The 81100-nt window shown below is 39.9% G+C and carries 67 protein-coding genes, 5 tRNA genes and 2 pseudogenes (1 of these 74 running past the window's edge); 38 read left to right on the forward strand and 36 right to left on the reverse strand.

The window, feature by feature from the left end; all coding sequences use genetic code 11:
* Positions 1-30: the beginning of a peroxiredoxin gene (locus tag H6G59_RS16700; RefSeq protein ID WP_190716339.1), read on the reverse strand. Its footprint begins 408 nt before the window's first position; the window shows 30 of its 438 coding nt (coding positions 1-30); it begins with the start codon at positions 28-30; the stop codon falls past the left edge of the window.
* A 148-nt stretch (positions 31-178) separates the two neighbouring features.
* On the opposite strand from H6G59_RS16700, the gene H6G59_RS16705 reads away from it, so the two are divergent.
* The 3 genes from H6G59_RS16705 to H6G59_RS16715 all read left to right on the forward strand — a co-directional run bounded on the left by H6G59_RS16705 (position 179) and on the right by H6G59_RS16715 (position 2647).
* Positions 179-583, forward strand: a complete 405-nt coding sequence (locus H6G59_RS16705; protein WP_190716341.1) for an Npun_F0494 family protein — start codon at positions 179-181, stop codon at positions 581-583.
* Between the two features lie 229 nt (positions 584-812).
* On the forward strand, positions 813-2288 hold the full coding sequence (cobQ, locus tag H6G59_RS16710) for a cobyric acid synthase CobQ (RefSeq protein ID WP_190716343.1): 1476 nt from the start codon (positions 813-815) through the stop codon (positions 2286-2288).
* A 119-nt stretch (positions 2289-2407) separates the two neighbouring features.
* Positions 2408-2647 (forward strand): 2Fe-2S iron-sulfur cluster-binding protein, encoded by a 240-nt coding sequence (locus H6G59_RS16715; RefSeq protein WP_127054005.1) that lies wholly within the window; start codon positions 2408-2410, stop codon positions 2645-2647.
* Positions 2648-2722: 75 nt separating this feature from the next.
* Here H6G59_RS16715 and H6G59_RS16720 read toward each other — a convergent pair whose 3' ends face one another.
* Both H6G59_RS16720 and H6G59_RS16725 read right to left on the reverse strand, forming a co-directional pair.
* Positions 2723-3643 carry a nucleotidyl transferase AbiEii/AbiGii toxin family protein gene (locus tag H6G59_RS16720; RefSeq protein WP_190716345.1) on the reverse strand — a complete coding sequence of 307 codons (921 nt, stop codon included), beginning with the start codon at positions 3641-3643 and terminating at the stop codon, positions 2723-2725.
* Entirely contained in the window at positions 3640-4236 is a 597-nt protein-coding gene (locus H6G59_RS16725) for a type IV toxin-antitoxin system AbiEi family antitoxin domain-containing protein (RefSeq protein WP_190716347.1), read from the reverse strand. The genes H6G59_RS16720 and H6G59_RS16725 overlap by 4 nt, the downstream gene beginning before the upstream one ends.
* A 414-nt stretch (positions 4237-4650) precedes the next feature.
* Here H6G59_RS16725 and H6G59_RS16730 point away from each other — a divergent pair, with 414 nt between their 5' ends.
* Together H6G59_RS16730 and H6G59_RS16735 are read left to right on the forward strand one after the other, a co-directional pair.
* Positions 4651-4983 carry a killer suppression protein HigA gene (locus H6G59_RS16730; protein ID WP_190716349.1) on the forward strand — a complete coding sequence of 111 codons (333 nt, stop codon included), beginning with the start codon at positions 4651-4653 and terminating at the stop codon, positions 4981-4983.
* A gap of 36 nt (positions 4984-5019) precedes the next feature.
* On the forward strand, positions 5020-6174 hold the full coding sequence (locus H6G59_RS16735; protein WP_190716351.1) for an ImmA/IrrE family metallo-endopeptidase: 1155 nt from the start codon (positions 5020-5022) through the stop codon (positions 6172-6174).
* 120 nt (positions 6175-6294) lie between these two features.
* On the opposite strand, the gene H6G59_RS16740 is transcribed toward H6G59_RS16735, so the two are convergent.
* From H6G59_RS16740 to H6G59_RS16755, 4 genes are all read right to left on the reverse strand, one after another.
* A complete protein-coding gene (locus H6G59_RS16740; protein WP_190716353.1) occupies positions 6295-6738 on the reverse strand; it encodes an SRPBCC family protein in 444 nt (147 codons plus the stop codon).
* A gap of 181 nt (positions 6739-6919) precedes the next feature.
* Positions 6920-8374, reverse strand: a complete 1455-nt coding sequence (gene zds, locus H6G59_RS16745) for a 9,9'-di-cis-zeta-carotene desaturase (RefSeq protein WP_190716355.1) — start codon at positions 8372-8374, stop codon at positions 6920-6922.
* A 182-nt stretch (positions 8375-8556) separates the two neighbouring features.
* Positions 8557-8724: a ribbon-helix-helix domain-containing protein gene (locus H6G59_RS16750; RefSeq protein WP_016951555.1), complete on the reverse strand. Its 168-nt coding sequence runs from the start codon at positions 8722-8724 to the stop codon at positions 8557-8559.
* Positions 8725-9308: 584 nt separating this feature from the next.
* Complete coding sequence (locus H6G59_RS16755; RefSeq protein WP_190716357.1) at positions 9309-10970, reverse strand: DUF6930 domain-containing protein; 1662 nt, start codon at positions 10968-10970, stop codon at positions 9309-9311.
* 331 nt (positions 10971-11301) lie between these two features.
* Between H6G59_RS16755 and H6G59_RS16760 the strand changes: the two genes are divergently transcribed.
* The 3 genes from H6G59_RS16760 (at position 11302) to H6G59_RS16770 (ending at position 12486) form a co-directional block, all read left to right on the forward strand.
* Complete coding sequence (locus tag H6G59_RS16760) at positions 11302-11658, forward strand: iron-sulfur cluster assembly accessory protein (RefSeq protein WP_026104201.1); 357 nt, start codon at positions 11302-11304, stop codon at positions 11656-11658.
* Positions 11659-11749: 91 nt separating this feature from the next.
* Entirely contained in the window at positions 11750-12172 is a 423-nt protein-coding gene (locus H6G59_RS16765) for a tetratricopeptide repeat protein (RefSeq protein WP_071190804.1), read from the forward strand.
* Between the two features lie 71 nt (positions 12173-12243).
* The gene (locus H6G59_RS16770; protein ID WP_190716359.1) at positions 12244-12486 is read left to right on the forward strand and encodes a hypothetical protein; all 243 of its coding nucleotides are present in this window, start codon (positions 12244-12246) and stop codon (positions 12484-12486) included.
* Between the two features lie 113 nt (positions 12487-12599).
* Here H6G59_RS16770 and thyD read toward each other — a convergent pair whose 3' ends face one another.
* The 3 genes from thyD to pbpC all read right to left on the reverse strand — a co-directional run bounded on the left by thyD (position 12600) and on the right by pbpC (position 16231).
* On the reverse strand, positions 12600-13520 hold the full coding sequence (gene thyD, locus H6G59_RS16775; protein WP_190716360.1) for a thylakoid membrane protein ThyD: 921 nt from the start codon (positions 13518-13520) through the stop codon (positions 12600-12602).
* Positions 13521-13742: 222 nt separating this feature from the next.
* Positions 13743-13892, reverse strand: coding sequence for a hypothetical protein (locus H6G59_RS16780; protein WP_190716362.1), 150 nt, complete (start codon positions 13890-13892; stop codon positions 13743-13745).
* Positions 13893-13990: 98 nt separating this feature from the next.
* Positions 13991-16231: a penicillin-binding protein 1C gene (pbpC, locus tag H6G59_RS16785; protein WP_242038904.1), complete on the reverse strand. Its 2241-nt coding sequence runs from the start codon at positions 16229-16231 to the stop codon at positions 13991-13993.
* A 318-nt stretch (positions 16232-16549) separates the two neighbouring features.
* Between pbpC and H6G59_RS16790 the strand changes: the two genes are divergently transcribed.
* Positions 16550-22258 (forward strand): alpha-2-macroglobulin family protein, encoded by a 5709-nt coding sequence (locus H6G59_RS16790; RefSeq protein ID WP_422602611.1) that lies wholly within the window; start codon positions 16550-16552, stop codon positions 22256-22258.
* Complete coding sequence (locus tag H6G59_RS16795; RefSeq protein ID WP_190716368.1) at positions 22255-23145, forward strand: nuclease A inhibitor family protein; 891 nt, start codon at positions 22255-22257, stop codon at positions 23143-23145. The genes H6G59_RS16790 and H6G59_RS16795 overlap by 4 nt, the downstream gene beginning before the upstream one ends.
* Before the next feature lie 165 nt (positions 23146-23310).
* On the opposite strand, the gene H6G59_RS16800 is transcribed toward H6G59_RS16795, so the two are convergent.
* Positions 23311-24030, reverse strand: a complete 720-nt coding sequence (locus H6G59_RS16800; RefSeq protein WP_242038899.1) for a hypothetical protein — start codon at positions 24028-24030, stop codon at positions 23311-23313.
* A 422-nt stretch (positions 24031-24452) separates the two neighbouring features.
* Here H6G59_RS16800 and H6G59_RS16805 point away from each other — a divergent pair, with 422 nt between their 5' ends.
* From H6G59_RS16805 to H6G59_RS16815, 3 genes are all read left to right on the forward strand, one after another.
* A complete protein-coding gene (locus H6G59_RS16805) occupies positions 24453-24578 on the forward strand; it encodes a CopG family transcriptional regulator (RefSeq protein WP_190716370.1) in 126 nt (41 codons plus the stop codon).
* A 303-nt stretch (positions 24579-24881) separates the two neighbouring features.
* Positions 24882-27467 carry a GAF domain-containing protein gene (locus tag H6G59_RS16810; RefSeq protein WP_190716372.1) on the forward strand — a complete coding sequence of 862 codons (2586 nt, stop codon included), beginning with the start codon at positions 24882-24884 and terminating at the stop codon, positions 27465-27467.
* 259 nt (positions 27468-27726) lie between these two features.
* Positions 27727-28008: a hypothetical protein gene (locus H6G59_RS16815; RefSeq protein WP_190716374.1), complete on the forward strand. Its 282-nt coding sequence runs from the start codon at positions 27727-27729 to the stop codon at positions 28006-28008.
* A gap of 515 nt (positions 28009-28523) precedes the next feature.
* Here the strand turns inward: H6G59_RS16815 and H6G59_RS16820 are convergent.
* Positions 28524-30359, reverse strand: a complete 1836-nt coding sequence (locus H6G59_RS16820; RefSeq protein WP_190716375.1) for an APC family permease — start codon at positions 30357-30359, stop codon at positions 28524-28526.
* A gap of 199 nt (positions 30360-30558) precedes the next feature.
* Positions 30559-31836, reverse strand: a complete 1278-nt coding sequence (sbcD, locus tag H6G59_RS16825; protein ID WP_190716377.1) for an exonuclease subunit SbcD — start codon at positions 31834-31836, stop codon at positions 30559-30561.
* Positions 31837-32227: 391 nt separating this feature from the next.
* On the opposite strand from sbcD, the gene H6G59_RS16830 reads away from it, so the two are divergent.
* Entirely contained in the window at positions 32228-32635 is a 408-nt protein-coding gene (locus tag H6G59_RS16830; protein WP_422602596.1) for a GUN4 domain-containing protein, read from the forward strand.
* A gap of 509 nt (positions 32636-33144) precedes the next feature.
* On the forward strand, positions 33145-33495 hold the full coding sequence (locus H6G59_RS16835) for a hypothetical protein (protein ID WP_190716379.1): 351 nt from the start codon (positions 33145-33147) through the stop codon (positions 33493-33495).
* Between the two features lie 227 nt (positions 33496-33722).
* Here the strand turns inward: H6G59_RS16835 and cysH are convergent, their stop codons facing one another.
* The 4 genes and pseudogenes from cysH to H6G59_RS16855 form a co-directional block, all read right to left on the reverse strand.
* A complete protein-coding gene (gene cysH / locus H6G59_RS16840; protein WP_190716381.1) occupies positions 33723-34427 on the reverse strand; it encodes a phosphoadenosine phosphosulfate reductase in 705 nt (234 codons plus the stop codon).
* Between the two features lie 445 nt (positions 34428-34872).
* Positions 34873-35136, reverse strand: a pseudogene (locus H6G59_RS16845) (hypothetical protein); the annotation flags it as partial.
* A gap of 113 nt (positions 35137-35249) precedes the next feature.
* The gene (locus H6G59_RS16850) at positions 35250-36296 is read right to left on the reverse strand and encodes an ABC transporter permease (RefSeq protein WP_190716383.1); all 1047 of its coding nucleotides are present in this window, start codon (positions 36294-36296) and stop codon (positions 35250-35252) included.
* A gap of 230 nt (positions 36297-36526) precedes the next feature.
* Positions 36527-37045: an adenine phosphoribosyltransferase gene (locus H6G59_RS16855; RefSeq protein WP_190716384.1), complete on the reverse strand. Its 519-nt coding sequence runs from the start codon at positions 37043-37045 to the stop codon at positions 36527-36529.
* A 417-nt stretch (positions 37046-37462) separates the two neighbouring features.
* Between H6G59_RS16855 and H6G59_RS16860 the strand changes: the two genes are divergently transcribed.
* Positions 37463-38089: a DUF3038 domain-containing protein gene (locus tag H6G59_RS16860; protein ID WP_190716386.1), complete on the forward strand. Its 627-nt coding sequence runs from the start codon at positions 37463-37465 to the stop codon at positions 38087-38089.
* A complete protein-coding gene (locus H6G59_RS16865) occupies positions 38086-39522 on the forward strand; it encodes a DUF4335 domain-containing protein (protein WP_190716388.1) in 1437 nt (478 codons plus the stop codon). Before H6G59_RS16860 ends, H6G59_RS16865 begins: the two co-directional genes overlap by 4 nt.
* An 81-nt stretch (positions 39523-39603) precedes the next feature.
* Here the strand turns inward: H6G59_RS16865 and H6G59_RS16870 are convergent, their stop codons facing one another.
* Positions 39604-41874: a transglycosylase domain-containing protein gene (locus H6G59_RS16870; protein WP_190716390.1), complete on the reverse strand. Its 2271-nt coding sequence runs from the start codon at positions 41872-41874 to the stop codon at positions 39604-39606.
* Between the two features lie 441 nt (positions 41875-42315).
* Here H6G59_RS16870 and H6G59_RS16875 point away from each other — a divergent pair, with 441 nt between their 5' ends.
* Complete coding sequence (locus H6G59_RS16875) at positions 42316-42777, forward strand: hypothetical protein (RefSeq protein ID WP_190716392.1); 462 nt, start codon at positions 42316-42318, stop codon at positions 42775-42777.
* A 193-nt stretch (positions 42778-42970) separates the two neighbouring features.
* Here the strand turns inward: H6G59_RS16875 and lspA are convergent, their stop codons facing one another.
* Both lspA and H6G59_RS16885 read right to left on the reverse strand, forming a co-directional pair.
* Complete coding sequence (gene lspA, locus H6G59_RS16880; protein WP_190716394.1) at positions 42971-43447, reverse strand: signal peptidase II; 477 nt, start codon at positions 43445-43447, stop codon at positions 42971-42973.
* A 61-nt stretch (positions 43448-43508) separates the two neighbouring features.
* Positions 43509-44096: a biotin transporter BioY gene (locus tag H6G59_RS16885; protein WP_127054035.1), complete on the reverse strand. Its 588-nt coding sequence runs from the start codon at positions 44094-44096 to the stop codon at positions 43509-43511.
* A 336-nt stretch (positions 44097-44432) separates the two neighbouring features.
* On the opposite strand from H6G59_RS16885, the gene pstS reads away from it, so the two are divergent.
* From pstS to H6G59_RS16915, 6 genes are all read left to right on the forward strand, one after another.
* Positions 44433-45611 (forward strand): phosphate ABC transporter substrate-binding protein PstS, encoded by a 1179-nt coding sequence (gene pstS, locus H6G59_RS16890; protein ID WP_190716396.1) that lies wholly within the window; start codon positions 44433-44435, stop codon positions 45609-45611.
* A gap of 270 nt (positions 45612-45881) precedes the next feature.
* Positions 45882-46832, forward strand: coding sequence for a phosphate ABC transporter permease subunit PstC (gene pstC, locus H6G59_RS16895; protein ID WP_190716398.1), 951 nt, complete (start codon positions 45882-45884; stop codon positions 46830-46832).
* Positions 46833-46846: 14 nt separating this feature from the next.
* Positions 46847-47728, forward strand: a complete 882-nt coding sequence (pstA, locus tag H6G59_RS16900) for a phosphate ABC transporter permease PstA (protein ID WP_190716400.1) — start codon at positions 46847-46849, stop codon at positions 47726-47728.
* A 56-nt stretch (positions 47729-47784) separates the two neighbouring features.
* Positions 47785-48591, forward strand: coding sequence for a phosphate ABC transporter ATP-binding protein PstB (gene pstB / locus H6G59_RS16905; protein ID WP_190716402.1), 807 nt, complete (start codon positions 47785-47787; stop codon positions 48589-48591).
* 311 nt (positions 48592-48902) lie between these two features.
* The gene (locus H6G59_RS16910; RefSeq protein WP_242038900.1) at positions 48903-49259 is read left to right on the forward strand and encodes a transposase; all 357 of its coding nucleotides are present in this window, start codon (positions 48903-48905) and stop codon (positions 49257-49259) included.
* A gap of 231 nt (positions 49260-49490) precedes the next feature.
* A complete protein-coding gene (locus H6G59_RS16915) occupies positions 49491-49715 on the forward strand; it encodes a hypothetical protein (protein WP_242038901.1) in 225 nt (74 codons plus the stop codon).
* 56 nt (positions 49716-49771) lie between these two features.
* Here H6G59_RS16915 and H6G59_RS16920 read toward each other — a convergent pair.
* The 4 genes from H6G59_RS16920 to H6G59_RS16935 form a co-directional block, all read right to left on the reverse strand.
* Positions 49772-49842: transfer RNA gene (locus H6G59_RS16920), tRNA-Gly, on the reverse strand.
* 50 nt (positions 49843-49892) lie between these two features.
* The gene (locus H6G59_RS27375) at positions 49893-51194 is read right to left on the reverse strand and encodes a hypothetical protein (protein WP_242038902.1); all 1302 of its coding nucleotides are present in this window, start codon (positions 51192-51194) and stop codon (positions 49893-49895) included.
* 82 nt (positions 51195-51276) lie between these two features.
* Positions 51277-54792: a response regulator gene (locus H6G59_RS16930; RefSeq protein WP_190716404.1), complete on the reverse strand. Its 3516-nt coding sequence runs from the start codon at positions 54790-54792 to the stop codon at positions 51277-51279.
* A 180-nt stretch (positions 54793-54972) separates the two neighbouring features.
* A complete protein-coding gene (locus tag H6G59_RS16935; RefSeq protein ID WP_190716406.1) occupies positions 54973-55182 on the reverse strand; it encodes a hypothetical protein in 210 nt (69 codons plus the stop codon).
* Between the two features lie 742 nt (positions 55183-55924).
* On the opposite strand from H6G59_RS16935, the gene H6G59_RS16940 reads away from it, so the two are divergent.
* Together H6G59_RS16940 and H6G59_RS16945 are read left to right on the forward strand one after the other, a co-directional pair.
* Entirely contained in the window at positions 55925-56626 is a 702-nt protein-coding gene (locus H6G59_RS16940) for a GNAT family N-acetyltransferase (protein WP_190716408.1), read from the forward strand.
* 675 nt (positions 56627-57301) lie between these two features.
* Positions 57302-57874 carry a hypothetical protein gene (locus H6G59_RS16945; RefSeq protein WP_190716410.1) on the forward strand — a complete coding sequence of 191 codons (573 nt, stop codon included), beginning with the start codon at positions 57302-57304 and terminating at the stop codon, positions 57872-57874.
* A 6-nt stretch (positions 57875-57880) separates the two neighbouring features.
* Here H6G59_RS16945 and H6G59_RS16950 read toward each other — a convergent pair whose 3' ends face one another.
* From H6G59_RS16950 to H6G59_RS16960, 4 genes are read right to left on the reverse strand one after another with little or no spacing between them, the layout of a single operon-like run.
* Positions 57881-59026, reverse strand: a complete 1146-nt coding sequence (locus H6G59_RS16950) for a histidinol-phosphate transaminase (protein ID WP_190716412.1) — start codon at positions 59024-59026, stop codon at positions 57881-57883.
* Entirely contained in the window at positions 58980-59162 is a 183-nt protein-coding gene (locus H6G59_RS27740; RefSeq protein WP_339327969.1) for a hypothetical protein, read from the reverse strand. Before H6G59_RS27740 ends, H6G59_RS16950 begins: the two co-directional genes overlap by 47 nt.
* A gap of 30 nt (positions 59163-59192) precedes the next feature.
* A complete protein-coding gene (locus H6G59_RS16955) occupies positions 59193-59840 on the reverse strand; it encodes a YqiA/YcfP family alpha/beta fold hydrolase (protein ID WP_190716414.1) in 648 nt (215 codons plus the stop codon).
* A 20-nt stretch (positions 59841-59860) separates the two neighbouring features.
* The gene (locus tag H6G59_RS16960) at positions 59861-60679 is read right to left on the reverse strand and encodes a sulfurtransferase (protein WP_190716416.1); all 819 of its coding nucleotides are present in this window, start codon (positions 60677-60679) and stop codon (positions 59861-59863) included.
* Positions 60680-60698: 19 nt separating this feature from the next.
* Between H6G59_RS16960 and H6G59_RS16965 the strand changes: the two genes are divergently transcribed.
* Both H6G59_RS16965 and glmU read left to right on the forward strand, forming a co-directional pair.
* Complete coding sequence (locus H6G59_RS16965; protein ID WP_190716418.1) at positions 60699-61622, forward strand: tRNA (5-methylaminomethyl-2-thiouridine)(34)-methyltransferase MnmD; 924 nt, start codon at positions 60699-60701, stop codon at positions 61620-61622.
* An 83-nt stretch (positions 61623-61705) separates the two neighbouring features.
* Positions 61706-63058 (forward strand): bifunctional UDP-N-acetylglucosamine diphosphorylase/glucosamine-1-phosphate N-acetyltransferase GlmU, encoded by a 1353-nt coding sequence (gene glmU, locus H6G59_RS16970; protein ID WP_190716420.1) that lies wholly within the window; start codon positions 61706-61708, stop codon positions 63056-63058.
* A 342-nt stretch (positions 63059-63400) separates the two neighbouring features.
* Here the strand turns inward: glmU and H6G59_RS16975 are convergent, their stop codons facing one another.
* The 3 genes from H6G59_RS16975 to H6G59_RS16985 all read right to left on the reverse strand — a co-directional run bounded on the left by H6G59_RS16975 (position 63401) and on the right by H6G59_RS16985 (position 67832).
* A complete protein-coding gene (locus tag H6G59_RS16975) occupies positions 63401-64354 on the reverse strand; it encodes an isoaspartyl peptidase/L-asparaginase (protein WP_190716423.1) in 954 nt (317 codons plus the stop codon).
* A 20-nt stretch (positions 64355-64374) separates the two neighbouring features.
* Positions 64375-64545: a DUF2256 domain-containing protein gene (locus tag H6G59_RS16980; protein ID WP_083389648.1), complete on the reverse strand. Its 171-nt coding sequence runs from the start codon at positions 64543-64545 to the stop codon at positions 64375-64377.
* A gap of 377 nt (positions 64546-64922) precedes the next feature.
* Positions 64923-67832, reverse strand: a complete 2910-nt coding sequence (locus H6G59_RS16985; protein WP_242038903.1) for a sensor histidine kinase — start codon at positions 67830-67832, stop codon at positions 64923-64925.
* Positions 67833-67917: 85 nt separating this feature from the next.
* Here H6G59_RS16985 and H6G59_RS16990 point away from each other — a divergent pair, with 85 nt between their 5' ends.
* Positions 67918-69051, forward strand: coding sequence for a quinone-dependent dihydroorotate dehydrogenase (locus H6G59_RS16990; RefSeq protein WP_190716424.1), 1134 nt, complete (start codon positions 67918-67920; stop codon positions 69049-69051).
* Between the two features lie 55 nt (positions 69052-69106).
* On the opposite strand, the gene H6G59_RS16995 is transcribed toward H6G59_RS16990, so the two are convergent.
* On the reverse strand, positions 69107-69835 hold the full coding sequence (locus H6G59_RS16995) for a hypothetical protein (protein WP_190716426.1): 729 nt from the start codon (positions 69833-69835) through the stop codon (positions 69107-69109).
* 400 nt (positions 69836-70235) lie between these two features.
* Between H6G59_RS16995 and H6G59_RS17000 the strand changes: the two genes are divergently transcribed.
* From H6G59_RS17000 to H6G59_RS17030, 7 genes are all read left to right on the forward strand, one after another.
* Positions 70236-70375, forward strand: a tRNA-OTHER gene (locus H6G59_RS17000).
* 26 nt (positions 70376-70401) lie between these two features.
* Positions 70402-70523, forward strand: a tRNA-OTHER gene (locus H6G59_RS17005).
* Positions 70524-70550: 27 nt separating this feature from the next.
* Positions 70551-70689, forward strand: a tRNA-OTHER gene (locus H6G59_RS17010).
* A 36-nt stretch (positions 70690-70725) separates the two neighbouring features.
* Positions 70726-70851: transfer RNA gene (locus H6G59_RS17015), tRNA-OTHER, on the forward strand.
* A 52-nt stretch (positions 70852-70903) separates the two neighbouring features.
* Complete coding sequence (locus H6G59_RS17020; protein ID WP_190716428.1) at positions 70904-72505, forward strand: TROVE domain-containing protein; 1602 nt, start codon at positions 70904-70906, stop codon at positions 72503-72505.
* A 406-nt stretch (positions 72506-72911) separates the two neighbouring features.
* On the forward strand, positions 72912-73589 hold the full coding sequence (locus tag H6G59_RS17025) for a potassium channel family protein (RefSeq protein WP_190716430.1): 678 nt from the start codon (positions 72912-72914) through the stop codon (positions 73587-73589).
* Positions 73590-73594: 5 nt separating this feature from the next.
* Entirely contained in the window at positions 73595-74158 is a 564-nt protein-coding gene (locus H6G59_RS17030) for a DUF3124 domain-containing protein (protein ID WP_190716433.1), read from the forward strand.
* Between the two features lie 16 nt (positions 74159-74174).
* Here H6G59_RS17030 and H6G59_RS17035 read toward each other — a convergent pair whose 3' ends face one another.
* The 3 genes and pseudogenes from H6G59_RS17035 to H6G59_RS17045 form a co-directional block, all read right to left on the reverse strand.
* Positions 74175-75728 carry a cation:proton antiporter domain-containing protein gene (locus H6G59_RS17035; protein WP_190716435.1) on the reverse strand — a complete coding sequence of 518 codons (1554 nt, stop codon included), beginning with the start codon at positions 75726-75728 and terminating at the stop codon, positions 74175-74177.
* Positions 75729-75780: 52 nt separating this feature from the next.
* Positions 75781-76817, reverse strand: a pseudogene (locus H6G59_RS17040) (protein kinase domain-containing protein); the annotation flags it as partial.
* 660 nt (positions 76818-77477) lie between these two features.
* The gene (locus tag H6G59_RS17045) at positions 77478-77621 is read right to left on the reverse strand and encodes a hypothetical protein (protein WP_190716436.1); all 144 of its coding nucleotides are present in this window, start codon (positions 77619-77621) and stop codon (positions 77478-77480) included.
* Positions 77622-78380: 759 nt separating this feature from the next.
* Between H6G59_RS17045 and H6G59_RS17050 the strand changes: the two genes are divergently transcribed.
* Both H6G59_RS17050 and H6G59_RS17055 read left to right on the forward strand, forming a co-directional pair.
* On the forward strand, positions 78381-78902 hold the full coding sequence (locus H6G59_RS17050; protein ID WP_016951503.1) for a LabA-like NYN domain-containing protein: 522 nt from the start codon (positions 78381-78383) through the stop codon (positions 78900-78902).
* A gap of 91 nt (positions 78903-78993) precedes the next feature.
* Positions 78994-80586, forward strand: a complete 1593-nt coding sequence (locus tag H6G59_RS17055; RefSeq protein WP_190716438.1) for a 2-isopropylmalate synthase — start codon at positions 78994-78996, stop codon at positions 80584-80586.
* Between the two features lie 46 nt (positions 80587-80632).
* Here H6G59_RS17055 and H6G59_RS17060 read toward each other — a convergent pair whose 3' ends face one another.
* A complete protein-coding gene (locus tag H6G59_RS17060; RefSeq protein ID WP_199332059.1) occupies positions 80633-81013 on the reverse strand; it encodes a DUF29 family protein in 381 nt (126 codons plus the stop codon).
* Positions 81014-81100: the final 87 nt, after the last annotated feature.

An 81100-nucleotide genomic window follows, 5' to 3' on the forward strand; every position in this document is an offset into this window, starting at 1 on the left:
AGGCGCATCTGTACCAACTGCTAGTGGCATAATTAACCTTTCCTGTTTCAGATTGTTGATGCACCTGAAATTTTACAATGATTTACAATATTTAAATAAATTTGAGAAAAAATAGCATAACTTACAAATCATACCCTTTTGCTCATTCTCACCTCTGAACTCCTTAACTCCTAAATCCATGACCGCTGTTGATTCCCCAAACACCAAACCCTTTGTCTATTCTCGGACTACTCTGGAAAGAGCCGAGCGATCGCTCATTTGTTCCCCGTTCAAACTCAATTTATTTATGACGATGCGTAACCAAAGCGTTTCCGTTAGTGCGATCGCTATGGAAAATGGTTATAAGCAAGGCTACACCAAACGTCCTTTATCAGAATTGTCCTGTGATAACGCCTTTGATTGGCTAATCGAAGTGGGAGTATTGCGGCGAGAAGTTGATGGACAGGGAATTACAGACGGTTTTCGCCTAACTCCCCTAGGTCATCAGTTGGTAGAAAAATTCCCAGAAAAAGATTGGCGTAGTCCCTCAATCAGCGATCGCTTATACAATTCCATCACTCGTTGGTTTCGACTACCCTTTTAGATGCAAAATTGACAAGTTAAAATAAGCAAGCCAAAGTAAAAACTAGGGCGGGAAATCTACCTAAATGGATATTGCCTGTATAGCCGTGTAGTGCTAAAAGCTTGCGCGTTATAGAAGCATCTTTATAATTTCCTGGTGCAGTATGCTGTATTTCTGCCGAATTGCACTTTTTCTTTAAGCCAGGAATTGCTCAACTAAATCTAAAAAACATTACATTAATAGTCACACTATGAAATCAATTATGGTAGTGGGAACAACATCCCACGCGGGTAAATCATTGATTACTACAGCCATTTGTCGCATTCTCTCCCGGCGTGGCTGGCGAGTAGCTCCCTTTAAAGGTCAGAATATGGCTTTAAATGCTTATGTTACTGCCAGTGGCGGAGAAATAGGCTACGCTCAGGCAGTGCAAGCTTGGGCGGCGGGAGTCGTTCCCTTGGTGGAAATGAACCCAATTTTACTTAAACCTCAAGGAAATATGACCTCTCAAGTCATCCTTAAAGGTAGAGCCGTAGGTACTGTTAGTGCTACAGATTATTACGAGCAATATTTTGAACTAGGTTGGCGCACTATTGAAGAATGCTTACAAAGTTTAAAAACCGAATTTGATTTGTTAGTTTGTGAAGGTGCAGGTAGTCCAGCAGAAATTAATCTCAAGCACCGCGACTTAACCAATATGCGGGTGGCAAAATATTTAAATGCACCAACTTTGTTAGTAGTAGATATTGACCGAGGTGGCGCTTTTGCTCACGTAGTTGGAACCCTAGAGTTACTAGAACCGGACGAACGCGCTTTAATTAAAGGGGTAGTAATTAATAAATTCCGGGGACAGCGTTCCATTCTCCAACCAGGAATTAAATGGTTAGAAGAACGGACTGGTATTCCGGTTGTCGGTGTCATCCCTTACTTAGAACAAGTATTTCCAGCAGAAGACTCCCTAGACTTACTCGAACGCAAACCCCATAAAGTCCAAGCTGAATTAAATATTACTGTCATCCGCTTACCAAAAATTGCCAATTTTACCGACTTTGATGCACTGGAATCAGAACCCACAGTTTCAGTAAAATATGTGAGTCCAAAGCAAGATTTGGGACATCCTGATGCTGTAATTATTCCTGGAACCAAGACCACAATTGCTGATTTAATCGTGCTGCAAAAAAGCGGCATGGCGGAAGCAATTCAAAATTATGCAGCTTCTGGGGGAACAGTTTTGGGCATCTGTGGTGGCTTCCAAATGCTAGGTCAAATCATAGCTGATCCAGAGGGTTCTGAGGGGCAAGCAGGTAGATTTCAGGGGTTAAATCTATTACCGATCAGAACTGTAATTACTGGACAAAAAATCGCCCGTCAGCGCCAAGTTAGTTCCAATTATCCGCAAATGGGCTTACCAGTGAATGGATTTGAAATCCACCAAGGGCGATCGCGCTTAGAAACCCAAGATGATAAACAATCCTGTCAACCGCTATTTGATGATGCTAATTTAGGCTTAGTAGATAGTTGCCAATCTGTTTGGGGTACTTATTTACACGGGCTTTTTGATAATGGCCCTTGGAGACGTGCTTGGATTAACCGTCTCCGTCAACAACGAGGTTTAAAATCTTTGCCCACTGGTGTTGCTAATTACCGAGAACAGCGAGAACAGATGTTGGACTCTTTAGCTACCCAAATAGAAACCCATTTAAACTTAAATCCGTTTTTGTCTTAAATAATGGGTAATTTGTAATTTGTAATTATTACCCAATGACCAATGACCAATGACCAATGACCAATGACCAATGACCAATGACCAATGACCAATGACCAATGACCAATGACCAATGACCAATGACTATTAACATCCGCTTTCTACCAGATGATGTCACTGTTAATGCTGAAGTAGGAGAATCCCTGTTAGATGTCGCAGATCGGGCAGGGGTATCAATTCCTACTGGTTGTCTGATGGGGTCTTGTCATGCTTGCACCGTGGAACTAGATGATGGGGAAGTCATTCGTGCTTGCATTACTCCAGTTCCACCAGGAAAGGAGGAATTGACCATTAATTTGTTTAGCGATCCAACGTGGTAATTAATTAGTTATCAGGAATACGCAATTGGGGTACAGCAATGCCGTGTCCCTACGAATGCTTTGATAATAAATATGTCAATCTTGCCAAAAGCTTGATATAGTCCATATTTTGTCAAAATTTTCATTTTGGGCAGCAGCTAGGCAAGGAGGCATAATAAAATTTTTAATCTCGTTAATTAATTCACTAAATGAATTCGGTGTCTGTTCTATTTTTAATTTCTTTTTAAAAGCTTGCCACTGTTTTTGCTTATTTGAATCATTAAAAAATTCTTCAGTTAAAGCTAAAGGTTCTTTTACTGGTATTTCTGTTTTCCGTCTATCAAAAGTGTTATTTAACGCTTGACGAAGTAAATTTCCTTGAAATTCAAAATTTTTGCAAAGAAACCAAATATCATAGAAATCTTTCATCCGACTGTTGCTTATACCCAGAGAAACCATTGCTTGAAACTTTTCAGCTATTACTGTTTCACGCGGATATATTCGTAAACGTGGTTTAGGTATATCTAAAATAGGTTCTATGTCTACTTCTTCAGCATCAGGTGTAACAGCATCACCAAACCCAATATCTACTTGAATAGTAATTTCAATTTTAACTAATTTTCCTTTTAATTTAATTCTTACTCCTTCATATTCCTGATCTTCTTTGATTAATTCTCCTGTAACAGATTCAGACAAAAAAATAATTCCATCTTCTTCACAGTGAATTGTACAAATTTCTTGATAAATATTTACTAAATATTCAATCTCGTTATTTCCAAAACAGAGTAAATCTAAATCTTTTGTTGCTCTATGTGGTTCTCCATGCCAAACTTTGAAGAGAGTAGCACCTTTTAAAATATACTGTTTTTGATATGGAGATTGACTAAGCCTATATAGCAGCCGTTCTCCAACATAGCGCGTCAATAAATAATTATAATCTTCCCCTATTTTTTTAGATAAGGTCAATAATTTAGCTTGGATAGATGCGGCAATATTAATAGGTTTTTTCGATGTCATGTGAGTGATTCTAGATAAGGGCGCATCACATTATTTACTCGGCAAATTTTGGCATAACGCCATATTTCATCGATTGAGCATCTTTTTTCTCGCCAACATTCGCGCAATGCTTCCAGTGCCACATCAAGACCAATTTTATTACGAAATTTAAAACAATCTGCAATTGTTTTCGGCAAAGAATATATACTCACCGGCACGCCTTCTATGATATGTTCTTCAATTCCTTCTTCTAGAGATTTACCAGACATATAAACGATTCTGAATGGTAGAAGATTATCTTTAGGAGGACGGGATTTTTGAGGAATTGCCAGCCAAACTTCAAAAGGTGTTTGAGTGGTTATCTGATAAAAACTGAGTGCAGATAGAAGACAAATTACTCCGTTAGGAACTCTTTTAGCAGCTTCAACTAGGGTGTGATTTGCTGTAATTTCTGCTCCTGCAAAGGTGTAAACACCGCGAGCAGAACGTACAAGTATTCCTTGGTTTTCCAGGCGTTTCAAATACTCTCTATGAATACCTTTCGCTGCAATTTCTTTTGCTCTAATTACACCTGTTTGAGAAGAGTAACTCAGTATTTTTTCTGTTTTCGACATAATTGCATTAGTTTACTTACCTGTCGTGCAACTTTTTTGGATTTGTGGCGAAGTGTGGATAGTTGTTGATATTTACCAACATTTTATCACAAAAATTTGTTCAGATAATATGATCGCCTATCAAGCATTGCAGTAATAAAGGCTTGCGGTGTAAAAAAAAGTGTTTTGCAAGGGTAGTACTGGACAATTTACGTGATTACAGGTTATTTTGTTTTAAATAGCGTTTTTGCGTATTTTTACGGTGTCATAGTAGCTTGATAATTTATATATTTATTTAGCAGCGCGTGCCTGAATTACAAAATCAGGCGATCGCACTTGCTAATGGTTGCAGGTAAAAGCGAAAATCTCATCAATATTCTGGGTTATATTGAAAAACATTGATCGAAATGCTAAAATAGTACATATATATTAAAAATGGAAATAACGTTTAAAAACAAAAAAGTGCAAAAGTTATGTGAGCGAGATACAGAAGCGAAAAAAAAACATGGTGCAGATAATGCTAAAAAACTGAAAGCACGAATGAGAGAGCTAATTACTGTCGAAAATGTAACAAGTTTAACAGCAGGAAAACCACACCGTTTAATAGATGATAGATTAGGTCAATATGCTGTATATTTAGCAGAGGGAAAACGTCTTGTATTTGAGCCTGATAATGATCCAGTTCCTCTCAAAGAGGATGGGAGTATTGACTGGGAGCAAGTAACTAAAATCTGTATTCTTGAGATTGTTAATTATCATCCTAAGTAGTAACTAAAATTCATATTTTTGAGATTGTTGATTATTATGACTGAATTAACTCGTCCCTTTACTCCAGATTGGATATCTCCTCCTGGTGATACAATAGCCGATTTATTAGAAGAGCGTCAATGGACGCAAGAACAATTAGCTGAAGACTTAAAATGCACTAATGAATATATTAGTCAGCTTATCACAGGACAGGAGTCTATTGACGATAAAATAGCCTTCAAGCTTGAACAAGTTTTAGGAGGTACAGCAAAGTTCTGGCTGAATCGAGAATCTGATTATCGTTCAGAACTTGTGCGTCTTCAACAAGAAGAAAAAAAGTTGCAAAAATGGACAGATTGGCTGGAAAAATTGCCAGTCAGAGAACTGATGAATCGAGGAGCAATTACTAAATATCGTATAGACGCAACAAATAAGCCTAGTTTAGTTCGAGAATTACTATATTTCTTCGATGTTTCTTCCCCAGAAGAATGGTTAAATAATTCCGAAACAATGGAAGTTGCTTTCCGCAGAACACGCCAAGAAAAAAGTGATCTTGGTGCAATTTCTGCATGGATAAGATTAGGTGAAATAGAAGCTGAAGAAATTGATTGTCCAGAATATAGTGAAGAAAAATTTAAGAATGCAGTGCAGGAAATACGCAAATTAACAATACTGTCACCACAGGATTTTACACATCAAATTCAACAGTTATGTCAGGAAGCAGGAGTCGTACTTATTCTAGTACCATCAATTCCCAGAGCGCATATTAGTGGAATGGTGCGTTGGTTAAATCCCAATAAAGCTCTTATTCAAATTTCGGACTACGGTAAAAGAAATGACCGATTTTGGTTTACATTTTTCCATGAAGCAGCACATATATTACTTCACAATAAGCAAGATATTTTTTTGGATGAATTTGATGGAGAACAAATTGTAGAATCAGAACAAGAAAGGCAAGCAAATGAATGGGCGCGGGAATTTTTAATCCCCAATCAGTATAGCAATGAACTAGATCAGTTAAAATCAAAAGAAAGTGTGATTAATTTTTCCAAACGGCTTGGTATTCATCCAGGTATTGTTGTGGGAAGGCTTCAGAATGATGGCTTAATTGAACGAAACCAGATGAACGACTTAAAAACAAGTTTTAGCATTGATGATTTAAAGAAATTAGGACTTACGCAAGATGTGACTGAAAACCTTATTCCTGTGTAGCGGTAATTCATGAATTACCGCTACTTTAATTCTGTTTTGCGTAAGTCCTAGAAATAAAAATGCAGCATAGGGGTAGAATAACCCAACATTGATGATTTGTTGGGTTTTATTACAGTAAGCTTAATTTGCTTTCACATTCAAAGCGTATTCCTTAAATCGCTCCAAATCCGCTTGAATTGTGGACTCCACCACCTTTCCCAAAAACAAATTATCCATGAGTTTACCAATCAAGCCAGGAATAGCATAGGAAACCGTCATTTTGACAACGCTGCTAGTATGACGATCATAAAAGCGAATTGCACCCTGATTCGGTAAACCATCAACAGATTCCCATTGAATAATTTGCTTAGGAACCATTTTGAGAATGCGAGATTTCCAGGTAAAATCCCAACCTCCTGTACTCAATTTCCACAGAGATATTTCAGGATCATCGGGCAAAATTTTCACCGAATCAATCCATTTCATCCACTTAGGCATTTGTTCCAAATCAGACCAGAGGCTCCATACTAATTCTATAGGAACCTCAACTTCCACCTGCACACTATGCTCTAACCATTCAGCCATTAGATTTTAGATTTTAGATTGATTGGTAATTGGGGATTGGTAATGGGTAATTGGTAATTAAATCACTTTTCCCTATTCCCTCTTAACTGTCACCTGTCACCTGTCACCTTGACCACCTGAATTTATCCGTTTCCCCCCTCTACCTCCTCTTAACTGTCACCTATCACCTGTTACCTGTCACCTAATTCTTCACATTTTCCAGAATCACCTTAGCCGCACGTCGTCCAGAAATAGTTGCACCTTCCATACTGTCAATGTAATCTTGCTGGGTATAACTACCTGCCAAGAAGAAATTAGGTATAGGTGTTTTTTGGTCAGGACGGTACGCATCCATTCCCGGTGCTTCCCTGTATAAAGACTGAGCCAGTTTTACCACACTGTACCAAGTCATGTTTAAATCTCTGGAAGAGGGGAACAGTTCATGGACTTGTTTAAGGACGTGTTGTGCGATCGCTTCATTACTCTGTTTAATAAAAGGATCTCCCGGTGTCAATACCAGTTGCAACAACGAACCTTCCCCAGGACGATAATAATCTGCGGGACTAGTCAAAGCCAAATCAGCAAAACACGAAAAATCAGCATCTGCGGTATATAACAAATTATCTATACCAGATGCCTGTAAGGGCGGGGTTACCCCGCCCCTACCCCGTTTTTCCTCATCTTCCAGTTCCGTCACCCAACCATCAAAGCGTAGCTGCACTGTAGCGACGGGAACAGCATCAAGTTTATAAATATTGTCAAATTCTGACCATTTTCGCCATGCTTGGGGTAAAATCCGCTGAATTCCGGGGACATCACAAGCACAAAGATAAGCATCAGCAGTGATCACTTCTTCTGTATCACCTTGGGCAACTAATATACCTGTAACCTTAGTGTTTTCCTCAGATTCAGAAAACTGAATTTCCCGCACTTGGCGACGGGTATAGATTTTCGCGCCTCTAGCTTCTAAATATTCAACAATCGGTTTGTGTAAATATTCGTGAGGTGAACCTTCCAGCATCCGCAGAATTGAAGCTTCAGTTCTGACAGCAAAAAACTGGAAAATTGTCAACATACAACGGGCAGAAATATTATCACAATCGATAAAACCCAGGGCGTAAGCGATGGGATTCCACAGACGTTTAATGCTGCCTTTACTGCCTCCATGACTATAAAACCAGTCGGAAAAGCTGATTTTATCTAATTTGCGGATAGTTTTCATCGCTCCGTCAAAGTCTACCAAACCTTGAACAATGGGACTAGTTCCCAGAGCGATCGCATTTTGAAATTTATCCTGTAGTGAAAGTTGGGAAGTGGTGAAAAATGCCTTTAACCCATTAAAAGGCGCACCAGTGATAAAACGGAAATCTAAAGCCCCAGTCTGTCCACCTTTATTAATAAAAGTATGACTATGTTCTTTAAGGCGTAAATTTTCCCCTGCTCCTACCTTCTGCATCAATTCAAACAGATTGTAGTAGCAGCCAAAAAACACGTGCAACCCCATTTCAATATGGTTGCCATCACCATCTACCCAACTGCCAACTTTGCCGCCCACAAATGGACGAGATTCAAAAATTTCGACTTCACAACCTGCATCAGCTAAATCTACTGCGGTTGCCAGCCCAGCTAGTCCCGCACCTACAATTGCAACGCGCATTCCCTCGTTCCTTTATGGCTTACGCCGCATGGCGTTATCAGTTTCTTTACAAATTGTAACTGCGTTGGTGTCAGAATAGGTAATGGGTAATGGGTAATGGGTAATGGGTACTAGATTTTGTTTTTTCCAATTACCAATTACCATATGCCTAACGGCAGGCTACCGCCAACACCAATTACCAATCACCCTTTCTCCTTAGCCTCTTCAGAGAGGGGTAAACCTCTAATCAGTTCTCTAATTACATCAGTAGCGGGTCTACCAGTCTGTTGACAATATTTTTCTAATTTTTCCGCTTCCTGTGTTGCAAGGTTAACAGTTATACGTTTAACGGCCCATTTTTTATTTGTCATGCAATTTGCTGTATATTAATACTGTGAAACTAATCTGGTTGCAAAAGTAAAAAATGATAGTATCAGACTTTGCCTCAGAGAAATAGCAACATCATTAATATCATTCGATTTTTCGTTAAATAATATTCACTTTTTAAAGTATGAATAATCCTGCTAAGTCGGTGGGCATAAACATTTTTTGTCCTGGGGACAAGGTTTTGGTTAAGCTGCTCTGTAAGCTAATGTGCCTTTAAGTTACATAATTCCCAGTCTTAGAAAAACGCTCTTACACGGAGACACAAAGACCCAGTAATGATCAGCCCCTTAGGGTCTCCCTAGACGCTACGCGATCGCGCCCCCTTTGGCGATGTAGTCTCATGTAAGGAAGGGCAGTCGTGGTGGAAGCAGCAGAGAAAAAGGTTTTAAACCAGTTAAAATTTCTTTACATAGTTATCTTTATTTATGCCTTTTTACTTAATTATTGTCTCTTTTTACAAAAAAGAAAGCAGTGAACGCAGTTTAATTTTATTGTAAAAGCCATAGATAAACACTGGGATGCTAAAAATTAGGATAAAAATGTTTATCTGTGGTAATTACATAAATCATTATTCAAATTCCAGTTGGGGCATAAGTTGAAGAGTACCGATTCCTAAATCTTGGGGAGAGAGCGATCGCGCTTCAAACAAAGCCATCATATCTTTTAACTGGGGATTACCGCGAGAAGCTCCCGTCAGTCCTTTAGCAATAATTAAGGCGCAATAGCCTTGAGTATTTTTACAGCGCTGATTCCATTTTTTCCTAGCTTCGACATGGATGGGATCGTTATCTAAAAATTCCCCAAACAGGAACAACTCATCATTCTCTGTTTGTAACAAACCCAAATCATAGCGATAGTGTTCAGGACGCGCCTGAAGAAGCAGAAGCGAGCCGTAGGAATCCTCAGCCAAAGGATCAGCCCCTGGATTAAAGCAAATAGCTTTCAGTCCCCCAGCCGCTTCAATCTTTTCAATCACAGTTTTCGCCTTAGGACGGGAAGTTTGAACTAAAATCACGGGTAATCCATCACCCAATTGATTGATTTTCTCGACTGGATGATAATTTACTTCCTTGCGTAAAGAATCTAACATCTCCCAAGTAATCACCCCTAAACTGAGGAAAGAGTCTTCTGGGATCAAGTCATCCCTTAAGGAACGGAACACTGTGGAATCTTCATCTTCATCGGGGATCTCAAAACCTGCCATTTCCTCTAATTCGGCTGCCAATTCAGGCATAGTAGAGACAGTTACAGACACTGATTTAGCGTCTTCATCTGGATTGGGTAAAGAAATGCGATAACGTCGGCTGAGAGTGGGAAAATCATCTTCGTACAATTGACGACGGTAATCGCGCATAAAACGAATTAAACTTTCGAGAGCGACAAAGACAATCAGTGCTTCTTCGTCATACAAAACCGATCGTAATCCTTCCAAGGGGTGAATATTCCCAAAAGTAGGTTCAATTTCCGAGATTGGTAAATCGCCTAAATCCTCATCTTCATCTTCATCTTGTTCAAAGGTGAGAAAAAAGCAATCCTGCTTGAGGAAAGCTTCTTCTAAACCCTGACTTGATTCTTCATCTCTTAAAACATCAGCACGAAATCGCTTGAGAGAATCTTCAGAACGATAGAACAAAATTCCATACTCCATTCCCAGCATTCCCATGACTGAGGTATAGAGTGTTCCTATATCCCACTTATTGATTTCTATTGCTAAAATTTGCTGTTCTTCCAGAAATTCCCAAGGAGCCGCTTCCCAAATTGCAAAAGCCTTATCTTGGAGAATTTGTGCATATTGTGGGGGTAAATCGGGAATTTGACTATCGAGAATGTCCGCAAAAGAGCGAAACAGTTCATCAATTAAAGGTAATTCTGGTGAATAGTCAATGGCAATATCCAAATCTTGCAATACCCCGCGCAGGTAAAATTGAATTTCTCGGTCTCGCACCACAATTCTTTGGGGTCTGGCGGGTTTAGCTGGACTTTGTGGATGCTCCATAGCTCGCATTAAGGTACGAACAATTGCTTCTGGTCCGGGTTCTGGCGATACCACGTCCATACCTCTAACAATTCCTTGGGAGCCATCCACCCAGAGAATACATTCCCCGCTAGACTCAGAGTCTCTGGGTTGAGTTTGTGATGATGACAATGGACGACGATCGCCCTCCCATATAGAAGGAATTTGGGTTAATTTCTTCAACCGACGACTGGTAGAGCGATTAAAACTTGTCATAGAGTAAGTTAATCAAAAAAAATCTATTTAGAAGTAAAGTTTGGGGAATAGCTAGGATGCGGATCATATTTTCCCTGCTGTACCTGAAGAATGGTTGCTGCTCGGCTTTGGCTCCAAGGCTGAAAACAGAAAAATACCCCATCTCTAAATACACCGAATCTCTCAATTCTAGAATAAAAATCCTTTTTCTCTGTTGACAAGGTGTTTACTTTTTTAGCGTTTAGAGACATGAATGCAGCTAGAATGGAATAAAACTAGAAAAAGCAACCCCAAGGCTATTACAAGCCTGTGCCGGGTAATGATGAGATTAAATCAGGAGTTGAAACAGCACATGACACAAGCGACTCAAGCTAAACAACGCGGCATTCTGTTGAGCGAATCAGCATTACACCAGGTAAAATCTCTTCAAGGCAAGCAAGGTCAAGATTTATGTTTACGGGTGGGAGTCCGTCAAGGTGGTTGCTCCGGGATGTCTTACATGATGGATTTTGAGGACAGTAGTAAGATCACCCCTCAGGATGAAGTTTTTGATTATGATGGCTTCAAAATTGTCTGCGACCCCAAAAGCCTACTATACTTGTACGGTTTGATGCTTGATTATAGTGATGCCATGATCGGTGGTGGGTTTCAATTCACTAACCCTAATGCCTCCCAAACCTGCGGTTGCGGCAAGTCATTTGGTGTGTAATATAGTCAATTGTTAGTGGTCAGTCGTCAGTTGTGAAGAACTAATGACCTGTTTGACCAATAACCTGTTTGACCAATAACCTGTTTGACCAATGACTACAACAATTGAAGAACTGTTTGACACAGGTTTAGAACGTTATAAAGCAGGAGAATCGGTAGAATCGCTCATTCCGGTATTTAAAGAAGTGTGCGATCGCTCTCCTAAAACTAGTTCGGCTTGGATTTGTCTGGCTTGGTTATATCTACTCGATAACAAAGCCAACTTAGCTTACAAAGCTGCAAATAAAGCAGTCAAGTTGAATCCACAAGACCCACAGGCCAGGATTAATCTGGCCTTAGCCATGCTGGAAACAGGTCAAAAAGGTCTGCGCGAACACATCGATTTTGCACAACAGTTGATATTTGTCAACCAAGAATGGGAAGATGAAATTAAAAGTAGCATTGCCGATGGTTTAAGCAGAAAACCAGATTGGAAGAGTTTAGAAAAAGTCCAAAAATGGCTATTTGAAAAATAAGTTGTAATTTTTAATTCGTAATTCATTAGGAATTACGAATTATTATCACTAATTCTAGAAGCTTATACAAGATGAAAGATAAATTATTAAACTGGCTAAACTTATTATTAGTTGCTGATGTTTTCCTGGTGATTTTAGGTTTTGTTTGGTTTGCTGTCGCGGTTGCTGGTAATGCTTCAGGAATCAACTTAGGTTTAGATTTATGGCATAAACTGTGGATACCTGTATTTAACCCAGCTATTGGCATCCTTATGGGTGGGGCGCTACTGAGTGGCATTACCAGTTGGGTGTCTAAGAAATTGATGAAAAATTAGTTATGGCAGGTGACAGGTGACAGGTGACAGGTAATAGGGAATAGGCAATAGGAAATAATGATTTAATTACCAATTACCAATTACCAATTACCAATCTAAAATTGAATTACAAATTATTCAAGAATTTGCGTCAGTGCTGCTGGCAAACTGGGATATTTGTACTCAAAACCTGATGTTAAAGTGCGTTTGGGGAGAACTTGCTGACCTTCTAACACTACTACTGCCCCATCTCCTAACATAGCTTCTAGAGCAAAAGACGGCACAGGCAACCAAGAAGGACGATTCATTACCTGTCCCATAGTTGAACTTAACTCTGTCATTCGCACAGGTTTGGGAGCAGTAGCATTATATATGCCCTCCATTTCTGGCTTAGTTAAAGCTTGCAGAATTAAGTTAACTATATCGTCTATATGAATCCATGAAAACCACTGCCGACCACTACCAATGGGTCCACCGGCAAAGAGTTTAAAAGGAGTAATCATTTTCCCCAAAGCACCACCATTGCCCAAAACAATCCCAAAGCGCAAAATTACCAATCGCACACCAGCATCTTTCACTTTTTGTGCTTCGGCTTCCCATTCTTGGCAGACTTGAGCCAGAAAATCTCTACCAGAAGGGCTATTTTCATCAAAGGTAGCAGTTTCGCTAGTTCCATAGTAGCCAATAGCCGAAGCGTTGACTAACACAGTTGGCTGAGGATTAACCTTAGCTATAGCTTCCACAATTTTTTGTGTACCGAGTTTGCGGCTATTGAGAATTTTCTGCTTACGTTCTGGTGTCCAACGTTCCTCAGCAATAGGTTCTCCGGCCAAATTCACTACACCATCACAACCAGCAATAGCATCTTGCCAAGCACCAGATACACCCGGTGTATAGGCTAATATTTCTAGATTTGGGAAAGCCTGAGAGGGAAAAACCTTATGGGCCAAGCCAGTATTCCGGCTGAAAACTAGTATTCTATGACCTTCATCTTGTAGCCGTTTTACTAAACGACTACCGACAAATCCTGTGGCTCCAGTAATTGCTACTTTCATTTTTAACTTAGGCTAAATCACTATTGTACAGTCTTGCTTTTTACCTCGATTTAACGGTTTTTCAGCTTGTACAAACGAAGTGTGATTTTTTGCCTGAGAAAAAAGCTGATAGGACACTGATTATATACTAAAGATGGTTTGGAACTCTACTTTTAAACGCAGAGGCTCGCTGAGGTAAACGCAAAGGTACGCGGAGTCTTTGTTCAAGTTTTCGCTCTCCAATTAACTCGCGTCTTCCCAGTCGCTGAGTAATTCACGTTCCTGCTTTTTGGCTTTGCTTTTGCGAACTGGCACTTTAGGAGTACCAATATCAACAGATCCAAAAGACTGTTTTGTCTTTTTGGCAGATTTGTTTTCTTGTGTGTTAGTCATGGCTAGATGAATTTGATAAAAACTTCAGTCTTAATTTATAACATCAAGTTTTTGACAGGAATTTCCGGAAGATAAATTTGGTTTTTTGAAAAACTCAATTAATTGCCAGAATCTGGGGATTTTGTGGGATGGACTACAGAAAAACCTGAGCGGATTGGTTGGTTATTAGCTAATTCAACTTGAAAACTTATCCTATCACTCATCTGGTTACTTCTGGCTTCCAGAGTCCAACTACCAGGGCGTAAATGCCAAAATAAAGCATTAGCTGATTGTGTAGATAACTTCTTACCATTCAGCCACCACTCTATCGGTTGATTAAATGCGCCGGCTAGTTTAAATTCTAATTTTTGCTGTCCTTCTGCACCGGGATTTACTAGAAATAAATCACCATCACGAGGAGATAAAATTCTGATTTGATTAGCAGCAAAAGAGTTAAATTGTGGTTGTTTTGCTAACCATTCATCATACTCTGGAGGTAAATGGAAGTTTTGCTGATCTTCATAAGCAATTTTATCTTCAGGAGAGAAATATTCCTGTACCACTGAGTGACAATTAGGTGTAGGTTTTAACCCTGAAATAGCACAGATGGGTAATTGCACCATTGCTTCTGGATGTGGAAAATCTGCGGGTGATTGATGTTCGTGCAGGTGTAACATAATCCGGTTCCACAAAGGTGCAGCCCCAGTCACACCAGACACCTGACGCATTGGTTCACCGCTGAAATTGCCTACCCAAGTAGCGACAGTGTAATCTGTAGAAAAGCCCACAGTCCAAGTATCACGATAATTTGATGAAGTGCCAGTTTTCACAGCCGTAGGGAAGGGCAAATTTAACACCGAGTCTACACCAAAAGCAGTAGCACGGGCATAGCGATCGCTTAAAATATCGATAATTAATTGCCACGTTGGCTTTTTGCTTGGGGAAAGGGAAGTTGGGGTCTGAGGTTCCGTTAATATAGTTACTAATGGTGTACTTTCTCCCAAACGCGCCATAGTTAAATAAGCCCTGGCGAGTTCCCATAAACTCACTTCTCCACTACCCAAAGTCAACCCCAAACCGTAATATTCAACACTTTGATTTAGATGTGCAAACCCCAACTCATGCAACCGATTTAAAAAGGTTTGGACACCAACTTTTTCTAACACCTTTACCGCAGGTACATTTAAAGAATTTGCCAAAGCAACTCTTACCCGCACGGGGCCAAGAAAGCTGTTAGTATAATCTGTAGGGCTATATAATTTTGCCCCCGGAATCGCGTAATGAGAAGGGACATCCGCCAAAATAGAATTAGGTTTAATTGCACCTTTTTCTAAAGCTAATTCATACACAAACGGCTTGAGGGTAGAACCTGGTTGACGCAACGCCTGTACTCCATCATTTCTTCCTAATTTCACTTCATTAAAATAATCAGGCGAACCGACATAAGCTAAAACCTCCCCAGAGTAGTTGTCAATTATCAACGCAGCTGCATCATGGACATTATTAGCAGCAAGTGTAGAAATAACCTGCTGTACCTGTGCTTCCACAAACTGCTGTAAAGGTCGATTTATCGTAGTCTGAATAGGAGAAGATTCCAGCCCCTCTCCTCGCTTACGGGTTAGGGGTGGGGTATTTTGTGCTAACCAAAACAAAAAATGTGGTGCAGCAATAATTCCGTTTTGACGAGATTGAAATACAACTTTTTCTGTATATATGCGTTTTGCTTCTAGATGAGAAATATATCCCTCTTGTACCATGCGATTTAAAACATATTTCTGCCTTTTCTTTAATCTTTCCCAATGTGCATAAGGATTAAAATATGTAGGATTATTAGGAATAGCCGCTAACAGTGAAGCTTGGGCTAAATTTAAATCACTTGCAGAAATAGAAAAATAAATCCGCGCTGCTGCTTCCACACCATAAATATTTCCCCCCATTGGTAAACGATTAATATAAGCAGAGAGAATTTCATCTTTATTCATTCCCGCAGTTAACCGCCAAGATAGCCAAATTTCCTGTAACTTTCCCGAAATATTCCGAGGAGAATTATCTAACATCCGCGCCAATTGCATTGTAATTGTCGAAGCACCGGAAACAATTTTTTTCGCATGAATTGCTTCCTTAATAGCGCGAATAATTGCCTTTATATCCAACGCCCCATGTTGATAAAAGCTACTATCTTCAGCCGCTAAAATAGCGTTGATAAATTGGGGGGAAATCTGAGTTAATGGGATAATTGCTGTATGTTCTTGGTCACGGGTTAGTATGGTTCCCAATGGTAAACCATTACGATCTGTAAATTCCATTGCTAACTGCTTTTGGGCTATATCTACACTATGAATAGGTGCAAGATAAGGCATTAAGCGCACTATCAAGCAGAAGATAATTACAGCTAAGATGATTTTAAGAGGTTTATATCTATTGGGATAACGGCAATATGATTTTATCTCACGCAGAGTCGCAGAGACACAGAGAGTGGGAGTTTTGAGGTTACGAGTTTTAAAGTTCATAATTTGAAACTTCAATTTAGGTAAAAGAGATTCCGCAAAAAATCAATATTCCTGAAATGTTAAGAATTGTATGAATTGTTGGAAATAATCTCACTAGATTAGGTATCTATGTAAACAACGAAGGTGGGCATTGTCTATTATTGATATTTTTTAAATTTATTTAATATGATGTTGAGAAGATTTCTTAAATTCCTATTTGTCATCACTTTTATATTAGGCATAAGTGGCTGTAATTTTGTGGGTATCACTCCAGATAAAGAAAAGTTACCAACGGTTACATCTCTTGCACCGCCAAAGTTACCAGACTGGATAGAACAAATAAGTCCTTTAGGAGATGCAAAAACTCTGAGTCAAATTCGTATTCGGTTTAAAGAAGCTTTAATTCCCGTTGAAAGTCTTGATAGTTCAGAACAGCAGAATTTATTAACTAAATTTGCTCTTTGGCCACCTTTACCTGGAAAATTTCGCTTTTTAACACCGCGTATGGTAGGTTTTCAAGCGGATAAAGCTTTACCCAAAGCCACGCGAGTTAAAGTTACTCTCAAAGCTGGGTTAGCAGATTTAAAAAATCATCGTTTAGATCAAGATTTAGCTTGGACTTTTAACACTGAACCCATTAATATCAGCAATTTACCAGGGGTTAACCCTGCTGAAAAAGCAGAAATTGAACCAATTGATTTACAGCCTAAGTTGCAATTTACATCCAATATTGAACTAGATTTAGATTCTGTACAACAGCATTTACAGCTAATTCGTCAAGGCAAAAATCAAGGTTTAGGTTTTCAGGTGGAATTAGCAAAATCAGCAGAACCGGAAATTTTAGATCCTTTCCAAAAGTTTGATGCTTCTGCACGAAATTGGATTTATAATATCACCCCTAGAAGAGAACTTAAAAGATCTAATAATTACAGGTTAGTATTTTCTCCAGGTATACTTCCAGCTTATGGAAATCTTCCCAGTGAGAAAGAGTTTGTTAGTAAGTTAGCGACTTATTCTGCTTTAGCATTTCAGGGAATTAAATCTTATGGACAACCTGACTCAGCCGGAACTTATGGTAGATTTATTAAAGGTAGTCCCCAGCTAGAATTTAATAACGTCTTATTACCAGATTCGGTCAAAGAGAATATTAAAATTAATCCGTCACCTAAAGACATTGATAGAGTTCTGCAAATCTATGATCAAGATAGAATTGTTAGTATTAATCCTTATGCTTTAGAACCAGCTACAACTTATACGATTAATATTGGCAGAAATCTGAAAGATAAATTTGGGCAAACATTGGGTAAACCTCTCACAATAAAATATAACACTGGTGACTTAGCTGGCAATATTTCAGTTCCCTCTGATTTAAATATCTTCCCCACAGATAAAGATTTACAATTAAATATTGATACTATCAATTTACCAGAAGCAAAATACAAAGCAGATTATCGAATAATTAAACCAACGGACTTAGTTTATACAAATAATGCTGATGATTTATTGCCAACACCATCCAAGTGGCAGAGTTTCAAAATAGCAGTTAAGAAAAATCAGTCAGTGACTGTGAATGTTCCCCTTAAAGAAAAATTAGGTGCTAATAAGGGAATGTTAGCTTATGGAGTGCAAGCACGAACTAATAAATATCAAGAAAATACTCAGCAATTGTGGAGAGAACCGACGACTTATGGAATGGTGCAATTAACTAATTTAGGTGTATTTAGTCAATGGTTTCCAGAATCGGGTTTAATTCGAGTTCATCATCTTAGTGATGGTTCACCAGTCAAAGCTGCAAATATTGAAATCTATCAATCAAAATTAAATGAAAAATCTCGCCCTCAACCTGTACCTTGTGCAAATGGGAAAACTGATGAAAATGGAATTTTTAAAGTTGGCAATGATCAATTACAAAAATGTTATGATAATCAGGAAAAATTACCGAAATTTCTAGTAATTGCTAGTGAAAATCAAGATTGGGCTTTTACCAGAACTCAGGAATATAGCGGTGCTTATGGTTACGGTATTGATACGGGTTGGGAAGATGGAAAACCGATATCACGAGGGGTAATATTTTCAGATAGAAAGTTATATCAACCAGGAGAAAAAGCTTGGTTTACTGGTTTTGCGTATTTTTTAGAAAATGGGGCAATTCAGGAAGATATAAACGCAACTTATACAATAACTTTAGTCAATCCCAACGGAGAAAATACTGATTTAGGTACGCAAACTACAAATAAATTCGGGACATTTTCTCTAGAGATACCAATTCAAAAAAACTTACCTTTAGGCTATTATACTATTCAAGCTAAAGGTAAAAATAAGCGAGAAATATCTGGTGAATTTCGAGTTGCTGAGTTTAAACCACCGAATTTCAAAGTTGATTTAAAGCTAAATAAAGAATTTGTACTCATTGGTAATAAAGTTGATGCAGATGTAGCTAGTAATTATTTATTTGGTTCACCAGTCGAAGGAGGAGAAGCCAAGTATTTTATTACTCGTCAGCAGACGAATTTTATTCCTAAAGGTTGGGAGGAATTTAGTTTTGGTAGACAATGGTTTTGGCCTGAAGAAAGTCCGAATCTCTCTAGCGATGTTTTACAAACTACTACTCAGCTTGATGCTAATGGTAAAAATAGTCAAACAGTAACGGTAGCGTCAGATTTACCCTATCCCATGACTTACCGGGTAGATGTACAAGTGGCAGATGTTTCTAATTTATCGGTTGCTAATTCTCAAACTTTTACCGCTTTACCTAGTAATAGACTTATTGGATTAAAAAGCAATTTTGTAGCTGATGCTGGTAAAGATGTTCCTATAGAAATTATTGTGACTGACGCGACAGGAAAACCATTAGAAAATCAACAGGTGCGTCTGGAATTACAACAGATGAAATATAACAGCGTCACCCAAGTAGTTGAAGGTAGCAAAACTCCCAAAAATCAAGTTGAATATCAAACAGTTTCTAAAATTGAATTTACATCTTCTAATATTCCCCAAACAGTAAATTTAAAACCAACCGCATCAGGTTCATATCGCATTCGGGCTAATTTTAGTGATACTAACAATGACAATACAGCCACAGATTTACAAATTTGGGTAACAGGAGAAAATCAAGTATTTTGGGGTGAAGAAGAAAAAAATAAATTGTCAGTTAAATTAAATAAAAAAGAATTTAAAGTTGGTGAGACGGCTACCGCTTTGATTCAATCTCCTTACCCAGAAGGGGAATTATATTTTGCTGTAATTAAAGATAAACCTCTCTATCAGCAAGTAACCAAAGTTAAAGGAAGTGCGCCACAAATTCAGTTTATAGTTACGCCAGAAATGTTACCCAATGCATCTGTAGAAGCGGTGTTAGTCAGACAAGGTAAACCACTGAATCAAGTAGAAACAGGAAGTTTAGAAAATTTGGCGCGGATTGGTTTTGCACCGTTTAAAGTTAATTTGGCAGATAAATATTTAAAAATGCAAATTAACCCAGTTGAAAAATCCTTAGAACCGGGAAAAGAAGAAACCCTAGAACTGGAATTAACAGATATTCAAGAAAAGCCAACCCCAGGACAATTTACTGTCATGGTTGTTAATGAAGCGGTGTTACAACTTGCTGGTTATCGTCCTCCAAATTTGGTAGATACTGTTTATGCAGAACAGCCGATTTCTACCCGTTTTAGTGATAACCGTCCTGATGTGAGATTAACACAATTAGCTGCAATGTTACCGAAAGGTTGGGGTTATGGAGGTGGTTTATCCAGTGCTTTAGCAAATACTCGCATTCGCAAAGATTTTCAAGCTTTAGCTTATTACAATGGTTCAGTAATTACTGATGAAAAAGGTAAAGCGAAAATCACTTTTAAATTACCAGATGATTTAACAACATGGCGGGTTATGGTTATTGCTGTGGACGGAAATCTGCGTTTTGGGAATGGTGAAGCGACATTTATCACCACAAAGCCATTATTAACTAATGCTATCTTGCCACAATTTGCCCGGTCAGGCGATCGCATTCTTGCAGGTTTATCCGTCACCAACACCACCACAAACACTGGAAACCTCAACATTCGCGGTGAACTTAGCGGTTCTCTCAAGTTCGCAGAAAATAACCCCACAACGACAACTCTACAAACACCAGTTGAGTCAGGAACCCAAGGTTATCGTTTCCCAATGGTGGCTGGTAATGTTGGTGAAGGTATGGTTACATTTACAACAGGGTTAAATAATACCGCCGATGCTTTTACAGTTCCTCTGGAAATTAAACCCTTAGAAATTACAGAACAAGTTGTAGAAACTGGTGTAAGTGAAAAACAAGTAAAAATTCCCCTGAATGTTGATAATAATACTTTCCCGCAAACAGGAGGTTTAGATATTCAATTAGCCAGTACTTTAATTCCTGAAATTAAAGCCCCAGTAAAACAAGTTTTAGATGATCATAATTTACCATTTGCAGAACCAGCCGCAAGTCAATTATTAATTGCTGCAAATCTGCAAACTCTTACCCAACAATATAACCAAACATTTGCAGAATTTAATCCCCAACAACAAGCAAATCAAGCAATTGAACAATTACAAAAACTGCAAATAGCAGATGGTGGTTTTGTCGCTTTTCCAGGACAAGAAAAATCAGATCCTTGGGTTTCGGCTTACGCCGCCGAATCACTAATCAAAGCTAATCAAGTTTATCCTGGTTTAGTCGATTCTAAAATTTTATCTCGCCTGAAAACTTATTTACAAAATGTTCTTACTAACCCCGGAAAATACGATTTTTGTAAACAAAAACTCTGTAAATCTCAACTGCAACTTAATGCTTTAATTGCCCTATCACAATTAGGTGATAAACGCAATAGTTTTTTGTTAGATATTTATCAACAACGTGAAGCTTTTGATGTAGTCACCCAAATTAAATTAGCACGATATTTATCTCAATTTTCTGAATGGCAAAATGAAGCGCAAATCATGCGAATTCAGTTACAAAAGAATATCTATGAAACTGGACGTACCGCAGTTGTGAATTTACCCCGTAGTTGGGGATGGATGAATTCACAAACCACAACACAAGCCCAAGCTTTAAGACTATTTATTAACCAAAAAGCTAATGCCGAAATCCTTGATAAATTACTTCAAAGTTTGCTGAATCTCCGTAGAAATGGCACATGGCAAACAAGTTATAATAACGCCCAAGCCTTAACAGCTTTAGTCGAGTATAGTCAACTCCAACCCACACCACCTAATTTTGTAGCTACGGTAAAATTAGCAGGTAAAAAATTAGGAGAAAATCGTTTTAATGGCTACCAAAATCCTAGCTTTCAGGTAAATGTCCCCATGAATAAATTACCTCTTGGTCGTCATGATTTAGTTTTGCAAAAATCTGGTCAAGGTAATTTACATTATTTAGTCGCTTACAATTATCGCTTGCCAGGAAATCAACCAGGAAGATTTAATGGTTTACGGATAACACGAGAAATTAGTAAAGTTAATTCCGAGAAAGTTATCCAAAAAACGGGAATGTATGCTTTTGATAAACCAGTAACTTTACAACCAGGACAAGTTTTTGATATTGGTTTAGAAATAATTACAGATCATCCTGTAGATCATGTAGTGATTAAAGATCCCTTACCTGCGGGTTTTGAAGCTGTAGATGATAGTTTTCAAACTGCGACACCGGCATTACAAGCCAAAGCCGATAATTGGCAATTAGGATATAAAACAATCTATAAAGATCGAATTATTTCCTATGCAGATCATCTCGAACCAGGAGTTTACAGTTTACATTATTTAGTCCGTTCTGTGACTCCTGGTACATTCCTTTGGCCTGGTTCGCAGGTGTATTTACAATATGCACCAGAGGAATTTGGACGCACTGCGGATATAAAATTGAACATAATAGATGAGGTAATCAAATGAAATCTAGTAACACTGAATTATTAGCCAAACTTACAGAAATGGCAAGAGACTTAGAGTTTCCTGTGAGTTGTTCATCTCACCCTATTCACCCTTTTATTTGGGAAATAGAAGCGCAAGGAGAATTAAGTATAGAAAATTTACTTAAAACTGAAACTCCAAATTTCTTGGGTTACAGCGAAGGTGGGCAAATCATGAGAACTGGAGATTTAGAAGAGTATTGGCAGTTTGTTATCTCACAAGCTGAAAATCGTAGTCCAGAAACATTGCCAAATTATCAAACATTAATTGATTTACTACAATCTCATCTTACCAATATAGAATTACTGAAAATTCGGACATTACATGACCCAAAAGATAGCTTTCATCTTATTGTGGGAATGACCACATCCGGGGAATGGATAGGAATTTCTCCGAATATTCCTACAGATGCTGAAGACTGCGACCAAATGGGGATATATAATACAGAACAAATATTTTTAACTGCATATCAACCACAAACCGAAATTACAATTAATTTACTCAATAGATTACAACCAATTTTACAAGATTTAGAATTTTACGAACCAGAAATTTTTGGTTTTTATACAGATAAAGGTTGGACGGTGAGAGTAGGTGCAACCAGAGAAGTGATGATTCATAGTTTATTAGAAGCAGTTGGTTTTGCAAGAACTTTTCCTGTGTGTAAACTTTTCCATGAAGAGGAATATGATGAAGAAGAACTGGAAGACGCTAAAGTTTATCTAGTTTTAGATGAATTTTTGGCAGAAAATATTACCAATTTACGTACTTATATGTTTGGTATGACGGTTTCCTATGTTTTTTATATAATTGGTCAAACTCCCTCTGGTGACTGGGCTGGTGTAACTTCATTAGCAGCTTGGGCTTAATTATAAACTTACATAGTAGGGCATAGTAGGGAATAGGGAATAACATAGGACTTACGCACTATACAAATTAGACATCATTTATATCAACCAAAATTATTTATTTCCGGCATATTAGTAGGGTGGGCAATGCCCACCTGATTGTGAAGATGCAAGATGTGAGATTACCTACTGGACAATCTGATTCCGACAGTATTCTTGAGTAGGTGTCACAGAAACAACTTCCACCTCTACAGGTTGTTCTGGCATTGGGTTAATAATAAACTCACTCGCACCTGCATGAGGTTTTTGCTGATTTCCCCAATCGTATGTATAGCCTAAACCTGACCAAGGATAATATTCTTTGTTGGCATTCGTGTAAGAATTAGTGTATATTGCCTTGACTACAGGACTGCTATCAGGAATAGGTAAAGGCAAAAGATTACAACTAGAATCGTTAATTTCTGAATCAATACATGGTCTGCTTAAATCTTCCGCTTTTACCCACATTTCTACAAAATGGGATTTAGTGGAATATTTATTTAAAATCAAACCTAAATACTGTTGTAGCCTCAATGAAAGTTCAATATTATCAGGAATATTGCTATCAACGCCTTGATATTGCTGACAAAATTGTTTAACTTGTGGGACTGCTGTAAACCAAGTTTGATAGGGTAGCAGTTTTTTTGAACCCACTGGCCAATCTACACTGGGATTATTCACATATTTCCAAGTTGACATTAAATATTCAATTTTTCCATTATTTTCTCTCCATTTAACTTGGGGATTATTGGGAGATAATGCCCACAAATCATTAACTACTTCATCCTCTACTGCTTGTTTGGCATCTGCGATACTTTCTGCCAATGTTTTTGTCAAAATGTTATAAGTTTCTGGTTGATATTGCATATTTATTTTTAACCAAGAAACCTGAGTATTGATTTTTTGTAATACAATATTTTTGTATAAAGGAAAATTAATAACTACGTAATGATTAGTAAGGTAATTATAATTGCACCAATCCTGTAGTAAATTACTAAAAACAAGTTAAATTTTACACATTTATAGTTCTGATTTTGAACCTATTTTGCCCAGAAATTCCCCTGCTAATCCTGGATATACCATTTAGCAAAGCAGGGGTATGGTTTTCAAGATGTAAGAGTTTCTCTAATCTTGGTTTTTTGAAGTGATTGATACCAATTGGGAATTTTATATTAGTAATACTTATAATTAGACTATTTGAGCTATTTGCAGTACTATAATCTATTCCTCCTTTGCAGAATTACAAGATCTACTAAAATTTATATACCGCAGCTAATGGTATCTTAAATATGCCTAAACCTGAAATCTACATGACATTGAGATTGACACAACCACAGCAAGATTTACTCCGAGAGTATTGTCAACAAACTGGTAGAAATCAAACAGATGTGTTGCAGGAATTGGTGCGGGGATGAAAACATCAAACCAAAATAACAAATAAAGAGGTTTAAAAGCCGCTTATATTCCTATATAATGATTGGTAAACCTTCCGGCTTTTATATCTGGCATTGGCAACTATAGGAGTAGTTTTTAACCCTAATGTGAATTGTGAATTGTTCAGCCTCTCTATTGCACAGGATCAACAGGGCTAAATAATCCTTAATTTAAGGAGGTATACTTTCAAGCAATCATACTTAGACCCAAAACCTAACATAAATAAGTTTAATAGCACAGTTGATCATTCGTAAATTCTAAATCCTACTATATCAAATAAAGTTATGTCAGTACACCAACCAAATGCTGAAGAGACCACGGATTTGATTATTGGTGTTCAAAACCAAGAAACCTATGAGTTACAAACAGACTCTTCACCTGTAGTCAGTCTATCCAAAAGAAAAGGAACTATTTCTCAGTTTCTCGCTCCCCTGACTCAAGACAGTTTTAAACAAGTAGTTCAGGAAGTTGAGCATAAATTACGGATTGTCAATGAAACCTTATCCATGTTGGATTATCAGGGTTTTGAAACAATCTTACAGGAAATGTTGCATTCAATTACCTTGAAAACAGGAGAATTATTAGGAGCAGACCGGACTACAATATTTTTATTAGATGAAGAAAACCAAGAACTCTGGTCTACTTTAGCTGAAGGGCAAGGTAAGCGGCTTTTAGAGATTAGGATTCCATCTAACAAAGGTATTGCGGGGGAAGTTGCGACTTTAAAGAAAGTAATCAATATCCCCTTTGATTTTTATAATGATAAACGGTCAATATTTGCTCAAGAGCAAGACAAAAGAAATGGCTATCGCACTTATACAATGTTGGCTTTACCTCTGTTAAACGAAGACGGACAATTAGTAGCGGTAGTACAATTATTAAATAAACTAAAATACCTACATAATCCCAATGATCCCCTTTCGGATCGCATTGATACAAAGGGGTTTACTGAAGCAGATGAAAAATTATTTCAAGATTTTGCCCCTTCCATTCGCCTGATTTTAGAGTCATCGCGCTCTTTTTATATTGCTACTCAAAAACAAAGGGCAGTAGCGGCACTGATGAAGGCGATCAAGTCTCTAAGTCAAAGTAGTCTTGATTTAGAAGATACCCTGAAACGGGTAATGGATGAAGCGAAGGAACTCATGAATGCAGATCGCAGTACACTGTGGTTAATAGACCAGGATCACCATGAATTATGGACGAAAATTCATCAGGGTAATGGTGCAACCAAAGAATTGCGAGTACCCATAGGTAAAGGCTTTGCTGGCATCGTTGCTGCATCTGGCAAAAAGTTAAATATCCCCTTTGACTTGTATGAGCATCCAGATTCAGAAACAGCCCAAAAAATGGATCAGCAAAATGGCTATCGTACCTGTAGTTTGCTGTGTATGCCAGTCTTTAATAGTGATAAAGAATTGATTGGTGTTACTCAATTAGTAAATAAAAAGAAAACAGGAGAATTTCCTGCTTATGATCCTGCTAATTGGCCTGTAGCTCCTGACTGCTTCCAAGCTAGTTTTGATCATAATGATGAAGAGTTCATGGAAGCTTTTAATATTCAGGCAGGTGTAGCACTGCAAAATGCTCAGTTGTTTGCCAAAATCAAACAACAAGAACAAATGCAACGGGATATTCTCCGCAGTCTTTCTAATGGTGTAATTTCCTCAGATAAAGCCGGATACATTATCACTGCTAATGAAAGCGCTAAACGGTTGCTAGGGTTTAATAATGACGAACGTTTAGAAGGCAAACTGGTTAGTGATGTTGTGCATATTAAAGAGGGCGATTTTAGTAAGTGGTTTGCAGATGCTTTATACGCAAATCATTTAAAAACTAGTCAGCAATATTACCCAGATCGCACACTACTGACGACCAGCCAAGAGCAGCATAGTATCAATTTATCACTCAACACCATTGCTGATGCCAGCGACGAAAATCAAGTCTGCGGCGCACTAGTAGTCATGGACGATATCAGTGATGAAAAGCGGCTCAAAAGCACTATGTACCGTTACATGACTCAGGAATTGGCAGAAGAACTGCTGAAATTAGATGACGCTAAATTAGGAGGCGATCGCAAAGAAGTTACTATTTTATTCTCAGATATTCGTGGCTACACTACCCTCACAGAAAATATGGAAGCTGAAGAAGTGGTGGGTATGCTCAATGAATATTTTGAATCAATGGTAGAAGCTGTCTTCAAACATAAAGGCACTCTGGATAAATATATTGGCGATGCCATTATGGCCGTATTTGGTTCACCCCTACCTTTAGAGCAACACGCGCGGATGGCGGTGCAAACATCTTTAGAAATGCGGACTCGCTTGCAACAATTAAATACAGATCGTCTCGCAGCTAATAAAACCCATATCAAAATAGGCATCGGCATTAATTCTGATACCGTGATTAGTGGCAATATCGGCTCTAGTAAGCGGATGGAATTTACCGCTATTGGTGATGGTGTGAATCTTGGTTCTCGATTAGAAAGCGTTAGCAAACAGTACGGTTGCGATATTATTATCAGCGACAATACATATCGACTCTGCCAAGAAGACATTTGGGCTAGGGAACTCGATTACATTCGTGTGAAAGGGCGAAATGAACCTGTAGCCATCTATGAGTTAATCGGGTTACGTTCTGATGCCATCGATAATACCAAACTAGAAGTAATTGAGCATTATCATAAAGGGCGTGAGTATTATCTGAATCGTCAGTTCATCCAAGCTCAAGCAGAATTTGTTAAAGCCTTATCCGCTGACAACAACGACAAAGCTGCCATGTTATACATAAGCCGTTGTCAGCATTGGTTACAATCACCCCCATCAGATGCAACTTGGGATGACGGGGTATGGACGTTTAAGGAAAAATAAGCTTTAATCGCTACCATAGCCCTAAATCGAAGCAAGCTACAAAATCATCTAAAAGCCTACGCCATCGACTTTGGGAATTTTGAATTCACGGCGGTACTATTAGTCAAAGTTCACATCGCACACAAACAAAGTCCGCGTAGGCTAACTCAAAGAATGTAAAATTTTAAGCTGAAAAACCCAACTTCCCAAAATAGTGTCATACTGAACGGTATCACAAGACTGTGTTTATCCAACTGCCACGTTTAAACGTGTATAACCAATGCAAGCTATTTCAACTTCAATTCTAGAGTTTGAGCAATTATTTAGACAAAAATTAAAACTAAATAATTGCCGGCTGATCAAGAAAAGACAAGAAAATAACTATGAAATAACTACTCCAGCTAAAGACATTTTTTTGATGACTTGGTGCGAATTTCCAGAAATTAACTTGGTATATCAGAATGTCGGTATACGCACAGCACAGACTGTGGTTTATGAACGGGCTATCCGCTCTCATATTAGTTCCTGCCTCACAAGTATCAAAAATACTCCTAATAATTGAGAACATTTTTGGTAAATTTACATCTTGTACCAGTCGTAAAAACTGGATTTATGGCGATGTACTAGACCGGAAATCATTTATTTTTCGTGTAAAAATCTGGTCAATCAGGTCTTATTGAGAATGGTGCAAGATATCAGTAAAACAACTAGACCCTCAGAATATTTACTTAAATTAATGAGCAATCTCCCACCATAAGAAAAAGAAAGAGAGAAAAGACCCAACATAGATATGATATCAAATCCAGATAATCACTTATTATTAAAATCTCTCTGCGTTCCCGTGTCTGTGCGCGGTTCCCTAATGATAAGTCTATCTCTAAGGATACGCTAAAGCGAACAAACGGACTTGATATGATGGGTTAGCTCAATAACTAGAGCAAGTTGGTAAGCATTCAGCCGTCAGTTTATACTATACGGTAGTCTTCACCAACTGCTTTCGTTTGAATCTGGTGTTTACTTTTTCCTTAACTTAACACGAATGAATTGGGCAAAACCTGGTGTTGTCTGACTGTTGAATTAAAGATAATATCTAACAGTGGTTACAACTCGACTTTTCTTAGCTCGCAGAGAAGTTTTGAGAAATAAAGTTGTTTGATTGTGCAGAATGCCATGCCACCAATTGCGGGTGACAAAAGCGGGAATAATGATAGTTGTGAAAACATCTGGATGACGCTCTTCAAATTGACTGACAAAATTAACGATTGGTTCAATCACAGAACGATAAGGAGAGTCGATAATTTCCAAAGGAATATCTGATTCTAGGTTTCGCCATTTTTCTTGCAGTTTGTCCCGGTCTGTTGCACCCATATCTACATGAACGGCTACAATTTCATCTGCAATTGTGCGAGCATAGTCTAAAGCTTCTACCGTTCCTCGGTTTAGTTGTCCGACTACAACTACAGCAGGATGAGTGATTACTTCTGGTTTCGGTCTAGGGATGTAACTGCGGGGGGCTATCCCCTCAATACTGAGGCGTTGGGCTACATATTGATAATGTCGATGAATGGCTGCAAATAAACTTACTACCACAGGAATTGCTATTACCACTAACCAAGCACCTAATAGGAACTTAGTGGAAATAATGACTAACAAAACTACAAATGTAGCAATTGCGCCCAAAGTATTCATGATCGCACTTGCACGCCAACCGCTAGTTTTTTCGTTGAACCAGTGGCGTACCATTCCCGCTTGGGAAAGGGTAAAAGAAGTAAATACACCAACGGCGTAGAGAGGGATAACGGCGTTAACTTGTCCTTTAAAGATAATCACCAAAATCCCGGCACAGACGCTGAGGAGGACAATACCATTAGAGTAGACCAAGCGATCGCCTAACAGAGACAACTGGCGTGGTAAAAATCCATCTCGTGCCAAAAAGTAACACAGTCTGGGGAAATCTGCATAACTGGTGTTAGCCGCTAACAGCAAAACCAACAAAGTCACAATTTGCACAAAATAGTAAAATAGACCAGTCCCTAAAATTTGTCTTCCCAACAGAGAAACCACCGTTTGTCCTTCTTCGGGAACAATATGATAAATGTTTGCTAAGTAACTGATACCCACAAACATTAACCCCAAAATTCCCCCCATATATAACAAAGTCAGGCGAGCATTTTTCCATTCTGGAGGTTTAAAAGCTAACACCCCATCAGATATGGCTTCTACTCCCGTTAATGCAGTACATCCAGCAGAAAAAGCTCGTAAAACAAAAAACAAACTCAATCCTTCAGTCACAGGAATGGAAGGATATTCTGTAATCACTTGCCCAGTGCTATATTTAAACAACCCCATGCCAATCAGCAGGAAAATACTAGCTATAAAGGCATAGGTAGGAATCATGAATATCTGGCCTGATTCCTTAACACCTCTAAGATTTGCAAACATTAACAAGAAAATGAAAATCAAACACAAAACCACTGTGTGAGATTGCAGAGCCGGAATCGCTGATGTCAAAGCGGCTGTTCCCGCAGATATACTGACAGTAACAGTCAAAATATAATCAATCATCAACGAACCACCAGCTACCAAACCTGGATACAGACCTAGATTTTCTCTAGCGACAATGTACGAACCGCCACCTTGAGGATATGCCCGAATAGTTTGGCGATAGGAGAGTACAACTATTGTCAGAAGTGCTATAATTGCTATAGCAATCGGCACAGACAAACCCAGCGCACCACTTCCGGCTGCTACTAAAACCAACAAAATCTCCTCTGTCGCATAAGCAACAGAAGAAAGAGCATCAGAAGAAAGAACCGCCAAAGCTGCGGCGTTACTCAATCTTTCTTCACTGTGAGCGCTGGTTGGTAAAGATTTACCGAGAAAAAATTCCTTAATCTGAGGGTAGAAGGACATAGAAAGTCCACCTGACAACTGTTTATATTCCTAGTCAGTTGAGAATTAACTCAAACCTAAGCCTAGGGAGTATAGCAATTTTGGCAGATCATTAACCCATTCACCATTAAATTTATAATTAATCAATCTTACCAAATATCCGCGTTAATCTGCGTTAATCTGCGTTTAATGATGATTTTTTAGCAATCTTGTCAGATGTCTAAATATTTTCAACAACTGACTCAAGCCACATTTCCTCATCATCTCCTAATAAATTTTGTGCTGCTTCTAGCATAGATGCCGCAATGTCTTTGAGATCTTCCCGATTATCCAAATAAGTTTTTAGTGCGTCCATTGGGTCAATACTGCTACTAGCGCTTAATTCCGGAATCCGGGGTTTAGCTAACTGACTAACTAACTCTGGTTGAATTGTATATGTATGGGCTGCACCTAAAGCACTATGGACAGAAGAATTATCAATTAAATCCAATTGTTCAGAACGCAGTTTGTAAATTAGCCTGACTACAGCATCTTGAATATTATATTTAGTGTTAGCGGAGCTTAACGAAGTTATCGCTTTCAACAAAACCGCTTGCGGATCATCCGCCTTAGATAAATCTACCTCAATTGTGCGGAATACTCGTACAGGTAAAGAGCAAAATTCCCAATTCACTTTTCCCCGTTCCAATTCCACCATCACATATCCCTTATCTTCTTTCTCTTCGCTAAAATCCACCCGTTCAATACTTCCAGGATAAATCACCGGTGGGTCATTGGATTTGTTTAAATTTTGGTGTTTATGAACGTGTCCCAAAGCCACATAATCAAAACAAGGACGTGTCAGCAAAGATAGAGGTAAAGTAAAACCCTTACCCACAGCTAACAAACGTTCTGCGCCCAAAGTCGCATTATCAGCCATCAAATGCGCTAAAAGCACCGTTGGTACATCCGGGTCAAGGCGGCGAATTTCCCCTTCTAAAACCACTTGTAACCGTTCTGTTAACAGTTGATTAACATCCGCCATAGACAAACCCGCAGTTTCTTGACGAGTCATCAAAGTAGAACGGGTTAACCAAGGAAGTGTAATTATTTGCACCTTTCCGTTACGGGTTTCGATGCTGTGAGTAGTCAAAGTATCACCCACCACAAACCCTGGTACACCCAAAGTCCGGTAAATATTTAAACTTGCACCTCCCACTCCTTGGGAATGTTGATCATGATTCCCCACCAACAGCACTGTGGGAATATCAGCATCAACAAGGCGACGAAATTGACTAGCAAAAGCTTCTTGTACATAAGGAGGTGGCGTAGCATCAGGAAAAGCATCACCACCAAAGATCACCATATCTACAGCAGCAGCCAGGGCTTGGTCAATACACAAAGATAAAGTCTTGACAAAATCCTCCAATCGTGTATTTAATCCTGTTGCCGAATTGATGCGTCCGTGGGAAAAACCGCTTCCCATGTGGATATCTGAGAGGTGGAGAATTTTAATCATGTTGGTAAGTTTGAATTTTCTTTAAACGAACCACAGAGACACAGAGGACATAGAGAAAAGATGTTTTAATGTTTATCTGCGTTTATCTGCGTTTGATTTTTTTATGTTCTATTCTATTACTGTTAGATTACTACTTTTTTAACGAACCACGTTATGCGAAGCATTTCCCGAAGGGTATACACGAAGGACACGAAGATAAGAGAGTTTGAGATATATTTTCCATAGGTCTTATAATCACTAAACACTTTAGATACAGAGGAGACAGAGAAAAATGGATTTTTTTAACCAAGAGGTAGAATTAAAATCAGATGTCGGAATGGACTACAGACAACTGCAAAATTACCTCAAAGCTGGAAACTAGAAAGAAGCGGATAAGGAAACATATAGGGTCATGTTAGCAGTTGCGAAACGGGAAATAAAAGGTGATTTAGATGTTAAGAGCATTGATAATTTTCCCTGTGCAGACCTCTGCACCATTGACAAGTTGTGGGTAAAATACAGTAATGGTAAATTTGGCTTTTCTGTACAGAAACAGATTTATCAAGGTTTAGGGGGAACGAGAAATTATGATCAAAAAATTTGGTACGCTTGGGCTGATAAGGTAGTATGGAAAACAGAAAGAAGTTGGTTATACACTAAAAGATTTTACCCTATTATGAATTTTACTTATGATATGGAAGCACCAGAAGGCCACCTCTCAACACCTCGAGTCTATCAACATTGGGCTTCGACTATGTGGTATGAGGAGGCGGCGAAAGGTTTGAGCCTATTCTCTCGCATCGAAACTTGTAAACTTTAATATTTAAAGGTTACAGAAAATTATTCAGTCTGAATCAGGACACCCTTCGGGAAGTCAAAAGTCAGAATTTTTTTGTCAGAATCAGGATATCCAGGATTAAAGGATGAACAGGATGGTAATTTTTAGATGGTTTAAATTATTCAAAACCAATCATTCCAAAGCATCCTGAAAAATCCCCAATTTCCCAACAAACAATCATCCAATAACATCCTGTTCGCGTAGCGTGGCGTTAGCCATAAATCCTCAAATCCTGGACATCCTGATTCTGACATATTCTATCTTTTTTATGGAACCACGAAGAAGCGTTCGCGCAGCGTCCCGAAGGGATAGGACACGAAGGTAAGAGGTTACAAAGATATTCTCTATGGGTCATTTAATCCTGTAAATCCTTTAATCCTGGATATCCTGATTCAGACAAATTAAAATATTAGTAAATCCCAGATAAAATAAATATCATGTAAATCCTAATTCAGACAATAATAAAATAACAGACTTTGGAAAAATCCACCATGCCCAAAATTACCCTAGAAATATCAGAAGAATTATCTCAACAAATAGCACAAATAGGTATAGATTCCTTACCAGAACTGCTTGCTTTGAGTCTTCAACAACCTCCTATACCAACAACAATTTACAAGTATATTCTTAATTTTATTGCGAGTAACCCCACACCTGAACAAATAGCAGAATTTAAACCCACACCAGAAATGCAAGATAGGTTAAGTACCTTACTCGCACACAGTAAAGTAGGTACTCTCACACCCACAGATTTAAAAGAACTTGATGAGTATGAACATATTGAACACTTAATTGTAATGATTAAAGCTGGTAATTTATCTTATTTAAGTAATAACCTGTGAGTAGATCCTAAAAAATTAATGTCAAAATAGCAATTATTTTATAATTTGTAGTAGTTTGTAACCATAATTAAATAACATCCTGTAAATCCTAAAATCCTGGACATCCTGATTCAGACAAATAAATTAAATAAAATACATAAATTAAGGTGCGTTACGCTGTCGCTAACACACCCTACTCTGACTATAGGTAATTGGTAATCGTTTTTCCAATGACCAATGACCAATGACTAAATGTGAATTCCACATTCAGTTTTTTCACTTCCTCTCCAGCGTCCAGCGCGTTCGTCTTCACCGTCGGCTACTTTAGTAGTAATAGGTTCATCACCAATACTGGGATAACCTTGGTCATGAAGAGGATTGTAAATTACCTTATGTTCAGCTACATAAGCCCAACTATCTTGGCGTGTCCAAGTCGCTATAGGGTTAACTTTCAGTCTTCCTAGATTATCTAGTTCAAATATAGCCATATTCGCACGGGTAACAGCTTGGTCACGTCTACGACCAGTAATCCAAGCTGTAGTTTTGAGTTCGTCTAAGCCCCGTAACAAAGGTTCAATTTTTGTAATGTGATGGAATTGACTAATATCTTTTTCCCAAAGCGCTTCACCAAACCTAGCAGCAAAGGCTTCACGGGTTTCTACATCTGGAGTTTTATAAGTTTGTAAATCTAGATTATAGATGTCTTTAGCTTTGGCTACCAGTTCTAGGGTTTGGGGGAAGTGGTACAGGGTATCGAGAAAAATTACAGGAACTGGATGTTTTAGTTCAGTATAAAGAATATGCGTAATTACCAAGTCATCCACGTTAAAGGCGCTTGTTTGTACAAGTCCTGTGGGGATGTTCTCTATAGACCACGCCAGTATTTCTTTGGGAGTGGCTGTTTCAAATTGCTGATTTAATTGCTGTAAGTCAAATGCTGTGGAAACTGTCATGATTATTTTTTAGACAAATTTTTGTTACGTTTATAAAAATTTATCTTATCCTATCAAGGCACATATTCTGACCGGAAACTGGGTAATAATTATGTACGGGTATTACTACAACCTCAACCAAGGTCTGTTACTTAATGCAGGTATAAATTAACTGTAACCATGAGCGGAAAATTCATCATATACTAAGAAATTTTAAGCGATTTTAAGTTTTACCTGGATTTGCAAAGCTATTTATATTGATAATGCTATTCTTAACCTAAGCTTTAAACAACAAGGATTTTACTAGAAATGAATAATACAAAACTACCAAATAGCTTGGGTCAATCTATAATTATGGGTGTTTTAATCCTGTTGACTAGTGCTGGGATCATCACGATTATGAACGTTTTTTAATAACGGAGATTACCACCACAAAATGTCGGAGTTTGAGATGCTGAACTCTTTTTTATATATTTAAATATTCATTCTGCAAAAACTCCACATTGGGTAATAAAGGATCTGTGACAATTCCCACACCAACAAAACTCCAACGTTTAAGGAAGTTTTCAATCGGTGTGCCAGGAAGAGGTTCTACAGCAAAGCGGTTTGCTAATTCTCCGGCATGGGTATTTAGATAGCTTAGAGCATCAAAGTTTTCTCGAAACAGCAACAGATAAACTGAAGCGTCAGATTTGGGACGTGCTGTGAGATAACGTCCAGTGCTTTGCGATTCCTACGGAGCGCTAGTTCCCTCCGGGACGCTTTGCGAACGCTATCGCACAATATAATAATTTTCAGAAAGCATTGGTAGTCGGTAATTGGTAAGTTTCCTATTCCCAAAGATTAATTCAAGTCTTCTAATTTAATCCGCGGATCTGCTGCTTTTAACATTAAATCAGCAATTAAATTGCCAATAATTAACAACACTGCACTCATGACCAAGCTGGCCATGACTAAATATTGGTCTTTAGCTAAAACGGCTTGTAAAGTCAATTTTCCTAAACCTGGCCAATTAAAGAAATTTTCGGTAATAAATGCACCGCTTAATAAACTTGCTAATTCAAAACCCAATAAAGTAATTAAAGGGTTGATCGCATTACGCAAAGCATGAACATATATGACACGATTTTCTGGAAGTCCCTTAGCACGGGCTGTTTGGATATAATCTTGACGCAATACATCCAGTAATTGTCCGCGCATAATGCGTTGCAACCCTGCAAAGCTGGTAATACTCAGGGCAATTAACGGTAAAATCATGTGCCATAGGATATCTAATATCTTACCCAGCCATGTTAGTTCAGCGTGGTCGATACTAGTCATGTTACCCACCGGAAACAGTGGGGTAGTAATTTGAGCTAAGAATAATAAGAATAAGGCGGTAATAAAACTCGGAAACCCCTGTCCAGCATAGCTAATTACCTGCAAAACCTTATCAGTGCCACGATTTTGCTTGACAGCAGCGAGAATACCCAGAGGAATAGCGATCGCCCATGTTGTAATTAAAGAAGCGATCGCTAACAACAAAGTCGCTGGTACTCTTTCCAACAACAGCGACCCTACAGAGCGTTGATAAACAAAACTTGTGCCAAAATCACCCTTAGTCACAATTCGCCCCAACCACAGCCAAAACTGCTCAGGCCAAGACTTATCTAAACCAAATTGTCGGCGTATTTCCTCAATTCGTTCCGGGGAAATTTTCGGATTTTGCCGCAGGGTATCTACATAATCCCCCGGAGACAACTTCATAATGAAAAACGACAAAGCCGACGCTAAAAAAATCGTCAACAGCGCCTGTAGTAACCGTTTGACCACATAAATAAAAGTTTCATTTGTGATTAGCTTAATTAGCCAATCTCGACTGGTCTCCAATGAAATTTTTGTAGAAGTCATAATTTGCCAATTGTCGTCATTTCTGAAAAACCAATGACCAGGAATTTTAGATTTTAGATGAAAAAAAATTTGGTATAGGTTCCCCGTCCTCTACTGATGGCAAAATACTCGCTGCGCTGCGTACGCTTCGCTAACGTAAATCCCAAATCCAAAATTTTCAAGCTCTACACTTGTTTGGTGGAGTCAATCCAAAATCCAAAATCTTAAATCCAAAATCGAGTGACCAATGACTAATATTCAACCACAGATATTATTGGCACATCCGGCAGATGTTTTCGTCCTTGTAAATCCCGTAGCTCGATGATAAACCCAAATCCCACAAGTTCGCAGCCAAACTTTTGTAGCAGCTTTGCTGTCGCGCTTGCAGTTCCACCCGTAGCCATCAAATCATCGACAATCAAAACCCTACTACCTGGATGTATTGCATCCTGATGCACTTCCAAGCTATCTGTACCATACTCTAGTTCATAATCAATGCGGTGAACAGCTGCTGGTAACTTTCCTTTTTTACGCACAGGAATAAAACCAGCACCTAATTGATAAGCTAGAGGCGCACCAAAAATGAACCCACGAGATTCCATCCCCACAACGCAATCCGCCTTGAATTCAGATTCAACGCATTTTTGTGTTAAAAAGTCAATTGTGTAGCGCAAACCATCTGGATCACGCAGTAAGGTGGTAATATCCCGAAATAATATTCCCGGCTTAGGAAAATCTGGTATGTCACGAATCAGAGACTTTAAATCCATAGTTTGTGCAGTTGTCAGGGTTGATCTGTAGGACGCAACAAATAATCGTGAGGTAAATAGGGCTGATCAGTTTTTTTATTTCTATGTACTAGCCTCTAGTCCTCAATTTTCAGATACCTGAGAAATCGTACACTATAATGTCATACCCTGGAGATGAGGAATTTTGTTTCATGATCCATTGACGATAACTGAGAATTTAACCCAAGCTAGAGATATATCTCTACTACCAACAAAAGGCAGATGAACAAATGCTTTAAAACTTTCATTACAGTATACGGAAACCTGTGAGTAACAAGAGTAAGTATTCTATATATTGGGCTGCTCATGCCATCACCACAAGCCTAAGTTATGGTTTGGCTCTATATCTTAAATTTTGTTTGACTCAGTTTATTGGAATAGCACAAGGTATTTTAGAGAATGAATGTCTCCGCAAGTTTAACGCCGTTTAACAGTCCAACTCCTGAGGCCATGCCGATGATTCTGGACACTTTACCAGATCCGGCGATCGCTCCCAAGGGATGTCCTCGCAGAACGGCGTTGCAAATAGACCTCATGTTACTGGCAATAGAAGCTTTAGAGCTTGGCGGTTCTGAAGCCATCCTGTCTTTTGCCCAAGATTTAGATCTAAAAGGAATTATTAAAGATCGGGTAAATTTATGGCGGATGCGTAGCTCTAACCCCCTGCGGCGAGCGCATATCCGCAGACCATTAGACATCCTGGAAGCAAAAGCACTAGTAGTCATCACTTGCTACATAGCTAGGCGGTTAACAGTTGTCATCCGTCAGCTACTAATGATATATCAACAACTGTCCGAAAAGCAGATTCCACTGGAACAAAATTTGCGTTTAGCTAATTATCTAGAGCGGTTTAGAGCGCATTTCAAGAGCCGGATGAATCCTAGACGTTCTGTTTCACTGACATTAAACTCTGATGAAAAATTAGATGAATTGGCTATAGATTTATTAGGAAAATTACTATTCTGCACCGGTACAGCTGGAATGCAGCGTTTCTGGATTTCTCTTTTTGACGGTGAAGTAGAATGAATATTCAACGTAAGTACAGTTTACCTAATTGCACGCTGCTCTTAGAGGGATTAAGTGATGTCACAATATCTGCCCACTTTCAAGACCTCCGCCCAGAACTATCTATACTGGTAAATGCCGAATGCTATTTATCTAGTTATACTCAGCCCATAGCCGGAGGGCGGGAATTTTTTGAAAGCTTGGTCAGGGCTGTAAGTGCCTATGCTCAAGAAGTTTTAAGTAATGTCCCCAACCCCCAAGCACACAACCATGAGTCAGAACTAGTAGAGTTGCAACAAATTGACAGCAACCGACACAGATTAATCGTACATTCAGAAATTGGTGCAGAGGGTTTTGAGCCTAATACCAACGATGGTACACAGCCATCGATTCAAATAGATTTGAATACGGTGCAGTTGTTTGATTTAGTGGAGGCAGTAGATCAGTTTTTTGCTGATACTCAAACATTACCAGAGTTATCACTAGAACTACAACCAGTCACTAGACGCTATGGTGGCGCTAGTCAAGTATTGCTCAAGCAAGCAGTACCCGCGACTGTGGGAGTATCGAGTTTGGCCGTTGCTGCGATCGCTTTTAGCTTAATTCCTCCCCCCCAAGTACGTCCACCTGAACCGCAGCCAGAGGAACAGTCCAGCACGACAACACCCACAGCCTCACCCACAATTGAAGCCTCACCCACAGATTCACCCACAGCCTCACCCACGACAACACCCACAATTGAAGCCTCACCCACAGCGGTTATTAGAGATTTAGAAGCACTTCTGAGTTCAGTTCCAGAAATTACTGATCCCTCCCAATTACGTGCATTAAATCGCCAAGTTTATAATCAAATTCATCCAGCTTGGAATAATCGTTCTGAATTAACCGAAGATTTGATCTATCGTTTAGGTGTGGCTGCCGATGGTAGTATCATCGGTTATAAAGCTGTGAACAAAGCTTCAAATAATGCAGTAGATAAAACACCGCTGCCCAATCTACTATACAATCCTGCTAACCGCCGCATCGCCAACGAACCCATCGCTCAATTCCGAGTAGTCTTTAATAGAAAAGGTATTTTAGAAGTCAGTCCTTGGCTGGGATACACTAAAAAACCAGAAGTAATCGGCGAAAAAATCACTGACTCCAAAAAAGTCAAAGATTTAAACCAAAAGCTCTATGGTATGATTCGCCAAAATTGGAGTGTAACACCCACATTTACCACAGATTTGAAATATCGGGTGGCGGTAAACAAGGATGGTGTAATTGCTGACTATGAACCACTCAACCAAGTAGCCTTTGACTATTTTCGGGAAACACCACTACCGCAGATTTTCCAATCCGTTTACGGCTCAAACGTAGCTGCTCCCAATAATAAAGAAGCTCTCGGTCACTTCCAAGTGGTATTTAAGCCTAACGGCACACTAGAAGTTACCCCTTGGAAAGGATACAGGTAATAATTCGTAATTCGTAATATTTCCTACGGAAACGCTCCGCGAACGTAATTCGTAATTGCAGATTAATTACGAATTCTGAATTTATTTAGTGATTTTCCCCATATAATTTCCCCATAACTGGGCGGCTTGAGCGCTACTACCAGATGTGGGGGAATTATTGTCATTTCCTAGCCAAATACCAGTTACAAGCTGCCGACTGGGAATAAAACCAATAAACCACAGGTCAACGTTTTTATCCGTTGTCCCAGTTTTGCCCCCTTCACCCAGTCCAATAGCCGCGCTGCGTCCAGTACCTCTGGTGATTACCCCACGCATCAAATCAATCATCTCATTAGCAACTTCCGTTTTCAGCACTCGCTTATTACCATTGGGATCTTGGTCGAAGGAGTAGATGACACGACAGGTTTTTAAATCTTTACGATCTTGACAATCACTGCTGTCTAGAATTCGACTAATAGCATGAGGAGGATTCCACACCCCACGATTGCCAATAGCGCCAAAAGCACCAGTCATTTCTAAAACATTGACAACACTTTGACCCAATACCAAGCCAGGAACAGGTTCAAGTGAAGATTTAACCCCCAAACGCTGCGCCATATCTACTACTTTATTCAACCCAATTTCTCTAGCAACCCGCAGAGCAATAGGGTTTTCTGAAAGAGCCAAGCCGGTGGCTATATCTAAGCTACCACTAGATCCAGAACGGCAAGGTCTGTAGGTAAATCCTTGCCAAGTTAAAGGAGCGCAAGAATAACCCCTTGAGGGTGATATCCCCTGCTCAATGGCAGCAGCATAAGCAAAAATCTTAAAAGTAGAACCTGGTTGTCTTTTGGCTTGAATCGCACGATTAAACTGACTTTTTCTGTAATCAGTTCCCCCTACCATCGCCAATATACCCCCAGTTCTGGAGTCGAGAGTGACCATTCCCCCTTGAGAAAAACGAAAACTTGAACCAGCGTTACTGACTGAATTCCGCAGGGCAGTTTCGGCTTGTGCTTGAATTGCTGGGTCTAGCTGGGTTTCGATAATATAGTTACCTTCTCTGGCGGCTCCTTCTCCTAAAATCGCTTCTAGTTCTTGAAAGACATAATTATAGAAGTACGGGGCAATTGTCTTAGCTTGCCGTTCACAGACTTTAGGGCTGACTTGGACAGTGGAGCGTCTGGCTCGATTGGCTTCTTCTGCTGAGATTTTGCCCATTTCCAGAAGTCGCTTAATCACACGGTTACGGTAATCAGCTGCCCCTAGTTTATTGGGACCATCCCCACAAAAATCAAAGGCATTGGGAGCAGGCAAAATCCCTACTAAAGTTGCTGCTTCTGAGAGAGTTAATTCTTTAGCTGACTTTTCAAAGTAATATTTAGCTGCATCCTCAAAGCCGGAAGTATCTGCCCCCAAAAACACGCGATTTAAGTAAGTCAGCAAAATATCATCTTTGCTGTAAAAAGTTTCTAGTTTCAGGGCGACTACGGCTTCTCGCAATTTCCGCTCTAATGAATCTTGTCTACCTACATAATCGCGGAACAAACTACGGGCAACTTGCTGAGTAACTGTACTAGCGCCTTGTTGGACATCGCCGCTACGACTATTAATCAGTACGGCTCGCAATACCCCTAAAGGATCTACCCCAAAGTGCCAATAATAACGACTATCCTCGGAAGCTACTACAGCAGCTGGCAAATAAGGACCAAAATTGGATAGCTGCTTCAGGTCTACGTGAGCAATATTTCTAGGCTCCCGGAGTGGAGTAGAACCATCACGGGCGTAAACAACTACGGGGGCGCGAGTAGCGGTTGGGAGGGGGCTAACGGAAAATTTCAGCCATTCAACGCCAATTACTAAAGCGAATAAGGCACTGACACCACCAACACCATATATCCCCCACGTTGCAGCTTTTACATACCAGGCGGGAGGATCGACGTATTGCAACCGCACGGAAGCGGCAAGTTCTGGTGGTCCTAAGGTAAAGATATCACCGTGACGAAGTTCTAGAGAAGTGACTCGCCGCTTGCCAATATAAATGCCATTGGTAGAATTTTCATCTTTGATGGTGAAAATAGGAGTCCTTTGGCTGGAATCTCGCGACAGTGACAGGTGAATTTGACTGACAACGGGGTTGCGGACGACGATATCAGCAGATTTGGAACTACGACCGAGAATATAGCGATCGCCCAACAGCGGATATATTTCCGCTTTATCTGCCCCCGCATCCTGCACCCAGAGTTCCGGTACTTTGGCATTGGGCTTGAGCGCTAGTTTAGAAAAATCAACCCTAGCTTGAATAGTATTGACGGCTTGTGTCAGTTGACCAAGGAACGTTTGAGGCTTTTGAGGCGGTTGCGGGGAACTCATCGGCTATATCACATCACACGCTGTTAGTGAAGAATCGGGCGAATCGTAATTTTAATGCTAGTCTGTCACCATTTTACTCACAAGCTCTAAATAAATTGACTGTACGGAATTTTATTGGTTTAATCTAACACCTATTTACTGTTTAGCCAACAACATGATTTTGTAACTTTTATTACTAGTTTACGGACAGAAAAATTTCTATCTCTATGACTGGATGCCTATTCTAGCTCAAAAAACTAGCTGCACAAGGACAATTTCTATAATTTAGGTTTGTATTGCTAGAAACTACTTTGCAATCAACTAAATGTTTAAATTTGACTGCCGCCAAACATCTCTAGCATTTATAGCAAAATTGTACATCTTCCTTTAGAAAGATTTTCTCCAATTAATTGTTTGATTTAATTGGCGAAGTGTTCCGTTGACCTTGAGGTGAATTTCCGAATGAAGGGAAAATTTCTGACTCTGATTGGTACAGCCCTGACGTTGGTGCTGACCACTAATGTTGCTATGGCCGAGTCCAGTCAATCCCCTATGTCCGAAGAATCTAGTAGTTCATCTACTAATTCACCAACGGAAATCAAAATGTCACCACTAGGGATGAAAATTCTGTGCGAACGGTTTCCTCTCAATTCCCGTTGTCCCGGTGGTACAGCACTGAATTCTCCCATTCCTACTAGCACAACAGAACCAGCAGCAACTCCTGCTGAAAGCGGTACTAGTCCCGAAAGCACAATAGTACCAGCAGTTCCCACTTCTCCAGATGCTGGCAATTCCAGTAACTTAACTCCTGCACCTGGGAGTATGATTTTACCAAAATTAGATACACCAAACAGTAGCACGGAATCAGGTGCAAGTTCACCCATGCAAGTTCCTAGTCAAGTTCCTACTCAGGGTACTTTATAGGTAAAGTTATTTGGTGCATTGAAATTTAATAAATAAAGCTTTCATTTATTTGGTAGCCTGGAGATACTCAACCTCCAGGTTTCTTTGTTGATATTCATCAAAATCAGAGTTGAAAAAGAGACCGACTGGGGAAACGGGGAAAATTTCAGAAATTACCTTTTTTCCAATTACCAATGATAAAATGGGTATCAAATTAGCGGGGTCTATGACTTGAGGTAGATGTTTGTTGCAAAGAAGCAATTAAAAGGCAAACAATACCAATACTAATAAAAGAATCGGCCACATTAAATACGGCAAAGTTAATCAGGCGAAAATCCAGGAAATCGACCACATAGCCTAAAGAAAACCTATCAATCCCATTACCTATAGCCCCACCTAAAATCAAGCCATAACCCAACTGATCCCAAAAACTTAACATAGGGCCAAATGTGGCAATGGCTATCAATACTAAACTTACACCTAAAGAGAGCCATCGCAACCACTCTACTTTTCCGCTTAATAAACTAAACGCTGCACCTGTATTAGTAACATAGGTAAAATGAAATATGCCTGGGAGTAATGGTAGTGTTTGTCCCAAAGCAAAGGTTTTCACTACCCAGAATTTGGTTAATTGATCCAGAAAAAAAGCTAAAAAGGCAGCAATCCAAAAGAAGTGATTTTTTAAACGCATGATGAATTAGTCATTAGTCATTAGTCATTAGTCATTAGTCATCTGACTACTGAATCAATGACTAATAAAACATTATATGTCGTAGCACATATGCTACTATTGTGACAGCACAGACTACAGCTAGTTGACCTGGTAGTGAAAACCAAGAGTATTTAAGGATTGCTTGCATTAAAGGTAGATTATCTGCAACTTTTCCGGGAAAAAGATAGCTAATCATTAAATAAGCAATACCGCAGATGTGGACTGTTAACAATCCACAAAAACAACTAAAAGCCAACATTTCTAAACGAGGTCTGGCTTTGAAGGCAAAATAGCCGCAAATCCAAGCTCCGGGAATAAAGCCTAGCAGATAGCCAAACTGAGATAGCTTAACATAACCAATACCGCCTCCTTCGGCAAATACAGGTAACAAAGTTAATCCCATGACTAAATAAGCAATCTGAGAAAGCGCACCAGCATTTTTGCCTCCTAAACAACCGACTAGCAACACGGCTCCAATTTGATAGCTAACACCTAAAGACAAGGTTTTAATTCCTTGCTGACCCCAACTCCAAGGAAAAGTAGTGCCATAGGCTTCTAGGAACGTGCCACCCATTGTTAGGAGTAAGCCAATCATAGACCATAATAATTGATTGGAAGCAGCAAACATTGATCAGGCAACAGGGAAAAGGCCAAAGGGAAAGCTAACAGCAACCAGTATAGGCCAATGGTAAGAAGATGAGACCCAGCCTCAACACTGAAAATTGGTATTACTGAGGTTAGGTGCTTGGGTAAAAGGTAAAATTATTCTTTGTTACTTAACTAGCTACTGAGAATAAATACTGATCTTAACAGTATATAGTAGATAAAAATTAATACAAAGAACCTTGAATTTGAATCGAAGTTACGAGATTTTTTAGATTATTAACCTACTGTTAACCTTATTTTGAATCATTTAGCGGTATCTTAGAGGCGCTCATCTGGAAATTTACAGATATTTACAGCAATGGTATTACATCTAAATCGAGTAAAGAATAATTCATTCATAACTTCAGCAACAGTGTTAACACTGGCAATTGGTTTAGCGGCTTGCGGGGGAAATTCAAGCCCTGACAATATTGCTACAACTGAAACTCCTGGTACTACTCAAAACACCACTGCTTCTAGTCCAGCTAAATTGGATCTGGGTGGAAATGTTACATTAACTGGTGCAGGTGCAACTTTCCCAGCGCCATTATATGCCAGTTGGTTTGCTGATTTAAACAAAAAGTATCCAAATTTGCAAGTTAGCTATCAATCGGTAGGTAGCGGTGCGGGTGTTGAGCAATTTATCCAAGGTACAGTAGACTTTGGTGCCAGCGATGTGGCGATGAAAGATGAAGAAATCGCCAAAGTACCCCAGGATAAAGGCGTGATTTTACTACCTGTGACTGCTGGTAGTATTGTACTAGCTTACAATCTGCCAGACGTTCCTGAACTCAAATTACCACGAACAGTTTATACTGATATTTTATTAGGTAAGATCAAGTCATGGGATGATCCAGCAATTGCTAAAGCTAACCCTGAAGCAAAGCTGCCTAAACAACCAATCACTGTTGTATATCGTGCTGATGGTAGTGGTACTACAGGTGTGTTTACACAGCACATGAGTGCTATCAGCCCAGAGTGGAAAACTAAAGTTGGCGATGGTAAAAGTGTAAACTGGCCTGTGGGAGTTGGCGCTAAAGGTAATGAAGGTGTGACAGCCCAAATCCAACAGACTCAAGGTTCTATTGGTTACATTGAGTATGGCTACGCCAAACAAAATAATATTAAGTTTGCGGCTTTGGAAAATAAAGCAGGTAAATTTATTGTTGACAACGAGGTGGCAGCCTCCAAAAGTCTGGAAGCAGTAGTGCTGCCAGCAAATCTCCGTGCCTTCATTGCTGATCCTGAAGGTGCAGATTCCTATCCTATTGTTAGCTACACTTGGATTCTGGCTTATAAAAAGTATCCTGATGCAGCTAAAGCTAAAGCAGTGGAAGCAGCAATTGAGTATGCTCTAACTGAAGGACAAAAAATTGCTCCTGAACTAGGCTATGTACCTTTACCACCAAATGTGATTACTAAGGTAGCTGCTGCTGCTGACCAAATCAGTCCTGACTATAAAATCGCTGTTAGTGGTGGTACTAGTGAGAGTAATTAGGCTCACCCTTCCGTCTAACCGTAATACTCAAACAATAGTTTAGCCACAATATTTTATTGACCAATCAGTTGGGAACCCTGATTAGTTAGTGTGTCAAATGCAAAAAACGACGCAGCGATAATTAAAGTATGGCTGTAGTCACTAATATCAAGACAGTGTTGATTGTTCCTGAATTTATACTCAATACTCGGTACTCAATACTCAGTACTTTCTTTTTAAGTCTGGTTCCCCATTAAATTATCTCTGATTTGATTTTTACAGTCAGTATTCATGACTACTAATTTTCAGAACCTACAATCGGCAATTAAACAGCGATCGGAATTAGATAGATCTCTAGATCAGGGATTTATTTGGTTGACTCGGATTTTTGCTCTAGCGATCGCTGGAACTTTATTATGGATCACTTTACAGGTCGCTGTTGGGGCTTGGCCTGCCATTCAAGAGTTTGGTCTTGGCTTCTTAGCTAAAACCACTTGGAACCCGGTAAATAGCGAATATGGAGTGCTGCCACAAATCTATGGAACTCTCGTGAGTTCTTTTCTGGGCTTGTTATTAGCTATACCCATTGGCGTTGGTACTGCTGTTTTACTGAGCGAGGATTTTCTGCCATCTCAGGTGCGGTTGGTACTGGTGTTTTTGGTAGAACTACTGGCCGCTATTCCTAGTGTTGTCTACGGAGTATGGGGCATTTTCGTTTTAGTTCCTATTTTAACCAACTTGGGCAAATGGCTGCATAGTTCCTTCGGCTGGATACCATTTTTTAGTACCCCACCTACAGGGCCAGGGATGCTACCAGCGGGAGTCATCTTAGCAATTATGACTTTACCAATCATCACTGCTATCTCCCGTGATGCCTTAATTTCTGTACCCCCTAGTTTGCGTCAAGCGTCTCTGGGACTGGGTGCAACTCGTTGGGAAACACTTTTTCAAGTGATCATCCCTGCTGCTTTTTCTGGCATTGTGAGTGCGGTAATGTTGGCACTTGGTAGAGCGATGGGAGAAACAATGGCTGTAACAATGTTGATTGGTAATTCTAACAACATTAATATTTCCTTACTCGCTCCATCTAATACAATTTCCTCTCTACTGGCAAGTCAATTTTCTGAAGCAAGTGGGTTGCAAATTTCCGCTTTAATGTACGCGGCTTTAGTGTTGTTTTTCCTGACGCTGGTAGTGAATATTCTGGCAGAGTTTATTGTTCTCCGGGTTAAGCAACTGTAGTTGTAGGTTGAATTATGACGAATCATTTTCCCGAAAGCAGCCTGACTCGCTCCCCTTCGTCTCCCCGAACCTTGTTTAATACGGCAATGACCGTAGTAGCATATATTTGTGGAGCATTGGCGCTGCTACCTCTGCTGGCTGTGCTTTCTTATGTAATATTTAAAGGCTTTAGCAGTCTAAGTTTCAGTGTGTTTACAGAATTACCACCAGCACCTCTGAGAAAGGGAGGAGGCTTTGGTAATGCCATTTTGGGAACACTGTTAATGGTGGGTATTGGTGCAACTATTAGCATTCCTTTTGGTGTGTTAGCGGCAATTTATTTAACAGAGTTTAGTTCTAGTAAAGTAGCTAGATGGATACGGTTTGCTACTAACATTCTCAGTGGAGTCCCCTCTATTATTGCTGGGGTATTTGCTTATGGAATTGTAGTTTTGACATTAGTAAAGCTGAATTTAGGCTCTTACTCAGCTTTTGGTGGTGGGTTTGCGTTGGCAATTTTGATGTTACCCACTATTTTGCGAACTACGGATGAAGCTTTACAGTTAGTTTCCCAAGATTTGCGTCAAGCTTCTGTGGGGTTAGGAGCAACTAAATTTCAAACTGTCGCACAGGTGGTATTACCAGCAGCTTTACCAGCAATTGTGACTGGTTCTACTTTAGCGATCGCTAGAGCATCTGGAGAAACTGCACCTTTACTGTTTACTGCGCTGTTTTCCTCTTTTTGGCCAAGTGGCTTATTTCAACCAACAGCTTCTCTGGCAGTTTTAGTTTACAACTTCGCCGTTTCACCTTTTCAAAATTGGCAGTCTTTAGCTTGGGCTGCTTCTCTAATTTTGGTTTTGATGGTTCTGATCACAAGTATCATCGCTCGCTGGGCAACTAGGCAAAAAGCTTAACAAAATTCCATCAACAGGATGCACGATCATCCTTAAAAATTATCCCTAAACTATTTATGGCTACTAACGCTAGTACAATGAATGGGACTGATGCGGTTTTACGTACAGAAAATCTGAATATTTACTACGGTAACTTCCTTGCTGTACAAAATATTTGGCTAGATATCCCGAAAAATAAGGCTACAGCTTTCATTGGCCCTTCCGGCTGTGGTAAAAGTACATTACTGAGATGCTATAACCGTCTTAACGATCTCATTGAATCGTTTCGAGCCGAAGGTAAGGTTTATTTTGGCGATAAAAATTTGTATGCACCAGATATCGATCCGGTAGAAGTACGTCGTCGGATTGGTATGGTGTTTCAAAGACCAAACCCTTTTCCTAAATCAATTTTTGACAATATTACTTTTGGAGCCAAAATCAACGGCTACAAAGGTGATATGAATGAATTGGTAGAACGCAGTTTGCGACAAGCTGCTTTGTGGGATGAAGTCAAAGATAAACTCAAGCAAAGTGGTTTATCTTTATCAGGTGGACAACAACAGCGTTTATGTATTGCTAGAGCGATCGCAGTTCAACCAGAAGTTATCCTCATGGATGAACCATGTTCTGCACTTGACCCCATTTCTACTTTGCGCGTTGAAGAACTAATTCACGAACTCAAAGAACAATACACCATCGTTATCGTTACCCACAATATGCAACAAGCTGCGCGGGTTGCTGATAAAACAGCCTTCTTTAACGTCAAAACTTCCGATAAAGGTGGTAGAACAGGTTATTTAGTCGAATACGAAGATACAGAATTAATTTTCAACAATCCACAGCAAGAAGACACCAAAGCTTATATCAGCGGTAGATTTGGTTAATGGTGGAATTATGTCACGGTTTTATTATAGCTTGGTGACATTTTACTGTGGAGAATTACTTAAACCAACCTATCACTTAGAGATTTCTACAGTGATATTTTTTTAACTAAATTTCTCACTTATGATTTAGGTTTTCTATAGATCGTGGTTAAAGCAAATTACGTAATTTTATTTAAGCAAGTAGTTTTTTCCTAACCCAGGTAGGGGAGGGGTTTCCCCGCCCTTTTACCATTAATTCCTCCTTTATTTCCTCAACTTTTTACCTGCGCCATAATATCCCAAAACATTAAAATCAACACTCCACATCCAGCATGAAATATAACCCCAAAATCCACCATCGCCAATCAACACGCCTACGGGGTTATAATTATTCACAACCAGGAGCATATTTCATCACCATCTGTACCCAACACCGTGAATGTAATTTAGGCGAAATCATTAATGGAGAAATGAAATTCACCGTTAGGGGTCTTATTGTTCATGAATTTTGGTCAAACATCCCCCATCATTTTCCTAATGTTGAATTAGATGAATTTATCGTTATGCCTAATCATGTTCATGGAATTATTATCATCAATGATGAATTGTTGGGTGTACACGATGATAGGAAAGAGGGCGGGGATGACATACAGGGTGGGGAGACCCCGCTCACAAGGGTAGGTTTTTAATATTATCTGTGAAGGCAGGACTTGGAAGACAAGGAGGGAAGGTAGACAAGGAAGATTTTATACGCACAATGGTCTTTTGACGGACTGTTCTTGTTACCAAGAGAATATGATTTTGTACGGTTTTCCTCCCTTGTCCACTATCCTTCCTTGTCCACCAAGTCTAGCCCTCACGACAATGTAAAATACCTACCCTTGTGAGGGGAGACCCCGCCCCTACGGAAGAAAATAACATTGGGACAAATAATTGCGTATTACAAATATCAAACAACGAAAATAATTAATAAAATTGATGACACCCCTGGACTGCGTATATGGCAAAGAAATTATTACGATCGCATTATCCGTTATCAAAAAATTTTAGACATCGCTCGTCAATACATCGTTAAAAACCCTTTGCGTTGGGATAAAGACCCAAACAACCCACGTAGGGGCGGGGTTTCCCCACCCTTGGAATAACCACCCTTGGAATAACCGCCCTTGGAATAACGTCTTTTGTCCTTAATTCTTTTCAAAGCGGGTGGCGGGAATCGAACCCGCATTATTAGCTTGGAAGGCTAAAGTTTTACCACTAAACTACACCCGCAAATCTGTATCTATATAAAGATAACATAGCTTTGGTAAAAACACAACTATTTATGGAGAATTAATTGGCTCAATCCTAATCCGCATATACAAATTACTCAAATCTGGTTTTGAGCCATCTTCGTTATGGGCGGCAATAAAGCTTTCTTGCTTAAAGATATCATTAAGTGCTTGCTCATAGATGCTTTTTTCACTGCTGAGTGTCGTCGGTTCGATTTCTAAAACTACAGCTTGTTGAAATTTGCCATTGTTATCTATTACTAAACTAACTAGTATATTTGCTGCCTTTATTTCAGAATCACTGGGGAAAAAACTAGCTTCTAATTGCTTACTGCTACTACCTTGATATTCCGCCAGAACATCAGGTAAAGCATCTTTGATTAATCGTCTTTCTTGTATTAATTGATTGACTTCATCTTTCAGTATAGGAGAAACATTAGCTAGTATACCCCCTCCTGTTGGAGTTGGGGAAGTTTCCTCTGTTGGAGTTGGGGAAGTTTCCTCTGTTGGGGTTGGGGAAGTTTCCTCTGTTGGGGTTGGGGAAGTTTCCTCTGTGGGAGTTTGTGAAGTTTCCTCTGTTGGAGTTGGGGAAGTTTCCTCTGTTGGGGTTGGGGAAGTTTCCTTTGTTGGAGTTGGGGAAGTTTCCTTTGTTGGAGTTTGTGAAGTTTCCTCTGTTGGGGTTGGGGAATCTGAGGGAATATCTTTTGGTAGTAGGGTTCCTTGTCCCAGTTTTACTTCTTGACGGCGATTCCAGGGAAGATCATCTAATGGAATTCTCTGTGAAAGTGTTTCTGTAGGTGTAGGAGTTTCTGTAGATGTAGGGGTTTCTGTAGGTGTAGGGGTTTCTGTAGATGTAGGGGTTTCTGTAGGTGTAGGAGTTTCTGTAGGTGTAGGGGTTTCTGTGGGTTCAGGTATGGAGTCTACTGGTTCTGGAACTAGCTGATTATTAACTTTAGAGTTCTCAGTTTGAGACTCCTGTGGAGGATTAAAGTCAGAACTTATAGCGCCATCATCTTGATTTTCAGGGGTAGTTGGTGTGGTTTCTGGTAAAGATGGTGTAAAAGACTTTTGAGTAGAAGAGGGAAGTTTTGGTGTAACTGTTTTAGCGATGAATTTGGGTTTGGCTGTTGATTCGTCTTGAGGCGAAATATCTATGAAATCAACAGGAATGTTAGCTTGACTAGAGTGGGGAATCCAGGGTCTAAACTCATCAGATGAGCCTAATAACCAAAAAACCAGCAAGTGTAGCGAAATTGAACTTATAAATACACTAACCCACAAAAAGGGCGGATCAGTATGTTTTTTCCCGGTTTGCAAGGGAATGAGAGATTTATCTGTAACTGGTGGCATCATATTCAACTAAAAACTGGATATGATTTTATGATCGAGTGCTTTAACTAATTGCTCATCCTTAATTCATCATCCAGTCTGAAATTTAGTCATTAGCTGGGAAACTTTCTAGTTGTGGTGTAACTACGAATGTGAGAACTGTTTCATCTATTCCTTTAAGTTCCAAGGGACTACCTTTAGTAATTTCTTCTTCTTGTAAATAATCGGCAACAGCTGCCGATACCAAAATAGTACCTGGGAGAGCAGCAGCCTGCAACCTAGCAGCAATATTCACACTGGGACCAATTGCTGTGTAATCAGCGCGTTCTTCACTACCAAACATCCCGACAACTGCTGTACCTTGGTGGATACCACAACGAAACTGCACGCCATTACGCCCATCAGTCTCGAATATACCTTGTTCTCGCCAGCGCTTGTTTAAATTAATGAGGGCGTTTTGCATTCCTCTGGCTGTACCGATAGCACGACGTACTTGTTCATTGGGTGTGAGTTCTTCGGGCGCTCCATATAAGGCTAATATGGCATCTCCCATAAATTTATCTACAGTACCGCCATTGTTAAAAACAACTTTGGTCATAATTTCTAGATATTCATTTAGTACTTCGGCGACTTTGCGGGATCTGAGAGTATTTGATAATTGGGTGAAACCAACAATGTCGCTAAACAAAACTGTCACCAAACGTGGTTCTGGTCGCAAATCTAGGGATAAATTGCCAGATGCGGCTTTCTGCACTAGTGCAGATGGCAAAAAGCGCTTGAGTACTGATTCTGTGAGGTAGGTGTTTAACTCCAAGACGCGTTTTTCATTTTCCTTCAGGGCTAAAAGATTCCTCGCGCCTGCCAAAAGTTCCCGGTCATTGAATGGTTTAGCTAAATAGGCATCAGCACCATTTTCTGTGCCTTCAATGCGAGTTTCTTCATCAACCTTGGCTGTGAGCAGAATGATGGGTATACCGCGCATATTATCATCGCCCCTGATCATCTGAATCATTTCTAGTCCAGTCACCAAGGGCATCATTAAGTCTGTGATGATTAAGCTGGGACGAAGTTCTTGGGCTATGTTATAGCCTTCATAACCGTTACGAGCAGTAGCTACTTGATAGCCATTTTGGCGGAGAATAGTGGATACATAAGATCGCATATCTGGGTTGTCGTCTACAACCAAGATTAATTGATCAGTTTTTGACTGAGCGGGAAGTTGTCTGTTGGAGTTTAAAATTCCTGGATGAGGTGATAAATCTCTGGTAATAAATTCTAGGTTATCTTCCGTTGATTCTACTTGTTCTACATCAATTAATTCTACAGTGGCGCGGCTGTTATTCAGTTCACCGGGGATGTGTAGTACCTGTTCTGGGGGTAAGTGATCTGCACCTGTCAACAGCCGTAGGGTAAATTGAGTACCTTGTCCATAGACTGATTGTACTTTAACTTCGCCGCCGTGTAATTCTACCAATTCTTTGACTAGAGACAAACCTAATCCACTACCTTCATAGGTGCGGTTTTCTGAGCCTTCAGCTTGACGGAAGCGCTCAAATAAATGGGGAATTTGTTCGGGAAGGATGCCAATTCCTGTATCTTGGATTTGCAGTATGCAGGCATTTCCCTCATTGTATAGTCTGACCCTGATTGTGCCTCCATCAGGAGTAAATTTCATGGCATTTGACAAGAGGTTGTAGAGTACTTTGTCAAATTTTTCCAAATCCAAGTAAACTACCGGACATTCTAGTAAATCGGTAATGACTTGCAGTCCTTTTTTCTCGCAATAGAGACGAAATGATTCGACAATTTGGTTAACAAATTCGATCATGTCGCAAGGGCGGAAACTCGGCTGCATTCTCCCAGCATCTAAGCGTTGTAAGTCTAGTAGTTGATTTACTAATCGCAGCAGACGACGAGAGTTACGGAGAGCGATCGCACTTTGGGCGTGGGATAACCCTTCTCCAGATGCTACTGCTGATTCTAATGGTCCTTGAATTAAGGTGATGGGAGTCCGAAATTCATGGGAAATATTTTGAAAAAATTCCGTTTTTTGTCTATCTAGTTGTATGAGGCGTTCTGCTTGTTCACGAGTTTTTTGGTACAAGCGTGACTGTTGGACTGCGATCGCTGCTTGGGCTGCTACTGATTTAGATAATTCAATTTCTGATAGCAGCCACTTGCGAACTTTGTGACCTTCTCGCAAAGTGATACTACCGATACATTGACCATCAATTATTAGGGGAACAACCATCAGCGATCGTGGTCGCATTTTCAAAGGTAAATCAAACGCCTGGACATCTGAGGAAGAATGAGTGATGTCAGTGATTACCACTGGTTCCTGTGTCCGCAATATTTCTTGCAAAATCGGATTCTTCCGAATTGGCGCTTGGGAACTAGGTAAGTGCTGAGTAACCGAGCGATGATTGCTGTTGAAGTTATTTTTTCTTAAATTGTTGAATTCTTCAGAACTATCATACAAGCCTACACATTGCACAAATTCATCTTCTTCTGTCCACAAAGACAGCACACAACCATCTACATTTAAAGCTTGTCCCAATTGTTGAGTAATAGCTGCAAATATATCTTGTGGATCTAAGCTAGAACGAATCGCCCTAGTAATTGTATTAATTAAAGCTTCTCGTTTTGCTAAAGCGCCTACTTGCTCATAAGCATAAGCTTGAGACAAGGCCAAGGCTGCCTGATCTGCTACAACTGAAACGAGTTGTACCTCTTCATCTTCCCACATCCGGGATTGATAACACTTGTGTAGAGTCAAAACTGCTCTGAGTTCTTGTTGACAAATCAGCGGTACAACTAAGCTAGAGCATATTTTAGCATCTGTAAACGCCGCTGCGCGATCGCGATCATTTTGGATGCGATCATCTCCAGCCACATCATAAATCACCTGTACTTCACGGGTTTCCCAGACTGTTTGAGCCAAAAGTAACTCAGGATTGGAGGGCAAAAATTCTTCTATTTCCCCATCTTCCAATCCGTCTTCTTCTTCGTCATCACTGGAGGTTTTTTGATAAATAAATCCTTCAGCCGCTAACTGCTCATCTTGGAAGGGACGTAAAAGACAAACATCCACCTCTAACATATGCCCCACTGTATCGACTATAGTTTGCAAAATTTGCCTATAGTCCAGGGCGCTGCGAATCGTATTAGTAACTGTATTCAGCAGCGATTCTCGCCGGAGTGTGCGAGTCAGTTCGCGGGTTCTAGTCTTGAGAACATTATGTGTGTCCAAAGCTTGGCGTACCACAGCTTTGAGTTCCTCTGCTTCCCAAGGTTTAGTAACATATTTAAATACTTTGCCAGAGTTAATAGCTTCCACCAAGTCTTCCACATCAGTGTAGCCAGTTAAAATAATTCGGATAATATCTGGATATTGAGTTGCTGTCAGACTCAAAAATTCTGTACCGCTCATCATCGGCATCCGCTGATCTGAGATGATTACTGATATGTCTCCCTCTCTTGCCAGCAGTTCCAGTGCCGCAGGACCTGAGTTAGCCCTCAGCACCTGATACTCGCGATAGAAGCTGCGGTAAAGCAAGTCAAGGTTGTCTGGCTCATCATCGACAACCAAAATTTTCGGCTTACTGTTTGCTTGTGATGTCATGCACCGCTTTCCTGCTGCATCGGCAGTCGGATAAAGAATAATCTGATCAGGTAGAGATATTTCTGAATCAGGTAAGGTTTGAGCATTTCGACCAAGAGACTATTGGGCTACATAACTGCTAGATATAGGACTATTCCCTCCCGGTAATTGTACTTACTAGCTAGTGATGATTGTTGTTAATTAATGGCACAAAGCGGTTAATTTCATTGTTATTTTCCCTTGATCGAGTAGATTTTGACTCACCAAGTCTTCTCTCATGTCTTGTAATAACCTGATTGGATTCCATAAAGCGCTCCTAGATAGAGCCAACATAACCATGATGTATACTAAGTTTTGCCATTGCAGCAGTTGTACTAACACTGGCGGGTCAATTTTATTTATGGTAGTCATGGTAGAGTCATGAATATTACAATAATCGTATTTCCAAGCCAAGTATACAATTAAACAAGTAATAATTTCCAATTTAGCAATCAGAACTAATCACGTAAGTTGCTAGTTAGCCAAAAGGTTACTCTTGACAGAAAGACAACACAGTTGAATCAAGAATTTTCCCTTTTTCCCATCACCCATGACCAGCCTAAACTAGATGACTAGCAACTTGGGTGAATACTAAAACAGGTGGTGATGTTAGGTTAATTGAGAATTAAAAATTGAGTAGCTCTACAGACTCTCTTTCCAGTATCCATCACATAGTACCTATACAACCAAATTGACTAAAAATGGGAGTAAATACAAACCTGATATTAAGCATATAATAACCTAAGTTGCTAGTCATAGCCTTCAGTTATGCCAGATGGGGAGAAATCAATTCAAAAACTCCTGACTTCTAACTCCTGAACTCTTAACTAGGAACTGACGTTAGTACTTGACTAACAAATTAGATAGGTTTTGCTACGCTTATTGGTACTCACCCTAACTAGACCACCGTAAACTAGTTGTTTAATAAAGATACCACTCATTTTTATATTCTCAAATCAAAGATATACATGGATATACATAAACTCTCCTTTACTCAACCCATTGGATTTATGAAATTGAAACGTCTAGCTTCTTTGAGGAGCGCAGCTTACAGAACCATAAACAAAGTTGTACATTTTGTATGATTGCCGATCAATACGGAATTTACCATCTCATGACGAGTTGCTTTTCCCAGCAAATCACTCAGGTATCTGAAAATGCAAAGTCAATCAATCCTCAACTAGCTTTTCCGACCTGGTTTTTTCCCCCACATCATCAACCGTCAGTTACAGAAGTTCCTATCCCAGCTTTGCGACAACTTCAAATCCGTGCGGCTACATCTGCTGATTTGACTAGTATTGCTCAAATCATTGCTGAAAGCTTTCACTCTCAACAAGGTTTCTGGGGCTGGGCTTTTCCCTTATTACGTTTGGGTATTTACGAAGACTTAAGAAATCGTTTAGCCTCAATATCACCTCATCAAGTTTGTTTAGTCGCTGTTGACACAAGTATGGGGAGTACTCATCAAATATTGGGAACTGTAGAATTGGGTTTGCGTTTTAGTGATTCTTGGGCAAATGCTCACAAGTCTTTTCCTTACTTATCCAATTTAGCTGTCAACCCACAATACCGTAGGCATGGTGTGGCTTCTAGGTTATTGACTAGCTGTGAACAAGTCTGCCAAGAATGGGGATTTCAAGATTTATATCTCCATGTTTTGGAAAATAACCATCAAGCTAGGCAACTTTATTTCAAGCTGGGATATCGTCGGGTGCATAAAGAAGTAGAATCTCTTTGGAATACCTTTTTCCTCAACCCCTCACGCCAGATTTTCTTGCATAAACACCTAATTAAAAAAACTTGGGTGGGAGGATGAGAGGAGTTGTAGTTTGACAAACAGTTAATAAATAAATTTATGAGCCGGTTTACGGCTGTTCTCTGTATCAGCCTCAAAAACTTGTTGAAAAACTTGGCAATACTTTAATTTTCAACTGTGAAGAAGCATGATGCTCAAATATTTTAGAAATGTTACTATTTATCAAGACTCAGCCATAATTCAAAACCCAAGAACGTGTTTTGACAGTTCAACACGCGGGAATATGCCGCCTTGACTGAAAACATCATGTTTGCTTATGTTTTCCATAAAGAAAACATGAGGTTACATAGAAATGCTGTAGTATTGACCAATTCACTTGATAATATTGTCGGTTTTTTGACTTGGCGATTTTAAATAGAGAAAGATTATATAACACAACGAACCCATAACTGAACAGTTCGTGGAATCCTCATACTAACTTAGTATTTAAGATTTCATCTTTATAAAAACTTTAAGAAAATACTCGTACAGTTGAAGACAAATGCACCTTAATCCCATAAAATGTGATTAATAATTGCCAAACACCGTTGATTTAATGGGCAATTAAGCTAAATCTTCCCAAAAAAAATCTTGAGAATATAAAGCCAGTCAGAAAAATTGATTTAACTAAACAGATAATTATTGGATATCTAGAAGTGCATAGCCTTAAAACCGTCGTCGAAAATTTGAGAAAACATGGATAGTGAACAACGCCGACGCTATCAGACCGCTATGGTATCAACTTCTTGCTCTGAAACTGGTTTCGTGGATAAGCTTACCATGGGAGATGGAATTGAGCTATGGCAATGCCCTCCGCAGGCATCGCACAGATCTGACATTCTTGCGTCGCTCCATAGCGGAAAAGTTTTTATAGTTAATAGTCGCAGACGGAATGGGTTAATAGTCTTTAAAGGCTACCATGCAGAGTTCGCTGGGCCGGGAGCAGTAGTAGGTGGGGATTATGATAAAGATTGCCAATGTGTACTACCTATCGGCAATCTGTCGTTGTTAACTCCTGAATCTCATGAAGATCGTCAAAAAGCTTACTTGATTAGGCGACAATGGATTCGCTTGATTAAACAAATTACGGAAAACTCAGTTTCTGGAGAACGAGTCCAAAAAATTATTGATCAATTTGAACAATATTTTCCGCCAGAAGTAGTTGCTGATCTACCAGATGTGGCATTTGCTATGTTAGTAGGTGTGCTGCCGCAAACGGTGGCAATAGTGCGTCGTTTGGGCAGTGATGGAGACGGCTATTTTAATTAAGAATAGTTAACCCAGATCTGCTAAAGCAGTTTGTAATCGGTTGAGGGTATGAGTGTTTTCTGTGGGTGTTCCTACAGTAATTCGTAATCCTCCAGGAAGTAATCTGACAAGAGTTCCTTGATTTCTGAGTGTTTGGTGGAGACGAGTTAAAGCAGTAGCTGCTGGGTGAGAAGGATTTGGTTTAAGACGTAGGTAAATAAAGTTAGTATCGCTGGCTGTAATTTCTAATGCTGGATGTGGGGATAAAGCGGTGATGAGTTTACTGCGTTCACTGAGGGTTTGGGGAATTGACTCCAGCAAAATTTGACGATTTTGTAAAGCAACTAAAGCAGAAGCAAGGGAAAAACTGGGGAGATTGTAGGGGAGACGGACTTTTTCTAAAATAGCGATCGCATCTGGATTGCCTACACAATAGCCAACTCGCATGGCTGCTAACCGGAAAGCTTTGGAAAAAGTCCGCAGCACTACCCAATTCGGACGTTGTACTAATTCCCCAACTAAGGTAGTTTGGCTAAATTCAAAGTAAGCTTCATCAATAACTACTAAAATTTTCTCTGGTAGACTTTTTAACCATGCTAATTCAGCCGCAGTTAAGCAATTGGCGGTAGGGGAATTGGGATGAACGACGAAAACTGCCCGAATGGGGGGATTTTGAGTGGCTTCAAGGGCTGATTGTGCTGCTTTTAAGTCTATTTCAAAATTGCTTTCATTTCTATCCACCGTTACCACAGGAATGCCCAGGGTTTGCGCCAAAATCGCATACATGGAAAAAGTGGGGTTGGCGACTAAAATCGAGCCTTCTGAGCCTAAACAGGTGGCAATCAATAAAGAACGGATGAGTTCATCGGAACCATTACCGACGGAAATATTAGCAGCGGTGATCACAGAGGATGGAAGATGAGCCGATTCATTGACATATTCGGCGATCGCATCTTTGAGTGTCTCATGTCCACCATCAGGGTAACGATTGCTTTCAATTACTTGTTGAAAAGTCCATGCCAGCTTTTCTTTAATCTCCACTGGTAAATCATAAGGACTTTCATTGGTATCAAGCCGGTCAAATTCTATGGCGACTGCTTCGGCTGTATCGCTGCTGGGGTGGGGTTTATAGGCAGTAAATTGGGCTAAATCTGAACGAATGAAGGGAAGCATAATGGGTAATTGGTGATTGGTAATTGGTAATTGGTAATTGGTAATTGGTAATTGGTGATTGGTGATTGGTAATTGGTAATTGGTAATTGGTAATTGGTAATTGGTAATTGGTAATTGGTAATTGGTAATTGGTAATTGGTAAAAAGTATTACCCAGTCTCTATTTCCTAATCTCCAATCCCTAGGTGACAAAATGAGTGAATCGCTTGCCAAATTTCGGTGCTGACGTTTCCCAAAGCGTGATCGCTATCGAGTTCTACTAATTTTACCCAAGGACGGGAATTCGCAAATTCACGACTAGCGGTAATGGGAATAACTTCATCTTGTTTACCGTGCAGAATCAATGTGGGAATCGGGCGTTGGAGATTTTTTTCTAAATATTGGGCAGCATCTGTGACAAAATTGTAACTTAGAGGTAATTCTCGTCCTTCCCCATAGTGATGTACTAAGAGATATTGTTCTTGTTGCCAACGTTTTAAAGCTTTTTCTCCTAACTTGGGCAACCAATGGGATAAAAACCCAAAAGCTGGTGCTAATAAAACTAAGCGTTGCACTTGTGGGTATTTTTCCCCTAAATGAGCAGATGTCAAACCACCTAAACTGGAACCAATCAGGGTTACAGGTGCAGAATTACTGAATTCAGCAGCGACTTGATTTAGCTGACGAGTGATTGTTAAATGGGAAAAATCGTCGGCATTTAAATCGGGAATTTTCAGCTTGATGTGAAGTTGGGTAAAGCGATCGCTGATATCCTGTGCTTTAGTAGATTTAGGGCTGGAAGCAAAGCCGTGAAGATAAATAAAAGAATTTAACATTTGACATTCAACACTTCTGGCTAATGACTAATCCAATCACTCCAACTCCCAGCATAAAGTTTACCTGTAGAAATTCCAGCTATTTCTAAAGACAGTAAATTTACACAAGCAGTAACACCGGAGCCACAATAAACTAAAATTTCCTTAGCTGTTTCCAGCTGTTCCCACCTTTGACGCTGTGCTGACTGGGGAAGTAAACAGCCATTTGCGTCGGTGACTTCTTGCCAAGGATAGTTGACAGCACCGGGAATATGACCGGCAATTTTATCAATTGGTTCTCGTTCGCCTCGATAGCGATCGCTCTCCCTTGAATCTACCAAAACTACATCTGGACGATCTTTGCGATTTTTTACATAAGTATAATCTACAACTTTTTGCCCTTGTAATTGCGGGACAAATGTCCCCATTCCAGATTCTGGAATCACTTCAGAAACGGGATAACCAGCTTTTTGCCAACTAGCAAACCCACCATCTAAAACGGCTACTTGCTCATGTCCTAAATACCGTAATAACCACCATAAACGAGACGCAAACGCAAACCGAGAATCATCATAGGCGACTACCAGAGTTTTTTGGTAATTAACTCCGATTTTCGCTAATTTATCAGCTAAATCATTGATATTAGGTAAAGGATGTCTTCCTCCATGTTCTGCCACAGGACTAGATAAATCTTGATTTAAATCTAAATAATAAGCTCCTGCTATGTGACTTTCTTGATATTGCTTTTTTCCCAGTTGCGAATCAGCCAGAGAAAAGCGACAATCGACAATTACAACTTGTGAATTGTTAAGATGTTCAAATAGCCATTTGGGAGAGATAACAAATTGGTTATTAGTCATTAGTTAGTTTTATATAAAAATGTCAGATTCAGATAATTTTACACTTCAACAAACACAAGATGGTTCTTTTACCTTCTTTTCCGAAGAATTTGAGGAAGCTTTTCACAGCCATTATGGAGCCAGACAAGAAAGTTATTTGAAGTTTGCACTTCCTACTCAAGTGCAGAAAGCAGCCAGAAATGGAATAGTCAGGATTTTAGATGTTTGTTATGGTCTAGGATACAACACAGCCGCAGCGTTACAAGTAATTTGGGAAGCAAATCCCATTTGTTCTGTCGAAGTCATTGGTTTAGAACTAAATCCCGCAGTCCCCAAAGCAGCCCTTAACCAGCATATATTTGATGATTGGGAATACGATTATACACAAATATTGACTGAACTTGCTTTTAATTATCAAGTCCAAACCAATCGCTTGAAAGCAAAGTTACTAATAGGCGATGCTAGAAACTCGATTGTAGAGGTACATAAGTCAGGTTTTCAAGCTGATGCTATTTTTCTCGATCCCTTTTCACCACCGCAATGTCCACAATTATGGACTGTGGAATTTATACAAAAAGTCGCCTTGTGTTTACATCAAAATGGCTTACTAGCGACTTATTCCTGTTCTGCGGCTGTACGCACTGCACTTTTAGCAGCAGGCTTAGTTATAGGTTCTACCACACCCATAGGAAGGCGTACACCTGGTACTATAGCAGCATATCAAGTAGAGGAAGCGAGCCGAGAAGTGGACTTTTCTTCCCTGCTCCCTGCTCCCTGCTCCCCTGGTTCTTTTATTCCCCCGATTTCAGAAGAAGAAAAAGAACATTTACAAACTCGTGCGGCTATTCCTTACCGTGATCCCGAATTGAGGGATGCTGCGGAAGTTATAATCATGCGACGACAACAAGAACAACAAGCCTCTATTTTAGAAACTACATCTCAATGGAAAAAAAGGTGGAGTTAACTGATATGATTTGAGCTTGAATATCAAAATCCTAAAAGTATTCATCAAAAGTATTCATCATGGGAATTTACTGATACTTAATTATGGTTGTTGTAGCAATTCTCGCGGCAGGAAAAGGCACAAGAATGAAATCAAACCTGCCTAAAGTTTTACATTCTTTAGGTGGAAAATCTTTAGTTGAACGCGTTATTGAAAGCGTCGAACCCCTTTCACCTTCACGGAAGTTAGTGATTGTTGGGTATCAATCTCCAGAAGTGAAAGCTGCAATGGCGGAAATTCCTGGTTTGGAGTTTGTGGAACAGACTTTACAATTAGGTACAGGTCATGCTATCCAACAATTACTTCCCCATTTGGAAGGTTATACTGGGGATTTGCTGATTTTGAATGGTGATGTACCTTTGTTGCGTACAGAAACTCTGAAAAACCTGTTACAAACCCACCAAGAAAATCATAATTCCTGTACTATTCTCTCTGCACAGTTATCAAATCCCCAAGGTTACGGAAGGGTTTTTTGTGATAGTGACGATGTTGTGCAGAAAATGGTTGAAGATAAAGATTGCACTCCTAAGCAAAGAGAAAATAACCGTGTTAATGCTGGTATTTACTGTTTCCGTTGGCCAGATTTAGCAAAGTTTTTGCCTCATTTAGCAGCAAATAATGCCCAGAAAGAATATTATCTCACAGATGCCGTTACTGAAGTAGGAAAAGTGATGGCTGTAGATGTGAAAGACTACCAAGAAATTTTAGGAATTAATGACAGATTACAATTAGCCACAGCTAACGATATTTTGCAAAGACGCATTAAGGAAAAATGGCTTTTGGCTGGTGTGACGCTAATTGATCCTGCAAGTATTACCATTGATGAAACAGTGGAATTACAACCAGATGTGATTATTGAACCGCAAACGCACCTGCGCGGTAAAACTGTGATTCAGTCCGGTAGTCGCATTGGCCCTGGTAGTTTAATTGAAAATAGCGAATTGGGTCAAAATGTCACTGTCCAGTATTCTGTAGTCACAGATAGCGTTGTGCAAGCAGAAACTCGCATTGGTCCCTATGCTCATTTGCGCGGTCATACTGAAGTAGGTGCTGGTTGTCGAATTGGTAACTTTGTCGAGTTGAAGAATACCCAATTAGGCGATCGCACTAATGTAGCTCATTTATCCTATTTAGGCGATACTACAACCGGAACTCAGGTAAATATTGGTGCGGGGACAATTACCGCCAACTACGACGGAGTAAAGAAACATAGAACTAAAATAGGCGATCGCACCAAAACCGGTTCTAATAGTGTGTTAGTTGCACCCATTACAGTGGGTAATGATGTTTATATTGCCGCAGGTTCAACGGTAACAGAAGATGTCGAAAACGATGCTTTAGTAATTGCGAGAAGTCGTCAGGTAGTTAAACCAGGTTGGCGGAAAAAAACCGAATAATTCGTAATTCGTAATTCGTAATTCGTAATTAAGAAGGTACAAGATTCCACTAATTGCAATTACGAATTATTTTGATAAGTAGGAAGGCACAAAAAAAACAGAAGTATGTAACGAAAAGTAAATTTAGCTCAAACTCTCTTCCCTTCTGCCTTCTGCCCTCTGCCTCCTGCCTTGTCATAACGATAAATTTTGCCACCTAACTACTTATTCTTGGAGAAAAGTTTCGTGCAGAGGCACAGAGGGGCAAAGACGCAAAAGAAGAAGTGCATTTTCCCACCTCAAAAAACCTCAGCGAACCTCTGCGCTAACCTCCGCGTCCCTCCGCGTTTAAAAAAATCCTCCTCAACAATAACCGATCAACTCGCCATCATTCCATTCCAAAGTATCGCCAATAGTGTCACCATTATGGAAAGCAGCAAGTAAGATTTCGCTAGTTTTACCCCATGATATAGCTCCAGTGGCATCAAGAGCGATCGCACCCAAATCCCGTGCATTCTTACTAGCTTCGGTAAATGAGCGCCACATAGCCTCTTGCAAAGACATTCCATCACTAACACGGATGACAATCTTCGCTGCTAAACACTCATCAATAATATCTTCGCCAATACCAGTACAACTGACACCTGCATAACTTGTAGCATAATTACCAGCAGGCATAGCAGAATCACTGACTCGCCCAATGCGCTCAAAGCCTTTACCACCTGTGGAAGTACCAGCCGCTAATTTGCCATAGCCATCTAAAGCCACTACACCAATTGTACCTCGTCCCGCATTACAGCTTTCTGCTAGTTCTGGTTCAGCGACTACCCCAGCCATCGTGCTTTTAAAGTTATCTTGGCGTTCTTGTATCCATTCTTGCAAGCGTAAATCAGTTAAACCATTGTAGGTAGGAACTTGCAACTCCCGCGATAACTCCAATGAACCGTGATCAGACAAAACCCGATCTGGGGAGGTTTGTAAAAATTGTGCCAACTCAATCGGGTTTTTTACCCGTGAAACATTAATTACACCACTAAAACGCCCTGATGTACCATCCATCAGCGAAGCACTCATGCGAATTTGCCCATCAGATTGGAGTACCGAACCAGTACCAGCATTAAAACGGGGATTATCTTCCAACATTTGGCAACCGCGCACCACGGCTTCAGAGGCTGTAGCACCTGCTAAGAGCAGAGAATAGACCTCTTCGATGACAGTATAGAGCGATCGCCTTACAGCCTCCAATCCTCCCTTCCCTTGCAGAGAACTACCAGCCCCACCATGAATAATTAATTTAGGTTTTACTTGTAAAGTCATTTAATTGCGTTTGTCTAGTTTTAACTTTGATTCGTTTCATTTTTAGCCTGAGAACGACGACGACGGCAACGTTCAGAGCAATATTTCACTTCGTCCCAACAATCTTCCCATTTTTTGCGCCAACTAAAGGGACGTTGACAGACTACACAAATTTTTTCAGGCAGATTAGATTTAGCAATATTACGTCCCATATTTAGAGTTTGTTGTGAAAGGAAGAGAAGAGGAGACGCGGAGAGGGGGAGACACGGGGATCTGACAAGGGTAGGTTTTTAATATTATCTGTTAAGGCAGGACTAGGAAGACAAGGAGGGAAAGTAGACAAGGAAGATTTTCTCCGCACAATGGTCTTTTTATTACTAAGAGAATATAATTTTGTACGGTTTTCCTCCCTTGTCCACTGTCCTTCCTTGTCCCCCAAGTCTTGCCCTCACGACAATGTAAAATACCTACCCTTGTGAGGACACGGGGATGGGGGGACGCGGTGACGCGGAGAAATAATTATCTACTGCACCCTGCCTTCTGACTCCTGACTCCTGACTCCTGACTCCTGCTATATTACTCAATACTACTACTGAGTAAGTGGCGAAGTATTTCCTACGGTATTTCCCTCAGAATTGCTAGGTGCTAAAGGCAAAACTAAGCGACTAACTACTCGATGATCTGGTAATTGATATATTTGCAATTCTCCTCCCAACTGCTGGATTAGGTTTTTGCAAATTAGCAGATGCAAACCAGGTGGTTGGTTGAGGTAGGCAGAAGCAAGTATATTCTTGTGTCCATTATGACTTAACTCTGCTAATAGATGTGGATCAATGATGCCATGATCTGTAATTGACAGTTCCAGCGATCGCTCATCTAACTGGTTACACCAGATATCAACTCTTTCACCAATGGGAGACCGTTTACAGGCAGCCAATAACAACTCGTAGACAACAAATTCTATTTTGACAATATCGCCGGATGTAGCCAATGGAGATGGATTTGATGCAGTGATTAACTCTCCAGATAATGAAGAGCTTTTGGGTGATGTAACTCGCTCAGTTGGTTGTGCCAAACCATGTACACCTATCCACATCTGTTGTTGTTTAACTAAATGATCTACTCGTTCAATTGCGCGCTTCAATAAACTGTAAATTGACATTGTTTCCCAACTCATGTGCAACTGCCATTGCTCCTGTTTAATCACTCCGCTCATAGAGTTGGTGATATAGTCTAACTGCCGTAGTAGGAGCTTGTAACGCATTTGCGTCAGTTCATTAGCTGGAATACCTAAATCATGAATCTGAGTCAGCACCTGAGCCGTCATTCTATGGATTTCTTCTAAACGTCGATGTTTGTACCAGTTGAGTTCTCGTAATCCTTCACTATTGGACTCTAAACCTTGGATGATTTGCTGTTGACTTTGCCACCAAGCTAATTGAGAAACAAGCGTTGCGGTAACACTGAGATTAATATCCGACCAAGTTTGTTCTCCATAATTTGCCAGCAATACTATACCTATGGGTTGAGAATCAGCAGTACTACGTAATGCCATCACCCAAACTTGACCCCGATCAGGGAGAGTCAACCATTGCCTGGTTGCTGGTGGTAAATCATAGGCTTTGAAAATCACGTAACTATTATGTGCCAGTGCCAACTCAATGAGAACATCTCTCTCGATGGAAATAGGAACATTTTCAACAATCCCAAACTGATTATTAGTCATTACCCCTGGGATAATTGTTGCCCATTCCTGACTAGGAGACCAGGATAGAATGACAGCCAGTGGACATTCCAAAACAGTTGCTATGTGTTTTAGGGCAGTTGTCTCAATAGTCCCACTTTCAGCTTCTATGAGGATGCTAGGGTATTGTTTGAATATCTGGGAAATTTTTTCCTGTTGTTGAGTAATTATATTTAACTGCCAATTACGAACTATGACACCTATTTGCTGGCTGAATAACCACAGCAATTCTTTTTCTTGAGTTGTCCACGAGCGATGAGTTTCGTGAGTAATCAGCAACAGTATTTGCGGCGTATGACCTTGAATACAGCTGGAAATCAAAAGCGATCGCACACCATTCTCTAGTAACTGGGAACGCCAGCCAAACATGGGCAAATCTGCGTCTAAGTTTTCAATCTCTAGTGCTTGCGTTGCATTTTGCAACATCTGAAAATCTATGTCTGGGAGAGCGCTAAGTGAAAATCTCCAAGCTCGGCGATTCTTGACTGCACTTTGGTAAAGAACTTGATAACTATTTTGGTTGGGTTGGTACTGTAAAAGTAAAAACTGTGTTGCCCCTAGTCGCTCTATAATGCTTTTGGCGCAAGGGTATAAAATTTCTGGTAGATCTTGTTCTTTATAAATAGCTTGGGTAATTTGTTTAGTCAGTTGGTTGTCTTGTTGAATTTGTCTGATGGTGCTTTCCATGCTGTCGGTGGGAACAACTAAGGAGAGTAACCCAGCCGCACCTTGGACAAAATTTTTGTCTGCTTGAGTCCAAACTCGCAGTTCAGTACTTTCCACCGCCAGAAAGCCTAGTAGGTCTTTTTGCAAGATAATCGGCGCGGCTAAGAGCGATCGCACCCCCAAGCGTTGCAGCAGTTTACTCTGCACATTGCTGTTGAGAGAACTGCTTGATTCACTCATGCACACTACTTCATTAACTGCCAAATTGAAATAAACATCACCCAACTCCTGTACTGTTATCCCTGCGGTGGCTGGCTGAGTGCTTAAATTACGACCCATGCTCACCAGCTGACTGCTCATGCGACACCAGAAGTAATGTCTTTCTCGTTCAAACCAGTAAATATTTGTCCGTGAGGGAGAAACACATTTATGAGTCCCATCGACTACTGTTTCTAGCTTTTTATTAAAATGGCTAAGGGAGCGTACATTTTCCAGCAGTTTTAATAATTGCTCGCTAGGACTTGGGGTTTGCTCTAGTTGCCAAGTTTTTTCCTTGTAATTAAGCATTACTCCCAGTTCACCTAAAACTATCAACAGTCTTGCTCTGGCTTCTCCCCTCAGTAAATACCCCCATCGCACTGAACCAATTAACACCAAACCTAAGCATTTGTCTTTATGGCGAATTGGTAAAATAATTGTTCCTTGGATATTGTATTTTATAGCTACTTCTTGCCATTCGGGGACGCGGACTTCCTGTTGTAAATTAGCTATGCCTACAGGACGCAATTCCGTTACTGCTGACTCTAATAAATGTCCTGGATTTAATAAAACTGATCTTTGTAAATAACTTGTGTCACCATCAGGCGTAATACCACCTTTACCATACAACGTTTTATTTGCCTGATTATAAACAGCAATCCAAATCAATTGGTAGTCAAACTGTTCTTGAATATAAGTAATGGTAGTTTTGATGAGAACGTCAACATTATCCTCTTCTCTGAGTTTCTGGAGAACTTGGAACAACAACAGGATTTGTTGTTCGGCTGATAGAGGTTGATTTGGCTGCCCCATCTGATCATCTGTTGACATGAGTTGTAGTATTATATTTATGATGTCCAGAGAAAAATTTCGATTAATCTGGCATTTGTTAATAATTGGTAGATGTTAACCTAGTTTGGATATTTATCAAGCAGTAATTAATCCTTTTTTATTCACTTTGGTCAAAACAGATCCAGAGTGGTTACACCAGCAAACTATTCGTACTTTTAGCTGGCTGTCACAAGCAAGCTACAATCCTGCTGTTAGCTGGTTAAATAGCAGTCTACGAAGGTCTTTGTGCCTAGATAATACAAGTTTAGAACAAAATCTGTTTGGGCTAAATTTCCCTAACCCTGTAGGTTTGTCCGCTGGTTTTGATAAGGATGGACTAGCGGCGGGAATCTGGTCTAGTCTTGGTTTTGGCTTTGCTGAACTGGGTACTGTCACATATCATGCACAACCAGGAAATCCACCTCCCCGTTTGTTTCGCTTACCATTAGATAAAGCTGCTCTCAACCGCATGGGCTTTAATAACTCTGGTGCGGCAGCAATGGCAGCTAGATTGGCATCGAGTCACCAAGAATTAACTCGCTCAGTACCTATAGGCATAAATTTAGGTAAATCTAAGATAACACCCTTAGAACTAGCAGCACAGGATTATCTGGAGAGCTTTCGCTTACTTAAAGATTTGGGTGATTATTTTGTGGTTAATGTGTCTTCTCCCAATACACCGGGATTGCGATCGCTCCAAGATGCTGCCATGCTCAGTCAAATATTGAATGTATTACAAACAGAAAATAATTCACAAAAGCCAGTTTTGGTGAAGATAGCACCAGATTTAGAATGGGATGCGATCGCTGATATTATTTCCCTCGCTAAAACCTACAAATTAGCCGGGATTATTGCCACCAACACTACAATTAGCCGTGAAGGACTAAAAACTTCAGTAATTGATCAAACTGGTAAATCCCCCCAAGAAGAAGCAGGGGGAATTAGCGGAGCGCCATTGCGGCAACGTTCTACAGAAGTAATACGCTTTATTTACCAACAAACCCAAGGAGAAATCCCCATCATTGGCGTAGGTGGCATCTTTACCGCCGACGATGCTTGGGAAAAAATCACAGCCGGAGCTTGCCTCATCCAAGTTTATACAGGCTGGATTTATGAAGGACCAATGATGGTACGCCGCATCCTCACCGGGTTGTTAACCAAATTAGAAGAAAACGGCTTCACCTCCATCAGTCAAGCGATAGGCATTGGTAATAGGTGATTGGGGATAATCAAATTACCTGTTCCCTGCACCCTGCAAGAAAGCCCCCTGCCTCTTATTCTTCCACAGGGAAAAACTCCTTAGACTTACGAGAATAAGACCAAGCAATTCCATCAGGATCACGGCTGCGACTCCATTCTGGAAAATCAGGGTCATTACGCCGTTTATAAACCGTACTGGAATAAACACTTAGTCTTTTAGCTAGTTCAGATTGAATAAGTGAACCAAAAACTAACTGTTCTTCCAGAGGTTTTTTAACTTCCTCATGGCTAGTTTCGGGTAATGATTCGGTTTCGGTTTGTATTTCCTCTTCCTGGGAAATTATTTCCGGTGGTGCTAAAAAAGAACGAGCAACATTAGTCACCGGTCGAGATGGAAGTTTTTCTACTGGCTCACTACTATCAAGGATATCGCCCAGAATACTGGCAGTTATGAAGTAGTAAGACGGACTCTCCTTTTCAGAGTCCAATATACTAGCGCCAAATTCTTTAGATTTACTATCTAAATAGCGTTTTGCCACCGTCCCAGAAAAATCACCCTTGATTGCCAAATCCATCGGTGTAATTTTTCCCTGGTTTTCCCGAATTAACTGATAAAAAAGCGGGTTAACTTGATCACACCACTTTTCCCATTTATATTGCTGCCAAAGGTTTAAGGCTATCAGTAGCCCTAAGATTAGCAGTAAAATTCTCCAGGTATTGACCAAGAAAACAATCAAAAACGATATCGGCAAAATTAGAACGAGAAAACTTTTCCCGTAATTTTCTATGGTTTTTTCACTCATGCTGATTTTTGCCAAGTGAATTTTTACAAAATAATATTTATATCTTGGCAAAAATTTGGACATTTGTTTGTATTTTTTGGCAAAAATATCAGCCATTATTCGGCAAAAGCCACTGACATAGGGAAAAAGTGACCAGTGACACCAAGAAAAGATTTTTTTCTATCCCCTTGACAACCAGAAATTTGCATACTACAGTAATACTACAAGCGACATTCCCAAAGGAGTTAGCTTTCACCGTAGCGGATAGCTCAAACGTCAGAGCGCCCACCTTGCCTTTTTAGGCCGACCTATCGAGGGTTATTGTAATCACATTAAATACCCTTGATTAAAATCCCGGAGATGCAGACCAAATTTCTGCTCCGCTACACCCAAAACGATTTGATATTTTGATTTTTTACGTGCGGGAATAGCTCAGTTGGTAGAGCAGTGAACGGGGTAAAACCCATATTCCTTGGTTGACAAACTTGCCTGAAAAGGCCGACTAACTGAGGGTTATCGTTAATTCATTGGTCGCAGGTTCAAATCCTGCTTCTCGCGCCAAAACTCTTACTTTTGATTTTTTTATGTGGTGGGTAGCCAAGTGGTAAGGCATTTCATTTTATATCCTTATTCACAACCTTGCCTGCAAAGGCCGATGAATTGAGGGTTATCGAGACATTCGCAGGTTCAAATCCTGCTCCACCACCCAAAACAATTTTAGATTTTGAATTTTTCTGTAGTGGGTGGCGAAATTGGTAAACGCACCAGAGTAAATCCTTAATTTACTTTCCTTGCCTAAACAGGCCGATTAATTGAGGGTTATCGGGTTCTGGCGATGAAAATCTTGTAGGTTCAATTCCTACCCCACTACACCAAACCTCTATTCAATCTAAAATCCAAAATTCATCATGTGGCAGGTAGTTCAGCGGCCTAGAACACCTAAAACATCCTTTTTCATACCTTGCCTGAAAAGGCCGACGAATGAGGGTTATCGCCTTCCACGCGGGAGATCGCAGGTTCAAATCCTGCCCTGCCACCTTCCACTTTGTGGAATCTCAAAATTGCCTGAAAAGGCCGAGGAAAGAAGCAATGAATTACAACTTCTTTACTAAAAAGAAAACAGCTACACCTCAAAATCAGCCTATTCCCGGACGGGAAAAAGAGATGATCAAAGGGCGTAGTGGCGGCTATATGTTTGATGCTGGTATTTGGAAAATGCTGCGTCGGTGTCTGTTAATAGGCACAGCAAAAAGCACGTACTACGCTGGTAAACAGGAATTAACAGAAGATTTTGCTAAGGTTGTCACCCAAGCCGTTGCGGAAAATCCTGGACGGGTAGCCGAAGAAATTATCTATGCTAGTGATGGCCGCGCAATAAATAACAGTGCGCCTATTCTCGCTTTGGTATTGCTATCAATGGGTGAAACACCAGAAGCGAAAAAAGCATTCGGTGAAATTTTCCCCCAAATTGTTCGCACAGGTAGCCATTTTTATGAATGGTTGAACTACACCAAATCTCTGCGGGGTTTTGGTAAAGTTATCCGCGAAGCTGGTAAAACTTGGCTATCAAGGGAAGATGTCAAAAGTTTGGCTTATCAACTTTTGAAATATCAACAACGTCAAGGTTTTACTCACCGGGATGCTTTGCGGTTGTTTCACGTTAACCCACCTACAGAAAATCACCGTCAATTATTTGAGTGGGTTGTCAAAGGTTGGGAAGAATTACCAGCAGATATTCCCTCAGATGCTTTAGCGCAGATTTGGTGGTATGAATGGCTGAAACGCAACCCTAGCGAAACTCACACAGCTATTTCTCAAGGACGCTTAACCCATGAAATGGCTGCACCTGTGGGCAAAATGGACAAGCAAGCTTGGAATTTGCTCTTTCAAGAAATGCCTATCGGGGCAATGTTGCGGAATTTGGGTTCTTTGACTCAGTTGGATGTATTGCGGGCTGATGAAACCGCTAATTTACAGCGTGTGGAAGCAGTTCTGAATAACCAAGAACATCTGCGAAAAGGTCGAATTCATCCCATTGATGTTTTGAAAGCACTCAAAACCTATCAGTCTGGAGGTAGTTTAGGACGTAGCCAAAAAACTTGGAAACCTGTTTCCCGGATTGTGGACATTTTGGAAAAAGCGGTTGAACTGTCTTTTGAGGTGGTAGAACCGACTGGTAAAGTGTTTATGCACGCCGTAGACATTTCTGGTTCTATGAGTAGTTGGGTTGCAGATATGGGTTTGAGTTGCTGTGAAATCGCCACGACAATGGCGTTAGTGACAGCAAAAGCCGAGAAAAACTATGAAATTCGCGGTTTTTCTACTCAGTTTAAAGATTTAGAAATTACTGCAAAGGATAGTTTTAGTTCTGCGGTTCGCAAAGCTAGTAACCAGAATTTTGGCGGAACTGATGCGAGTGTAGCTTATGACTGGATGATTAAGAATAAGTTTAAGGCTGATGTTGTCTGCTTTTGGACTGACTCGGAAAGCTGGGCGGGTAATAAACATCCTAGTCAAGCTTTGCAGGAATACCGGAAAAAGGTTAATCCTGATGTGAAGGCGGTTTATGTGACTTTAACACCTTACCGTATTTCTTTAGTAGATCCTCAAGATCCTTTATCTTGGGATTTAGCAGGTTTTGATCCGAGTATTCCGCGCATCATCCAGATGTTAGCTAATGACGAATTATAAAGTTGTGCTGTAGATTGTCTGATAAGGGATAAATATAATTTTATCCTTTGTCTTTCTTGGCGGGTTTCCCTTGTTCGCAACTTGCCTTTTAGGCCGATGAATTTAGGGTTATCGGATAACGTCTCCACCATATTCGGGGATTAGCGGGTATGCCTCCGGCACGCTCCGCGAACAAATCCCGCACCCGCCATTTTTAAGGATTTTGTCTCACGCAGAGGCGCAGAGTCGCTGAGATTAAAGTGAGAATTGATTAGTTAATTACTATCTTTGGTCAACTTAAATCCACAGATTTTTTTAAATTTTTTAAATTTTTCAAATATTTATACTTAAGCTAATCAACAAGATTTTTATATTTACTTATGTGCTACAAAATAAAGTAGAGAGTTTTTGAGTTTCAGGAGCAGCCATGTACGTGCTAGTTGGTGGAGCAGGCTTAGTAGGGCTTTCTTTGGCTCAAAAATTGGTAGAACTAGGGCATACTGTGGCCATCATTGATATTGATCCTACTGCGTGCCGTTATGCCCGTGAACAAGTAGGAGCGATGGCTTTTGAAGGCAGTGCTGTGAGTACAGAAGTTTTGTTAGAAGCGGGGATTCGTAAAGCCGATGCCTTGGCAGCTGTCCTCAGAAGTGATGCCTTAAATCTAGCAATGGTAACTCTTGCTAAACACTACGGTGCTGCCCATATTCTGTCTCGGCTGCGCCATTCTGATTTTGCTGAACCACTGCGTTTGGCAGGAGCTAATCATGTGATTAGTACTGTTGAACTATCAGTTGCAACGATGGTAAATGCCATTGAATATCCCCAGGTAGAATCAATGATGCATTTTGAGCAGGGGCAGATTGAGGTTTTAAAACTTTCTATTCCCAACAGTTGCTATGTAGCCAATCGTAGCGTTGCTGAAATTGCTCAAGATTCTAAGTTTCCCACTGGCTCTCTAATTATTGCCTATCAACCTCACCCCCACGAAGATTTGATGATTCCCAATGGTAGTACAGTACTAGAACCTGGTTCGACTGTATTGATTGTGACTAAGCCAGGAGCTTTACATCAAGTTATTGATTTTATCGAAGGCTGTAAATAGTTTTAATGAAACCGCATCCATATTTTTATTTAGCAATTGCTGTTATTGTTCTGACTTCTTGTAAATCAAGGGAGATTTCACCAAAGTCACAATCCAATACTAGTGGGTCTACCACATCTCAAAAAATAGTGACACTGGATAAAAATTTCCAGGCAGCAATGAGTCAAATCATTTATGTTCCAGTCTATTCCCATATCTATCATTACAATGGCCAAGCAATTTTTAATTTAGCGGTGACGCTGAGTATTCGTAATACAGATTTGACAAATCCAATCATCATTACTTCTGTGCGCTACTATGACTCAGATGGAAAATTAATTAAGAAGTATTTGGAGCATCCTATTCAACTTGATGCACTAGCATCAAGTGATTTTTTCGTAAATAAAAACGACATCAGTGGAGGTTTAGGGGCAAATTTTATTGTAGAGTGGGTAGCCAAAACAGAGATTTCTGAGCCTGTAGTAGAAGCAGTCATGATTGGTACTGATTTTCAGCAAGGAATTTCTTTTGTCAGTCCTGGTAAAGTCATTAAAAGTCAAAATAACTATAAAGGTTCATTGTCGAAATAGGTATCTTGAAAAGCGCTCAATCATCATCAAGTTGGAGGAGTTGTTCATCAATAGATTGTATCCGTCCGCTTACAGTTACTTCTGAAAGAATTCGCTTACGCAGTGCTTCGTTAAGGACTCCTTTTTCTGCTAACAGCAAACGGCGACGAATAGCATCCAATTTGCTTAGATCACTACTCTTGTCATCAGACTTGTCAAAACGGCGATTATAGTAGTCTCGCAGAGCCTTTTCTGCTTTAGCCACTCGTACCTGATAAGCCGAACGCATTTCTTCATAGACGGATTTTGGTAATACCCCTGACTTCAACAAGCTATCTAATTCATCCTGTGCTGCTTTACCTGTCATTAGTTGAGCTTGCAATTCTTCAACCTGCTGCTGAGTCTCGGAAAATTTAGATAATTTTAAGCGTTTTACTAGCCAAGGCAAGCTTAAACCCTGTCCTACTAATGACACCAGTACGCTGCCAAAGACTAAAGCAATGAGAACTTCTCGTCCCGGCAGCGTACTAGGTAAGCTCAATGCCAGAGCCATAGAAAGTGAACCCTTGATGTTGCCTAAAAAGAGTAAATGTTGCCAGCGCAGAGGAATGGGGCGGTCAAACCAACGAACTGCGGTCAGTAGTGGATAGACAGTAAGAATTCTTCCGACTTGATAAGCCAAAACAGCAAGTAGAATTGCAGGTAAAGTCGTCCAGAGTGTGATTAGGTTTATTTCTACACCAATCAGCAGAAAAATAAAGGTGTTGACAGTAAAACTGGCATATTCCCAGAAACTAAACAAGGTAATACGACTGGAAGCAGTAGTATTGCCAGACAGTCCAAAATTTCCAAAAATTAATCCAGCTATAACAACAGCTACAGCGCCTGATACACCCAGAAATTGACCAACCTGAAAAGTTCCTAATGCAAGTGCGACAGTCAGTAACAGACTGCTAAGGGGATCATCTAAACGGGTGAATATAGGTATGCTCAAGTAGCCTAAGACTAAACCTACAAGGCAGCCCCCGACAGAGATAAATAGTAGTTGTTGGATTCCTTCTAATAAGGTCAGTGAACCTGTTGAATATACTTGCAAAATCAGGTTGAATGAAACTAAAGCCGCAGCATCGTTGAATAGGGTTTCTCCTTCAACAATGCTAGAAAGCCGGGAGGGTACTGGTATGTCCTTAAAGACGGCAATCATGGAAACTGTATCAGTGTTTGCTAGAATTACCCCTACAAATAGAGCAGGTATCCAAGTTAGTCCCAGCCCAAATTTCAACAGGACGGCAATAATAATACTGGAAAGTACAGCCCCTGGGCCTGCCAGAAGGGCAATTGGTTTAAATGTACTGCGTAGACGGCTGATATCGGTATTAATACCAGCGTCAAAGATGAGAATTGGCAGGAAAAGATTCAAAACCAAGGAAGGATCTAAACCTATGGGACGAGATAATAGCTCAGTGATTGGCAAACCTGCCAAGACTAAGCCCGTGACATAAGGGACTCCCAACCGACGGGATACCAAAGCTACACCAGTGGCAACTAGCAGGAGAATAATGGAAATCTTGACTAATTCGGTAATATTCACTATGGATACTGAAAATTTATGTGAATGTCATTGAAAAACGTTATACATTTCTTCACAAAACTCCTGTCCAAGGTGTGGTGGGAGAGTCGGCATCAAATAAAGATAAATGATCTGTGGAATAATCTGTATTAAAACCAATTTTACCATCTTCAGAAATTGGCAATTTATCCAGTTCCTCTAAAACTTCTAATGCAGATTGATATCGTTCTTGATAATTATCTAATACCATTTTATTGATAATTGCTGCTAAAGGCTGACTAACTTTAGCTTGATCAATCCATTTTACTTTGCCATCAATATCTCTTACTAACTCATGGGGAAAAATACCAGTCAAGGCTTTAATTCCAATCATGCCAATGGCGTAAATATCGCTATTATATTGAGGATGACCGAAACATTGTTCACTAGGTGCATAACCTTTAGTACCAATACCAATAGTCAAGGCTGTTGAATCAAGACTTTCTGTGATATGGGTGCTGACTTCTTTCACCGCCCCAAAGTCTATTAATACTAGTTTCCAATCTGAGTGTCGGCGGATAATATTTTTAGGTTTGATATCTCGATGAATTACGCCATTGGCATGGACAAATTTTAATATGTGCAACAAGTCTTTTAAAATTGCAATCACTAAACTTTCAGCGATACATTTACTTGATAGTAATTCCTGATTTAATGGATGTCCAATTATATAATCTTGCACTAAATAAAATTCTTGATCTTCTTCAAAATATGCTAAAAGCTGAGGAATTTGATTGTGTGTTCCTAGTCTTGCCAGGGTTTTTGCTTCTGAACTAAATAAACGCCTAGCAAGTGCTAAAGTCTCGGCTTTAGTTGTAGCTGGTTTTAGATGTTTGACTACACATTGGGGGTTGTCAGAACGCTGTATATCTTCTGCAATATAGGTTTCACTAAATCCACCTGCACCCAGAACTTTAATAAGTTTGTAGCGTCCGGCAAGTATTTTAGCATTCAATGTTAAATCCCTTTGCTGAATTAAGTTTTGTAGGTGCAGAAGTGTTAACTGATAGTCTCCTGAATAACTGGAGAAAGTTTGCAGTTATGAGAAATTAATAATAATTTTTTTTGTTGATTTTTCTCTTAGTTTGGAAAAACTTTTCTGGCTGTAAATAATTGTTCCAGTTTTCTGAGTTAAATACATAAGTATGTGGGATTAATTAAAAATCAGACTTTTCTGGTAAGATTATCTCCTACGTAGGTGAAGCCTAGCGTAGGCATAGGCAGGGGATATGCTTTTAATCTACCCTTGCTTAGTAGGGAAGGGATTGGGGGTGAGGTCAATATATTCACATCTTGCACCTTATCAATAAGGGTGCGATGGGCATTGCCCACCCTACGAAATTATAAGGGTTATAGACTTTTATTTTCGAGGTAAAGATAATAGTGCAAGATATGAGTATATACAGCAGATTGCAGATCAATGAGGTACAGAATCAAAATTGAAACCTAGACACATTCGCCAGTTTTACTCCTGAACCGGAGGTCTGCGTAGCGTCTCCTGAACCGATAGCGCAGCGTGGCGTAAGCCATAGGTCTGCGAAGCGTCTCCTGACTCCTGCTGTATGTTTAATTCAGCCATTATACTTACTATGAAGGAATTATCTCAAATGTCTGCCCATTTCCCCAAAAGTCAATGCGATCGCATTTTGGTTAAAGATACTTGACTGTCGCTGTGACTAATACGGCTTCTTCAACGGCTATACTCCCATATTTTTGTGACATCTCCTGAAATTAGTGATTATTAACCTCACCATAGCTACTTGATGTATCCATAACTATATCTAAAGCTACCGAACGCACACTCGCTTTCATCAACTTGGTGATCATCTGGGTATAAGCTGGACATCTATAAGGTAAAGATTCTAATAGCAACATTTTGAAATAAAACTTCAAGAAAAATATTATACATTTGTGAAGTATGCTTTAATTATTACTAAATTTACATGAGTACAGTTACACTAAAATATTCCCTATACAAATACGGCTCAACTATTTGTCTGACTGGATGCCTCTGTGTGATTGTTGCACAGATATGAACTAGACTAACTTCACTTTTCTTTGCAATTGATGACTGCCAGATTCTACCTACTCTAGTACTCAACTGAACCACTTGGGCAGCAGGAGAAAAAGAAAGTTTGCTCCTCCTATCACTAACCCGTATAATTTGGTTTGGCAGTGTGTAGGCAAAAGATGCCAGGTAAACAAGCTTGAACTCAGCCACCCTCCCAGGGAACCTTATTCACCGCTTAAATATTGATACTTACCAGGAAATAATCCCTACGGTTAATGAGAAAATATATTGATGGGGATCAGCCTAGATCCTATCCCAGTCCCTATGCTATACCTCTTTAGGAGTAAACTTGATTGATATCCAGATCCCAATGGTGTTAAGGAGTCAATTTTATTGGTAGATTTTGATCACAGGGTATCTTTGAAAGAGTTGGAGGTTAAACAGGTTTAGTTATAAGTCTCACAAATTTAATGTTTTAGCCAATTTTCTGCTTTGACAGAGGTAAGATAAAAGCTATACATGAAAACTACCTTTTATAGATATTAGCGACTTTGTCAATTAAGAATTGCTATAATCTATTCTTCCATCTTACATTCTTATCTATTATTTAGGTGTAAATTTCTATGGGTTCTCCAATGAATCGTCTATCTATTTTTGTAGATGGAAACAATATGTTCTATGCTCAACAAAAAAATGGCTGGTTTTTTGACCCGCGACGAGTGTTAGAATACTTCAAAAACGAGCAGTCAGAAACGACATTGATTAATGCTTTCTGGTACACTGGCTTAAAAGATCCACAAGATCAACGTGGTTTTCGAGATGCGCTAATTAGTTTGGGATATACAGTACGCACTAAAATTCTCAAAGAATATTACGATGATGTCTCTGGTCGTTACTCGCAAAAAGCGAATTTAGATATTGAAATTGTTGTAGATATGTTTAATACAGTAGATCAGTACGACAGAGTTGTCTTATTCAGCGGCGATGGTGATTTTGAAAGAGCGATAGAACTATTACGCTCAAAGAACACGCACATAACAGTAGTATCAACAGAAGGAATGATAGCGAGGGAATTGCGTAATGCTACGGATAGGTATATAGACTTGAACGATATTAGAGACCAAATAGAAAAAACGGAAGGTTAGTAAAGTTAACAATTATTTACAAAACCAAGAGTTAAAAAATAAAGTTCAAGGTATTTTAAGCCCACAATCACAACTAAACAACCTAAAAGCAATGAGAAATCAAGCAGACAGAATTATCATCTTTGATACGACACTGCGAGATGGAGAACAGTGTCCAGGAGCGACTTTAAATATAGACGAAAAGCTGATTATTGCCAAGCAATTAGCGCGTCTGGGAGTGGATATTATTGAAGCTGGTTTTGCCTTTGCTAGTCCTGGAGATTTTGAAGCAGTTAAGAAAATTGCTCAAATTGTAGGGACAGAAGATGGCCCTGTAATTTGTAGTTTGGCTAGGGCAATTAAAGCAGATATTGAAGCGGCAGCAGAAGCATTAAAACCAGCAGTTCACGGCAGAATTCACACCTTTATTTCTACTTCTGATATTCACTTAGAGTATCAGCTGCGAAAGTCAAGGGCAGAAGTGTTAGCGATCGCAGAAGAAATGGTAGCCTATGCCAAGTCCTTCATGGATGATGTCGAATTTTCGCCAATGGATGCGGCTCGTTCTGATCCACAATTCCTTTATCAAGTATTAGAGAGAGCGATCGCAGCTGGTGCAACAACAGTTAACATTCCTGACACCGTAGGTTACACCACACCCAGCGAATTTGGGGACATGATTAAAGGCATTACCGAAAACGTCCCCAACATCGACCAAGCTATTATTTCCGTTCATGGCCATAACGACTTAGGTTTAGCAGTTGCTAACTTCTTAGAAGCAGTCAAAAACGGCGCAAGACAGTTAGAATGTACCATCAATGGTATAGGTGAACGCGCAGGAAATGCCGCTTTAGAAGAATTGGTTATGGCACTGCACGTCCGCAGACAATATTTTAACCCCTTCTTAGGACGCTCAGAAGATTCCGAAGCACCCCTAACGAATATCGACACCAAACAAATTTACAAAACTTCACGTCTTGTTTCCAACTTGACAGGAATGTTGGTGCAACCAAATAAAGCCATAGTTGGTGCAAATGCCTTTGCACATGAATCTGGTATTCATCAAGATGGGGTGTTGAAAAACAAGCTCACCTATGAGATTATGGATGCCCAATTGATTGGTTTAACAGACAATCAAATCGTTTTGGGTAAACATTCTGGTAGAAATGCCTTTGGTACTCGCTTGAAAGAATTAGGTTTTGAACTATCAGAAACCGAGTTAAATAAAGCCTTCGTGAGATTTAAAGACGTAGCGGATAAGAAGAAAGACATCTCAGATTGGGATTTAGAAGCGATCGTTAACGATGAAATCCAACAATCACCCGCTTTATTCCAGGTAGAATTAGTACAGGTTTCCTGCGGTAGCAACGCCAAACCCACCGCTACAGTCACTCTCCGCACCCCCAACGGTGAAGAATTAACCGATGCTGCCATAGGTACAGGACCAGTAGATGCAGTTTATAAAGCCATCAATCGGGTAGTAAATGTACCGAATGAGTTGATAGAGTTTTCTGTGCAATCAGTCACAGGTGGAATTGATGCTCTTGGGGAAGTGACAATTCGCTTAAAATATGACTCTAAAGTGTATTCAGGTCATGCAGCCAACACCGACATCATTGTGGCATCGGCTCAAGCTTACGTGAATGCACTTAATAGATTGTATGGAGCTTTACAACAGCAAGCAAAAGAAGAAGTAACAGCCTAGTAGGGTGGGTTAGGTGCGGTGAGATATTTGATGTTAACAGATTGCCTTAATTCGCACCGTAACCCACCTTGATCAATTCCAGAGCATGAGTTAATACTTCTTGTTTGTCAACCATAGCTGCTAATTCTTCAGCTTCATAACGTCCCTCAAACGCTTCTAACGACGCTCTTTTCAGTGCTACTTGATATCCTTCTTGAAAAATTTCCATTAATTCTGTTTGGTTCAAGTAAACACCACCAGATTTGCGGCGTTTGTTAATTTTATTAATTTCCCGCACTGCATTTTCAATAGATATTTCCCAAGAACGGGTAGAACGTTTTTCAGCTTTTTGTTCAATTAAATGAATGAGGAGAATTACGCCATAACTATCAATTTTATTGATTTTATCACTTAGGCTCATTTCTTCTAATTCACAGGGTAAGCTCATCTAATTTGGTATAGTATGAACTTGACAAAAGAAACAAGATAAGCAGCAGGAAGCAGAGAAAAATTTTACTTGACATGACAGCAAAAG

This window comes from Anabaena lutea FACHB-196 (assembly GCF_014698305.1).
In the GTDB taxonomy this organism is placed as follows: domain Bacteria; phylum Cyanobacteriota; class Cyanobacteriia; order Cyanobacteriales; family Nostocaceae; genus Anabaena; species Anabaena lutea.

What these genes read in the sequence shown, in the direction of transcription:
- H6G59_RS17030 (WP_190716433.1), top strand. Translation starts at nt 73,595, where the DNA reads ATGAAACCGCATCCATATTTTTATTTAGCAATTGCTGTTATTGTTCTG.
- H6G59_RS17045 (WP_190716436.1), bottom strand. Translation starts at nt 77,621, where the DNA reads ATGTTGCTATTAGAATCTTTACCTTATAGATGTCCAGCTTATACCCAG.
- H6G59_RS16935 (WP_190716406.1), bottom strand. Translation starts at nt 55,182, where the DNA reads ATGACTACCATAAATAAAATTGACCCGCCAGTGTTAGTACAACTGCTG.
- H6G59_RS16765 (WP_071190804.1), top strand. Translation starts at nt 11,750, where the DNA reads ATGACTACAACAATTGAAGAACTGTTTGACACAGGTTTAGAACGTTAT.
- H6G59_RS16875 (WP_190716392.1), top strand. Translation starts at nt 42,316, where the DNA reads ATGAAGGGAAAATTTCTGACTCTGATTGGTACAGCCCTGACGTTGGTG.
- H6G59_RS16945 (WP_190716410.1), top strand. Translation starts at nt 57,302, where the DNA reads ATGGATAGTGAACAACGCCGACGCTATCAGACCGCTATGGTATCAACT.
- H6G59_RS27375 (WP_242038902.1), bottom strand. Translation starts at nt 51,194, where the DNA reads ATGATGCCACCAGTTACAGATAAATCTCTCATTCCCTTGCAAACCGGG.
- H6G59_RS16835 (WP_190716379.1), top strand. Translation starts at nt 33,145, where the DNA reads ATGCCCAAAATTACCCTAGAAATATCAGAAGAATTATCTCAACAAATA.
- pstS (WP_190716396.1), top strand. Translation starts at nt 44,433, where the DNA reads ATGGTATTACATCTAAATCGAGTAAAGAATAATTCATTCATAACTTCA.
- H6G59_RS16985 (WP_242038903.1), bottom strand. Translation starts at nt 67,832, where the DNA reads ATGTCAACAGATGATCAGATGGGGCAGCCAAATCAACCTCTATCAGCC.
- H6G59_RS16715 (WP_127054005.1), top strand. Translation starts at nt 2,408, where the DNA reads ATGACTATTAACATCCGCTTTCTACCAGATGATGTCACTGTTAATGCT.
- H6G59_RS16995 (WP_190716426.1), bottom strand. Translation starts at nt 69,835, where the DNA reads ATGAGTGAAAAAACCATAGAAAATTACGGGAAAAGTTTTCTCGTTCTA.
- cysH (WP_190716381.1), bottom strand. Translation starts at nt 34,427, where the DNA reads ATGACAGTTTCCACAGCATTTGACTTACAGCAATTAAATCAGCAATTT.
- H6G59_RS16850 (WP_190716383.1), bottom strand. Translation starts at nt 36,296, where the DNA reads ATGACTTCTACAAAAATTTCATTGGAGACCAGTCGAGATTGGCTAATT.
- H6G59_RS16725 (WP_190716347.1), bottom strand. Translation starts at nt 4,236, where the DNA reads ATGTCGAAAACAGAAAAAATACTGAGTTACTCTTCTCAAACAGGTGTA.
- cobQ (WP_190716343.1), top strand. Translation starts at nt 813, where the DNA reads ATGAAATCAATTATGGTAGTGGGAACAACATCCCACGCGGGTAAATCA.
- H6G59_RS17050 (WP_016951503.1), top strand. Translation starts at nt 78,381, where the DNA reads ATGGGTTCTCCAATGAATCGTCTATCTATTTTTGTAGATGGAAACAAT.
- H6G59_RS16760 (WP_026104201.1), top strand. Translation starts at nt 11,302, where the DNA reads ATGACACAAGCGACTCAAGCTAAACAACGCGGCATTCTGTTGAGCGAA.
- H6G59_RS16955 (WP_190716414.1), bottom strand. Translation starts at nt 59,840, where the DNA reads ATGTTAAATTCTTTTATTTATCTTCACGGCTTTGCTTCCAGCCCTAAA.
- pstB (WP_190716402.1), top strand. Translation starts at nt 47,785, where the DNA reads ATGGCTACTAACGCTAGTACAATGAATGGGACTGATGCGGTTTTACGT.
- H6G59_RS16805 (WP_190716370.1), top strand. Translation starts at nt 24,453, where the DNA reads ATGCCTAAACCTGAAATCTACATGACATTGAGATTGACACAACCACAG.
- H6G59_RS16755 (WP_190716357.1), bottom strand. Translation starts at nt 10,970, where the DNA reads ATGACAAGTTTTAATCGCTCTACCAGTCGTCGGTTGAAGAAATTAACC.
- H6G59_RS16870 (WP_190716390.1), bottom strand. Translation starts at nt 41,874, where the DNA reads ATGAGTTCCCCGCAACCGCCTCAAAAGCCTCAAACGTTCCTTGGTCAA.
- H6G59_RS16705 (WP_190716341.1), top strand. Translation starts at nt 179, where the DNA reads ATGACCGCTGTTGATTCCCCAAACACCAAACCCTTTGTCTATTCTCGG.
- H6G59_RS16730 (WP_190716349.1), top strand. Translation starts at nt 4,651, where the DNA reads ATGGAAATAACGTTTAAAAACAAAAAAGTGCAAAAGTTATGTGAGCGA.
- sbcD (WP_190716377.1), bottom strand. Translation starts at nt 31,836, where the DNA reads ATGATTAAAATTCTCCACCTCTCAGATATCCACATGGGAAGCGGTTTT.
- H6G59_RS16740 (WP_190716353.1), bottom strand. Translation starts at nt 6,738, where the DNA reads ATGGCTGAATGGTTAGAGCATAGTGTGCAGGTGGAAGTTGAGGTTCCT.
- glmU (WP_190716420.1), top strand. Translation starts at nt 61,706, where the DNA reads ATGGTTGTTGTAGCAATTCTCGCGGCAGGAAAAGGCACAAGAATGAAA.
- H6G59_RS16815 (WP_190716374.1), top strand. Translation starts at nt 27,727, where the DNA reads ATGCAAGCTATTTCAACTTCAATTCTAGAGTTTGAGCAATTATTTAGA.
- H6G59_RS16795 (WP_190716368.1), top strand. Translation starts at nt 22,255, where the DNA reads ATGAAATCTAGTAACACTGAATTATTAGCCAAACTTACAGAAATGGCA.
- H6G59_RS16735 (WP_190716351.1), top strand. Translation starts at nt 5,020, where the DNA reads ATGACTGAATTAACTCGTCCCTTTACTCCAGATTGGATATCTCCTCCT.
- H6G59_RS16950 (WP_190716412.1), bottom strand. Translation starts at nt 59,026, where the DNA reads ATGCTTCCCTTCATTCGTTCAGATTTAGCCCAATTTACTGCCTATAAA.
- pstC (WP_190716398.1), top strand. Translation starts at nt 45,882, where the DNA reads ATGACTACTAATTTTCAGAACCTACAATCGGCAATTAAACAGCGATCG.
- H6G59_RS17025 (WP_190716430.1), top strand. Translation starts at nt 72,912, where the DNA reads ATGTACGTGCTAGTTGGTGGAGCAGGCTTAGTAGGGCTTTCTTTGGCT.
- H6G59_RS16780 (WP_190716362.1), bottom strand. Translation starts at nt 13,892, where the DNA reads ATGACTAACACACAAGAAAACAAATCTGCCAAAAAGACAAAACAGTCT.
- H6G59_RS16830 (WP_422602596.1), top strand. Translation starts at nt 32,228, where the DNA reads ATGTTAGCAGTTGCGAAACGGGAAATAAAAGGTGATTTAGATGTTAAG.
- H6G59_RS16865 (WP_190716388.1), top strand. Translation starts at nt 38,086, where the DNA reads ATGAATATTCAACGTAAGTACAGTTTACCTAATTGCACGCTGCTCTTA.
- H6G59_RS16720 (WP_190716345.1), bottom strand. Translation starts at nt 3,643, where the DNA reads ATGACATCGAAAAAACCTATTAATATTGCCGCATCTATCCAAGCTAAA.
- H6G59_RS16975 (WP_190716423.1), bottom strand. Translation starts at nt 64,354, where the DNA reads ATGACTTTACAAGTAAAACCTAAATTAATTATTCATGGTGGGGCTGGT.
- zds (WP_190716355.1), bottom strand. Translation starts at nt 8,374, where the DNA reads ATGCGCGTTGCAATTGTAGGTGCGGGACTAGCTGGGCTGGCAACCGCA.
- H6G59_RS16820 (WP_190716375.1), bottom strand. Translation starts at nt 30,359, where the DNA reads ATGTCCTTCTACCCTCAGATTAAGGAATTTTTTCTCGGTAAATCTTTA.
- H6G59_RS16860 (WP_190716386.1), top strand. Translation starts at nt 37,463, where the DNA reads ATGAATGTCTCCGCAAGTTTAACGCCGTTTAACAGTCCAACTCCTGAG.
- pstA (WP_190716400.1), top strand. Translation starts at nt 46,847, where the DNA reads ATGACGAATCATTTTCCCGAAAGCAGCCTGACTCGCTCCCCTTCGTCT.
- H6G59_RS16855 (WP_190716384.1), bottom strand. Translation starts at nt 37,045, where the DNA reads ATGGATTTAAAGTCTCTGATTCGTGACATACCAGATTTTCCTAAGCCG.
- H6G59_RS16790 (WP_422602611.1), top strand. Translation starts at nt 16,550, where the DNA reads ATGTTGAGAAGATTTCTTAAATTCCTATTTGTCATCACTTTTATATTA.
- lspA (WP_190716394.1), bottom strand. Translation starts at nt 43,447, where the DNA reads ATGCGTTTAAAAAATCACTTCTTTTGGATTGCTGCCTTTTTAGCTTTT.
- H6G59_RS17020 (WP_190716428.1), top strand. Translation starts at nt 70,904, where the DNA reads ATGAATTACAACTTCTTTACTAAAAAGAAAACAGCTACACCTCAAAAT.
- pbpC (WP_242038904.1), bottom strand. Translation starts at nt 16,231, where the DNA reads ATGCCTTATCTTGCACCTATTCATAGTGTAGATATAGCCCAAAAGCAG.
- H6G59_RS16940 (WP_190716408.1), top strand. Translation starts at nt 55,925, where the DNA reads ATGACGAGTTGCTTTTCCCAGCAAATCACTCAGGTATCTGAAAATGCA.
- H6G59_RS16910 (WP_242038900.1), top strand. Translation starts at nt 48,903, where the DNA reads ATGAAATATAACCCCAAAATCCACCATCGCCAATCAACACGCCTACGG.
- H6G59_RS17055 (WP_190716438.1), top strand. Translation starts at nt 78,994, where the DNA reads ATGAGAAATCAAGCAGACAGAATTATCATCTTTGATACGACACTGCGA.
- H6G59_RS16960 (WP_190716416.1), bottom strand. Translation starts at nt 60,679, where the DNA reads ATGACTAATAACCAATTTGTTATCTCTCCCAAATGGCTATTTGAACAT.
- H6G59_RS16750 (WP_016951555.1), bottom strand. Translation starts at nt 8,724, where the DNA reads ATGACAAATAAAAAATGGGCCGTTAAACGTATAACTGTTAACCTTGCA.
- H6G59_RS16810 (WP_190716372.1), top strand. Translation starts at nt 24,882, where the DNA reads ATGTCAGTACACCAACCAAATGCTGAAGAGACCACGGATTTGATTATT.
- H6G59_RS16930 (WP_190716404.1), bottom strand. Translation starts at nt 54,792, where the DNA reads ATGACATCACAAGCAAACAGTAAGCCGAAAATTTTGGTTGTCGATGAT.
- H6G59_RS17060 (WP_199332059.1), bottom strand. Translation starts at nt 81,013, where the DNA reads ATGAGCTTACCCTGTGAATTAGAAGAAATGAGCCTAAGTGATAAAATC.
- H6G59_RS16770 (WP_190716359.1), top strand. Translation starts at nt 12,244, where the DNA reads ATGAAAGATAAATTATTAAACTGGCTAAACTTATTATTAGTTGCTGAT.
- H6G59_RS16800 (WP_242038899.1), bottom strand. Translation starts at nt 24,030, where the DNA reads ATGCAATATCAACCAGAAACTTATAACATTTTGACAAAAACATTGGCA.
- H6G59_RS16885 (WP_127054035.1), bottom strand. Translation starts at nt 44,096, where the DNA reads ATGTTTGCTGCTTCCAATCAATTATTATGGTCTATGATTGGCTTACTC.
- H6G59_RS16980 (WP_083389648.1), bottom strand. Translation starts at nt 64,545, where the DNA reads ATGGGACGTAATATTGCTAAATCTAATCTGCCTGAAAAAATTTGTGTA.
- thyD (WP_190716360.1), bottom strand. Translation starts at nt 13,520, where the DNA reads ATGAAAGTAGCAATTACTGGAGCCACAGGATTTGTCGGTAGTCGTTTA.
- H6G59_RS16965 (WP_190716418.1), top strand. Translation starts at nt 60,699, where the DNA reads ATGTCAGATTCAGATAATTTTACACTTCAACAAACACAAGATGGTTCT.